The sequence below is a fragment of the Candidatus Nitrospira neuquenensis genome (genome assembly GCF_979578155.1).
On record NZ_CEFZDU010000001.1, the window covers coordinates 1 to 112881 of the forward strand.

General features: G+C 69.7%; 101 protein-coding genes, 1 tRNA gene and 1 pseudogene (1 of these 103 only partly in view). 29 read left to right on the forward strand and 74 right to left on the reverse strand.

The annotated features are described in order from the left end of the window. Positions 1-116: 116 nt before the first annotated feature. A tRNA-Phe gene (locus tag AC1U7O_RS00005) sits at positions 117-192 on the forward strand. A 52-nt stretch (positions 193-244) separates the two neighbouring features. Here the strand turns inward: AC1U7O_RS00005 and AC1U7O_RS00010 are convergent. Next, positions 245-1096: a TrmH family RNA methyltransferase gene (locus AC1U7O_RS00010; protein WP_479892452.1), complete on the reverse strand. Its 852-nt coding sequence runs from the start codon at positions 1094-1096 to the stop codon at positions 245-247. A gap of 86 nt (positions 1097-1182) precedes the next feature. Here AC1U7O_RS00010 and AC1U7O_RS00015 point away from each other — a divergent pair, with 86 nt between their 5' ends. After that, entirely contained in the window at positions 1183-1650 is a 468-nt protein-coding gene (locus AC1U7O_RS00015; RefSeq protein WP_479892453.1) for a helix-turn-helix domain-containing protein, read from the forward strand. Here AC1U7O_RS00015 and AC1U7O_RS00020 read toward each other — a convergent pair. Continuing rightward, positions 1647-3623 (reverse strand): OPT family oligopeptide transporter, encoded by a 1977-nt coding sequence (locus AC1U7O_RS00020; RefSeq protein WP_479892454.1) that lies wholly within the window; start codon positions 3621-3623, stop codon positions 1647-1649. The two genes, AC1U7O_RS00015 and AC1U7O_RS00020, sit on opposite strands and share 4 nt — an antisense overlap. Before the next feature lie 107 nt (positions 3624-3730). Between AC1U7O_RS00020 and AC1U7O_RS00025 the strand changes: the two genes are divergently transcribed. Then, positions 3731-5386, forward strand: coding sequence for an alpha-keto acid decarboxylase family protein (locus AC1U7O_RS00025; protein ID WP_479892455.1), 1656 nt, complete (start codon positions 3731-3733; stop codon positions 5384-5386). Positions 5387-5407: 21 nt separating this feature from the next. Here AC1U7O_RS00025 and AC1U7O_RS00030 read toward each other — a convergent pair whose 3' ends face one another. Together AC1U7O_RS00030 and AC1U7O_RS00035 are read right to left on the reverse strand one after the other, a co-directional pair. Next, positions 5408-5596, reverse strand: a complete 189-nt coding sequence (locus AC1U7O_RS00030; protein ID WP_479892457.1) for a hypothetical protein — start codon at positions 5594-5596, stop codon at positions 5408-5410. Between the two features lie 581 nt (positions 5597-6177). Next, positions 6178-6495, reverse strand: a complete 318-nt coding sequence (locus AC1U7O_RS00035) for a winged helix-turn-helix transcriptional regulator (protein ID WP_479892459.1) — start codon at positions 6493-6495, stop codon at positions 6178-6180. A gap of 175 nt (positions 6496-6670) precedes the next feature. Here AC1U7O_RS00035 and AC1U7O_RS00040 point away from each other — a divergent pair, with 175 nt between their 5' ends. Beyond that, positions 6671-7267, forward strand: coding sequence for a protoglobin domain-containing protein (locus tag AC1U7O_RS00040; RefSeq protein WP_479892460.1), 597 nt, complete (start codon positions 6671-6673; stop codon positions 7265-7267). A 203-nt stretch (positions 7268-7470) separates the two neighbouring features. On the opposite strand, the gene proC is transcribed toward AC1U7O_RS00040, so the two are convergent. Further along, positions 7471-8295, reverse strand: coding sequence for a pyrroline-5-carboxylate reductase (gene proC / locus AC1U7O_RS00045; protein ID WP_479892461.1), 825 nt, complete (start codon positions 8293-8295; stop codon positions 7471-7473). A 142-nt stretch (positions 8296-8437) separates the two neighbouring features. Between proC and AC1U7O_RS00050 the strand changes: the two genes are divergently transcribed. Both AC1U7O_RS00050 and AC1U7O_RS00055 read left to right on the forward strand, forming a co-directional pair. Next, on the forward strand, positions 8438-9511 hold the full coding sequence (locus AC1U7O_RS00050; protein WP_479892462.1) for a HEAT repeat domain-containing protein: 1074 nt from the start codon (positions 8438-8440) through the stop codon (positions 9509-9511). Positions 9512-9636: 125 nt separating this feature from the next. After that, positions 9637-10185: a hypothetical protein gene (locus tag AC1U7O_RS00055; protein ID WP_479892463.1), complete on the forward strand. Its 549-nt coding sequence runs from the start codon at positions 9637-9639 to the stop codon at positions 10183-10185. 22 nt (positions 10186-10207) lie between these two features. Here AC1U7O_RS00055 and AC1U7O_RS00060 read toward each other — a convergent pair whose 3' ends face one another. From AC1U7O_RS00060 to AC1U7O_RS00085, 6 genes are read right to left on the reverse strand one after another with little or no spacing between them, the layout of a single operon-like run. Beyond that, positions 10208-10651 (reverse strand): type II toxin-antitoxin system VapC family toxin, encoded by a 444-nt coding sequence (locus AC1U7O_RS00060; protein WP_479892464.1) that lies wholly within the window; start codon positions 10649-10651, stop codon positions 10208-10210. Between the two features lie 3 nt (positions 10652-10654). Beyond that, positions 10655-10912 (reverse strand): hypothetical protein, encoded by a 258-nt coding sequence (locus AC1U7O_RS00065; protein WP_479892465.1) that lies wholly within the window; start codon positions 10910-10912, stop codon positions 10655-10657. Between the two features lie 28 nt (positions 10913-10940). Then, entirely contained in the window at positions 10941-12065 is a 1125-nt protein-coding gene (locus AC1U7O_RS00070) for an LPP20 family lipoprotein (RefSeq protein ID WP_479892466.1), read from the reverse strand. A 12-nt stretch (positions 12066-12077) separates the two neighbouring features. Continuing rightward, entirely contained in the window at positions 12078-13580 is a 1503-nt protein-coding gene (locus AC1U7O_RS00075) for a COG3014 family protein (protein ID WP_479892467.1), read from the reverse strand. Between the two features lie 43 nt (positions 13581-13623). Then, a complete protein-coding gene (locus AC1U7O_RS00080) occupies positions 13624-14268 on the reverse strand; it encodes a penicillin-binding protein activator LpoB (RefSeq protein ID WP_479892468.1) in 645 nt (214 codons plus the stop codon). 28 nt (positions 14269-14296) lie between these two features. Next, a complete protein-coding gene (locus AC1U7O_RS00085; RefSeq protein ID WP_479892469.1) occupies positions 14297-14875 on the reverse strand; it encodes a hypothetical protein in 579 nt (192 codons plus the stop codon). Positions 14876-15101: 226 nt separating this feature from the next. Between AC1U7O_RS00085 and AC1U7O_RS00090 the strand changes: the two genes are divergently transcribed. After that, positions 15102-15272: a hypothetical protein gene (locus AC1U7O_RS00090; protein WP_479892470.1), complete on the forward strand. Its 171-nt coding sequence runs from the start codon at positions 15102-15104 to the stop codon at positions 15270-15272. Positions 15273-15327: 55 nt separating this feature from the next. Here AC1U7O_RS00090 and AC1U7O_RS00095 read toward each other — a convergent pair whose 3' ends face one another. After that, positions 15328-16683: a caspase family protein gene (locus AC1U7O_RS00095; protein WP_479892471.1), complete on the reverse strand. Its 1356-nt coding sequence runs from the start codon at positions 16681-16683 to the stop codon at positions 15328-15330. A gap of 201 nt (positions 16684-16884) precedes the next feature. Here AC1U7O_RS00095 and acs point away from each other — a divergent pair, with 201 nt between their 5' ends. Together acs and AC1U7O_RS00105 are read left to right on the forward strand one after the other, a co-directional pair. Then, positions 16885-18774: an acetate--CoA ligase gene (gene acs, locus AC1U7O_RS00100; protein ID WP_479892472.1), complete on the forward strand. Its 1890-nt coding sequence runs from the start codon at positions 16885-16887 to the stop codon at positions 18772-18774. A 41-nt stretch (positions 18775-18815) separates the two neighbouring features. Next, positions 18816-19277, forward strand: a complete 462-nt coding sequence (locus AC1U7O_RS00105) for an IPT/TIG domain-containing protein (protein WP_479892473.1) — start codon at positions 18816-18818, stop codon at positions 19275-19277. A 93-nt stretch (positions 19278-19370) separates the two neighbouring features. On the opposite strand, the gene AC1U7O_RS00110 is transcribed toward AC1U7O_RS00105, so the two are convergent. The 9 genes from AC1U7O_RS00110 to AC1U7O_RS00150 form a co-directional block, all read right to left on the reverse strand. Continuing rightward, positions 19371-20027: a riboflavin synthase gene (locus AC1U7O_RS00110; protein ID WP_479892474.1), complete on the reverse strand. Its 657-nt coding sequence runs from the start codon at positions 20025-20027 to the stop codon at positions 19371-19373. A 177-nt stretch (positions 20028-20204) separates the two neighbouring features. Continuing rightward, positions 20205-21371 (reverse strand): MFS transporter, encoded by a 1167-nt coding sequence (locus tag AC1U7O_RS00115; RefSeq protein ID WP_479892475.1) that lies wholly within the window; start codon positions 21369-21371, stop codon positions 20205-20207. Next, on the reverse strand, positions 21368-22147 hold the full coding sequence (locus AC1U7O_RS00120) for a hypothetical protein (RefSeq protein WP_479892476.1): 780 nt from the start codon (positions 22145-22147) through the stop codon (positions 21368-21370). Before AC1U7O_RS00120 ends, AC1U7O_RS00115 begins: the two co-directional genes overlap by 4 nt. A gap of 14 nt (positions 22148-22161) precedes the next feature. After that, positions 22162-23487, reverse strand: a complete 1326-nt coding sequence (locus AC1U7O_RS00125) for a carboxylesterase family protein (RefSeq protein WP_479892477.1) — start codon at positions 23485-23487, stop codon at positions 22162-22164. Then, a complete protein-coding gene (ribD, locus tag AC1U7O_RS00130; RefSeq protein ID WP_479892478.1) occupies positions 23484-24641 on the reverse strand; it encodes a bifunctional diaminohydroxyphosphoribosylaminopyrimidine deaminase/5-amino-6-(5-phosphoribosylamino)uracil reductase RibD in 1158 nt (385 codons plus the stop codon). The genes AC1U7O_RS00125 and ribD overlap by 4 nt, the downstream gene beginning before the upstream one ends. Beyond that, positions 24638-27526: a pyruvate, phosphate dikinase gene (ppdK, locus tag AC1U7O_RS00135; protein WP_479892479.1), complete on the reverse strand. Its 2889-nt coding sequence runs from the start codon at positions 27524-27526 to the stop codon at positions 24638-24640. The genes ribD and ppdK overlap by 4 nt, the downstream gene beginning before the upstream one ends. Positions 27527-27549: 23 nt before the next feature. After that, on the reverse strand, positions 27550-28041 hold the full coding sequence (locus AC1U7O_RS00140; protein WP_479892481.1) for a hypothetical protein: 492 nt from the start codon (positions 28039-28041) through the stop codon (positions 27550-27552). A 38-nt stretch (positions 28042-28079) separates the two neighbouring features. After that, positions 28080-30254: a glycine--tRNA ligase subunit beta gene (gene glyS, locus AC1U7O_RS00145; RefSeq protein ID WP_479892483.1), complete on the reverse strand. Its 2175-nt coding sequence runs from the start codon at positions 30252-30254 to the stop codon at positions 28080-28082. 7 nt (positions 30255-30261) lie between these two features. Then, on the reverse strand, positions 30262-31179 hold the full coding sequence (locus tag AC1U7O_RS00150; RefSeq protein ID WP_479892484.1) for a glycine--tRNA ligase subunit alpha: 918 nt from the start codon (positions 31177-31179) through the stop codon (positions 30262-30264). A gap of 309 nt (positions 31180-31488) precedes the next feature. On the opposite strand from AC1U7O_RS00150, the gene AC1U7O_RS00155 reads away from it, so the two are divergent. The 5 genes from AC1U7O_RS00155 to AC1U7O_RS00175 are packed head-to-tail and all read left to right on the forward strand — an operon-like array spanning position 31489 to position 35807. Then, positions 31489-31959 (forward strand): RrF2 family transcriptional regulator, encoded by a 471-nt coding sequence (locus tag AC1U7O_RS00155; RefSeq protein ID WP_479892485.1) that lies wholly within the window; start codon positions 31489-31491, stop codon positions 31957-31959. Beyond that, positions 31943-33016, forward strand: coding sequence for a sulfate ABC transporter substrate-binding protein (locus tag AC1U7O_RS00160; protein ID WP_479892487.1), 1074 nt, complete (start codon positions 31943-31945; stop codon positions 33014-33016). The genes AC1U7O_RS00155 and AC1U7O_RS00160 overlap by 17 nt, the downstream gene beginning before the upstream one ends. Before the next feature lie 39 nt (positions 33017-33055). Then, positions 33056-33910 (forward strand): sulfate ABC transporter permease subunit CysT, encoded by an 855-nt coding sequence (gene cysT, locus AC1U7O_RS00165; RefSeq protein WP_479892488.1) that lies wholly within the window; start codon positions 33056-33058, stop codon positions 33908-33910. After that, the gene (locus tag AC1U7O_RS00170) at positions 33907-34722 is read left to right on the forward strand and encodes a sulfate ABC transporter permease (RefSeq protein WP_479892489.1); all 816 of its coding nucleotides are present in this window, start codon (positions 33907-33909) and stop codon (positions 34720-34722) included. Before cysT ends, AC1U7O_RS00170 begins: the two co-directional genes overlap by 4 nt. Then, the gene (locus AC1U7O_RS00175; protein WP_479892491.1) at positions 34719-35807 is read left to right on the forward strand and encodes a sulfate/molybdate ABC transporter ATP-binding protein; all 1089 of its coding nucleotides are present in this window, start codon (positions 34719-34721) and stop codon (positions 35805-35807) included. The genes AC1U7O_RS00170 and AC1U7O_RS00175 overlap by 4 nt, the downstream gene beginning before the upstream one ends. Here AC1U7O_RS00175 and AC1U7O_RS00180 read toward each other — a convergent pair. The 4 genes from AC1U7O_RS00180 to AC1U7O_RS00195 all read right to left on the reverse strand — a co-directional run bounded on the left by AC1U7O_RS00180 (position 35725) and on the right by AC1U7O_RS00195 (position 41815). Next, positions 35725-38967 (reverse strand): efflux RND transporter permease subunit, encoded by a 3243-nt coding sequence (locus AC1U7O_RS00180; RefSeq protein WP_479892492.1) that lies wholly within the window; start codon positions 38965-38967, stop codon positions 35725-35727. The two genes, AC1U7O_RS00175 and AC1U7O_RS00180, sit on opposite strands and share 83 nt — an antisense overlap. Positions 38968-38969: 2 nt before the next feature. Next, positions 38970-40139 (reverse strand): efflux RND transporter periplasmic adaptor subunit, encoded by a 1170-nt coding sequence (locus AC1U7O_RS00185; RefSeq protein ID WP_479892493.1) that lies wholly within the window; start codon positions 40137-40139, stop codon positions 38970-38972. After that, positions 40136-41401: a TolC family protein gene (locus AC1U7O_RS00190; protein WP_479892494.1), complete on the reverse strand. Its 1266-nt coding sequence runs from the start codon at positions 41399-41401 to the stop codon at positions 40136-40138. The genes AC1U7O_RS00185 and AC1U7O_RS00190 overlap by 4 nt, the downstream gene beginning before the upstream one ends. An 87-nt stretch (positions 41402-41488) precedes the next feature. Continuing rightward, on the reverse strand, positions 41489-41815 hold the full coding sequence (locus tag AC1U7O_RS00195) for a hypothetical protein (protein ID WP_479892495.1): 327 nt from the start codon (positions 41813-41815) through the stop codon (positions 41489-41491). Positions 41816-41986: 171 nt separating this feature from the next. On the opposite strand from AC1U7O_RS00195, the gene AC1U7O_RS00200 reads away from it, so the two are divergent. The 3 genes from AC1U7O_RS00200 (at position 41987) to AC1U7O_RS00210 (ending at position 45684) form a co-directional block, all read left to right on the forward strand. Beyond that, positions 41987-43849 (forward strand): transketolase, encoded by a 1863-nt coding sequence (locus AC1U7O_RS00200; protein ID WP_479892496.1) that lies wholly within the window; start codon positions 41987-41989, stop codon positions 43847-43849. A gap of 11 nt (positions 43850-43860) precedes the next feature. Further along, a complete protein-coding gene (locus tag AC1U7O_RS00205; protein ID WP_479892498.1) occupies positions 43861-44598 on the forward strand; it encodes a Crp/Fnr family transcriptional regulator in 738 nt (245 codons plus the stop codon). An 87-nt stretch (positions 44599-44685) separates the two neighbouring features. Further along, positions 44686-45684: a multicopper oxidase domain-containing protein gene (locus AC1U7O_RS00210; RefSeq protein ID WP_479892499.1), complete on the forward strand. Its 999-nt coding sequence runs from the start codon at positions 44686-44688 to the stop codon at positions 45682-45684. Positions 45685-45727: 43 nt separating this feature from the next. Here the strand turns inward: AC1U7O_RS00210 and AC1U7O_RS00215 are convergent, their stop codons facing one another. The 9 genes from AC1U7O_RS00215 to AC1U7O_RS00255 all read right to left on the reverse strand — a co-directional run bounded on the left by AC1U7O_RS00215 (position 45728) and on the right by AC1U7O_RS00255 (position 57349). Continuing rightward, positions 45728-46048 carry a cupin domain-containing protein gene (locus AC1U7O_RS00215; RefSeq protein WP_479892501.1) on the reverse strand — a complete coding sequence of 107 codons (321 nt, stop codon included), beginning with the start codon at positions 46046-46048 and terminating at the stop codon, positions 45728-45730. A 25-nt stretch (positions 46049-46073) separates the two neighbouring features. After that, positions 46074-46976, reverse strand: coding sequence for a CoB--CoM heterodisulfide reductase iron-sulfur subunit B family protein (locus AC1U7O_RS00220; RefSeq protein ID WP_479892502.1), 903 nt, complete (start codon positions 46974-46976; stop codon positions 46074-46076). Positions 46977-47055: 79 nt separating this feature from the next. Then, positions 47056-49275 carry a putative bifunctional diguanylate cyclase/phosphodiesterase gene (locus AC1U7O_RS00225; protein WP_479892503.1) on the reverse strand — a complete coding sequence of 740 codons (2220 nt, stop codon included), beginning with the start codon at positions 49273-49275 and terminating at the stop codon, positions 47056-47058. 26 nt (positions 49276-49301) lie between these two features. Beyond that, positions 49302-49664: a helix-turn-helix domain-containing protein gene (locus AC1U7O_RS00230; RefSeq protein WP_479892504.1), complete on the reverse strand. Its 363-nt coding sequence runs from the start codon at positions 49662-49664 to the stop codon at positions 49302-49304. Positions 49665-49871: 207 nt separating this feature from the next. Then, the gene (locus tag AC1U7O_RS00235; protein ID WP_479892601.1) at positions 49872-51305 is read right to left on the reverse strand and encodes an RtcB family protein; all 1434 of its coding nucleotides are present in this window, start codon (positions 51303-51305) and stop codon (positions 49872-49874) included. Between the two features lie 32 nt (positions 51306-51337). Then, complete coding sequence (locus AC1U7O_RS00240; protein WP_479892506.1) at positions 51338-51778, reverse strand: archease; 441 nt, start codon at positions 51776-51778, stop codon at positions 51338-51340. A gap of 8 nt (positions 51779-51786) precedes the next feature. After that, positions 51787-52758 carry a succinate dehydrogenase/fumarate reductase iron-sulfur subunit gene (locus AC1U7O_RS00245; RefSeq protein ID WP_479892507.1) on the reverse strand — a complete coding sequence of 324 codons (972 nt, stop codon included), beginning with the start codon at positions 52756-52758 and terminating at the stop codon, positions 51787-51789. Between the two features lie 74 nt (positions 52759-52832). Beyond that, complete coding sequence (locus AC1U7O_RS00250; protein WP_479892509.1) at positions 52833-53963, reverse strand: M24 family metallopeptidase; 1131 nt, start codon at positions 53961-53963, stop codon at positions 52833-52835. Between the two features lie 32 nt (positions 53964-53995). Beyond that, positions 53996-57349, reverse strand: a complete 3354-nt coding sequence (locus AC1U7O_RS00255) for a YhdP family protein (protein ID WP_479892510.1) — start codon at positions 57347-57349, stop codon at positions 53996-53998. Between the two features lie 191 nt (positions 57350-57540). On the opposite strand from AC1U7O_RS00255, the gene AC1U7O_RS00260 reads away from it, so the two are divergent. Both AC1U7O_RS00260 and AC1U7O_RS00265 read left to right on the forward strand, forming a co-directional pair. Continuing rightward, a complete protein-coding gene (locus AC1U7O_RS00260; protein ID WP_479892512.1) occupies positions 57541-58881 on the forward strand; it encodes an MFS transporter in 1341 nt (446 codons plus the stop codon). A 29-nt stretch (positions 58882-58910) separates the two neighbouring features. Beyond that, a complete protein-coding gene (locus tag AC1U7O_RS00265) occupies positions 58911-59435 on the forward strand; it encodes a peptidylprolyl isomerase (RefSeq protein ID WP_479892513.1) in 525 nt (174 codons plus the stop codon). A gap of 76 nt (positions 59436-59511) precedes the next feature. Here the strand turns inward: AC1U7O_RS00265 and amrB are convergent, their stop codons facing one another. The 14 genes from amrB to AC1U7O_RS00335 form a co-directional block, all read right to left on the reverse strand. Beyond that, on the reverse strand, positions 59512-60762 hold the full coding sequence (gene amrB, locus AC1U7O_RS00270; RefSeq protein ID WP_479892515.1) for an AmmeMemoRadiSam system protein B: 1251 nt from the start codon (positions 60760-60762) through the stop codon (positions 59512-59514). 74 nt (positions 60763-60836) lie between these two features. Then, entirely contained in the window at positions 60837-61586 is a 750-nt protein-coding gene (locus AC1U7O_RS00275; protein ID WP_479892517.1) for a hypothetical protein, read from the reverse strand. Between the two features lie 23 nt (positions 61587-61609). Continuing rightward, on the reverse strand, positions 61610-62449 hold the full coding sequence (locus tag AC1U7O_RS00280) for a hypothetical protein (RefSeq protein WP_479892519.1): 840 nt from the start codon (positions 62447-62449) through the stop codon (positions 61610-61612). Positions 62450-62546: 97 nt separating this feature from the next. Further along, positions 62547-63197, reverse strand: coding sequence for a hypothetical protein (locus AC1U7O_RS00285; RefSeq protein ID WP_479892520.1), 651 nt, complete (start codon positions 63195-63197; stop codon positions 62547-62549). Next, positions 63194-64402 (reverse strand): DUF6754 domain-containing protein, encoded by a 1209-nt coding sequence (locus tag AC1U7O_RS00290; protein ID WP_479892521.1) that lies wholly within the window; start codon positions 64400-64402, stop codon positions 63194-63196. Before AC1U7O_RS00290 ends, AC1U7O_RS00285 begins: the two co-directional genes overlap by 4 nt. Positions 64403-64438: 36 nt before the next feature. Continuing rightward, positions 64439-65569, reverse strand: a complete 1131-nt coding sequence (locus tag AC1U7O_RS00295; protein WP_479892522.1) for a hypothetical protein — start codon at positions 65567-65569, stop codon at positions 64439-64441. A 102-nt stretch (positions 65570-65671) separates the two neighbouring features. Beyond that, positions 65672-67477 (reverse strand): glutamate mutase L, encoded by a 1806-nt coding sequence (locus tag AC1U7O_RS00300; RefSeq protein WP_479892524.1) that lies wholly within the window; start codon positions 67475-67477, stop codon positions 65672-65674. Positions 67478-67541: 64 nt separating this feature from the next. Beyond that, on the reverse strand, positions 67542-67910 hold the full coding sequence (locus tag AC1U7O_RS00305; RefSeq protein ID WP_479892525.1) for a hypothetical protein: 369 nt from the start codon (positions 67908-67910) through the stop codon (positions 67542-67544). Positions 67911-67935: 25 nt separating this feature from the next. Next, on the reverse strand, positions 67936-68877 hold the full coding sequence (gene lipA, locus AC1U7O_RS00310; protein WP_479892526.1) for a lipoyl synthase: 942 nt from the start codon (positions 68875-68877) through the stop codon (positions 67936-67938). Positions 68878-68909: 32 nt separating this feature from the next. After that, the gene (locus AC1U7O_RS00315; RefSeq protein WP_479892527.1) at positions 68910-69245 is read right to left on the reverse strand and encodes a hypothetical protein; all 336 of its coding nucleotides are present in this window, start codon (positions 69243-69245) and stop codon (positions 68910-68912) included. A 13-nt stretch (positions 69246-69258) separates the two neighbouring features. Next, a complete protein-coding gene (locus AC1U7O_RS00320; RefSeq protein WP_479892528.1) occupies positions 69259-69621 on the reverse strand; it encodes a hypothetical protein in 363 nt (120 codons plus the stop codon). Positions 69622-69696: 75 nt separating this feature from the next. After that, positions 69697-70002: a Rieske (2Fe-2S) protein gene (locus AC1U7O_RS00325; protein ID WP_479892530.1), complete on the reverse strand. Its 306-nt coding sequence runs from the start codon at positions 70000-70002 to the stop codon at positions 69697-69699. A gap of 27 nt (positions 70003-70029) precedes the next feature. After that, on the reverse strand, positions 70030-70905 hold the full coding sequence (locus tag AC1U7O_RS00330; RefSeq protein ID WP_479892531.1) for an Mrp/NBP35 family ATP-binding protein: 876 nt from the start codon (positions 70903-70905) through the stop codon (positions 70030-70032). 161 nt (positions 70906-71066) lie between these two features. Then, positions 71067-71894 carry an acyl-CoA desaturase gene (locus tag AC1U7O_RS00335; protein WP_479892532.1) on the reverse strand — a complete coding sequence of 276 codons (828 nt, stop codon included), beginning with the start codon at positions 71892-71894 and terminating at the stop codon, positions 71067-71069. A 162-nt stretch (positions 71895-72056) separates the two neighbouring features. Between AC1U7O_RS00335 and AC1U7O_RS00340 the strand changes: the two genes are divergently transcribed. Continuing rightward, a complete protein-coding gene (locus tag AC1U7O_RS00340) occupies positions 72057-75020 on the forward strand; it encodes a proline dehydrogenase family protein (protein WP_479892533.1) in 2964 nt (987 codons plus the stop codon). Here the strand turns inward: AC1U7O_RS00340 and AC1U7O_RS00345 are convergent. After that, complete coding sequence (locus tag AC1U7O_RS00345) at positions 74910-75785, reverse strand: hypothetical protein (protein WP_479892535.1); 876 nt, start codon at positions 75783-75785, stop codon at positions 74910-74912. The genes AC1U7O_RS00340 and AC1U7O_RS00345 overlap by 111 nt on opposite strands. Before the next feature lie 145 nt (positions 75786-75930). Here AC1U7O_RS00345 and AC1U7O_RS00350 point away from each other — a divergent pair, with 145 nt between their 5' ends. Together AC1U7O_RS00350 and bioD are read left to right on the forward strand one after the other, a co-directional pair. Continuing rightward, complete coding sequence (locus AC1U7O_RS00350; RefSeq protein ID WP_479892536.1) at positions 75931-76680, forward strand: SDR family NAD(P)-dependent oxidoreductase; 750 nt, start codon at positions 75931-75933, stop codon at positions 76678-76680. Between the two features lie 9 nt (positions 76681-76689). Continuing rightward, entirely contained in the window at positions 76690-77424 is a 735-nt protein-coding gene (gene bioD / locus AC1U7O_RS00355) for a dethiobiotin synthase (protein WP_479892537.1), read from the forward strand. On the opposite strand, the gene thiE is transcribed toward bioD, so the two are convergent. From thiE to AC1U7O_RS00425, 14 genes are all read right to left on the reverse strand, one after another. Next, positions 77393-78040: a thiamine phosphate synthase gene (thiE, locus tag AC1U7O_RS00360; protein WP_479892539.1), complete on the reverse strand. Its 648-nt coding sequence runs from the start codon at positions 78038-78040 to the stop codon at positions 77393-77395. The genes bioD and thiE overlap by 32 nt on opposite strands. Before the next feature lie 46 nt (positions 78041-78086). Beyond that, positions 78087-79436 carry an acetyl-CoA carboxylase biotin carboxylase subunit gene (accC, locus tag AC1U7O_RS00365; RefSeq protein WP_479892540.1) on the reverse strand — a complete coding sequence of 450 codons (1350 nt, stop codon included), beginning with the start codon at positions 79434-79436 and terminating at the stop codon, positions 78087-78089. Between the two features lie 26 nt (positions 79437-79462). Beyond that, on the reverse strand, positions 79463-80026 hold the full coding sequence (gene accB / locus AC1U7O_RS00370; protein ID WP_479892541.1) for an acetyl-CoA carboxylase biotin carboxyl carrier protein: 564 nt from the start codon (positions 80024-80026) through the stop codon (positions 79463-79465). Further along, positions 80023-80583: an elongation factor P gene (gene efp, locus AC1U7O_RS00375; RefSeq protein WP_479892542.1), complete on the reverse strand. Its 561-nt coding sequence runs from the start codon at positions 80581-80583 to the stop codon at positions 80023-80025. The genes accB and efp overlap by 4 nt, the downstream gene beginning before the upstream one ends. Positions 80584-80617: 34 nt before the next feature. Then, on the reverse strand, positions 80618-81088 hold the full coding sequence (aroQ, locus tag AC1U7O_RS00380; RefSeq protein WP_479892544.1) for a type II 3-dehydroquinate dehydratase: 471 nt from the start codon (positions 81086-81088) through the stop codon (positions 80618-80620). 104 nt (positions 81089-81192) lie between these two features. After that, on the reverse strand, positions 81193-81765 hold the full coding sequence (locus AC1U7O_RS00385) for a tetratricopeptide repeat protein (protein WP_479892545.1): 573 nt from the start codon (positions 81763-81765) through the stop codon (positions 81193-81195). A 13-nt stretch (positions 81766-81778) separates the two neighbouring features. Further along, on the reverse strand, positions 81779-83029 hold the full coding sequence (gene coaBC, locus AC1U7O_RS00390; RefSeq protein ID WP_479892546.1) for a bifunctional phosphopantothenoylcysteine decarboxylase/phosphopantothenate--cysteine ligase CoaBC: 1251 nt from the start codon (positions 83027-83029) through the stop codon (positions 81779-81781). Next, complete coding sequence (locus AC1U7O_RS00395; RefSeq protein ID WP_479892547.1) at positions 83019-83381, reverse strand: DNA-directed RNA polymerase subunit omega; 363 nt, start codon at positions 83379-83381, stop codon at positions 83019-83021. Before AC1U7O_RS00395 ends, coaBC begins: the two co-directional genes overlap by 11 nt. 15 nt (positions 83382-83396) lie before the next feature. Then, a complete protein-coding gene (gene gmk, locus AC1U7O_RS00400; RefSeq protein ID WP_479892548.1) occupies positions 83397-84053 on the reverse strand; it encodes a guanylate kinase in 657 nt (218 codons plus the stop codon). 48 nt (positions 84054-84101) lie between these two features. Then, complete coding sequence (locus tag AC1U7O_RS00405; RefSeq protein WP_479892549.1) at positions 84102-84968, reverse strand: YicC/YloC family endoribonuclease; 867 nt, start codon at positions 84966-84968, stop codon at positions 84102-84104. 8 nt (positions 84969-84976) lie between these two features. Then, the gene (gene nth, locus AC1U7O_RS00410) at positions 84977-85660 is read right to left on the reverse strand and encodes an endonuclease III (RefSeq protein WP_479892550.1); all 684 of its coding nucleotides are present in this window, start codon (positions 85658-85660) and stop codon (positions 84977-84979) included. Positions 85661-85664: 4 nt separating this feature from the next. Further along, positions 85665-87284 carry a GTPase HflX gene (gene hflX, locus AC1U7O_RS00415; RefSeq protein WP_479892551.1) on the reverse strand — a complete coding sequence of 540 codons (1620 nt, stop codon included), beginning with the start codon at positions 87282-87284 and terminating at the stop codon, positions 85665-85667. A 103-nt stretch (positions 87285-87387) separates the two neighbouring features. After that, the gene (tsaD, locus tag AC1U7O_RS00420) at positions 87388-88452 is read right to left on the reverse strand and encodes a tRNA (adenosine(37)-N6)-threonylcarbamoyltransferase complex transferase subunit TsaD (protein WP_479892552.1); all 1065 of its coding nucleotides are present in this window, start codon (positions 88450-88452) and stop codon (positions 87388-87390) included. A gap of 150 nt (positions 88453-88602) precedes the next feature. Then, the gene (locus AC1U7O_RS00425) at positions 88603-91032 is read right to left on the reverse strand and encodes an ATP-dependent Clp protease ATP-binding subunit (protein ID WP_479892553.1); all 2430 of its coding nucleotides are present in this window, start codon (positions 91030-91032) and stop codon (positions 88603-88605) included. A 267-nt stretch (positions 91033-91299) separates the two neighbouring features. Between AC1U7O_RS00425 and AC1U7O_RS00430 the strand changes: the two genes are divergently transcribed. After that, positions 91300-92154, forward strand: a complete 855-nt coding sequence (locus tag AC1U7O_RS00430) for an NAD(+)/NADH kinase (protein ID WP_479892554.1) — start codon at positions 91300-91302, stop codon at positions 92152-92154. A 6-nt stretch (positions 92155-92160) separates the two neighbouring features. On the opposite strand, the gene AC1U7O_RS00435 is transcribed toward AC1U7O_RS00430, so the two are convergent. The 5 genes from AC1U7O_RS00435 to AC1U7O_RS00455 all read right to left on the reverse strand — a co-directional run bounded on the left by AC1U7O_RS00435 (position 92161) and on the right by AC1U7O_RS00455 (position 97628). Further along, entirely contained in the window at positions 92161-93555 is a 1395-nt protein-coding gene (locus tag AC1U7O_RS00435; RefSeq protein WP_479892555.1) for an FAD-dependent oxidoreductase, read from the reverse strand. A 122-nt stretch (positions 93556-93677) separates the two neighbouring features. Continuing rightward, positions 93678-95096, reverse strand: coding sequence for a class II fumarate hydratase (locus AC1U7O_RS00440; protein ID WP_479892602.1), 1419 nt, complete (start codon positions 95094-95096; stop codon positions 93678-93680). A 76-nt stretch (positions 95097-95172) separates the two neighbouring features. Beyond that, the gene (locus AC1U7O_RS00445; protein ID WP_479892556.1) at positions 95173-95493 is read right to left on the reverse strand and encodes a GYD domain-containing protein; all 321 of its coding nucleotides are present in this window, start codon (positions 95491-95493) and stop codon (positions 95173-95175) included. Positions 95494-95705: 212 nt separating this feature from the next. After that, complete coding sequence (gene groL, locus AC1U7O_RS00450) at positions 95706-97328, reverse strand: chaperonin GroEL (RefSeq protein WP_479892557.1); 1623 nt, start codon at positions 97326-97328, stop codon at positions 95706-95708. Positions 97329-97403: 75 nt separating this feature from the next. Then, the gene (locus AC1U7O_RS00455) at positions 97404-97628 is read right to left on the reverse strand and encodes an SPW repeat protein (RefSeq protein ID WP_479892559.1); all 225 of its coding nucleotides are present in this window, start codon (positions 97626-97628) and stop codon (positions 97404-97406) included. 267 nt (positions 97629-97895) lie between these two features. Here AC1U7O_RS00455 and AC1U7O_RS00460 point away from each other — a divergent pair, with 267 nt between their 5' ends. Next, entirely contained in the window at positions 97896-99422 is a 1527-nt protein-coding gene (locus AC1U7O_RS00460; protein WP_479892560.1) for a DegQ family serine endoprotease, read from the forward strand. A gap of 180 nt (positions 99423-99602) precedes the next feature. Here the strand turns inward: AC1U7O_RS00460 and AC1U7O_RS00465 are convergent, their stop codons facing one another. Beyond that, positions 99603-100736, reverse strand: a complete 1134-nt coding sequence (locus tag AC1U7O_RS00465) for a citrate synthase (protein WP_479892562.1) — start codon at positions 100734-100736, stop codon at positions 99603-99605. A 413-nt stretch (positions 100737-101149) separates the two neighbouring features. On the opposite strand from AC1U7O_RS00465, the gene AC1U7O_RS00470 reads away from it, so the two are divergent. Continuing rightward, positions 101150-101530, forward strand: coding sequence for a hypothetical protein (locus tag AC1U7O_RS00470; protein ID WP_479892563.1), 381 nt, complete (start codon positions 101150-101152; stop codon positions 101528-101530). On the opposite strand, the gene AC1U7O_RS00475 is transcribed toward AC1U7O_RS00470, so the two are convergent. Then, entirely contained in the window at positions 101527-101895 is a 369-nt protein-coding gene (locus AC1U7O_RS00475; RefSeq protein ID WP_479892564.1) for an FmdB family zinc ribbon protein, read from the reverse strand. The two genes, AC1U7O_RS00470 and AC1U7O_RS00475, sit on opposite strands and share 4 nt — an antisense overlap. Before the next feature lie 167 nt (positions 101896-102062). Here AC1U7O_RS00475 and AC1U7O_RS00480 point away from each other — a divergent pair, with 167 nt between their 5' ends. Beyond that, complete coding sequence (locus tag AC1U7O_RS00480; RefSeq protein WP_479892565.1) at positions 102063-102410, forward strand: ArsC/Spx/MgsR family protein; 348 nt, start codon at positions 102063-102065, stop codon at positions 102408-102410. A gap of 10 nt (positions 102411-102420) precedes the next feature. On the opposite strand, the gene rnd is transcribed toward AC1U7O_RS00480, so the two are convergent. Further along, entirely contained in the window at positions 102421-103605 is a 1185-nt protein-coding gene (gene rnd / locus AC1U7O_RS00485; protein ID WP_479892566.1) for a ribonuclease D, read from the reverse strand. Positions 103606-103636: 31 nt separating this feature from the next. Then, the gene (locus AC1U7O_RS00490; RefSeq protein ID WP_479892567.1) at positions 103637-104245 is read right to left on the reverse strand and encodes a DnaJ domain-containing protein; all 609 of its coding nucleotides are present in this window, start codon (positions 104243-104245) and stop codon (positions 103637-103639) included. Positions 104246-104444: 199 nt separating this feature from the next. On the opposite strand from AC1U7O_RS00490, the gene AC1U7O_RS00495 reads away from it, so the two are divergent. Beyond that, positions 104445-104942 (forward strand): c-type cytochrome, encoded by a 498-nt coding sequence (locus AC1U7O_RS00495; protein ID WP_479892568.1) that lies wholly within the window; start codon positions 104445-104447, stop codon positions 104940-104942. Between the two features lie 19 nt (positions 104943-104961). On the opposite strand, the gene AC1U7O_RS00500 is transcribed toward AC1U7O_RS00495, so the two are convergent. Next, positions 104962-106377 carry an NAD-dependent malic enzyme gene (locus tag AC1U7O_RS00500; RefSeq protein WP_479892569.1) on the reverse strand — a complete coding sequence of 472 codons (1416 nt, stop codon included), beginning with the start codon at positions 106375-106377 and terminating at the stop codon, positions 104962-104964. 150 nt (positions 106378-106527) lie between these two features. Between AC1U7O_RS00500 and AC1U7O_RS00505 the strand changes: the two genes are divergently transcribed. Further along, on the forward strand, positions 106528-110190 hold the full coding sequence (locus tag AC1U7O_RS00505; RefSeq protein WP_479892570.1) for an aldo/keto reductase: 3663 nt from the start codon (positions 106528-106530) through the stop codon (positions 110188-110190). Between the two features lie 108 nt (positions 110191-110298). Here AC1U7O_RS00505 and modA read toward each other — a convergent pair whose 3' ends face one another. After that, complete coding sequence (modA, locus tag AC1U7O_RS00510) at positions 110299-111138, reverse strand: molybdate ABC transporter substrate-binding protein (RefSeq protein ID WP_479892571.1); 840 nt, start codon at positions 111136-111138, stop codon at positions 110299-110301. A 442-nt stretch (positions 111139-111580) separates the two neighbouring features. Between modA and AC1U7O_RS00515 the strand changes: the two are divergent. Next, a pseudogene (locus tag AC1U7O_RS00515) lies at positions 111581-112881 on the forward strand (efflux RND transporter permease subunit) (it continues 1898 nt past the right edge of the window).

Sequence of the window (112881 nt, forward strand, 5' to 3'; positions counted from 1 at the left end):
AAATGACGCAACGAATCACTCCAGGGTAAGATTTCCAAATGGCTTGACAGGGGCGACGAGCGGCGACTCCGCGCGCCTTGACACCCGCGGAACCGAGTTGTTAAGGTGGCGCCCGTGCCGAGGTAGCTCAGTTGGCAGAGCACAGCCCTGAAAAGGCTGGTGTCGACAGTTCAATTCTGTCCCTCGGCACCATCCTCTTCCGACCGCCCCTTCCTCTCCTCATCATCCGACCGACCGCCGACGCTCAGCCCCGCGGATCACCCATGCCGATCGCCGGAGGGCCTCCAGGCGCCCTCTCCCCCGGCGCCAGCCCCTTCAGATGATAGAGCGCGATCGCGGCCGAGGCGGCGACGTTGAGCGACTCCACCTTCCCGCCCACCGGGATGTGGAAGCGCAGCGTCGCACGGCCCAGTGTCGCCGGCGAGAGCCCGCGGCTCTCGTTGCCGAGGGCGACGATCGTCCGCGGCGGCGCCGGGCCGACCTCGCGGAGACTGCTCCCGCCCTTTCCCGCCGGCACGGCGGCGAGGATCGCGCAGCCCTGCTCGGTGAATCGCGAGGCATCGGCCGCCTGGAAGAGCGGCAGGCTCACGACCGCGCCGGCCGCGGCCCGCACCACCTTGGGACTGAGGGGATCGGCCGAGTCCGGCGACAGCCAGAGGGCGTCAGCCTCGAAGGCCAGCGCCGTGCGGATGATCGCCCCCACGTTGGCCGGGTCCTGCAGCCCCTCGCCGTAGAGGCCGAGCAGCCGGGTCCGCCTGAAAAGTTTCGCCTCGTCCCAGGCCGGCGACCGGACGACCGCCAGGAGGCCGGGCGCGCTCGTCAAGTCGGACAGCTTGCGGTAGGCCCGTTCCGGGCAGAGGCTCACGCGGGCGGCCGCCCGTTCCAGCCTGGCGAGGACCGCCGGCTCGGCGCGATCGACGAACTCGCGGGTGACGACGAGGGCGAGCAGGAGCGGGCTGTCGCGGTCGAGGAGCTCCAGGATCGGCTTGACGGCCTCCAGGACGAAGGCGCGCTCGGCCTCCCGCGCCTTGCGGTCCCGGAGCAGCTCGCGGATCGCGGCCGCGCGCGCGGCGGGCAGTGTCGCGAAGGTCGGCATGGGGCTCACCAGTACCGGTCCCCGGCGTCCCTGTCAAGGGCGCCTCGGCCGTTGCGCGGCGAATGGCGGTTCAGTATCATCCCGCCATGTCCATCGGGGTCCACATCCAGGCCTGGCGGGAGCACCGAGGCCGATCGGTCGCGGAGCTGGCCGCCAAGGCCGGGCTTGCGCCGGCCGCGTTGGAGGCGATCGAAGCCGGCGACTCCGACCCTTCCGTCTCGACACTCGACGCCCTCTCCTCGGCCCTGGGCATCCCCGCTTCCTGGCTCTTCGCCGAGCCGGCGCAGATCGTCCTGCTCACGGCGGAGACGGACGGCGAGGACGGCGATCCGCCTCCGAGCGACTGCCCCGATCCGGTCATCGAGCGGATTCTCCGCGGGCGGCGGCGCGACCGCGCCCTCTACGCGCTGCTGACGGCGCTGCTCCAATCGGAGGACGAGAAGCTCATCCGCGCCGCCGAGGTCAGCCTGCGCAGCCTGCTCAAGCAGTCCCGCACCGCGCCCCTCCCCTGGCAAAACCGGCGCCCCGGCAACTTCGACCCGCCGGCCGATTAGCTCCGTCGCCCCGCCCGGTACAATAGCGCGGCCACGCCGAGGAAGATCAGCAACCCCGGCCAGGCGCCGAGCGGCGGCGCTTTGAACAGGGCGAAGGGATCGGGATCGATCCCGGGCCAGAGCGCGGTCAGCGCCAGGGGCACGGCGAGGACGATGCCCATCAGGGCTTCGCCGGTCACCAGCCCCGCCGCGAAGAGGAGACCGGTGTTGGTGCCCTCCTTTGAGACACCGACACGCCGCGCCGCCTCGGCGACACAACCGCCGAGCAGGATCGCCGCCGAGAGCTTGAGCGGCAGGTAGATGCCGAGCGCGACGCCGAGCACCGGCAGGCGAAAGCCGGACCCAACCGCGGCCAGCCGCCGGTCAATCAGGATCACCGCAGCGCCGATCAGCCCGCCGAGCCCGATCAAGTCCCAGGGCAGGCCCCGGCCGAAGACCCCCTGGGCCAGGCTCGCCATCAGGGTCGCCTGGGGCGCGCTCAACGGATGGGGATGGGCCGCCGTGGCGGCCCCGATCCCGTACTTGGCCTGAAGCAGCGCGAGCACCGGCGGCAGGACGAGCGCGCCGGTCGCGACGCCGACGACCTGCATGACCTGCTGCTTCCACGGCGTCGCGCCGACCATCTGCCCGGTCTTGAGGTCCTGAAGGTTGTCCCCGCCCATCGCCGCGGCGCAGCACACGACCGCCCCGATCAGCAGCGCGGCGGCCGGGCCGTCCGGATGGCCGACGCCCATGGCCAGCACGAGCAGCAGCGAGGCGAGCATGAGCGTCGCGATCGTCACGCCCGAGACGGGGTTGCTGGAGCTGCCGACCAGCCCCGCCATGTAGGCGGCGACGGAGGAGAAGAGGAACGCGGCGACCGCCATCACGAGCGTCATCCCGGCGGCCACGACGGCCTCTCCCACCGCCTCCCGATAGATGAGCCACATGGGGAGCAGTGAGCCGAGGAACGGCAGGACGATCCACGGAAGCGGGGCGTCGCGCTCGGTCCGCGGCACCGATCCGCCCGCGCCGGCGGCCGCGCGATCGCGCGAGGCCTCCACCAGGCTCTTGAGACTCGCGAGCACGGGACCGCGCAGCTCGACCAGAGTCCAGAGCCCGCCGGCCAACATCGCGCCGATGCCGACGAAGCGGATCTTCCCGCTCCACACCGCCCGGGCCGCCGCCATGCCCGTCGAATCCGGCGGACTTCCGTTCAGGGCGGAGTAGAGCGGCAGCAGGAGGCCCCATCCGATCGCGCCGCCCAAGAACACCACGAGCGCCGTGTTCAGCCCGATGATGAACCCGACGGCGAGCAGCGCCGGCGAGAGGTTCAGTCCGGCATAGAAGACCGCACCGCCCGCGGTCGTCGCGCCCTCCATCGCCTCGCTCCAGAGCCGCGCGCCGCTCTCGCCCAATTTGACGAGCCCGCCGGTCAGGCCCGCGCCGAGGAGGGTCCGCAGGCCGGCGCGCGCCGGGTCTTCGGACACCGCCCCCGCGTCCGTCCTGGTTCCCCAGCCGGCCTTGAGGACTTCCGCCGTCGCGACCCCCTCGGGAAAGCGCAGCCGCGCGCCGAGGATCAGCGCGCGGCGCAGGGGGATCGTGAAGAGCACGCCCAGAAGCCCGCCGACGAGGCCGATCGCCGCGGTCCGCCAGTAGTCCACGACGGGCCAGGCGCCGATGAGGACCATGGCCGGAATCGTGAAGATGATCCCCGCGGCCAGGGCCTCGCCCGAGGAGGCGGCGGTCTGGACGATGTTATTCTCCAGGATGTTCGCGCGGCGGAACAGGCGCAGGATCGCCAGGGCCGCGACAGCGGCCGGGATCGAGGCGGAGACGGTCATGCCCGCGAAGAGGCCCAGGTAGGCGTTCGCCGCGGCAAGCACCGCGGCGAGGACCACGGACAGGATGACCGCCGTGACCGTGATCTCCGGCGGCGATTCCGCCGGAGGGACGACCGGCGCGTCGGCGGGCTGGTCCTGGTCGCGGGGCATGGCGAGCGGGTTCTTAGCACGATCGCCCCCGGCCGTCAAAGCGGCGGAAGCCGACTGGACAGCGGACCGGTCGAGGCGCTACAAGGGGGCGAGCGAAAGGAGCACCCATGACGCAACAGACGACGATCGGGCAATTGGTCCTCGACCGGCTGCACGAGATCGGGGTCCGTCATATTTTCGGCGTCCCCGGCGACTATGTGCTGGGCCTCTTCAAGTTGATCGAGCAGTCGCCCATCAAGACGGTCGGCACGACGCGGGAGGACTGCGCGGGGTTCGCCGCCGACGCCTACGCGCGGGTCAACGGCGTCGGCGCCGCCTGCGTGACCTATTGCGTCGGGGGGCTGAACATCGTGAACGCCGTCGCCTGCGCCTACGCGGAGCGCTCGCCGGTCGTGCTCCTTTCCGGCTCGCCGGGGCTGGCCGAGCGGGTCCGCAATCCCCTGCTGCACCACATGGTCCGCGACTTCTCGACGCAGCGGGCCGTGTTCGAGAACGTCACCGTCGCGACCGCGGTGCTGGACGACCCCCTGACCGCCCAGCGAGAGGTCGAGCGGGCGCTCGCGGCCCTCATGCGGTACAAACGGCCGGTCTATATCGAGGTCCCGCGGGATCGTGTGCACACGCCGGTCCGGCTCACGACCGTTCCGTCCCCGCCGGACAGCGAGGCGAGCGACGAGGCGGCGCTCCAGGAGGCGGTCGCCGAGGTCCGCGAGATGCTCGCGATGGCGGACCGGCCGGTGGTCCTGGCCGGCGCGGAGGTGCACCGGTTCGGCGTCCAGGGTGACCTCGCGCGGCTGGTCGAGCGGATGAACGTCCCGGTCGCGACCACGCTGCTCGGCAAGTCCGTGATCCGCGAGGACCATCCCCTGTACATCGGCGTCTACGGCGGGCTCATCGGCCGCGACGAGGTGCTGGAGTTCGTGGACCAGGCCGACTGTCTGCTGATGCTCGGGTCGATCCTCACGGACATCGACGACGTCGGCGTCCACGCGACCCTGCTCGCGCAGGGGCGGACGATTCACGCGACCGCCGACGCGATCATGATCAAGCACCACCGGTACGACTCGGTCCGGTTCGAGGACTTCGTGCGGGCGCTGGCGACGGCGCCGATGCCGTCGTTCCCCTCACGCCCCCTGCCCGACTGGCCGGCCGAGCCGGAGGCGGCCCCGGCCCCCGGCTCGCCCGTGACGCTGGAAGGCCTCTTCGCCCACCTGAACGGGCAGCTCGACGAGGACACGACCGTCGTCGCCGACGTGGGCGAGGCGCTCTTCGCCTCGGCGGACCTGCGTGTCCACCGCAGCGCCGAGTTCCTGGCGCCGGCCTACTACACCTCGATGGGCTTCGCCGTACCCGGCGCGCTCGGGGCGGCCTGCGCCGACCCGTCGCGGCGCCCGATCGTGCTCGTGGGCGACGGCGCCTTTCAGATGACGGGGACGGAATTGTCCACCTGCCTGCGGCAGAGGCTGGCCCCCGTCGTGATCGTGCTGAACAACCGGGGCTACTCGACCGAGCGGGAGATGGTGGACGGCCCCTTCAACGACGTGCAGGACTGGCGGTACGAGCGGGTCTGCGACCTCATCGGCGGCGGCGTCGGTGTCCGCGTGGCGACCCACGAGGAGTTCGCGGCGGCGCTCGGGGCAGCCCTGGCCGATCCCAAGCGCCCCTACCTCCTCAATGTGCTGCTCAACCCGGCGGACCGCTCCCGCGCCATGGTCCGCCTCGCCAGGCGCCTCGCCCGGCGGATCTCGCTGGATCGGGAGTGAGGAGGAACGACGGGGCGTCGGCTATTTCTTCGCCGCGAACACCTTGGCGTCGCAGGCGAAGTACTTGATCTGCTTCAGCGGGATGATGATGACTTCCTTCTCGGAGTCCACTTCGAGGACTTCCATGTCGTCGCTGATCGTGTGGCGGATCGCATCCCGGACGAACAGTTCCTGGTTGTCGGTGAAGACCACCTTGACCCAATAGACCACGAGCGACTCCCGGTTAGAGATGAGGGACGCCGAAGCGGAGCCAGTGTAGTGCAACGCCCTGGCGGAGGCAAGGCGGAAGGGCCTCATCCGTCCCAGCTAGCCCAGCGCGGTGGTCCGGTCCATGATGTGTGCGGCCTTCATCAGGAGCAGAAGGTCGGCCGGCAACACGAAGCGCAGGGCGGGCTTCTCAGGGCACCTGACGACGGCCGCGCCGGCCGGCCTGCGCCGGGCACCTCTCCGCGTGCGGACGCGCCAGGCCGGCGGCAAGCAGGGCCGGCGTCTCTCGCCCTCGTGCTGGACGGGGACACGAAGAAGGGAATGCGCAGGTCTTCACCGGCGACGACAACCCCGCGGGCAGGCAGGCGATCCACCACGGGATCACGGTGGTGGACAACCGGCGCGCCGTGCGTTCCGCTCTGGGCTATCAGAGCCCGCCGGCATTCGAGGCGAGGCGTCGCCTGGAGGAGGCGGCCCAAGCCGCTGCGTCCGATGACTCACGCTCAGCACCGGCACCCGTGCCTCGACGCACGGGGCGCCTTACGCCCGCCATCCCTCCCTCCGCCGCCGCTCGTCAATGACGATCAGAAACCACGGGTCGGAGCATCCCCTTGACCGACGCCCCTCTCCAACGCCGCTTGCAGCTTCTTCACCTCGACCAGAACGCGCATAAACCGCCTTCCTAACGGCGTCAGCCGGTATTCGACGACGACCGGCGGCTTCTCCCCGTGCACCCGGCGGTCGAGCAGCCCAAAGCGCGTGAGTTTGCGCAGGCGCTCGTTCATCACCTTGGTCGAAAGGCCGGGACAGGCCTTGAGCAACCGGCTCGGTCGAGCCAGGCCGTCGGACAAGAGCCACAAGAGCCGAACGGTCCACTTGCAGCCGATCACCTCTTCGACCATGGCGGCCGCGCCGGGACGTCCCGCCGTAGAGGACGGAAGCCCCGCCAGGTCGGATGGGGCCCCGGGTACTTTGTGGTGCCCTCGGTACCGATTGGTGCGATCTTGCGGCAAAGAGGGGATGTTGGGCACGCTAGCCGGCATCAGCGCCCCATCCGTTCATGAAAGGAGTGTAGCCATGACACACGCACCAGCAATTGCCGGATACACCTACGGCACCGCCGCCGTGTCGCGCTCGCCGGTGAGCCTGGCCGACTTCGAGCTGATGAAACAGAGCGTGCTGTTCACCGACGACGATGTGAAGGCGCTGCGGCAATCCTACGACATCGTCAAAGACCAAGTCGAGGCCATCCTCGATGTTTGGTACGGGTTCGTGGGGCAGCATCCGCACCTCTTGGCGACCTTCACGGGACGGACCGATGGCAAACCGATCACCGAGTACCTGGCGGCCGTGCGCAAGCGGTTCGGCCAATGGATCGTGGATACGGCGCGGGCCGAGTACGATCAAAAATGGCTCGACTACCAGCACGAAATCGGGCTCCGGCACCATCGCGCGAAGAAAAACCAGACGGATCGCGTCACGGCGGTGGACCATGTGCCGTTCCGGTACCTGTTCGCCTTGATCTTTCCGGTCACCGTCACGCTGAAGCCGTTCCTCGCCAAGAAGGGCCATTCCCCGGAGGAAGTCGACACGATGTACCAGGCATGGGTGAAGTCGTGCCTGCTTCAGGTGACGTTGTGGAGCCACCCCTATGTGAAAGCCGGCGACTTCTGAGGTGGCGCTGTTGGGCGGTGGGCGGCCCACTCTCGCCGCCGGTCGGGGATTGGGGAGCCCGGTCCGTCCTCCGTCCGCGAGACCGTCGTCGCATGGGCGGCTGCAGAGGTTCCGCCCGCGTGATGGAGAGGGGTGTCGGTATACCCCACGGCACGGCAGCGGGCTGTTGACGCAATCAGAGCCGGCGCCTCGGTAGCGAGCGGTCAGGAGACCCCTGACTCGTCGCCCAGCTCCCGAGACCGCCGGGCGGCGGTCTCGACCGCGGCGATGAAGGCGGCCCGCACCCGCCCCTCTTCCAGCTTCTGGAGCCCCGCGATGGTCGTGCCGGCCGGTGAGGCGACCTGATCCTTGAGCATCGCGGGGTGGACCCCGCCCTCGATGAGGAGGCGGGCGGTGCCCAGGACGGTCTGGGTCGCCAGCAACTGGGCCGTCGGTCGGGGCAGCCCGGCGCGCACGCCGCCGTCGGCCAGGGCCTCGACCAGCAGGCAGATGTAGGCCGGCCCGCTCCCGCTGAGCCCCGTGACCGCGTCCATCAGCCGCTCCTCGACCTCCACCACCAGCCCGATCGATTCGAAGAGCGCGCGCGCCGCCTCCCGGTCAGCCGGCTGGACGCCCGGGCCCATCGCGAGCGCCGTCACGCCCTCACCGACCGACGAGGGCGTGTTCGGCATGGCGCGCACGATGGGCACGGGCCTCGGCAGATTGGCCCGGACCCTGGCGATGGGATACCCGGCGGCCACGGAGACGATCAAGGCGTCATGCCCTATTGATTCGCCGATTCGAGAGAGCACTTCATCCAGCACTTGAGGTTCGACGCTGAGCACCAAGAGGCCGGCCTGCCGGGCCGCCGACCGATTGTCGTCCCCGACCGCGACGCCGTAGCGCTGGGCGAGATGGGTCCGCCGGTCTGGACGGATGTCCGTGGCATGGATCAGGTCGGGGGGCAGCAGGCTGGCCTTGAGCAGCCCGGCGACGAGCGCCTCGGTCATGCTCCCGCCGCCGATGAAGGACACCCGCCGATTCAGCATGCCGCGAGTATACGTGGGTGGGGCGGCCCCTTCAACCGCGCGGGCCCCCGGCGATCTTGCGCCCGTCCCGGCGATTTCAGTAGAGTGGGGCCGTCGTTATCCCGCCCGTTCGGTGGACGTCTTCCAGCCAGGAGGGGTCATCATGCGTGCGGCCTTCTTCGCTCTTCTCCTTGTGTTCGGACTGTCCGCGACCGAGGGCGCGGCTCGGATGGAAATCCTCACCGAGCAGCAGAAGGAAGCCCTGGCCAAGGCCGAGCGCCTCCTGGTCGAGGTCATCGCCATCACCGACAGGGGCTCGGTGGACCCCGGCCCGATCCAGGAAACCGTCGTGCGGCGGCTCAAGGAGGTGGGCTACCAACCCGTGACGGACCAAAACCAGCCCCACGACGTGGTCTTCCGCGTGAAGTGCGAGCAACGGAAGGTCTGGGAGGGCACGAGCCGGTCGGGCGGCGACGCCGACCTGCCCGATTCGCCCTCGCGGGTCTGGAAGGGCCCGGCCTGTCAGCTCGTCTACCTGCTCGACGGTCAGAAGCGCGGCTGGCACAAGGAAGTCCGCACCGATTTTCAGGACGCGGCGCAGGCCGCCCAGCAGGCCAAGGCCGAGGACCCCGGCGCCTACGCCATGGCCAAGTTGAAGGAGCGGTTGGAGCAGTACGACTTCCCGGTGATCGTGACCGCGGAATGGGGGCAGGAGGCGCGCCTCCTGAAGCTCCTCGACGACCCCGCAACGCCCTCGGCCCGGCGGGTCGTGGTCGTCAACCAGCTCGGGGCCATCTTCTCGAAGAAGGCGGTGCCCTCCCTCCTGACCGCGCTCAGGGACAAGGACCTGGCGGTCGCCAAGGCCGCCGCGATCGCGCTCGGCAACATCGGCGACAAGCAGAGCCTGCCGGCCCTGATCGAGGCGATGCGCACGGGCGCGCCCGAGCTCCGGCCGGAGGCGGCCAAGGCCCTGGGCATCCTCGGCGCCCTCCACGGCGAGACCTCGGTGATTCCCCCGCTGCTCGAAGCCCTCAAGACCGACGACCTGGCCGTGAAGACGGAGGTCGTCTGGGCGTTGGGGAAAGTACCGGACAAGGTCTCCTACGAGCCGCTCTACAAAATCTACAAGACGCTCCAGAACGTCCGCGACAACGAGGCCGATCCCCAGGTGAAGAAGCTCAAGGAGGCCTTGAACTGGAGCCTGAAGCAGATTGACACGTGGGAATACATCCAATAGCGCTCTGTCCCACCGGTTTGTTGCCTCATCCTGCCGGCGGACGCCGGCAGCCAGGATCGTGCCGCGACGCTGGATTCCGGCTCACGGCCGCTCGGCGACCGTGACCGGACTGACGAACTGTACTGATGGGACGCAACAATCTCGGGATGTTGAACAGGCCCGCCGGCGGCGGTCGCGGGATCGGGACGGTGTGCTGCCTGATGATCGCGGTGGTCGCCATCCCCTCGCTCACCGGGGGCCAGGTGGTCGGCGAGGCGGCGGAGATGGAGCGGTTGCAGGCGCGCGCGGAGGAGGCGATCGCGAACGGCGATGCCGAGGGCGCCTCGATGCACATGGGCAAGGCGGCCCTCATGGCCGCGCGGCTGGCGAAGCAAGCGGCCGCGCTCGACCGGCAGCGCGACTACCTGGCGGCGGAAGCGCTCTTTCGGGCCGAGGAGCACGGCTACCGGGCGCTGGCCCTCTTCCAGCGCGCCGGTGGCCAACCCCCGGCCAGCTCGGGGGTTTGCGGGAGCCTCGGGCTGGCGGGGCAGAGCCTGGGCCACGCGCGGGAGTTGCTCGATCGAGAGCCCGATGGGGCCGCGCCGGTCCCGCCGTTTCGTCAGGGGCTGAGGACGGCGGCGGCCCGGTGGGCCGGGACGCTCGATGGCTTGCGGGAGGACTTTCAGTGCCCCTGAGGCGGGGCGCCAGGGGCGCGGGTCAGGAGGCTTCCGGGTTGATCGCCGAGAGGCCGAGGGGCGGGCACGCCTCCAGGAGCCGCCGGTCGGAGCTGACCACCGAAAACCGGAGCGGCCGGAGTTCCAGCGCGAGGGCCAGGTGCAGCGCCTGGACGCCGCGGAGGAAGGGATAGTCCAGGATCAGCCGTTTGGTCGTCGCGAAGGTTTCCGGCCTGGGCGCGATGTAGTGGAAGAGGCCCCGCCCGCATTCAGCCTCGAATTTGAAGACCACCGAATACCAGTCGTCCCTCGTCAGCTCGCCCTGGTGCGCCTTGGCGGCGAGCAGGCCGTAGAACTCCGGGATGGCCGGCGTGCCGAGCACGGCGACCTTGCCCCGCTTGGTCAGCAGCCGGTTGACGAGGCTCGTGCCCGCCTCGCGGCCGTACCGCTTCACCAACGCCGTCGTGTCCAGGTAGTAGACCGGCACGCGTCACTGTCTCCTGCTGACGAGGCCTTCGCCGAGGCTGCTGCGGAGCCTCGTCAGCCGGTCCTGGATCTCCTCCAGGTCCAGCTCCTCGTAGCCCTGTTTCCTGAGGGAGGTCAGAAGGTCCAGACCGTTGACCGTCGCGGTATCCTCGCGGAGGCGGGCGAGCACGCCGGTCTTGGCGGCCCGCCGTTGTTTCAAGCCGGCCGGGATCGGCGGAGTCGCCTTGCCCGTCTTCGCCCTCCTTTTTCCGGCCGTCCCCATACCCGATTCCCCTCCTCGGCCTGGCCGCTCAGCGCGGAGGCTCCCCGCCGTCCGGGCAGGCGCTCTGGGGCGCGGGCCCCGTCGCCGCCGCGTCACCGTATACATAGCCGGCGAGCGTTTTGGCAAGATCGGAGGTCAGCTCCCGCTGCATGACGCGGACCGCCTTGGCGAGGGCCTCCTTCTCGGTGAGGTGCCCCTCGCGCCCGCCGCGGGCGATGGCCGCGACGACGCGGCGGCTCCCCACCTCCTCGATGACGAGGTCCCCGCACCAGCGCACATACTTGAACTGGGGGTCCGGCACGGGGGCTGGCCAGAACCTGACGCTTCCCCGCACCAGCAGCTCCGGGGCGCGGCCGTCCTGCGCGCCCGACGCCGCCCCGCCGTCGCCAGGCCGGCGGGCGGTGACGGGCAGTCCCTCGCGCAGCAGGCCCTCCATGACCGCGTGCCGGATCACCTCGGCCTGGTCGCCGACGATCTCGACGCCGACGGCGAGATTCGCCGCCAGGAACTGTTCGAGCTCCGCGGTGAGCTCGCCGACGCGGTAGGGGGCCGGCTCGCCGCGGCCGTTCGTCCTGATGATGCGCAGGTCGGTGTTCAAGGCCTCCCGCATCACGAGGTGCGAGATCGCTCGCTTCAGGCTCCGCAGCTTGACCAGCTTGTCCGTCGCCTCCCGCGACTCCCGCAGCTCATCCTCGATCTGGCGGTCCGCCTCGGTGAGCTTCTCCAGCAGCGCGGTCGCGGCCTGGGCGCGGTTCATGCCGGCGAGCACGTACTGTCGGCCCGTCCGCTGGTCCGCCCAGACGTCGAGGACGCGCACGTTCTCCAAGACCTTCCCGGTCGTGACGTGGGTGACCCGGTCGAGCGTGACGCGGCGCTCGGTGCTGGTCTGGCCCTTCTGTTCGAGCTGAAAGTAGGACTCCCAGTCCTTGGCCTGGGCCGACACTTCGGCCGTGAAGACCTTCGCGACGGCCGCGTAGGCCTCCTGCTCGGCCGCCGGCCGCGAATCGGCCTGTCCGATGCCGACCAGGTACTGGGCCGCCGGATAGTCGGGGCTCTCCCCCATCACCCACGCCGGCGCCCGGCCTCCTCCGGCGCAGCCGGCGAGGAGGATGAAGCAACCGAGGAAGAGCCGCGACGCGCTGGTGTGGTTCATAATCTCCGTCCGTTACGAGACATGGCGGGTGATGACGAAGGTCGTGCGTCCCTCCGTGAGCGTGACGGTCCGGACGGCGGCGGCCTCATGCAGGGTCCAGCGCCGGCCGACCGGCTGGACCGAGAGCCGGTAAGTGCCCGGGGGAACTCGGAGGCGCGACACCTGGACCTCGGCGGGCAGCGTCCGCCAGCTTCGCTTGTCGGCTTCCTCCGAGGCCACGGCCATCGCGTGCGCGATCATGTGGACCAACAGGCCGACGATCGGCCCCGCGTTGCCGCCGGTGGCGCTGCGCGCCCCGTAGCCGGCCCCCTCCGCCAGCGCGTACTTGACGGCGGCGCGGGCCACGGCCTTGAGCGCGATGGTCGAGAACCGGTCGGCCAGCGTCCGCTGGGCGACCGCCGTCACGTCGTGGACCACCTCGGACCGCCCCCAGTGCTCGCCCCGCTCGCCCCGCAGGGAGACCTCCTCGTACGCGATCCCGCTGGGCTGGGGCACGATCTCCGGCAGGGCGACGCGTACGATCTGGCCGTTCACTCCGTAGAGCGCGCTCTCGATCGCGCGCCGATCCTGGCCGCTCGCGCCGCCGGCGCTCAACGCCCCCTTGGTCATCAGCACGAGCCGGAGCGCCTCGAAGCTGACGGGCAGGTCGAGGAACTGGTCTTCCTTGCGCGGCGCGCGGCCATTATAGCTGATCACCACCAGCTCGGCGAGCGACGCCGTGTCGGCGACGGGAAGCCAGGCCGTGTTCGGGAATTCCTCGCGGTAGGCCCGGTGCTCGGTCTCCAGGTGCAGCGCCTCCGTCAGGCGCAGGAGATCGGCCTGCAGCGACGACGGCACCGGGACCTTGAGCCAGGACCGCGCGGCGCGGTAGCCTTCATAGGCTTTCCGGTAGGCGATGAACGCGTTGTTGAGGTCCCGCGCGGACTCGTAGAGGATGCCGGTGAGGTACCGGGCGAAGGGGTCTTCCCGGTAGGCCTGCTTGGGGGCCGCCCCGTCGGCGAGCCCGTTCAGACGGCGATCGACCAGCCTGGCCTCGACCAGCGCCTCGTCGAGCCGGTCGAGCAGGGCGTAGTTCAAGGCCTTGAGCACGTTCACCATCACCTGCTCGTAGGGGTCGCCCTCGTAGGGCAGCTCGGTGTCGTTGAGGAGGAAGGCCTTGGCCTCCGTGCGGACGCGGCGGGTGTAGAGGGCGTCGATCATCTCGTCCGCCTCCTGCAGCAGCCGGTTGCTGTCTTCGTAGCGGCCGGCGAGGTGGAGCGTCATGCCCCGGTCCATGAGGTACAGCAGGCGGTCCTGGGCGCGGTACTCCTCCTTGGCCTGCTCCAGGACCAGATCGGCCCGCACGGGGTCGCGGGCCCGCAGGCTGTCCTCGACGAGGCTGTAGCGGACGGTGGGCTGGGCGCAGCCGGCCAGCGCCAGGAGGGCGAGGGCCGGGACCAGTCGTCGGAGGGCATGAGCAGCCGCGCGGTCGGTCGGGGGGCGGCCCGGGGGCGATGGTTCGGCTGCGTGGTTCAACGGAGGGGGCGGCCGTTAGCGGACATGATGGATGGCGGTCTCGCTAGAACAGCACTTTCTTGCGTTCGATCACCTTCTTGATTTTTTTCTGCCCGAACCAGGACTTCACGCTGTTCTCCAGGTCCACCATTTCCAAGTCTACCTGGTAGAAGACGGCCTTGACGCCGTCGGTCTCGTCCAGGATCGTGGAGATGGTCCCCTTGAGCATGTAATCGGCGCCGAGTTCCCGGCCCGGCGCTTTCTGCGTGTCCTCGCGCGCGTGGATCGCCTGCTCGCGGCGTTCCTCGCGGATCTCCTCCCGCTCGCCCCGGCCGGCGACGAAAGTCACCTTCTGGGAGTTGGTCAGCTCACGCTCCAGGTCGTTGACGAAGGTCTGGACGTTGATGTGCTCGTGGCTTTTGTTGAGGATCGTGCCGACCACGACGACGGGCCGGCGCTGCTTGTCACGGGTGAAGTTTTCGAGCCAGGGGCTGCCGACCGCCTCTTTCATCATCGCCTCGGCGACCATGCGGGAGTCGGTGTCGTTCCAGCGGCCGCTCAGGTCGGTGACCAGCCCCGGGTCCGCGCGAGTGACCCGCGTGGCGTCGCCGCAGGCGCCGGCCGTCCCCGCCGCCGCCGCGAGCGCCAGGATCGCCGCCGCGCGACCGAACCGTCCTCCAAGCCGCCCGCCGAGCCGCCCGCCGCCCATTCGCCGTCCCTCCCCCCTCGACCGCCCGTCAGTTGGCCGCCCGCTTCTCTTCTTCCTTCTCCAGCCGCTCGAAGGCCTTGTCCGCGTTCTTGCGGACGAAGTCGCGCATCTGGGCGTTCAGTTCCTTCGCCTGCAAGAGGGCGTCCTTCATGTCTTGCAGGGACATCTTGGCGAGGACGTAGTAGGTGCCGGTCTTCTCATCCTTGTACCGGTCTACCGGCCGGACGCCGGTCAACGTGCCCGCCGTGAAGGTCTTGATCGCCCGCTCGACGTTCTGCTCCTCGCTGCTCTTCTTGAAGTCGCCGGCCGTCGTCGAGGCGGCGTAGTCGCGCATCAGGTAGGCGGTGTAGGTCTCGAAGTTCTTCTGGATCTCGGCGCGGGCGCGGTTCTCGGCCGCCTCCCAGGCGAGCGGCTCGTCCTTGACGCCGACGATCGAGCCGACTCCGTAGAAAGCCTTGGTGTCCTTGTCGTTATAGATGCCGGACCCCTTCTTGACCCAGTCGGGCGCGCCGCCGCATCCGGGCAATCCGGCGAGCAGGGCGGCGACCCCGCCCAACAGGATCAGGTGGCGCAGCGGACGGCGGCGCAGAACACTTCCCTCCCTCATAGGGGCCTCCTTGTTCGGTGATTCCTCCAGCGGTCGCCTGCTCCACGATCGGTGGTGCATCGCCTGGGAACGGGGTGAGCTCGAAAGCCGCGACTCCGATGAACGCGGCGGCCGCGCGGCCGGGTGGGCCGGGAACCGTCATGCGGATTCATGCTAACATGCACCCCCGGCAGTGTCAACGAAACCGGAGCCCGATCGGGGCGGGGACGCAGCGGAGGATGCGGCGATGGCCGAGGTGAAGATCGAAGACGGCGTGATCAAGGTGATCGAGCTCGACGTGCAGGACGCCAAGGCGGCGGCGGTGTTGGCGGACTACCCGGAGGCCCGCTGGTCGGAGATCACCCGGCGGGCGATCAAGATCGGGCTGGGGTACCTGAAGGGCGGCGCGCGGGACTGAGAAGCGTCGGTCGCGAGCCCGCGGACGACGGGCAGCGCGGTGCGAGCGACGCCCGTTACGGCTTCGGCGCCGTCTCGCCGGCCCGGTCCACGTAGGCCCTGGCCCGGCTGTCGGTCCCGCCGGTTTCCAGGTAGCGCCGGTAGGCCTCGACCGCCTTGGCCTTGTCGTTCAAGCCTTCGGCGTAGAGCTCGCCCAGCGAGAAGTAGACCTCGGAATAGTCGGGGCTGACGGCCAGGGCCTTGCGGAAGGCCTGCTCGGCCTCCGTGAACTCCCCGCGCCGCTGCAGGACGAGGCCGAGCGTGTAGTGGGAGTCGGCGTTATCGGCGCCGTACTGGACGGCCAGCTTGGCCGCCGCGAGCGCCTCGTCCAGGTTGGGCAGCATCTCCAGCCGAATGTAGCTCTTGAGGACGTAAGCGTCCGCGTAGGCGGGGTTGTAGCCGGTCGCCCGGTCGAGCCGTTCCAGCGCCTCCTCCACCGACCGGCGCTCCTTGAGCAGCGAGAAGGCGATCTCGTACTGCTCCTTGGCTGCGGCTATCCGCTCCGCGTCGGTCTTGGGCTCGGGGCCGATCCGGAAGGCGGCCTTCTTGCCCTCCAGGATGATCGTGTCCCCGTCGCCGTCCAGCCGCGCGAACTGGGGATGCTGGGCCCCCTGGCTAGCCCGCTCCACCTGCCCCTTCACGTACTCGCCCAGCTCGCTCGCCAGCACCCAGCCGTTCTTGTCCGCGTCCGCCGCGCCCTTCATGCCGGTCACCAGGGCCTGGACGAAGGCCCCCTGCCCGTCCAACCGCACGAGACTTTCCCCCTTGTTCGCCGCGGTGAGGACCTGGACGGCGCGCTTCTCCGTGTCGTCCTCCGGCGAGAGCCGCCCCTCCAGCGAGAGCGGCTGCGGGGGCGTGACGTCCCAGCCGGCGAGGCCGCCGTCGATGAGGAAGAGGACGTGCTTGGACATGACGCGGCGGGAGAATTCCTTCAGATGGTCCATGGTGACCGCTTTGGAGGCGGCGTTCGGCTGGGCGTCCCAGGGCACGAGGTAGCCCAGATCCTTCGAGTTCATGTCGAGCGTGGCGCCGGTGTGGCCGGCGAAGAAGATGAGGACGCGATCCTGGCGTCCGACCTTCCGGGGCAGCACGTCGGTCAGGATGAAATGCAGGCGGCGATAACTCGCGTCCCGGTTGTAGACCTCGATGATCTCCTCGAAGTGCAGGTCGCGCAACGCCTGGGCGACGGCCTTGGCGTCGGAGACGGCCCAGGTGAGCTTGGGGGCGACGAGGTAGTCGTCGATACCGATGACGACGGCCCAGGACTTGTAGTACAGGCCTTCGGGCTTGCCGGCCTGACCGAAGGCCGGCGGGGCCGCCGCCAGCACCGCCGCCGCGAGCAATCCGAAGAGCGAGCCTGTCGCGCCGCGCATGAGGTCCGGCCTTTCTCCAGCGTGAGACGCGGTGGGGATTGTCTCTACGTGGATGACCGATGCTACTCTCGGCTCCGCCGGACTGTCAAGGCGCCGCACCGGCCTGGACGGGACCGCTCTTGCAGATCATGGGCCGCTTGCCCATAATGAGGCCGCCGCGTCGGCGTGCGCCGACGGCCGGGGGGACGAAGGAGCACGAGGATGGAAGAAAGGGTCGACAGCCTGCTGCGGGCGGACCGGGTCATCGAGCCGCCCGAGGACACCAAAGCCCGCGCCCATATCAAGGATTACGACGCCGCCTACCGGCGCTCCATCGCCGACCCCGAGGCCTTCTGGGACGGCGTCGCCCGGGAGCTGGACTGGTTCACGCCCTGGACGCGCGTCCTCGACTGGAACTATCCCTGGGCCACGTGGTTCGTCGGCGCGCGCTGCAACATCGCCTATAACTGCCTCGACCGCCACGTGAAGACCTGGCGCAAGAACAAGGTCGCGATCATCTGGGTCGGCGAGCAGGGCCAGGAGCGGATCTTCACGTACGGCGAGCTGCTCCGCCGGGTCAACCGGTGCGCGAACGGCCTGAAGGCGCTCGGCCTGCGCCAGGGCGACCGCGTCAGCATCTACCTGCCCAAGATCCCCGAGCAGATCGTCGCCATGCTCGCCTGCGCCCGGCTGGGCGTGGTCCACAGCGTCGTCTACTCGGGGTTCAGCGCCCCCGCGTTGGAGAGCCGGATCAAGGACGCGGAATCGCGGGTCGTCATCACGGCGGACGTCGGCTACGACCGCGGCAAGAGCGTGAACCTGAAAGGCGTCGTGGACCAGGCGGTCGCCAACTGTCCGTCGGTCGAGACGGTCGTCGTGGTGCGGCGCGAGAAGCCCGGCGCACCCCTCGCGGCGCCGAAGGAGCTGGACTGGGACGACTGGCTCGCCGGCCAGAACGCCCTCTGCGAGGCCGTGCCGCTCGACGCCGAGGCGCCGCTCTACATCCTCTACACCTCCGGCACGACCGGCAAGCCCAAGGGCGTCGTCCACGTCCACGGCGGCTACATGGTCGGGACCTACATCACGACGAAGTACGTCTTCGACCTGCACGAGGACGACGTCTATTTTTGCGTCGCCGACCCCGGCTGGGTCACCGGCCACAGCTACATCGTCTACGGCCCCCTGCTCAACGGCGCCACGATCCTGACCGCCGAGGGCAAACCGGATTATCCCGACCCCGGCCGCTGGTGGGGCCTGATCGAGCAGTACGGCGTGTCGGTCTTCTACACGACGCCGACGGCGATCCGGCTCCTGATGAAGTACGGCGAGGAGTGGCCCCGCGCGCACGACCTCTCGTCCCTGCGGATCCTGGGGAGCGTCGGCGAGCCGATCAACCCCGAAGCCTGGGAATGGTTCCACCGCGTGACCGGGAGCCGGCATCCCATCATGGACACCTGGTGGCAGACCGAAACCGGCATGATCCTCGTCACGCCCCTCCCCTGCGTGCCGCTCAAGCCCGGCTCCGCCTCGCGGCCCTTCCTCGGCGTCGAGGCCGACGTGGTGGACCGCGAGGGACGGAGCCTCCCCGCCAACGCGGGCGGCTTCGCCGTCATCAAGAAGCCCTGGCCGGCCATGATGCGCACCATCTACAAGGACCCGGACCGCTACAAGGTCTACTGGCAGACCATCCCCAACGCCTACACCGCCGGTGACGTCTGCCGCAAGGACGAGGACGGCTACTTCTGGTTCATGGGGCGGGCGGACGACGTCATCAAGGTCGCGGGCAACCGGATCGGCACGGCGGAGGTGGAAAGCGCGCTCGTCGGGCACCCGGCCGTCGCCGAGGCGGCCGTCATCGGCAAGCCCCACAAGACGGCGGGCGAGGCGATCAAGGCCTTCGTCATCCTGAAGCAGGGCCAGCGGGACAGCCCGGAGCTCATCCAGTCCCTCAAGGACCAGGTGCTCAAGGAGCTGGGCAAGATCGCCGTCCCGCAGGAGGTCGAGATCGTGCCCTCGCTTCCCAAGACGAGGTCGGGCAAAATCATGCGCCGGGTGCTCAAGGCCAAGGAGCTCGGCCAAGACCCCGGCGACCTCTCGACGATCGAGGAGTAGGCCTTACCACCCCGCATCTCACTCAACCTAAGGAGGCCGTGATGCTGTTGGTGACTCCCCTCAGGTCGAAGGTCCCCGCCGTGATCGGCGTCGTGGCGCTCCTGGCGCTCGCGGGTCCCGCGGCCCCCGCCTGGTCGGCCGACCAGCCCAAGCCCGCCAAGAAAGAGAAGGCGGCCAGGGCCGCCAAGCCCACGGCCGGGAAGCCGGCCGGGGGCGACCTCGCGGCCAAGGGCCAGGCCTGCTTCGGCGACACGCCGCGGATCGAGAAGGTCAAGCCGGACACCGTCAAGGCCGGCGACAAGGTCCGGATCACGGGAGCCAACTTCGGGGCCCGGGGCTGCCTGCGGTCCGTCTCCTTCGGTCCCGGCAATCCCGCCAAGTTCACCCACGAGAGCGAGACGGCCGTCACCGCCGTCGTCCCTCCGGTCAAGAAGAAGGGCATGGCGCTCCTCTCCGTGACGACCGCCTCCGGCGAGGCCTCCACGCCGGTGCTGGTGAAGTAAGAAGGCCTGACTGCTCAGTGTGCCGTCGTCGGTCGGGGGACCGGCCCTGCTCGTCGGAGACCGACGACTGATGACCGACGACCGGAAGCGTCTTCAGATCAACCCGCGCTTCCGGAGGTAGTCCCGGTCGATGACGGGGGCGGGCGTGGGGGGCTGGAGGCCGCGCTCCTGGAGCAGGCGCTCGACGTACTTGCCGATGAGGTCGGATTCGAGGTTCACGCGGTCGCCGACGTTCTTGTGGCCCAGGGTCGTGACGCCGGCCGTGTGGGGAACGACGCCGACGCCGATCGTCCGGTCGGTCACCTCGTTGATGGTCATGCTGATCCCGTCGACGGTGATCGAGCCCTTGTGGACGCAGTAGCGCAGGACCTCGGGCGGCGCCTCGATCGAAAGGAAGATCGTGCTCCCCTCCTGCCGGCGCGCGCGGACGCAGCCGACGCCGTCCACGTGGCCGGCGACCAAGTGCCCGCCGATCCGCTGACTGAGCTTCATGGCGCGCTCGAGGTTGACCGGCGCCCCGACGGCCAGATCCCCCAGCGTCGTCACCGCGAGGGTCTCCGCCCCCACGTCCACGGTGAAGCTCCGCTCGCCGACCGTCGTCGCCGTCAGGCAGACGCCGTTGACGCTCACGCTCTCGCCGACGCGGAGGTCCCCGAGCACGGTCGCGGCGAGGATGGTCATCCTCGCCGCGCTCGCGCCGCGCTCCAGCGCCGCGATCGCGCCGACCTCCTCCACGATGCCCGTGAACATCGCGAGTCTCGCTCCTACCCCTTCCACACCTTCCGCGCGACGATCACGAAGACGACGATCAGCACCACCACCCCGATCGAGGCCAGGACACCCACGACGATATCGGCGGTCTGCATGCGCGCCGTCTCCCCGAACCGCGGCGGATTATAGCAGAGCGGCGGCCACGACGGGAGCGGCTCACCGCCGGACCAGGGCCCAGAACAGGAGAGCCGCGACAGCCTGCCCCGCCGCGATGACCGCGAAGGCCCCGGCGTAGCCCACCCCGGCGATCAGGAAGCCGCCGAGGAGCGGGCCCGCCGCGTGGCCGACGTCCACGACGGCGCCCCGGACGCCCATCCCGGCCCCCAGCGATCGGGCGTCCGACAGGTCGGCGACGAGCGCGGCGGTCGAGGTGGTGACGACGGCCTCCCCCAACCCGAAGCAGGCCGCCAGGGCGAGCAGGGACGCCAGTCCCGCCGCATGCGGCATGAGCGCAATGCTGCCGGCGCAGACCAGCAGGCCGATCAGGATGAGCGGCCGGCGGCCCAGGCGATCCGAGGCCCGCCCCGTCGCCGGCTTGGAGAGGAACGAGACGAGACCCTGCGCGCCGAAGAGGAGCCCGACCTCACCGGGGTTCATGCCGACGGTGAGGCCGTAGATCGGCAGGAAGGCCATCAGCGCGCCGCTGGCCACCATCCTGGTTCCCTCCGTCGCGCTGGCGACGAGCAGGCAGCGATGCCCGGCCAGCGCACGGAGCCCGGCCCGCATCTCCCCGAGCAGGTCGCGAAGACCGGCCGGGCGGGCGCCGGAGGGCGGCGCCTCGAGCGGGAGACCGGTGAGCAGGACCAGCGCCACGCAGCCGGCCGCCCCGGCCGCGACGAAGGCGGCGTTCATCCCCGCGCCGTAGGCGAGCCACCCGCCGAGCAGCGGGCCGAGCAGGGCCCCCGCCTGGGTGCTGGCCGTGTACCAGCCGAGCGCGGCCCCGCGCCGCCCGGGAAACAGCTCGGCCACGGCGGCCAGCGCGGTCGGCGCGAAGAGCGCCGTGGCCAGGCCATGGACGACGCGCAGGGCGGTCAGGACCGTCAGATCCGTCACGAAGGGATAGAGGAAGGGCGGAAGCGCGAAGGCCAGCAGCCCCACCCGCAGGAGCCGGCGCCGGCCGTAGCGGTCCGAGAGGGCGCCGCCCGGCAGCTTGAGCAGGACGCCGGTCATCGTCGAGGCCGAGACGACCAGGCCGATCTGCTCCGGCGCCGCCCCCAGCGATCGGGCGAAGAGCGGAAGGACCGGCATCCGCACGAGGTTGTAGCTGGCGAAGCAGAGGACCCCGACGGCGCAGAGCAGGACGAAGGGGCGCGACGCGCTCACGGGACCGGCCCGGGGGGGACGGGTTGGCGCGGCAGCCTGCGGATCAGCTCCTTCAGATGCTCCACCTCGCCGCTGTCCTTGAGCGCGGCCGGCGGCGCGAGGTCCAGGGCGCGGTCGGGCTCCTGGGCGATGCGGCCGCAGACCTGGTTCAGCACCGCGAAGCTGCGGGTCAGCTTCTGCGTCACGGTGTCGCCGATGAGGGGGCGGAGCAGCCAGACCAGCTTGTCCAGCACCGGGTCGTCCAACCGCGTGTAGGCGCGGAGGTCTGTGTCCACGCGGGGCGCGCCCCCCTCCCCTTTCGGAACGGCGAGCCGCACCACGACGACGGCCTTCGCCCGCACGAGCGGGAACACCTGGCCGTGGTGGGCCCCCTCGATGTAGTAGAGGCGGTGCGTCCCGTCCCGGTAGGCCAGGCGGACCAGTCCCTCCGTGCCGTCGCCGTCGTTGGCCCAGAACTGGTCGCGCCCCTTGGGCACCGCCTCGTAGCTGCCCAGGCCGAGGTGATTGACGAACGCCGCGAGCACCCAGGGATGGTCCAGCAGGTATTCGTAGACTTCCCGCGTGACGGGGCTCCGGAGCGGACCCACGACCCCGACGGTCGTGTAATTGCCGACGGTGGCGGCGACGTGGCGCCGGATGGTGTCGTCGATCCGGCTCAGGGGCACACCGAGCCCCTCAGGTTCCTTGATCGGTTCCGGCGAGTCCTCGGCGAGGGCCGGGGCGGTGCCCAGGAGCAGGACCGCCAGCGCGAGCGGCCGAAGGGACGCGCACGCCACCCGCCCCGGCCGCCTCACGGCTCCGGTTCCACGGCGATGGTCAGGAGTGCGGGGAACAGGCGGCTCCGTTCCCGCTGGCGGCGCGCCTCCCGCAGCATCGTCTCCACGCTGGGCACGATCCGGCCCTCGAAGCTCGTGCGGCCGTTCGTGACCACCGTGAGCGGCTTGGACCAGTCCACGAAGGCCCCGCTGAGCAGCAGGGTGTAGCGACGCACGCGCTGCGTGCGGACCTCGATCCGGTTCGGCGCGACCACCTCCGCGTCCAGCCTGGCGTAGTGACGCCGGATGACCAGCTCGTCCTTCGTGTCGGTCAGGATGTCGGTGAAGGCGGCGATCCGGTCCGTCGCGTCGATCCGCGCCCAGGCGAAGGGGGCCAGGTGCGTGGCGTCGCGGACCATCGTCACGCGCGGGGGGTACCGCACCCGCCGCTGCGCGCCGAACCATTCGACGAGGCCCGGCAGCTCCTCGCGGGGGAAGAAGTGGCCGCCGGCCATCGGGTGCTCGCGCTCGTGCTCCCGATAGACGAAGGTGTAGCCGAGGCGCGTCAGCTCCTTGGCGAGCGCCCGGCTCAGCTCGACCGGCATGACCTGATCCTTCGCGCCGTGGATGAGGTAGGCGGGCGTGTCCCGCAGGTTTTCCAGGAAGGGATACAAGACCTCGTCCAGCCCGCTCGCCATCGGCGCGAGGCCCGCGAAGCGCGGCGCCTGGTGCACGCCGATGAGCCAGGCGCCGATGCCGCCGTTCGACATGCCGGTCAGGAGCACGCGGTCCGGGTCGACCCGATAGCGGGCCTCCACCTCGCGGATCACGGCGAGCACCAACTCCTCCGCCTGCCTCGTCCACCAGGTGCCCTGGATGAGGGTCGGGCAGGCCAGGATGTACGCGTCGCCGAGCCGCGCCTTCCAGCGATCGAGGTAGGCGTCCCCCGTGAAGCCCGCGCCGTGCAGGCAGACGACGAGGCCGTAGGCGCGGGCGGGGTCGTAGCTCTCCGGGACGTAGAGGCCGAAGGAGTAGGTCCCGGCGTCGACGCGGAGCTGCCGGCTCGGCAGGAGGCCGACCGGCTGCGGACCGTACCGTCGGCCGGCCAGGATCGCGGCCTCGACCGCCTCGAGGCTTGCGCCGGGCTCGGCCAGGACGCGCGCGAGGGCCGCGTCGGCCGGCGCCCCGTCCTCCGCATCGAGATAGTCCCGCACCAATTCCGTCAGCGCGGGAGACGGGTCGGCGGCCAAGGCCGCCGACGCCGCCCCCGGCGTACAGCAGAGAATCAGGACCAGGCCCCAGCCGGCCCCGCGACGCCGTGGAAGGCGGCCGTCGCGCGCTGCCGCGTGTTCCCGACTCATTGCCGGGGCGACCTCGACGATCCGGTGCCGGCCAGCGGCCGTCCTTCAATGAGGAGGTCGTGACCGACCTTCCCGACCCGCAAGGTTGCCAGGGGCACGGCGTCGGCCAGACGTCGCGGCGACCGGCCGCCGAGCAGGCCGACCGCATCCGTGCCGCCGAGCAGGCGGGGCGCCACATAGAGCCGGACCTCGTCGGCCAGCCCCTCGCGGAGGAAGGAGGCGTGGACCTCCCCGCCCCCCTCGACGAGAAGGCTCGTGACGCCGCGGCGGCCCAGCGCTTCCAGGCAGGCGCGGAGCGGGACCCGTCTGGCCTTGGCCGGCAGGACCAGCACCTCGCCGCCCCGCCGCTCAAGCGCCGCGCGCCGACGGGCCGGCGCATGCCTCGTCGTCACCACGAGGACCCCGGCGCGACCCGGTCCGTGAGCCAGAACGCGCGCGGCGGGCGGTATCCGGAGCCGGCTGTCGAGCACGACCCGCAGCGGGTGCCGGTCCGTCGCCGCCACCCGATCCCCGGCGGGGCGGACCGTGAGCCGGGGATCGTCGCGCAAGACCGTGTTCACCCCCACCAGGATCGCGTCCACGCGCGCGCGGAGCCGATGGACATCCCGCCGCGCCGCCTCACCGGTGATCCAGCGCGACTCGCCGGACGCGGTCGCGATCTTCCCGTCGAGCGTCATCGCGGCCTTCAGGATCACGTAGGGCCGGCCGGTGCGCATCCGATGCCCGTACCAGAGGTTCAGCCGCTCGGCCTCCTCGCGCCGGCAGCCCAGCGAGACGGCCAGGCCGGCCCGCCGGAGTCGCGCGAGGCCGCGGCCGGAGACGAGGGGGTTGGGATCGCGCATGGCGACGACGACCCGGCGGACGCCGGAAGCGAGGATGGTCGGGACGCAGGGCGGGGTGCGCTTGCCTTCATGGCAGCAGGGTTCGAGGGTGACGTAGAGGGTGGCGCCCCGGGCGCGGGGCCCGGCGGCGCGGAGGGCAAGGACTTCGGCGTGGGGTTCGCCGGGCCGGCGGTGCCAGCCCTGCCCGACGATCCGGCCGCCGGCGACGACCAGCGCCCCGACCATCGGGTTGGGGGATACCCTGCCGCGGCCCCGCGCGGCCAGGCGCAGGGCCCGCGCCATGAAGGCCGCGTCCCGGTCCGCCGGCTTCACCGTCCTGCGCGGGCGCCGCGCCCCGTCCGGGCGCGTCCGGCGGTCCGCCGCGGCGCCTTGCGGGTGGTGCGCGCCGCCACGGACTTCGTGTCGGCCTCGGTGATGGCAGCCTGGGCCGCCGCCAGCCGGGCGATGGCGACCCGGTAGGGCGAGCAGCTCACGTAATCCAGGCCGAGTTGGTGGCAGAACTCGATCGAGCTGGGATCGCCGCCGTGCTCGCCGCAGATGCCGAGCTTGATATCCGGGCGCGTCTGCCGCCCCTGGGTCATCGCGATCCGCATCATCTCGCCCACCCCCTCCCGGTCCAGCACGGCGAAGGGGTCGGCATCGAGGATGTTCGCCGCCTTCTCGGTCAGGGTCGCGCCGCAGCCCAGGCACTTCATGGCCTTCCAGTCGATCTTGGTGCCGAGGCACTTGGGGCAGGCGTCCTGGCGGTTCATGTAGAAGCCGACGAACTTCGCCGCGTCGTCGCGGGAGAAGCCGAACGTCGTCTGGGTCAGGTCGTTTGTGCCGAAGGAGAAGAACTCCGCCTCCTCGGCGATGCGGCGGGCGGTGACGGCGGCCCGCGGCAGCTCGATCATCGTGCCGACCAGGTAGTTCAACTTCACGCGGTAGCGCTGCATCGTCGCCTCGGCGACTTCCTTGATGAGGTCCTTCTGGGCCTTCATTTCGGACACCATGCCGACGAGCGGGATCATGATCTCGGGGACGATCTTCTTGCCCTCGCGCGCCAGCTCGCAGGCCGCCTCGATGATCGCCGTGGCCTGCATCCGCGTGATCTCGGGCATCGTGATCCCCAGCCGGCAACCGCGCAGTCCCAGCATGGGGTTGAACTCGTGCAGCTCCTCCACCCGTTCCAGCAGCCGGCGCTTCTCCTCGATCAGGTCCGCCGCGCCGCCGGTCAGCTCCAGCTTGGCGATCTCGACCATCAGCTCCTCGCGCTTGGGCAGGAACTCGTGGAGCGGCGGGTCGAGGAGCCGGATCGTCACCGGGAAGCCCTTCATTTCCGCGTAGAGGCCCAGGAAATCCTGTTTCTGCAGCGGCAGGAGCCGAGCGAGGTACCGTTCCCGATCCTCCCGCGTGCGCGCCAGGATCATCTTCTGCATGATCGGGATGCGGTCCTCGGCGAAGAACATGTGCTCGGTCCGGCAGAGGCCGATGCCCTCCGCGCCGAACCCCCGCGCGATCTTCGCCTGGTCGGGGATGTCGGCGTTGGCCCGGACCTTCAGCCGGCGGAACTCGTCCGCCCAGCCGAGCAGCAGGGCGAAGTAGCGGTACCGCTCGGAGCGCTTGGCGTCGAGCTTGCCCTGGATGACCTGGATGACCTCCGACTCGACGACGGGGATGTCGCCGTCGTAGACCGCGCCGGTGAAGCCGTTGATCGAGATCGCATCGCCTTCCTTGTAGGCCCGCCCGCCGATCTTCACGGTGCCGCCCGGCACGACCTCGACCGCGTCGCAGCCGGCCACGCAGACCTTGCCCATCTGCCGGGCCACGACGGCGGCGTGGGAGGTCATGCCGCCCTTGGCGGTGAGGAACCCGAGCGCCGCGTGCATGCCGTGGATGTCGTCGGGGCTGGTCTCCTGGCGGACCAGGATGACGCGCGCGCCCTTCTCCTTCATCTCGACGGCCCGGTCCGGGGTGAGCGCGATCTTGCCCGCCGCCGCGCCGGGTCCGGCCGGGAGTCCCTTGCCGATGACCTGATGCCTCCCCTCCTCCGCCGCATCGAAGATGGGATAGAGGTACTGGGCGAGCTGCTCCGGCGCGACGCGCATCACCGCCTCGCGCTTGGTGATGAGCCCCTCCTTGACCATGTCCACGGCGATCTTGACGGCGGCGATGCCCGTGCGCTTGCCGACCCGCGTCTGGAGCATGAAGAGCCGGCCCTCCTGGATCGTGAACTCCAAGTCGAGCATGTCGCGGTAGTGCCGCTCCAGCGTGCGGTAGGTCGCCAGCAGGTCTTTGTAAGCGCGGGGCATGGTCTTGGCCAGGGCGTGGACGGGTAGCGGCGTGCGGATGCCCGCCACGACGTCCTCGCCCTGCGCGTTGAGCAGGCACTCACCGAACAGCGCACGCTCGCCGGTGGCGGGGTTGCGCGTGAACGCGACGCCCGTGCCGCTGGTCTCGCCCATGTTGCCGAACACCATCGCCACGACGTTGACCGCCGTCCCCCAGCTGTCCGGGATGTTGTACAGGCGCCGGTAGGTCACGGCGCGCGGCCCGTACCAGGAGGAGAAGACCGCCTCGATGCCCATGCGGAGCTGCGCCAGCGGGTCCTCGGGGAAGTCGGTGCCGGTCTCCTCGCGCACGGCTGCCTTGAGCCGCTGGACCAGCTCCTTGAGCGCCTTCGTGTCCAGGTCCGTGTCCGATACCGCGCCGCGCTCCGTCTTCACCCGCTTGAGGATCTCGTCGAGGCGCTCGCGGTGGACGCCCATGACGACGTGGCCGAACATCGTGATGAACCGGCGGTAGGCGTCCTGCGCGAACCGCTCGTTGCTCGTGCGGGCCGCCAGGCCCTCCACGGTCCGGTCGTTGAGCCCGACGTTCAGCACGGTGTCCATCATGCCCGGCATCGAGGCCCGCGCGCCCGACCGCACCGACACCAGCAGGGGGTTGCTCGGGTCGCCGAATCGGGCCTTCATGGACTTCTCGACCCGCTTGAGACAACCCATCGCCTGATCCCAGAGGCCCGGCGGATAGGCCTTGCCCCTCCGGTAATACTCGACGCAGGCCTCGGTCGAGATCGTGAAGCCCGGAGGCACCGAGATGCCCAGGTTCGTCATCTCCGCCAGCCCGGCGCCCTTGCCGCCGAGGAGCTCCTTCATGGTGCCGCCGCCCTCGGCCTTCCCGTCGCCGAAATAGTAGACGTATTTCTTCGTGGCCACGCCCGCCCTCTCTCTAGTAAGAATCAGCCCGAGAATGGTGTTCCGTCCGGATGGAGGCCCAGCCGCACCCGGTACCGGGCGATGAGGCGCCGCTCCAGCGCGACGCCCGCCGCGACCACCAGCACGAAGAGGCCGGCGAGGAGGAAGAGCCGGTCGTCCACGAGCGTCCCGTGGTCGAAGTACAGCTTTCCGTCCGCCCCCTGCACCACCTTCGTGTTCCGGTTGAACGTGTGCGTCTCGCCCGAGGCATCCGCCAGGTTGATCCATTCCTGGCAGAGCTGGATCGGCTCCTCGCGTCCGGTCACGCGGTGCCAGCTCTGTCGCAGGCAGATGTCCTTCGTCGGATCGAACTCATCGGGCGTCCGGATCAACCGGTCCAGGTTCACCCCGCTTGTCCACACCGCCAGCATGAGGACGCCGTTGCAGACGAGGATCAGGGCCACGGTCACCGCCGCCGTGTACCGGCGCAACTGCCTCGCCCGCCGCTCCTCGTCGGCCGTGCCCCCCGGGGTCATGGGGTGTCCGCCGGTCCCGGTCATGGTCCCGCGCGGTGTCAGCCTCCCTGCACGACGATCTCGGAAAAGTCCGCGTAGGCCAGGAAGAGCCGGTCCGTCGCGCGCAGGAGCGACAGCCGGTTGCTCCGGAGCGCCTCGTCCTCCGCGTTCACGAGCACGCCCGTGAAGAAGCCGTCGATGGCCGGCTTCATGCGGACGAGCTGCTCCAGCGCCTCGCGGTAACGTCCCTCGCGCAACAGGGTCGGCAGGGATTCTTGGGCGTCCCGGAGGGCCCTGTGCAATGTCTCCTCCGCGGGATGCTGAAAGCGGGCCGGGTCGACGGCCTCGCCGGTCCAGGTTTCCTTCTCGACAAGCCGGTGCGCCCGCTTGAACCCGATGATGAGGGGGTCGAACTCCGGGCGCGTCGTGATCGCCTGGAGCGCGCGCATGCGCGCGAGCAGGTCGGTCGGGTCCACCTCGACGGGGTGCCCGGGCTGGCGCAGCACGGCCTCCATAACGTCGTCGCGCAGCCCATGGACCGTACGGCCGTAGTAGCGCAGCCGGTCGAGGATGAAGGCCAGGGGATCGCCGGCCGGCCCGGGCGTGCCCGACGCCCGGATGCCCTGGCCGTCCAGCAGCTCGGTCGCCCGCCCGATCGCCTCGCCCAGCCCGAGGCGGCAGCCGCGCTCGACGAGGATCCGCACCACCGCCGAAGCGTGACGCCGGAGCGCGAAGGGGTCCTCGGACCCGGAGGGCACGAGCCCGACCCGGAAGAAGGCGACGATGGTATCGAGCCGGTCGGCCAGCGAGAGGACGAGGCCGGGCGCGGTCGTCGGCAGCTCTCCCTCCATCGCACGGGGCAGGTACTGCTCCCCGATCGCCAGACAGACGGCCTCGGGCTCGCCGTCGTGGCGCGCATACTCGCGGCCCATGATGCCCTGCAGGCTGGGAAACTCCCCGACCACGCCGCTGGCGAGGTCCGCCTTGGCCAGGAAGGCGGCGCGGGTGCACGCCTCCTGCTCCGCCGGGTTCAACCCGAGCCGCGCGGCCAGGCCGGCCGCCAGGGCGACCACCCGCTCCGTCTTCTGGTGCAGCGTCCCGAGCCGCTGATGGAAAATGACGTGCTTGAGCCGCTCGACGCGATCGGCGAGCGCGACCTTGCGATCCTCGTCGAAGTAAAAGCGGGCATCCGCGAGCCGGGCGGCCAGGACCCGCTCGTGTCCCTTGCGGATCAAGCCCATGTCCGCGAGCTTCATGTTCGTGACGGCGATGAACTTGGGCAGCAGCCGGCCGTCCTTCCCCGTGAGGGAGAAGAAGCCCTGGTGTTCCTTCATGGCCGTCATCAGGATGTCCTTGGGCAGCGACAGGTAGGCGGGGTCGAAGGCGCCGAGAATCGCGTGGGGATACTCGACGGTGAAAACCGCCTGCTCTAGGAGGTCCTCGTCGCGGTGCAGGGTTCCCTTCGCCGCGGCGGCCAGGCGTTCGACCTGCGCGACGATCATCTCGCGCCGGCGGTCCTGTTCCGCGATCACCCCCTGCCGCCGGAGCAAGTCCAGGTATTGCTCCGGTCGCCGGACGACCAGACCTTCGCCGGCGCGGCGGCCGGTCCCGAGGAAGCGGTGCCCCCTGGTGCGGTTGCCCGAGACGAGCCCGCCGACCTCGACGCGCAGGATCGCGGCGCCGTGCAGCGCGAGCATCCAGCGGATCGGTCGCGCGAACCGGATGCCCGCCTCGTTCCAGCGCATGGCCTTCGGAAAGGCAAGGCCGAGGATCAGGCCGGGCAGGCAGGCGGCGAGGACGGCGGCGGTCTGCCGGCCGGGGTCGCGCTTGACGGCGAAGAGGTACTCACCCTTCGGCGTCTGGCGCACCTCCAGTTGCTCGACGGTCAGTCCTTGCCCGGCGGCGAAGCCGCGCGCGGCCTTGGTCGGCTCGCCGGCCGCGTCGAAGGCCACGGCGCGCGAGGGCCCCATGACCTCGCGCAGCGAGGGCGCCTGCCTGGTCGCCAGGTCGTCCACCGAGAGGACGAGACGCCGCGGCGTCCCGAAGGTGCGGAGGGCGCCGAAGGTCAAGCGCTGCTCCTTGAACAGCCGCTCGGCCGCCTCGGCCAGCGCCCGGAGCGCCGTCGGGACGACCTGGGAGGGCATCTCCTCCGTGCCGATCTCAAGGAGCAACGGCGCGCCGGTTTCGGCCTTGGCGGCGCGCGCCCCGGCGGTCTTGGCTGGCGTCCTGCCCATGGCGGTGTCAGCGGGCCGCGGCGGGGCCGCGGCGCTTCCCGGCGCGCGAGGGGGCCGCCGACAGGGGATGGCCCATGGCCTCGCGGCCCTTCAAGTATTGCTCCGCGCAGCGTCGCGCGAGGCCCCGGACCCGTGCGATGTAGCCGGTCCGCTCCGCCACGCTGATCGCCCCGCGCGCGTCGAGCAGGTTGAACAGGTGCGAGGTCTTGATGCAGCAGTCGTAGGCCGGGAGCGTGAGCGGCGGCTCGCGCCTGAGCAGCCGGTCGGCCTCCGCCTCGTAGGCCTGGAAACCGGCCATCAGCATCGGCACGTCCGCCGCCTCGAAGTTGTAGGCGGAGAACTGGACCTCGCCCTGGTGGTGGACCTGCCCGTAGGTGACGTCGTCGCTCCAGGCCAGGTCGTAGACGTTGTCCACGTCCTGAAGGTACATGGCGATCCGCTCGGTGCCGTAGGTCAGCTCGACCGTCACCGGGTTCAGCTCGATGCCGCCGACCTCCTGGAAGTAAGTGAACTGGGTGATCTCCATCCCGTCGAGCCGCACCTCCCATCCCAGGCCCCAGGCCCCCAGCGTCGGCGACTCCCAGTCGTCCTGGACGAAGCGGATGTCGTGCCGGCGGGGGTTGATGCCGAGGTGGGCGAGGCTCTCCAGGTAGAGGTCCTGGATATCGTCCGGCGAGGGCTTCAGCACGACCTGGTATTGGTAGTAGTGCTGGAGCCGGTTGGGGTTTTCCCCATAGCGTCCGTCCGTGGGGCGGCGGCAGGGCTGGGCATAAGCGGCGCGCCAGGGCTCGGGCCCGAGGGCCCGGAGGAAAGTGGCCGGGTGGAAGGTCCCCGCCCCCATCTCCAAGTCGTAGGGTTGCTGGATGACACACCCCTGATCGGCCCAGAACCGGTGGAGGGAAAGGATCAACTCCTGGTGGGTCACAACTCGTCCTTACCGTTGGACGTGGTTCGTCGTCGGGGCCAGGGCGACGGCTTCAGGAGGTCCCTCCTGAAGGGGAGCATCAGCCGGCGAAGTCCCGCCAACCTAGCAAGAACCCATTGCACTGTCAAGACGTTCGAGGGCTCCGGGGAGCCTGCACAGCACGAGCATTCGGCCGCGCGCTCCTGCGCCGGCGCGGCAGGCTTCGCGAGCGCCGCGCGCGAACCGGAGCCCGCCGCAACCCTTGACGTAGGAGAGACGTTCCGCTATTGTCTGGAAACTTAGCTAAGTCAGTTCACTATCGAGCCGACCATGAAATTTTCAAAAAGGAGCGAATATGCTCTCCGGGCCCTCCTTGAGCTGACCGGCGAGTACGGCCGATCGCTCCTGCAGCGTCACCAGATCGCCGAACGTCAGAACATTCCCGTCGAGTTCCTCGAACAGATTCTCCTTGCGCTCAAGAACGCGGGGCTGCTGGCGAGCCGCCGCGGCGTGAGCGGCGGGTACGCGCTCATCAAGGCGCCGGAGGAGATCACGCTCGGCCAGGTGATTCGGATCCTCGACGGGCCGCTCGCACCCATCGCTTGTGTGAGCAAGACCGCCTACCAGAAGTGCAGCGACTGCCCCTACGCGGCGAAGTCGAGCTGCCCGATTCAGGGCGTGATGCTCGGCGTGAGGAACGCGATCGCGGACATCTTGGACAACTACACCCTCCGCGATTTCGCCAACCAGAGCGCCCCGTGCCCGTCGTCCCAGGAGGATCGGAATGTCCCGACCGCCTGAGCGGGGCTCGCGCGCGGTCGGTCCGCGGCGGCCCCCGCCGCTCGCCGCCCTCGGCGCGGTTTTCCTCTGCGCCCTCGTAGCCGCCGGCCCCCTCCCCGCACAGGCCGCGCCCCAGGAGCTGGTCCTGGCAATCTACAGCGTCCCGAAGGAAGCGTTCGAGAAGCGGATCATCCCCGCCTTCCACGCCCACTGGAAGCAGCGCACCGGCCGGGAGGTCCGCATCCGCAGCTCCTACGGAGCGTCGGGCGCCCAGGCGCGGGCCGTCCTCGGCGGGTTCGAGGCGGACGTCGCCGTGCTCTCCGTGGAAGGCGACCTCGACCAGCTCGTCAAAAGCGGCCTGATCGCCCACGACTGGCGCAAGCAGCCGCACGGCGGCATGGTCACGACGTCCCTCGTGGTCTTCGGCGTCCGCAAGGGCAACCCCAAGGGCATCAAGACCTGGGCAGACCTGGCCAAGCCGGGCGTCGAGGTGCTCTATCCCAACCCCAAGACCTCGGGCGGGGCCATGTGGGACATCCTGGCCATCTACGGCGCCGGGTTGGCGCGCGCGCGGGACGGGAAGGTGTCGCAGCCGGAGGCGGCCGCCGCCGACCTGCTCAAGGCGATCCAGAAGAACGTGCGGGTCATGGACAAGAGCGGCCGCGAGTCGGTCACGACTTTCGAGCGCGGCGTGGGGGACGTGATCGTCACTTACGAGAACGAGCTGCTGCCACGGATCCGGGCGGGCCGCCCCTACGAGCTGATCGTCCCGGCCGAGACGGTGCTGATCGAGAACCCCGCCGCCGTCGTGGACCGCCACGCGGACCGGCACGGCGTCCGCGCCGTGGCCGAGGCCTTCGTCGCCTTCCTGCACGGGCCGGACGCGCAGCGGGCGTTCCTGGACCTGGGCTTCCGGCCCGTCGCCCAGCCGGAGGGGGCCGCGGTCAAGCCCCTCCCCGTCCCGCCCGGACTCTTTCGAGTCGCCGACCTCGGCGGCTGGGACAAGGCCTCCGCCCTGCTCTTCGGGCCCCAGGGGGTGTGGACGAAGGCCGTGGCGGACCTGGCCATGGGCAAGTGAGCCGCGGCGCGCGGCGTCTCAGGCAACGGCTACCCGGCGATGCCCCATCACCGCTTGATCGCCCTGGCGCTCCGGCTCACGGCCGTCGGCTACGTGGGCTTCCTGATCCTGCTGCCGCTGCTCGTCATCGGCGCGCAATCCCTGGCGGGCGGCCCGGGGCGGTTCCTCCAGGACATCTTGCAGCCCGAGGCCCGCTCCGCCCTCGTCCTGACGGTCGAGATGGCCGCCTACACCACGATCATCAACGGGCTGTTCGGCACGCTGGCGGCCTTCGCCCTGGTGCGCGAGACGTTCCCGGGTCGCTGGTTCCTGAACGCGCTGGTGGACCTGCCCTTCGCCGTCCCCACGCTGGTCGCTGGTCTGATGATCGCCACGATTTACGGGCCGGGCAGCACGCTCGGCGCCTGGCTCAAGGCGGGCGGCGTCGAGGTCGTCTACAGCCGTCCCGGCATTCTCCTCGCCATGCTGTTCGTCACCATGCCCTTCACGATCCGGGCGCTGCAGCCCGTGCTCCTGGAGCTGGAGCGCGAGCAGGAGGAGGCGGCCTACACGCTCGGCGCGGGCCCCTGGACGACCTTCCGGCGAGTCACCCTGCCCTCCATCCTGCCGGGCCTGCTGACCGGGGTGTTCCTGACCTTCGTGCGGGCGCTGGGCGAGTTCGGGGCCGTCGTGATCGTGGCCGGGAACATCCCGATGGCGACGGAGGTCGCGGCGGTCTACGTCTACGGCGAGATCGAGAGCTATAACCCGCAGGGCGCGACCTCCGTGTCCGTCGCGATCCTGCTGCTCTCCTTCCTGGCGCTCCTGCTGCTGGAGCGCCTCACCAGGCCGCCCGGGGAGCGGCTGCCGGCCGTCTTTCGATCACCGATCACTCGGCCGTCGATCATTCAATGAGACTTCTCTTCATCGCCGCCGTCTGGCTCTACTTCGCCGTCCTCTTGATCGGCCCCCTCGCCTACCTGCTGCGCGAGTCGGTCGCGGCCGGGCTCGACGCGTTCTGGACCGAGGTCACGAGGCCGGAGGCGCTGCACGGGTTCCTCCTGACGGCGGAGATCACGGCCATCGCGCTGGTCGTGAACCTGGTGCTCGGGACGGTCACGGCCCTCGTCCTCGCGCGCCAGCGGTTCCGCGGCCAGGCGATCCTGAGCGGCCTCATCGACCTGCCCTTCGCCGTGTCCCCCGTCATCGCCGGGTTCATGCTCATCCTGCTGTTCGGCCCCGAGTCGCTGCTCGGCGCCTTCCTCGGCCGGTTCGAGGTCAAGGTCCTCTTCGCCTTCCCCGCGATGGTCCTGGCCACCCTCTTCGTCACCTTCCCCTTCGTCGTGCGCGAGCTGGTGCCCCTGCTCCAGGCGGTCGGCACGGAAAGCGAGGAGGCGGCCCGGACGCTGGGGGCGAGCGAGTGGCAGGTGTTGATCCGCGTCACGCTCCCCGCCGTGCGCTGGGGCCTCGTCTACGGCGCGACCCTGACCGTGGCCCGCGCGATCGGCGAGTTCGGCGCCGTCCTCGTCGTCTCCGGCAACATCCTGATGCTGACCCAGACGGCCACCCTGCACATCTACCAGAGCTACGTGGACTTCAACTACACGGCGGCCTACGCGGTCGCGGTGACCCTGCTCGCCGTCTCGTTCCTGATCCTCGTCGTGCTCGAGGCGGCCAAGGCGCGGGCCGCCCAGGCAGCCGAGCGGCCGGTCGCGGTGTCCCGATGAAGATCGAGGTGCGGGGGCTCTGCAAGCGGTTCGGCGGGGTCGAGGCCGTCTCCGACGTGTCCTTCGCCGTGCGGGAGGGCGAGCTGCTCGGTCTGCTCGGCCCCAGCGGGAGCGGCAAGACGACCGTGCTGCGGATCATCGCCGGCCTCGAAACACCCACGGCCGGCGACATCCTGATCGACGGGCGGCGCGTCAACGACGTTTCCGTGCAGGAGCGCAACATCGGGTTCGTCTTCCAGCACTACGCCCTGTTCAAGCACCTGACGGTTTTCCACAACATCGCCTTCGGGCTCCGGATCAAGCGATGGGAGCGGCCGCGGATCGCCGAGCGGGTCGCGGAGCTCCTGCGGCTCATGGGGCTGGAGGGCCTGGGCGACCGCTACCCTCACCAGCTCTCGGGCGGCCAGCGGCAGCGGGTGGCCATCGCCCGCGCGCTCGCGCCCCGGCCCGGCGTGCTGCTGCTGGACGAGCCCTTCGGCGCGGTGGACGCCAAGGTGCGCCAGGAGCTCCGCGAGTGGCTCATCCGGCTCCACGACGACCTGAACGTGACGAGCCTCTTCGTGACCCACGATCAGGAGGAGGCGATGGAAGTATCGGACCGGATCATCGTCTTTTCCAAGGGACGGTTGGAGCAGGCGGGCACGCCGGCCGAGGTCTATGAGGAGCCGGCGACCGAGTTCGTGGCCCGCTTCATCGGCTCGATGAACATCCTAGAGGCGGTCGTCACGAAGGGGGCGGCGCGGGTCGGGGCGCTGGAGTTCCCCGTCCCCGGCTACCCGGAGGGCCACGACGTGCGCGTCGGGTTCCGTCCCTACTACGTGAGGGTGTCGGATGACCCGACCCGTTACCGGCTGCGGGCACGGCTGCGACACGTCTATTTTCTCGGCGTCGCCTACCGGCTGGAGATCGAGACCGAGGACGGCCTGATCCTGCGCTCGCGCATGAACAAGGAAGAGTTCCGGCAGTACCGCTTCGAGACGGGTCGGCCCGTCTCCTTCGCCGTCACCCACTTCCGTATCCTGCCCCAGGAGGGCCGGCCGGCCGCGGGCCCTCCGCCCCCGCCCCCCGGCCCGCTGACGCCGTGACGGGGGCCGGGCCCGGCTCGGGCGCGCGCGGGGGCGCGTCGGCCGGGGCACTGGCGCGCCGCTCCTGGAACCAGGGATAGAGCGCCGGGAGCACGATCAGCGTCAAGAGCGTCGAGCTCGCCAGCCCGCCGATCACGACCACCGCCAGCGGCCGCTGTACCTCGGAGCCGATGCCGCGGGAGAAGGCCAGCGGCAGGAGCCCCAGCAGGGCGACCAGGGCCGTCATCAGGACCGGCCGCAGCCGCAGCAGGCAGCCCCTCCGCACGGCCTCGTCCATCGGCAGTCCTTCCTCGCGAAGCTGGTTGACGCAGGTCACGAGCACGATGCCGTTGAGCACGGCGACGCCGAACAGGTTGATGAAGCCGATGGAGGCCGGGACGCTCAAGTACTCTCCCGTGAGCCAGAGCGCGATGATCCCGCCGATGAGCGCGAGCGGCAGGTTCAGGATGATGAGCGCGGCGTCGCGGACCGAGTTGAACGAGGCGTAGAGCAGCAGGAAGATCACGCCGACCGTCAGCGGCACGATGATGCGCAGCCGCGCCATGGCCCGCTGCATGTTCTCGAAAGAGCCGCCCCAGCTCAGGTGGTAGCCCGGCGGAAGCCGGACCTGCGCGGCGATGCGGGCCTGCGCCTCCGCGACGATGCTCTCGATGTCCCGCCCCATCGTGTTGAAGCCCACGTAGATCCGGCGGGAGATGCCGTCCCGGCTGATCAGCGCCGGCCCCTCCCGCAGCTCGACGGTCGCCAGGTCGCTGAGCGGGATGAGGGCGCCGCCCGGGCCCCTGAGCAACAGGTTGCGGATCGCCTCGACGCTGTCTCGGTCGCGTTCCGGGAATCGGAGGACGAGGTCGAAGCGCCGCTGCTCCTCGTAGACCTGGGTGGCCGGCTCTCCGCCGATGGCCGTGGCGATGATCTCCTGGACGTCGGCCACGTTGATTCCGTGCCGGGCGATCCTCGTCCGGTCGATCTCCACGACCAGGTACTGCTGGCCGAAGAGCTGCTCCATCCGGACGTCCTCGACCCCGCGCACGTCGGCCAGGATCGTCGCGACCTGCTCGGCCTTCCGGCGCAACACCTCCAGGTCCTCGCCGAAGATCTTGACGGTGGCCTCCGACCGCACGCCGGAGATCAGCTCGTCCACCCGCTGCTGGATCGGCTGGCTCAGCAGGAACACGGCGCCCGGCACCCGCTCCAGGCGACGCCGGATGGCCTCGTCCAGCTCGGGCTTCGTCTTTGCGGTGGTCCACTCCTCCATCGGCCGCAGGACGACCACCGGGTCGCTGGCGTTGGGCTCCTGGGGATCGTTGCCCAGCTCCGTCCGGCCGATCTTCGAGACGACCAGGCGGACCTCCGGAAATTCCAGGAGCGCCCGCTGCATCTGCTTCTCGACCTCGATGGATTCGGCCAGCGAAATGCTCGGCAGTCGGATCGTCTGGGGCGCCAGCACGCCCTCGTTGAGGATGGGGATGAACTCCCCGCCGAGGAAGGGGAAGAGGGCGAGGCTGGCGAGCAGCAGGCCGACGGCGGCGATCAGGACCTGCCGGCGGTGTGCGAGCGCCCAGCCCAGGGCCGGCTCGTAGGCCCGCCTCGCCGCCCGCAGCACCCTCGTCTCCCCCTCGGGTCCCCGGCCCAATCCCATGGCGCACAGCACGGGCGAGAGCGTCAGCGAGAGGACGAGCGAGACCAGCAGAGCGATCATGATCGTGTAGGCGAGGGGCTTGAACATCTTGCCCTCCATCCCCTCCAGCGACAGGATCGGCAGGAACACGAGGATGATGATCAGGATGCCGAAGACCACCGGCCGGCCGACCTCCGCGGCGGCGCGGAGCACGAGGTCCGTCCGGCTTCCCCGGTCCGCGCCGGCCGCCGCCAGGTGGCGGTGGACGTTCTCCACGAGGACGACGGAGCCGTCCACCATCATGCCGATGGCGATCACCAGGCCTCCCAGCGACATGAGGTTGACGGTCAGCCCCTGGTGCCCCATCACGAGGAAGGTCACCAGCGGCGTGACGACCAGGGTCGCCGTGACGATCAACGCGCTCCGCACGTCGCCCAGGAAGAGGAACAGCACGACCACGACGAGCAAGATGCCCTCCAGGAGGGCCTTGTAGACGGTCTTCAGCGCCGCGGTGATCAGCTCGATCCGGTCGTAAAAGGGCACGAGGCGGAGGTCGCCGGGCAAGAGCCCCTTGCGGTGGATCTCCTGCACCCGGTCCTTGACGCCCTGGACCACGTCCCGCGCGTTGGCCCCCCGTAGCATCAGGACGATCCCGCCGACCACCTCCCGCTCGCCGTTCAGAACCACCGCCCCGTGCCGTACCGCCTGGCCGAGGCGGACCTCCGCGACGTCCCGGACGAAGACCGGCGTCCCGCCGACCTCCTTGACGACGACGTGCTCGATGTCGGCCAGGCTCTTGATCAGCCCGACCCCCCGCACGATGTACTTCTCCGCGTGCTTCTCCAGGACGTTCCCGCCGGCGTTGGCGTTGTTCCGCGCGACGGCCTGGAAGACCTCGTGCAGCGCCAGGTTGTACTTGCGAAGCAGGCCGGGGTCCACGATGACCTGGTACTGCTTGACGAACCCGCCCATCGAGTTCACGTCGATGACGCCGGGCACGCCCTTGAGCAGGGGGCGCACGACCCAATCCTGGACCGTCCGCTGCTCCGTCAGCTCTTCCTCCCGGAAGCCGGCCGCGTCATCCGGCCGAAGCGCGCCCTCCGGCCGGTCCAGGTAATACTGATAGACCTCCCCCAGCCCGGTCGAGTTCGGGGCCAGGCTGACCTGGGCGCCCTCCGGCAGCGAGTCCTGGACCTCGATGATCCGCTCCAGCACGAGCTGCCGGGCCAGGTACACGTCGATGGCGTCGTCGAAGATCACGGTGATCATGGACAGGCCGACCTTCGAGAGGGAGCGGAGGTCGGTCAGGCCCGGCAGGCCCGTCATCTCTAGCTCGATCGGGTAGGTCACCAACTGCTCGATCTCGGTCGGCGAGAGCCCCGGCACTTTGATGATGACCTGGACCAGGACGCTGGTGACGTCCGGAAAGGCGTCGATGGGGATGGAACGGAACGCGTAGGCCCCCGCGCAGGCGAGCGCGACCGTCAGCGCGAGCACGAGCACCCGCTGGCAGAGGGCGAGACGGATGAGGGCGGCGATCATCGCTACATCTCGTGCCGGAGCATCTGCGCCTTCAGGAGGAAGGCGCCCCTGGCCACGATCGCCTCCCCCTCCTGCAGGCCCCGGAGCACCCGGACCATCCCGCCGTTGGATTCTCCGACCAAGACCTCGCGGACCTGGAAGGTCCCCGCCTCCTGCGGGACGAAGACGAACAGCCGGTCCCGGTCTCGCTGCACGGCCTCCTCGGGGATCATCAGCGCGTCGGGCTCCGGGTCCGAGTACAGCCGGACGGTGCCGAACATCTCGGGCTTGAGCCGGCGATCCGCGTTGGAGACGTCCACCCGGAGCTGCATCGTGCGCGTCTCTGGGTTCAGCACGTCGCCAACGTAGGTGATCCGCCCCCGGAACACCTCGTTGGGATAGGCCGAGAGCAGGACCTCCACGGCCCGCTCGCCGTTCGCGTGGCGGAGCACGAACGGAATGTCCTTCTCGGGCACGCCGGCGAGCACCCATACCCGCGAGAGGTCGGCGACGGCGAACAGCTTGTCGGTCGGGCCGACGACCTCGCCGCGCGTCACGCTGCGGGCGATGACCCGCCCGGCGAAGGGCGCGTGGATGGGCACGTAGGAGCGGATCTTCTGGTCTCGCTCCAGCCGCCGGATCTCGTCCTCCGTCATCCCCAGCAAGAGCAGCCGGTCGGCGCCCTCTCGCGCCTCGGCGCGGGCGCCGATCAGCTCGCCCTCCCGCCGCTGGTACTCGCTCTGCCCGATGACCTTCTCGTCGATCAGCGTGCGGGCGCGTCGGAAGGCCTGCTCCGCCACGTGCAGCTTGGCCTTGGCCTTGAGGTAGGTGGACTGGGCCAGGCCCAGCTCGCTGCTGTAGAGAATCGCCAACAACGCCCCCGCCTCGACCTCCTGGCCCAGGTCCACGTACACGTCCACGACGCGTCCGCGGACCAGCGCGGTGATCTCGGCCATCTCGTTCTCGTTCGGCTGCACGGTCCCCGGAAATTCCCGGAAGAGGCGGAACTCGCCGCGGTGGACGGGCCGCACGTCCAGGTCCGCCGAGGCGAGGGACTCGGGCGGAAGGCTGACCACCTCGGGCCTGGCCGCCGAGGACGTGGGTTTCGCGCCCGTCGCCTCCTGGGGCGCCGAGTCGCAGCCGCCCAGGCACCCCAGTGCGACCAAGCCCAGGAGCCAGGACCGAGCGGTCATAGCCGTCCTCCGACCGACCGCTCCAGGCGCGTCAGCGCGACCGAGAGCTCGTACCGGGCCTGCGTGTGGTCGAGCTGTGTCTGCCGGAAGACGCGCTGGGCGTCGAGCACGTCGAGCAGGCTGGAGACGCCCTGCTGGAAGCTGAACTGCGCGATCCGCAGGGCCTCCTGCGCCTGCCGGAGCAGGCCCTTCTCGAACACGTCGAGCTGCTCGGCCGCGGTCTTGGCGTCCTGGAAATGTTGGCTGACCTGGCGGACCAGCTCGTTCCGGACCCGCAGGAGCTCGGCCTCCTCCTTGCGCTTGGCCCCGAGCGCGCCGACGATCTCGCCCTGCCGCTGGTACCAGAGGGGAGTCGGCAGCGACACGGCCGCGCCGACGGCCGCGCGGCCGACCTCGCGGAAATACATCCCGCTCACCGTGACGGTCGGCACGCGCGCCTGCCGTTGGAGGTCCACGGTTTCGGTCGCGCTCTCCACCAGCTTCGCCAGGCGGCGGACGGCCGGATGCCGCTCGAGCGCCGTCGCCGTCAGAACGTCCTGCTTTAGGTCCCGTCGGGGCGGCGGGAAATCGCCCCGGACGGCGAAGACCCGGCCCAGCGCGCCCGCGGTCAGCGTGTCCAGCGCCACCCGGGCAACGCGCACCGCGTTCTGGGCGCGCGTGACGGCCTGGTTCGCCTTCATCACCTCCACCTCGGCCTTGATCGTTTCGAACTGCGCCCCTTCGCCGGAGCGGACCCTCGCGGTCACGATCCGCGCCACCCGCTCGACCGTCGCCAGGTTCTCCCTGGCCAGCTCCTCGCCGCGCTGGGCGACCAGGAGGTCGTAGAACGCCAGCTTGACGTCCGCGATGAGGTCGAGACGGACCTCCTCGATCCCGGCGCTGGCCCCCGCCAGCGCCGCCTCGGCCACCCGGGCCCGGGCCGCGCGGAGCCCCGGCCATTCCAGCGGCTGGCTGAGCACCACCGCCCGCTCGCCGATCGGGCCTCCGGTCGTAGGGTCCTGGATGACGCCCAGCCCGCCCTGGCCGTAGAGCGAGGGGTTCGGATAGGCCCCGGCGATGATCCGCTCGCCCTGGCGCTGCTCGAACAGGCCGGTTGCCCCGGCCACGCGGGGGTTGTGCTCGAGTGCGGACGCCAGCACGTCGTCGAGGCTGTAGGCGGGCACGGCCGGCTCTGCGGCCCGGGCGGAGGACGGAGCCGCCAGGACCGTCAACAGGACCAGGGATGAAACGACGAGAATCGATGCGTGGATCGGATGTGCCATCCTCCTCCTCCCAACAGACGGCAACGGACACCGGGAACCGGCGCCGCCGCGGCAGCTTAAGGTCAGTGATTCGGGGGCCGATGAAGCCTAGAAGGCAGTCGGAGGACGGAAGAGGGAGCGCACGAGGAGGAGGTCCGGGGTCTTGGAGCCCAACGGGTGGAGGAAAGCCACCGGCATGGCGAAGGGGGCGCCGGCCGACTGGACGGAGACGTCATCGGCTCCCTGGTCTTCGCCGGGGCCGTCCGGCGCTTCGACGGCGCCGAGGGGCATCCCATCCAGCGCCCTTGCGCCGCTGCAGGCCGGTCCCCCCACGGTCAGGAGCGCCATGGCGGGCGAAAGGCCGGCCGCGAACAGCAGGAGCAGGAACACGGCCACACTCGGGAGGAACGGCGCATGTCGGCTCGATCGCGTCATGGGAATGGCCGGACTGTAGCACGCCGTCGCGCCTTGCGCAACGGCCGACCTGAGGCGGCCGCCGCTCGAATTGACTCGGCGCGCGGCGGTTTGTTAGGCTCAGCCTCCGCGCAGTCCAAGAGCGCTCCGGGGCGTCCGTCGCGTCCCGCGCGGCTCGTGAAAGGAGATACCATGGCGTCCGCCAGCACCACCACTCCCGCTCACGTGGCCATGCTGCAGAGCAGGGCCGCGACTCTTCGGATCGACAGCATCCGTTCCACCACCGAGGCCGGGAGCGGCCATCCGTCGAGCTGTTGCTCGGCCGCCGACATCGTCTCCGTTCTCTTTTTCTCGGTCATGCGCTTCGACCCCGCACACCCGCGGGACGTGCGGAACGACCGGTTCGTCCTGTCCAAGGGCCATGCCGCCCCCCTCCTCTACGCCGCCTGGGCCCAGACCGGCCTGTTCGACCGGAGCGAGCTGCTCAAGCTCCGGACGCTCGACTCGGACCTGGAGGGGCATCCGACGCCGCGCCTGCCCTTCGTGGACATGGCGACGGGGTCGCTCGGTCAGGGCCTGTCGGCCGGCGTCGGGATGGCATTCAACGCCAAGCGGCTAGACCGGACGGACGCGCGCATCTACGTCCTGATGGGCGACGGCGAATCGGTCGAAGGCTCGGTGTGGGAGGCGGCGGAGGTGGCGCGCCACCAGGGACTCGACAACCTCTGCGCGATCGTGGACGTGAACCGGCTGGGGCAGAGCGACCCCACGATGTTGCAGCACGACATGGAGGCCTACAAGGCGCGCTGGTCCGCCTTCGGCTGGCAGGCCCTCGTCGTGGACGGTCACGACATCCCGGCCCTCCTCGCGGCCTTCGACCAGGCGGCGCGGACGACCGGCAAGCCGACCGTGCTCCTGGCCAGGACCTTCAAGGGCCAGGGCATTTCGTTCATCGCCGACCGGCCGGACTGGCACGGAAAGCCCCTGAAGCAGGAGGAGGCGCAGAAGGCGATCGCGGAGCTGAGCCGCCAGACGACGTCCCCCCTCGGGCCGGCGGAGATCCGCCGGCCCCAGGCCGCGCCGGTTCACCCGCCCGCGGCGAAGCCGCTGCCCCCGCCGGCCTTCGCGCCCACCGACTCGGTGGCGACACGCGAGGCCTTCGGCGCCGCGCTCGCCGCGCTGGGCGCGGCCAACCCCTCGGTGGTGGCCCTCGACGCGGATGTCAAGAACTCCACGTACACGGACAAGTTCGGCAAGCTGTTCCCCGACCGGTTCCTGGAGAGTTACATCGCCGAGCAGAATATGGTGGGCGCGGCCGCGGGGCTGGCCGCCTGCGGGAAGATCCCCTTCGCCTCGACCTTCGCCTGCTTCTTCACCCGCGCCTACGATTTCATCCGGATGGCGGCGATCAGCCGGATGAACATCAAGCTGGTCGGCACCCACGCGGGCGTGAGCATCGGCGAGGACGGCCCCTCCCAGATGGGGCTCGAGGACCTCGCGATGATGGCGGTCCAGCCGGGAGTCGTCGTCCTCTACCCCTCCGACGCCGTCTGCACCTACCGGCTCGTCGAGGCCGCCGCGGCGCACCGGGGGATGGTCTACATCCGCACCGGCCGGCCGAAGACGCCGATCCTCTACGGGAACGACGAGACCTTCCGCATCGGCGGCTCGAAGGTGCACGGGGCCGGGTCGGCGGACCGGCTGACCCTCGTCGCGGCGGGGGTCACGCTGTTCGAGGCGCTGAAGGCGCGGGAGCAACTTAAGGCCCTGGGCGTGGCCGCGCGGGTGCTCGACCTCTACAGCCTCGCGCCCATCGACCGCGCCGCCCTGCTGGAGCATGCCCGGGCGACCGGCGGGCGCCTGCTCACCGTCGAGGACCACTACGAGCACGGCGGCCTCGGCGACGCGGTGCTGGCCGCCGTCGGGAGCGAAGGCATCCGGGTGCACAAGATGGCCGTCCGCGAGATCCCTCACAGCGGCAAGCCGGACGAGCTGCTCGACCGGTACGGCATCAGCGCGCGGGCGATCGTGGAGACGGCCAAGCGCATCCTCTGACCTCGCCCGGCATGAAGAAAGCCGACCGGCTCGACCGCATCCCCCTGTTCCGGCTCCTCTCCCCCCGCGACCGCCGGCGGGTGGCCGGTGAGCTGGTGGAAACCCGCTACGGCCGCGACGAGTTCATCTTCCGCGAAGGCGACCCCGCCGACTATTTCCACGTCCTGCAGTCCGGCGCCGTCAAGTGCGTGAAGACCTCGCCCGACGGCAAGGAAGTCACGCTCAAGATCCTGATGCCGGGGGACCTCTTCTGTTGCGAGGCCGCCGTCTTCGACGGTGCGTCCCATCCCGGCTGCGCCCAACCACTCGGGGAGGTGTCGGTCCTTCGCCTGAAGAAGCGGACCTACTTCGACATCATCCGACGGAACCCGGAGGCGGCGCTGGAGGTGATCCGCTACCTCGGCAGCCGCCTGAACGAGGCACAGGAGCAGGCCAAGGTGCTCGCACTCGACCGGGCCGAGCCTCGCTTGGCCGCGCTGCTCGTCGGCCTGGCCGAGCGCGCCGGCGTCGCGATGGACGAAGGGCTCCGGCTGACCATCCGCCTGACCCGCAAGGACCTGGCCGACATGGCCGGCGTGACCGTGGAGACGGCCATCCGGATCATGGGCCGCTTCAAGCGCGCCGGCCTGGTCTCCGGCACCGCCAACCGCCTGGTCGTGCGACACCTCGAGGGCCTCCGGCGGCTCACTTCGCAATCCCCCTCCTCCACCCCGTCCTTGCCGAGCCGCCCGACAAAATGCAAAACATGACATTCGTCATATTCTTATCCCTCTGACATCGGATAGTGTGGGACAGGGCTGCGGAAGCAGCGGGAGAACCAGAGGGGGAGGTCAAGCATGTTGGAGCTCTGTTCGAAATCCGTCCGTCGGTCGTTCGGGGGAGCGGTGGGGGGCATGGCCCTGTGGGCCGCCGCCCTCCTGGCTTGTCCCACGCCCGCCGTCGCCAAGACCCACGAGGTCACGTTAACGGCCGTGGAATTGGAGCTCGTCGTCAGCGGCGACGGCAGCCGGTACAAGGCGTGGACCTTCAACGGCCAGATGCCCGGGCCGGTCATCCGCGTGACGGAGGGGGATACGGTGAAGTTCACCCTCGTCAACCCCAAGAGCAACGTCTACCCGCACTCGATGGACTTCCACGCCGCGGAGGTCGATTTCCTGAAGAACTACCGGGCCGTCAACGCGGGCGAATCCATCAGCTACGAGTTCGTCGCCAAGAAGCCGGGGGTGTTTTTCTACCACTGCGGGGCGCCGCCGATGATCCAGCACGTCGCACGCGGCATGTTCGGGGCAATCATCGTGGACCCGAAGGACGCCAAGGCCTGGCCGAAGGCGGACCGCGAGTACGTCCTCGTCCAGTCCGAGCTCTATCTCAAGAACCCCGATGACGTGCCGGCGATGTTCGAGCGAAAGGCCGACCACGTGATCTTCAACGGCGGGGTCTTCAAGTACCATCCCTTCGTCACGGGCGGGAAGCCGCTGGAGGCCAAGCCGGGCGAGCGCGTGCGGATCTACATGGTCAACGCCGGTCCCAACGAATTCTCCGCCTTCCACCCGATCGGGGAAATCTGGGACACGGTGTACGAGAGCGGCAATCCGGCGAACCGGCTGGTGGGGGTGCAGACCTACGTGGTGGGACCGGGCAGCGCGGCCACCTTCGACCTCGTCGCCGAGTCGACGGGGGCCTACCCGCTGGTGACCCATTCGCTGACGAGCGCCCTGCGCGGGGCGATCGCGGTGCTGCTCGTGTCACCGGAGGCGAAGCCGCTGCCCCTCCTGCCCTACACACCGTGGAAGCCGGATCAGCCGGCCGGCGAGATCACGCCCGCGAACCCCTGAAGCGCCTCATCGCGAGGGGCGCGGCCCTGACGGCCGCGCCCCGTCACGACGGGTTGGGCGCGACGAAGACCAGCACCCGCAGGCGCGCCCCGCTGTGGTTCCTGACCCCGTGTTCCTCCCCGGCCGGAGCCAACGTGCCTTCCCCGGGACCGAGCACCCGCTCCTCCGAGCCGACCCGGAAGGTCCCCTCCCCGTCGAGGACGAGGTACACCTTGTCCTGGTCGCCGTGCACATGGCCCTTCTGTTCCTGGCCCGGCTCGAAGCAATAGACGTCGCAGAACAGGCGCGGCGTCTGGAAAAGGTTGTTCTTCTTCATCTTCTCGGCTTGAAACTGCTGGACGTCCGACAGGCGCACCACCTTCATGCTCCACTCCTTCGCTGTCCGTCGATCAGCCCGCCTGCGCGCGACCCCGGTTCTCGACCCTGCGGACGATCGCGTCCACCGGCACGAGGTGGCGCGAGAGGCCCAGGTCCCCGGCGGGCAGCCCCATGGCCAGTCCGAGCAACTGGGGAAGGTGCAGGATCGGGAGGTTGAGCGCCGTGTTGACCGCGCGGCCGGCCCGCTCCTGGTAGATGTCCAGCCCCATGTGACAGAGGGGGCAGGGCGTCACCATGCAATCGGCCCGCGCCTCCTGCGCCTCTTTCATGTGGGTGCCGGCCATGGCGACCGCGATGGCCTCCTTCTCCAGGATGACCGGGAAGCCGCAGCACTTGGTCCGCCCCGGATAGGCCACCGCCTCCCCACCCAGCGTTCGAATGACCTTCTCCAGCGAGGTCGGGTTCTCCGGATCATCGAAGCCCAGGTACCAGGACGGCCGCAGGATGTAACAGCCGTAGAAGGGGGCGACCCGCAGCTCCTCCAGCGGCACGCGCACCCGCTCCGCCAGCCGCGACAGGCCCACCTCGCGGACGATGATCCAGAGCAGGTGTTTGACCTGAACCTTGCCGTGGTAGGCCAGGCCGTCCCGGCCGAGCACGCGGTTCACCCGCTCCAGCACCCCCGGCTCCTCTTTCAAGCGCTTGTTGGCCGCGCCCATCACGCCCTGGCACGTCCCGCAGATCGTCATGACGTCGAGGCCCAGGCCCTCGGCCTGGGCGAAGGTCCTGGCGCTGAGGGCGAGCGCCGCGTCCGGTTCCGCCTCTCCCACCACCCCGGCCCCGCAGCAGGAGGCGGAGGCCAGCTCCACGACCTCGAGCCCCAGGCGGCCGATGATCGCCATCGTGGATTGGTACAGCTCCGGCGTGGCGCCCTTGGCCGCGCAGCCGGGGAACAGCGCATAGCGCAGCGGCATGTCCGCCTCTCAGGATCGGATGAACCGACCGCCCGACGGCGTCGGGCTCCGTGCAGTATAGCGGGGGACCGCCAGGAAGTCACCGGGCCGGAGGGCTGAGCGGCGCGGAGAAGGGTGACGGTGGGGAGCCGGTCACCCGCCCCGCCGGCTGGCACAGAAGGGCGGTGATCGCCTCGGGGGGGACAGGGGCGCTGAAGTAGAAGCCCTGGAGTTCGTGACACTGTTGGGCGCTGAGGAAGCCGGCCTGCGCCTCCGCCTCCACGCCCTCCGCCACGACGGTCAGGTTGCGGCACCGTCCCAGCGTGATCACGACCTGGGCGATCGCCGTGTCCGCCTCGCTCCCGATGATGTCCCGGACGAAGGACTGGTCGATCTTCAGGGTCGTGATCGGCAGGTGCTTGAGGTAGCCCAGGGACGAGTACTCGATGCCGAAATCGTCGATCGAGATGCGCACCCCGAGCGCGTGCAGGTCCTTGAGCATGGCCACGGTACGGTCACGGTCCTGGATCAGCAGGCTCTCCGTCAGCTCGAGCTCCAGGGCCGCAGGACTCAGCCCCGTTTCATCCAGGATCTGACGGACGAGGGTCACGAGGCCGACCTCGCGGAACAGCCGGCGGGACAGGTTCACCGCGACGCGGAGGCCGGCGTGCCCGTTGGTCCGCCACAGCCGGGCCTGGCCGCAGGCCGTGCGCAGTACCCATTCCGTGATCGGCACGATCACGTCCGTCTCCTCGGCCAGCGGGATGAAGGTCGCCGGGGGGAGCAGGCCGCGTTCTGGATGCTGCCAGCGGATGAGGGCTTCCACGCCGCTGATGTCCCGCGTGTGCGCGTCGATGATCGGTTGGTAATGGAGCACGAACTCGCGGCGCTGCAGCGCGCGGCGGAGCTCGGACCCGAGCCGGAGCCGCTCCAGGGCCCGGGCATGCATGTCCGCCGAGTAGAAGCGGAACTCGTTGCCCCGCGCCTTGGCGGCATACATGGCCGTGTCCGCGTACTGGATCAGCGTGTCGGCATCCGCAGCGTCGCTCGGGCAGAGGGCGATACCGATGCTGCCGGTCAGGGCGATCTCGTGTCCTTCCACCGAGCAGGGCGCGGCGGCGGCGGCGAGGATCTTCCGGGCGACGAGGGCGGCGTCGTCCGCGCTGGCGATGTTCTCGAGCACGAGGGTGAACTCGTCGCCGCCCTGCCGGGAGAGGACGTCGCTGGCTCGGATGCAGGTCGCCAGCCGCTCGGCGATCGTCTTGAGCACGAGGTCGCCCTGCCGGTGGCCCAGCGTGTCGTTGACCAGCTTGAAGCCGTCCAGGTCGAGGAAGAGCACGGCCAGGCGGGTTTTCATGCGACCGACGCGGCTCATCGCTTGCTTGAGCAGTTCCATGAACAGGCGTCGGTTCGGGAGGCCGGTGAGGCAGTCGTAGTACGCCAGCTCCCGCAGCCTGGCCTCCGCCTCCCTCCGTTCCGTGATGTCCTTGATGATGGAGGCGAGGCCCGTCGCGCCGCCGTCCGCCCCCCGCACGACGAAGACCGTTTCGTCGGCGGGGACGAGGGAGCCGTCTCGCCGAAGGATCACCGTCTCGAACTCCGCCGGCGCGCCCGTTTCGAGCATCGTCCGGATCAGCCGGCGCCGCGGTTCCCGCTGATCCGGCGCGACGAGATCGTCAAAACCCCTGCCGAGCAGCTCCTCACGGGAACAGCCCGTGAGCCCGGCGCAGGCCGTGTTGACGTCCAGAATCCTTCCCTCCAGCGTGCAGTACGCGATGGCGTCCTTCGAGGCCTCGTAGATGCCCCGACAGCGTTCCTGGGCCTGCCGTAACTGCGTTTCGACTTCGCGCCGGTCGGCCACTTCCTGCTGCAGAGCCCGGTTGGCCTCCGCCAGCTCGCGGGTTCGCGAGGCGAATCGCGTCTGCGCCTCCCGCAGCGCACCCTCCACGCCTCGCTGGCGGACGATCAGGAGCGTCGTGCCCCAGAGCGCGCACAGGGAGAGCAGACGGTCGGCGACCGCGGTCCACGCGAGCGCCTCACCCGCCTTGAGGATCGGGGCCAGGAGGGCCAGCCCCGTGCTGGAGGCCGCCAGCACCAGCAGGTCCATCCTCGCCAGGTGCGACAGGGTCAGCAACAAGGCAAACAGGTACAGGAGGCCGCAGGCGGTGCCGGCGGGCGCGGCGAGGTCTGCGGCGAAGGCGACGGCGAGGGCCGCGGCTCCGGCGACGGCCGGCAGGCGGGTTTCACGCGGGTGATCGGCCGACGTACCCGTATCGAGCGTCGGCGGTGCAGCCCGGCGGATTTCCCTCGCCCTTGCCATGCCCGGCATCGGCGTCCTCAGGGTTGTCAACGAAACAGCCGCACGCGGGCGAGCGACGGCTTCGAGCCGGCGACGCCGGTGGCCCCCGCATACCCCGCCGCCTCCGTCCACTGACCCGCCGAGGCGACCGCCCGGTAATAGCCGCTCGCCAGACTGTCGAATCGGAGCAGGACATCCGCCTCTTGATCGGGCGACAGGGTCAGGCACCGCGAATAGGCCTTGAGGTAGGCCTTGGCGAACACCGGCGCCGGCGGCAATTTGGTGAAGTCGTTCTCTTCGAGGGCCTCGAGGTAGGACAGGTGGATGCGGGTCCGCTGCGCGATCCCCTCCAGGGACAGTCCCCGCTCGGCCCGCAAACGCTTGAGGCATTCCCCCAACGAGATGTCCATGGTACCGACCTCCTGCGTAGGGGGCGCTTGCACGGACCATGCCCCGTGTCGGACTCGGGGAAAACGCCGAAGGTGGTGAAGAATCAGCCGGTTTCCACCGGCCTCCTGGTCGAGCGGGGGAAGGATTGCCAAAGCTGGACAACGGAAGGACGTAATTTGCTCCGAATCTCCTGTAAAAAGTGCTGCGCGAGCGGGCTGCTCGCCGCCCTAGCCCTTGACGTTCCCGATCGGCCGGAGCTCCGCCACTTTCCTCGTGATCCCCGCCCGGTCCACGGTCTCGACGACCTCGGAGATGTTCTTGTAGGCGAAACCGGCCTCCTCGGCCAGGCCGGACATGGAGGCGGCCTTCACGATGATGCCGCGCTCCGCCATCTGCCGCTGGAGCTGCTCGCCCCGCACCGACCGCTTGGCCTGGGCGCGGGACATGGTCCGCCCGGACCCGTGCATCGTCGAGCCGAAGGTGTCCCGCATGGCCCGGTCGGTCCCGACCAGCAGGTAGGAGCCGGTCTCCATCGAACCGCCGCAGATCACCGGCTGGCCGACCTCGCGGAACCGCTCGGGCAGCTCGGGACGCCCCGGGCCGAAGGCCCGCGTGGCCCCCTTCCGATGGACGAGGCGCTCCCCTTCCGCGTAGCGTTCCACCTTCGCGATGTTGTGGGCGACGTCGTAGACGATTTCCATACCCAGTGCCTCGGCCGATCGTCCGAACACCGCCTCGAACGCCTCGCGGATCCGGTGGGTGATCACCTGGCGGTTGGCGAAGGCGCTGTTGGCCGCGCAGTTCATCCCCGCGAAGTAGTCCTGACCCTCCGGCGAATGGAACGGCGCGCAGGCCAGCTGCGGGTCCTTGACCGAGATGCCGTAGCGGCGCATGGCCTGCTCGAACACCCGCAGGTAGTCGCTCGCCACCTGATGGCCGAACCCGCGGGAGCCGCAATGGACCATGACGACGATCTGATCGCCGCCCGTGATCCCGAGGGCTGCCGCCGCCCGGCGGTCGAAGATCCGATCGTCCGCCACGGTCTGGACCTCCAGGTAGTGGTTGCCGGACCCCAGCGTGCCGAGCTGGTTGATGCCCCGCTCGACGGCGTGGGCGCTCACCTTCTCGGGGTCGGCCCCCGCAATGCAGCCGCGCTCCTCGATCCGCTCCAGGTCCTGCGTCCATCCGTAGCCGCGCTCGACGCACCAACGGGCGCCCTTCCGCATCACCTCCTCGAACTCGCGCCGATCGAGCCGCACGATCCCCTGCGAGCCGACGCCGGCCGGAACGCGACGGAACAGCTCCGTCATGAGCATCTCCAGGCGCGGTTTCACGTCCGCGAGCGCGAGGTCGGTCCGGATCAGCCGCATCCCGCAGTTCACGTCGTAGCCCACCCCGCCCGGCGAAATCACGCCATCGCGCGGGTCGAACGCGGCGACGCCGCCGATCGGAAAGCCGTAGCCCCAATGGCCGTCCGGCATGCAGAGGGCGTAGCGCCGGATGCCGGGCAGGCAGGCGACGTTCGTCACCTGCTCGAAGACTCCGCGGTCCATGCCGCCCAGGATACCTTCGGTGGCGTAGATACGGGCGGGGACGAGCATGCCCGGCTTCTCGCTCGCCGGGATCTCCCAGACCTCATCGGCGATGCGGTTGACGGCCATGGCGGTGTTGAGTCGCACGAGGCGCCCCTCCTTCAGATGTCGAGCACGACCCTGGCGCGCCATTCCGCTCCGGCCCGGGTCACCTCGTACAGGTGCTTCGTCACGGCCTTGACGTCGGCGCGCAGCACCTGGCGCGACGGGTCGACGGGTGCGCCGGCCAGGGCTGCGCGGAGCCGCCAGCGGCTCCCCTGGCGGTCTTCCTCCACGTCGGCCTCGGCGCTGTGGAAGACGACGCCGGCCGCGTCCTTGTAGTACACGATGTCCGAGAGCCAGTCAAACAGCAGGTCCGCGAGGGACGCAGCGTCTCGCTCCACGGTTCGGCGCCACGACGAGCCGACGGTGTCGGGGTCCGCCATGGTTTCGATGAGGGCGCGGGCGGCGGCCGAGCAAAGTTGGGAGGGGGTCGCCCCGGAGGCCTCGAAGGCGGCGTCGGCCAGGGCCACGTCCTCGAGGAACCGGAAGCGTCCGCCCATCGGGTCGTTCATCCCCCGCCGCCGCGACGCCGGGTGGATGCGAAGATGGAGCGGACCTGGGCGATGCCGGGGATGGCGTGACCGAGCGGAGCGGGCACCTTGCCCCGGAGCCACATCCTGATCGCGAGCGGGAAGACGCGAAGGAGAGTCTGAAGGTCGAAGCGGAGGATCTTCAGCGGCATCAATGCCTCGTTGAGCCGGCCGTCGCGCCGGACGAGCTCGCAGAAGCCGGTGATGTGCCGCGCCCCGCCGGTATCCGTGAGGCCGGCGTCGAGGGCCGCGCGACGGAGGCGGATGATGGCCTCCATCGGCTTCACGTCTTTCGGACACACTTGGACGCAGAGATTGCACCGGACGCAATCCCAGATTCCGTCCTCCTTCTCCAGGGCGCTCAGCCGGGCCGTGCGGGCTTCCGAAGACTCGCGCGGGTCGGCCAGGAATCGGTCGGCCTTGGCCAGGGCGGCCGGTCCGAGAAAGCCGCGCGACACCTCGTGCGTCGCACAGGCGCCGACACAGGCTCCGCACATGATACAGGCGTCCACGTTGTGGAAGTCATACTGACCCGGAAGCAGCCTCAGCTCGCCCCCCGGCGTCGCGTCGTGAAGCTCCCGCGCCGGGAGGAGCCAGGGGGTGACGGCGCGGATCTTGTCCCAGAACGAGGACATGTCCACGACGAGGTCCTTGATCACCGGGAGGTTGCGGAGCGGGGCGAGGTCCAGCCGACCGTGGCGCTCCAGTTCCTTCCGCACGGAAGTCCGGCAGGCGAGCTTCTCCGTCCCGTTGATCACCATCGCACAGGAGCCGCAGATGGCGGAGCGGCAGGAGTAGCGGAAGGCGAGCGATCCGTCTTCCTGGTTCTTGATACGGATCAGGGCGTCCAGCACGGTCATGCCGCGCCCGACCTCGACCCGGTAGTCCTCGACGTGGGGATGTCGGTCGATCTCGGGGTTGAAACGCGAGATGGTGAAGGTGAGGCGCAAGCGGGAAGCCCTCAGCGGTCAGCCTCGCGCCCGGCGGTCAGCCCCTCCCGCAGGCCGGTCGCGGCGGCTCACGGTCATTCGAGCACGAAGGCCTTCGGGTAGTCCGTCAGGTTCCGGCAGCCGTCACGGGTGACGAGCACCATGTCCTCGATCCGGACGGCGCCGAGGCCGGGATAGTACAGACCCGGCTCGACCGTCACGACCTGTCCCTCCTGGAGCGCGGAGCCGGTCCGGCTGATCCGCGGCGCCTCGTGGATGTCGAGGCCCACGCCGTGGCCAGTCCCGTGGAAGTAGCCCTGCATCCGCCCGTTCACGAGGCCCGTCCGGTAGCCGGCCGCCTCGAACCGCTCGCAGATCTCCCGATGGATCTTGGCGCCGTCGGCCCCGTCCCGCACCTTGGCGATGGCCTCCTCCTGTGCGTCGAGGACCGTCCGGTAGAGACGCTGCAGCTCGGCGGAGGGCCGGCCGCGGACGACGGTCCGGGACATGTCGGCGAAGTACCGCGTCCGGCTGGATCGGGGGAACACGTCGAAGATGATGCTCCGGTCGGCCGGAAGGGGCCCGCTCCCCTCTTCGTGGGGATCGCAGGCCTGGTCGCCGCCCGCCACGATCGTGTGCTGGGCGACGCATTCGCGCTCCATGAGCGCGACGTTGATCAGGCGCTTGATGCGCTCCGAGGTCAGCGGCGCCCCGTCCAACCAGAGCACCCCCTCCCGGACGGCCGCGGCGCGGAGCGCCTCGTGGGCGGCCCGCACGGCCGCCTCGGTGGCCCGCTGGGCCTCCTCGATGTGCCGGACCTCCTCCTCGGTCTTCACGGCCCGCTGCTCGAAGAAGGGTTCGCGTTTGGCCTCCAGCTCGTAGCCCAGCCGCTGCAGCTTCGCGGCATGGCCGAAGGGAAAGGTGGCGGGGACCAGGAGCTTCGTGATGCCGTGCCGGGCGAGCACCGCGTGTACCACGTCGGTCGTGCCGGGGTCGGCCAGGCCCTGGGCCTTCAGCTCGCGCTCGATCTCGGAGTAGGAGAGGACGCGGTCCACCGTGGCCTGGCTCCTGGCGCGGTCCATCTCCAAGTCGCTCATGACGAGGACCCGCTCGCCCTTGAGCTCCAGGTAGATGAAGGGGTCGGGGGCGATGAAGCGGGTGGCGTAGTAGAGATTGGAGTCGGTTTCGCTGGCGGCGATGATGAGGGTGGCGCGGTCGGCGGTCATCGCGTGGATTCTACCCGCCGCCCTCCGGGGGGTCAAGGCACGAGGGGGGCGGGGGCGTCGGTGGCATGGTCCTCGCCGGGCGCGGGCTCTTCCTCGCCCTTGAGCAGTTCGTGCGGCAGGAAGAAGGTGTTCTTGAGCACGTCGAAGGCCAGGTGAGCCAGACCCTGCACGCCGGCGGCCAGCGAGTGCAGCGGTTTGTAGGAAACGTCCGGCTGCGCGATAGGGCCCTTCACCTCGAAGATGGCCGTGTCGAACCCTTTCCGGTCACCCTTCAGCAGCCGGCCGAAGAGCGGGATGCTCTGCAGGAACTTGGAGTAGGAACCGAGGGGGCTCACCACCACGACCATGTCGAGCCGGTCGGCGGGGATGTCGTAATCGCCGGCCGCGGTCATCTTGAGGATCGGGCTGTCGATGACGATGTCCTCGGTGTGCACGCGCCCCTGCGTGAAGACCAGGCGGCCGCTCGCCTTGTCGTATGGGAACCCCTGCTTCTGCAGGTCCACCTTACCCTGCAGCAGGGCCGGCAGGTTGAGGATGGTGATGATCCTGGGCACGATCGTGCCCCTGTAGATGTGGCCGTTCTTGATCAGGAACTGAACGGAGCCGTCCAGGGTCCTCAGGGTGCCCTCCGGGTGCCTCCCGTTCATGCGCAGCGTTCCCGTGAGGGTGGTCGAGCCCTCCACCGACCGCGTGTGGTCGCCGAGCAGCTTGATCAGACGGTCGTAGGGGAAGTCCGTCACCCGGAAGGTGACCTCCCCGTCCGCCGGCTGGCGCTTCGGCATGGCCACGACGAGCCGCGCCGCCAGCTTGCCCCCGTGCGCCTGGGCGGACACCCGGTCGATGTCCAGGACGCCGTTGCCGATCGTGACGCGCGCGGACACGTCGCGCAGCTCCAGGTGCTTGTACCGCCCCTCGTCGATGGTCAGGGTGCCGACCAGCCCGCCGCCGGCCGCCAGGTCTTCGACGAGGTCCCGGACGGGGGAGCGCTCGCCCTTGGGAATCAAAAGGTCGATGTCGAGCGTGTCGGACTCGGCCTTGAGCGTGACGGCCGGCCGCCTCGCCCAGTTCTGGACCACGCCGGAGGCGCGCAGGTCGCTGTCCCCGATGCGGAAGGAGAGCTGCTTGACCTCCGCGCTCTGGCGCACGAGCTTGACGCGCAGGTAGAGGTTGCGGACCGGGGCGTCCAGCTCCTTGGTGACGAACTGGCCGTCGGTCAGCGCGATCCAGCCGCCCAGGTTCCAGCGGCGCCAGTCGGCGCCCTTCCCCTTGATGTCGAGGGATATCTCCAGCGTGCCGGCCTCAAGGCCGGCGATCCTCATGCCGGCCGGCAACTGGGCCAGCGCGATGGGTCCGGTTACGAAAGAGGCGTCCACGACCGGGACCGGCCCCGGTTTGAGCGTGCCGCTGCCGGCGAGGCGCAGGGGCGGCATGGCGAGCTCCACCCGCTTCGCCGTGAACACGCCGGACGGGGCCCGGTGGCCCTCGAACTCGAGCACGGCCGCGGTCCCGGCCGGCTTCCTGACGGCGGGGATCGTGATCGCCGCGTCTTTGAGGTCCAGCACCGCCCTGACCTCCGGCGCGGCCGGCCGCCCCGCGAGGGCCAACCTGGCGCCGATCATCCCCTCCAGCCCGAGCGTCGAATCCTTCTTCCGGGGAACCAGTTTCGCCAGGTCCCTCGTGTCCACCGCGGCCAGGACGAAAAAATCCTTCAAGGTCGGGTCGCCGTCCAGGAGGATGGTCCCCTGCACTTCCACCCGTGAATGGCCGAGCGTCGCAAACAGGCGGTCGAGCTCCACGCCCTCGCGCGACACCCGCACCCGTCCGCTCAGCCCCTCCACGCGCTCCTGCAGGGCCGGCGTCCGACAGGTGATGTCCTTGAGGATGAAGTCCCCGCCCTGGAAGGAGAGCCCGCCCGGCTGGGTCAGGCCGCCGGTCAGCCTGAACGTCAACACGCTGGAGCCCGACACCTCGTGCAGCTCCTTGAGCGCCTTCGTGAAGGCGCTCGGGGCCATTTGATGGACCAGCAGGGCCGTCAGGTCCGGGGCAGCCATGTCGCCCGTCACGTCCAGCTCGATCCAGGGCCCGTTCTGCTGGAGGAGGATCAGGGCGCTGCCCCCGCGCACGCGAAACGCCCCGTAGAGCGCCGTCAGGTCCGCGATCCTGATCCGGTCCGGTTCGACGAAGACCGTCGCCTCGATGTCCTGGGTTCTCACCCGGTCCTCCCCCAGGAGGGCCTGGCCTTGCTTGACCCGGAACTGGCCGGTGAAGGAGAAGGTCGGCTCGGGGGCCGTGGTCCCGGACACCGTGGCCGTGACCGCTTCGACCACGCCCTGGACCTGGCGGTCCGTGAGGACCTCCTGGATACGCGGGTTCAGCCACTGAACGGGAAAACGGGCGGTGAGATCGGCCAGGGCGATCGGCGAGGAGGCGAAGGTCGCCGAGAAGGTCGGCTGCGGCGTCAACAAACCGGAGAGGCTGGCCTGACCCGCCAGCGAGAGCTGCTCGACCTCCCCCCGTATCTCGGACAGCACCATGTCGTAGCCGGCGACGCCCGGCCCCAGGCGGACCTGCCCGCGGAGGGTCGCGGCGCCGGCGATCCCCTCCGGCACGGGTCTCGGGCCGAGGAAGTCCGCCAGTTGCGCCAGGTCCAGGTCCACGACCTCGACCGCGCCGGCGAACGTCACGCCGGCCGGCGGCTGGCCGCCCCCGATCGCCTGCTCGACGCTTCCCGGGGCGGCGCGGCTCACGGTCCCCTCCAGGGCGAGGGATGAGGCGCCGCGGGAAGAAGGCATCCCGGCCGACATCAGAATCTTGATGCTTTGCTCGGCAGGATGGGACGTGAGCGTGAGGTCCACGGGCGCGACCGTCGCGGTGCGCACCCCGTCCGGCCGGAACTCGTCCACGACGACCAGCTCGCCACCCTTGATGCTGGTCTCTTTGATGGCGAGCAGGAGGGCGAGGGGGTTGGCCATGCCCGACGCGAACGCCTGGTCCTGGGGACCCGGCTCGATCAGGTGCCAGCGCCCGGTTCGATCCCGGCGGAGCTCCAGGTGCGGGTGGTCGAGCAGGAGGCGCTTACCCACCACCTGGAGCTTGAGCAGCGGCCAGGCGCGGAGGACCAGGGCGATGTGCTTCGCGCGGAAGTGGATCTCCGCCGGATCCTCGTCACGGATCACGACGTCGGACAGGGTCAGCTTGATGCTCGGCAGCAGCTCGAAGCGAACCGAGCCGACCTCGATCTTCCGTCCGACCTGCGCTTCGACCTGTTGGAGGAAGAACCGCTTGACCCCTTCGGGGGTGAAGAGAAGCGGGGCGAGGACGATCAGGAGGACGAGGATGAGGACGGCCAGGATGCCGCGCAGGACGAGACGACGGCGGACAGTCACTCCTCCTCCCAGAGAGTCGCCAGAGAGTCGAACGTGGCGGGGACGTGCGAATCTTACCGGAACGACTGGCAGAAATCCAGGAACGGTCCGCCGGCGGGGAAAAGGCTTGCGGCCCGGAGGACGGCTGCGCATAATCGGACCGGCCGCAGGCCGGGAGCCGGCCGGCCGCCATCAGCCGTGAGGAGCGCCGCGTGCCGGACCGCGACCACCCCACCCGCGCCAGATGGACGATCCTCGCCCTTCTGTTTCTGATCACTATCGTCACCTACATCGACCGCGTCAACATCTCGGTCACGGCCCGGCAGATGATGCCGGCGCTGGGACTGACCGACCTCGAAATGGGTGAGGTGTTCTCGGCCTTCGTGCTCGGCTACGCCCTGTTCCAGGTCCCCGGGGGATGGCTGGGCGACCGCTGGGGCCCGCGGCTGGTGCTGGCCCTTGCGGTCCTCTGGTGGTCGGTCTTCACGGCGCTCACCGCCGTGGCCGCGACCCTGCCGCTGGCGGGCTGGCTGGGCGTGGGCGGGTCGCTGGCCGCGATCCGCTTCCTCGTCGGGGCGGGCGAGGCGGCGGCGCTGCCCAACATGAACCGGACCGTCGCCGACTGGTTCGCGCCGGACGAGCGCGGGCTGGGCATGGGGGTCACGATCGCCGGCCTGGGCGTCGGCTCCGCCCTGACCCCACCGGTCACGGCCTGGATCATGGTGAACTTCGGCTGGCAGACGGCCTTCTACGCCGGCGCCGCCCTGGGCCTGGCGGCGGCCGGCGCCTGGTTCTGGTACGCCAGGGACCGGCCCTCGGACCATCCGCGCGTCAACGCCGCGGAGCTGGCCGTGATCCGGGCGGCCGCGTCCGAGGTCCGGACGGCGCCGGGCCCCGTGCCGTGGCGGCGCATCGCCCGCACGCCGGCCGTCTGGCTGCTTGTCCTCAGTTACACCTGCCTGGGCTACGTCGCGTATCTCTACCTGTCCTGGTTCTACCTCTACCTGGTCAACGTGCGCGGCTTCGGGATGCTGCGGGGCGCTTTCCTCGCGGCCGCGCCGTTCCTCGCCATCACGCTCTTCTGCCCGGTGGGCGGCTGGGCCACCGATCGTCTGAGCGTCCGCCTCGGCATCAACCGGGGCCGGGCCTGGGTCGGCGCGGCGGGGATGGCGTGCTCGGGCCTTTCCATCGTCGTCGGCGCATGGCTCGACGCCCCCTACTGGGCCATCGCCTGGCTGGCGCTCGGTGCCGGCTGGCTCTACTTCACGGTCGGCGCCTATTGGAGCTCGACCGTGGACTTGAGCAAACCCCACGCCGGCACCCTCTCCGGCCTCATGAACACGGGAGCCAACATCGGCGGCACGCTTTCGCCGACCCTCACGCCCTGGCTCGCGGAGCAGTTCGGGTGGCCGGCCGCGCTCGGCGCGGCCGCCGCCCTGGCGCTCCTCGGCGCGCTGCTGTGGCTTCCGGTCCGACCGGGGGATGGACTGGCCGAGGATCCCGCCCGCCCCGCCCGGGCGGAGGACGGCGAGCCGGCTCCCCGCTTGCGCTGAGCCGGCCGGCTTGGTATTGTCACCGCGCGATGGTGATGAAGTTCCAGAAGAAAGACCCCAGGGCCGTCATCTCCACGGAGTTCGGGGAGATGGTCATCCGGCTCTATCCCGACGAGGCCCCGCGCCACGTGGAAAATTTCATCAACCTCGCCAAGATGGGCTTCTACGACGGCACGACCTTCCACCGCGTCGTCCCCGGCTTCATGATCCAGGGCGGCGATCCTCTCAGCAAGAACCCCGACCGGAGCCTGCACGGGACCGGCGGGCCGGGCTACTGGCTGAACCCGGAGCCCAACGACCGGCCGCACAAGCGCGGCGCCGTGTCCACCGCCAAGATGCCGCGCGAGAGCAACAGCACGCGGGACTTCAACGACAATGGGTCCCAGTTTTTCATCTGCGTGGCGGACTCGAACGGGCTCGATCGGCGCTACACGGTCTTCGGCGAGGTGATCCGAGGCATGGAGGTGGCGGACAGGATCGCCGCCGCGCCCCGCGACCAGGCGGACAACCCCCTCCGGCCGATCGTGATGAAGGTGACGGTGAAGGAGTCGTGAGCGGTCGTCGGTGATGAGGCGTCAGCGGGCCGAGCGGGCGTCCCGCCGCTGAACACCGCTCGGCGCAAGCCGTCTTCTAGAAGAACGCCATGCTGGCGAAGGTGACGGTCGAGTTGAACTGGTCGGTGATCCCCCGGTCGTAGCGCAGGACCTCTCCCTTCTCCGCGCGGATCAGCTTCAACATCGAATAGATCGGCGCAAAGCCGCAGATCCGCCGACGGTCCCCCTCCTCGTGGATGAAGCGGGCGAAGGCGTCCGCGTCCAGTCGCTCGACGTGCGTGAGCATCTCGAGGTCGGTCTGCAGGCAGCGGTGGAAGGAGAAGTCCGTGGGCGGCTGGGGATCGCCGTAGCGCAGCCCGATGTGGGCGAGGTCGGCGCTCGCGATCACGCAGGCTTCACGCCCCGATTCCGCCAGCGCGGCCTTGAGGCCGTCCAGGAAGGCGCGGACGGCCTCGGCCGTCGCGGCCAGCTCGGGGTCGAAGAAACAGGACGCCGGAAAGGCGCAGAGGATCGGCAGGATCGTCACGTTCCGTTGCTCGCGGGCGACGTGCTGGAGGAACGGGAGCTGGAACTCGATCGTGTGCTCGGCCCGGTGGCGGACGTCCTCCGCAAAGAAGCGTCCGCCCCCGTTCCGCGTCAGACGATCCACAAGATCCCGATCCACCGGGAGCCGTCCCAGCGGGGTCTCGAAATCCTTGTCCGTCACCGCGAACCCCTGCTCCAGTCCGCCGTGGCAGGTCCCGAGGATCACGAACAGGTCGGGGCGGTGTGCCTCGGCCAGCTCCTTGTACGCCCAGGCGTAGATCGGGCCGCCGAGCCGGAGCTCGTAGTGGGGGGCGACGATCGCCTTGATGGGCTTGCCCCGATGCTCCGAGGGCGTGCCCGGGGGCCCTTCCTTGGACGAGAAGAACGACTCGATCTGCCGCGAGAGCTTTTCCGCCTCCGCCTCGTAGCTCCGTCCGGCGAAGGCGGCCGGGCGCGTCGGCGCCGCGCGGTAGGCCACGGCCGCTTCGCGCTTGGCGGCCTCGACCCGTTCCCCTTCCAGGAAGAGCTTCTCGTCCAGGTCCGCCACCAGCTTGGCCAGACGATCCGGCATGAGGAATTCCCCGAAGCGCTGCAGGTACTTGGCGCCGATCTGCTCGATCGAATGCTCCCCGTCGAAATACTGGAGCAGGTAGAAGTAGTTCAGCGGCACGATCAGCTTTTCCGCGCTCAACCCGGTGGGGTCCCACAGGAGCACGTACTTCTCGTCCTGCTCCCGGAGCGGCGAGAACTGAAGGTTGCGGAGGACGGGACGCTGCGTGGAATCGGCGGTCGTTTCGGTCATGGGCCGTCCTGGTGATGGGCCGACGAGCGGGATTCTACCGGAGCGGAACCGGCGGCGGCAAGGTGCGCGGGGCGCTAGTCTCCGGCCGGACCGGGACCGGCCTTCCGCCTGAACGACCAGACGACGAGGGACGCCACCGTCAGGCCCAGGAGCCAGAGCGAGGCATGGCCGTACCGCGGCTCGGCATATTCGATCAGGTCGGTCAGCCGCCCGATGAGCAGCGACATGCGGGCCATGACCGTGTAGCCGAACGCGGCGCCGAAGGCGATCATCAGGAACAGGATGCCCGTGCGCGCCGCCACGTGGACGGGCCCGCTGTGCTCGATCGAGAAGAAAAAGTAGAAGAGGACGGAGACGACGCCCAGCAGCAGGACGATCGTGTTCAGGTTGCTGGCCGGGTTCAGCAGGTCGAACGTGAACGTCAGCCCGCCCTCCCCGATCGCGGCCAGGGGCCGGACGGTGTCCTCCACCTGCTTGAGGATGTAAGAGGAAATGATCCGCGGGATGGCCATCCCGGACCCCACGCCGACGACGAAGGCGAAGGCGATGCGCGACAGCCAGGTCGCCCGCGGCAGGTAGCGGGCCAGCATCAACGCGCCGATGCCCAGGGGCACGACGAGCGACCACTGACCCTGGTGGACCAGGGGCTCATAGACGAGACGGTGGAACAGGTCGGCGCCCTTGACGATGGTGTAGCCCACCGAGATCCCGACGTAGAGATGCTCGGCGAGCTTGAAGAGCGGGTTGTCCTCGTACAGGAACGTGAAGATGAAGAGGGTCAGCCCCGTCGCCACCCACGCCCCCAGCAGGCCCTCGAACGGCATGCTCGCCGGCTCCTTCCCTTACCTCAAGCCTGCGGACCCCGGCGGCCGGTCCGCCCGGTGGCCAGGTACAGCACGTTACAAAGGATAACCAGCCCGATGATCGCGAAGTGCGTGGCGGACTGGGCGTCCATGCCGGCGACCGCCCGGCCTTTCCGGCCGATCAGGACCTCGTACTCGGCCGCGCCCCGGAGGCCTCCGATCAGGCCGTTGATCTGGCCGCTGCGCAGGAGCGGGTACAGGCCCGGGGCAATGACCCCCGTGCAGCCGCCGCCCAGCTCGAACTTGTACTTGTCCCGCCCGAAGACGTACCAGGACTCGATCCCGGCCGTGCCCGCCGCCAGGCTCACGACGTAGTTCACGTCCCGCAGCGTCCGCACGTCCTTGAGGACCGGCAGGTCCTTCGTCGGCTGGTTGTAGTAGTCGTTGGGGAAGGCCTTGGAGAGATCCTGCCCCATCGTGATGATCAGGGAGCCGACGCCGGGACTCCAGCCGAGGAACACATAGTCCCGGCCGTTCTGCTTCCCGTTCTCCTCCGCCACCTGCCTGATGACTTGATCGGCCATGCCCGTGCCGGTCACCCAGAGCGTCATGCCGATCACCCGCAGGTTCTTCTTAAAGGCGTGTCGCAGCAGGGCTACGGCCTGAGGATAGAGCTCGGGCTTGGAGGCCGGGTCGAAGTCCATCGAGAGCAGGAACACCGCCCCTTCGGGCAGGCTGTCCAGGTAGTCGTAGACGCCGCGCACCTCCGGCGACACCTTGATCGCCAGCCCCACCGGGTAGAGGAGCGGGAGCAGCGTGCAGAGCCCGATCACGAGGAAGATGATCCGGCGGTCCAGATGGAGCAGGCGCTCAACGACAGACATAAAAGACCGTGTCGAGGGTTACGCGGTGCGGTGTGAGCGCGGGACCGGGGCACGGCTCATGTCCGGCCCCTCTTCCCGCCTCAACACTCACCTCTCCTCACTCCTTGCCCCCGCCCAGGTAGGCCCGCTCGATTCCGAAGATGATCTTGAGCGAGAGCGCCACCGCGCCGAGGCTCACGCCGATCAGGATGGCCCGGCGCACCGAGGCGTTCAGGACGTTGAGGATCCATTGGGTGACCTCGCCGCTGGCCGGGATCAGGTGCTCCCCGAGCGGGACGCGGCCCATCATCACGATCACCGCGGCGACCAGGAGCACGGCGGCCTCGCGGCTCCTGGCGCGGAAGGACCGGTAGGCGGCCGAGGCGATGAAGAAGGCCAGGATCGCGAACATGGTGCCCTGGAGCGGAACCAGCGCGTAGGTGTAGACCCAGCCGAAGGCGGTCAGGGCGCCGTTCGACGCCTCCTTGGCGTTCGACCACAGCCCCAACAGGATCGTCCCGACCATGCCCGTGTAGAGCGCGAAGCTGTAGCCCCACCCCGGCTCCCTCCGCCGGATGCGGACGGCGTGGAGGTGAAAGAGGCTCGTGACGCCGAGCACCAGGGCGAACAGCCCGATGATCTGCAGCCACTTGTTCACCTCCGTCAGCATCGTCTCGGAGGCCGGATGGGGGACGTAGTACTGGGCGGCGAAGAGCAGGCCGGTGACCAGGGTGATGAGCAGCGGGAGCTGGCGGCGGAAGAAGATCATTTGAGGTCCCTGAACAGGTCCAGGAACAGGACGGGGAGATCGCTCCCGGCCAGAACCCCGACGGTCGCCAGCAGGGTCCCCGCGGCCAGCACGCCGAGGACGAAGGCCTTGCCCAGGTCTTGGCCGCGGAGCGTACCCACCTGGACCGGCTCGCGGGAGAGATAGGCGCTCGCGGCGTAGAGCTCCTCGCCGATCAGGGTGTAGTCGCAGGTCGTGACGAAGAAGGGGAGCTGATGGTCGGAATCGGTGCCCGCGATCTGGATCGCCCCCGTGCTCGCGCCCGTCTCAGTCAGCAGCAGGGCCTCGGCATAGTAGGAGCCCATGAAAAAGTTGGCGGCCGGCTTCTTGCGGAGCATGATGCCGTCAACCGACGCCGTGTAGCTGAATTGATCGCTTGTGATAAAAAAGTTCGAGTCTTCCTTGAAGGCGTCCGGCTTGCCCGCCTCCAGGTAGGACTGTTTGGTGATCTCCTGGCAGACTGCCATGACGATGGGGTCCCGGTGCGGGACGAGCAGGTCGGTCTCGTAGGCCGCCACCCGCTTGGCCACCCGCCCGAGGATGACCGCCGAGGCGATCGTGGCCGGCTCGCTCATGTCGCCCGCCCCGGTGAGGAACAGGATGGGTTTGCCAAGCTCCGTCGCCCGGCCGATGGCCTCGTCCACCGCGTCGAGTCCCGGAATCCGGCGGAGGAAGATCTCCCGTTTCCTGGCCTGCTGGATGGAGGCGAAGACCACCCCGCCGAACAGGAGGGCCAGGATCAGATTGTTGGCCGCGTTCCAATTGATCCAGTTCGGCTCCGGCGAGGCTCCGTCGGTTCGGACCTCGACCTGCTCCTCTCCCCGTACCGCCCTGAGCCGCACCCGGTAGGTCATCCCGTCCTTCAGCTCGACACCCTTGCCGGGCTTGATGGTGTAGAGGTGGTAGTCCGGCGGGGCGGGCCTGGTCCACCAACCGAACTTCGCGTCGCGTACATAGCCGGCCGTGGACGGCAGGTCGGCGAGCTGGACCTGGCTCTCGGCCCCGTCCTGCGAGAGAAGAATCCGGTAGGTCACGTCCGGCCCGTCGTGGGGCGCCGGCGCCCAGACCAGCGTGAGGCTCTCGCCCCCGTCGTTCGGCGTGTCGAAGAGCCGGACGTCCCTCGGCGGGGTCAGGTCCGCGGCGGCCGCGCGCGCAGCCCAGGACAGGGCCACTGCCAGAGCGAGCAACGCCCTCCGGCCTCCTGTCGTCCTCTTCCCCATGCCCTACCCTTCGATGAGCTCCACGTTCGCCCGGGGAATGACCGCGGTCGCGCCGTCCTGGAACCGCACCTCCAGCACGCGGACGTGGCTTTCGGTCTCGATCTGCCGCAGCTCGGGCGGAAGCGCGGCGACCCGGCCGATCCGTCCGAACAGCGGGTCCCGGATCACCCTGACCAGATCGCCGATCGTGAGGCCGCCGGGGTGGCCGGCCTCGGCCCCGCCGCCCTCCGGCCGCGCCGACGCGGCCCTGGGGATGATCACCTCGGGACGGATCACGCCGGCCCTGATCTGCGTGGCGCCGGAGATAGAAGCCTGCTGGCCCGCGTGGCGCGACAGGAGCGTAAAGGTCTTGGCCGCCATGGGGATCGAGCCGAAGCCTTCGGTGATGACGAGCGTGAATCCCACCCGCTCCGTGCCGGTGATCGCCACGCCGAGGTCGTAGCCGAGCAAGTCTCGGAGGTCCCGGTCATGGATGCCGCCGACGACCAGGGCCGCGACCCCGACCTCCCTGGCCCTGGCCATCGTCCGGCTGCCGAGGAAGCAGCCGCCGACGACGATCGCGCCCTTCATCTGCGGCGAGAGGTGCCCCGGCTCCAGGGTCTCCTCCGGCGACTTCACCGCGATCACGATGGGCCCCCAGGTCTCCCCCCCGACGCCGAAGATGCCCTGGACGAGCGAGCAGTCCGTCTCGACCGTCACGCCGTGCGGCGGGTGGACCTCGACGACGGCTCCGGTCACGTAGGCCAGCAGGTCCAGGACACGGGGCGGCTCCCGAAACAGTGCCTGTCCCGTGACGGTGGACACTGCCTCCAGGGTGCCGTCGATGGGCGCGCGCACCTCGGTCTTGAGGAACTTGAGGAAGGGCCTGGTCTCGGCGAAGACCTCGTCCCGGGCGAGCCGTTCCCCCTCCCGTTTGAGCAGGTACTCGCGCACCTCGTCCGGGGCGACGCCCAGCAGGTTCGCGACGTTCACCGCATGGACCTTGCCCGGCAGTTCGGCACGGGCCACCACCGTGTCCGCCCGGACCGGGTCGCCGGCCTTGGCCAGGACCGTCCCCGCGATCGGTAAAAGCCGCCGCTTGCGGAGGACGATCCGCTCGGTGACCGCGAGGCCCGGGGTGTAGGAATGCGCCATCTGCGCCGCCGTGGTGTGGGGTGATGAGACGTCTTGCCCGTTCAGTTCCCGTGTTGAGTCGTAGAACCTCTCCGGAACCCCGCGCTCACAACCCAATCTGCCTCACGTCGGATAGAGGTCCACCGCCCTCTGCCACTTCGTCAGGGCCTGGAGCCTGGCCCGCTGGTCGGCCGGGAGCTCAAGCGGCCGGCCGCGTCCGTCGAGCAGGAGACCGGCGACGCCGCCGCGCACCTCGCGACTCAACGACTCGCCCCGCCCCGCCCCCACGTCCACCTGTCGGGCCGGCCGCACGTCCACCCGCGCCCGCTGCTCCGGCCCCAGCGGGATCAGGCGCAGCTCCCCGAAGCGGAGCGTGTCGCGTTCGACCGGCCTCCCGTCCTGGAAGTGGACGGCGAACTCCGCGCAGGCCTCCCCCTCCTTGCCCTGCCCCACCGGCGCGAGGCAGGTGCCGAGGTAGACCATGCAGTCGCGCACGAAGACGTCGGTCGCGGCCTTCTCGTTCACCGTCGAGAGCACGCCGAGGTGGGGCATCATGAAAATGCTGTCCACGGACAGGACGGTGAAGCCCAGCGGCTGGTAGGCGTCCACCATCATCACCATGGACTGGATGCGGCGCGGCGCGTGCGAGAGGATGCCGCCGCTGCCCACGATGAGGTCCAGCGCCATCATGTCCACGAGCGACTCGCCGGAGGCGCGCTGCTCGAAGATGTCCGAGATCGTCCGCTCCTGCTGGACGCCCTTGAGCCCGGTGGCCAGCGACTTGTGGTGCTCCAGCGCCAGCCGCAGGGCCTCGCGCGCGATGGCCTGCTCGATCTGCAGCTCGTCCAGCGTCTGGGGGATCGTCGTCGGCCGGATCATCTTGTTCTTGATCCGGTTGCGGAGGGTCTGCTCCTCGATCGTGAAGGGCACCCACCGCAGGATGTTGTCCAGGCCCGCCTCCGCGAACACGTTCGAGATGCTGTAGGACATGCCCAGGTTGGCGCTGACCGTGCGATTGAAGGTCCCGCCGAAGACCGAGAAAACGTCCGTGGTCGCGCCGCCGATGTCCACGCCGATCAGGTTCAGGTTGTCCCGCTTGGCGATGGCCTGCATGATCAGGCCGACCGCCGCCGGAGTGGGCATGATGGGGGCGCCGGCCCAGTCGATGAGCTTGCGGTACCCCGGCGCCTGGGCCATGACGTGCTCCAGGAAGAGGTCGTGGATCTTGGCGCGGGCCGGCCCCAGGTTCTCCCGCTCGAGGACGGGACGCAGGTTGTCGGTGACGACCAGCTCGGTCTTCTCGCCCAAAATCTGCCTCACGCGGTCGCGCGCGTCCTTGTTGCCGGCGTAGATCAGGGGGAGCTTGTAGTGCAGCCCGAGGCGGGGCCGAGGCTCGGCCGCGGCGATGAACTCGGCCATCTCGACGACGTGGGTCACGGTGCCGCCGTCGGTGCCGCCGGAGAGCAGGATCATGTCGGGGCGGAGAGAGCGGATGCGTTCGATCTTCTCGTGGGGCAGGCGGCCGTCGTTGGAGGCGAGGACGTCCATCACGATGGCCCCCGCGCCGAGGGCCGCGCGCTGGGCGCTCTCCCCCGTCATGCTCTGGACCGCGCCCGCGACCATCATCTGAAGCCCGCCGCCGGCGCTGCTCGTGGAAATGTAGATGTCCACGCCGACCGGCCGGTCCCCGGCCGCCGGCGTGATGATCCGCTCCCCGTCCAGAATCTTCCGGCCCGACAGCTCCTCGACCTCCGCGATGGCGTTCAGCACCCCGCGGGTGACGTCCTCGAAGGGGGCCTCGACGGTGGTCGGCGCCTCCCCGCGATGGGTCTGGCGGTACTCGTCGCCGACCCGCTCGATCAAGATGGCCTTGGTCGTCGTGCTGCCGCAGTCGGTCGCGATGATCGTGGACAGGGGATGGTCCGGCATGGACGGGCTCCTTACCGGGCCGGAAACCGTCGCTGTGGCGTGCCGGGGGATAGGACGAGGATGGTCATCGAGGGGATGCCTCGGCGCGGGCCGATCGGCGCGCCGCCTCCGCGGCCTCGATCATCGCGACGAGCCGGGCGATCGCATCGCGCCGCTCGAGGAGGCGGGCGGCGATCTCCACTTCCCGGGCGTCGCAGGCCAGGCTCAGGATGGGCGTGAGCGCGTGCAACGCCTGGCTGCCGAGGAAATTCATCGGGCCGGCCGATTCCAGGAACAGCACCGCCGCCCCCGCCATCCGCCGGCCGACCGTGACGGTCGCGATCTTCTCCAGCAACCGGGTCTCCTCGGGCGAGAGGGGCATCCCCTCCCTCCGCATGGCGAAGGCGTGTCGCGCCGCCGCCTTGAGCTTCTGTACCCGTTCGGCAAGGGCCATGGTCCTGTGTTCCGCGCGGCCTATACTAGCCAAGGCCGGGCGCCGCGTCAACCGACGCGGATGCGGACGCGCTCTGCTCCGCCGCATGGTAGGAGCTGCGGACCAGGGGACCGGATTCCACGTGGGTGAAGCCGAGCGTCAGGCCTTCGGCCTTGAAGGCGGCGAACTCGTCGGGGTGGTAGAAGCGGGCGACCGGATGGTGCTCCCGGGTCGGTTGCAGGTACTGGCCGATCGTGAGGATCTCGCAGCCGACCGCCCGGAGGTCGGCCATCACCCCGCGGACCTCCTCCGTCGTTTCTCCCATGCCGACGATGAGGCCGGACTTCGTGCGGCAGCCGAGCCGCTTCGCGCGGTCCAGTAATTCGACGGACCGCCGGTATTTGCCCTGGGGCCTGAGGATCGGGAAGAGGCGCGGCACCGTCTCGATGTTGTGGTTCAGGATCTCGGGCCGTTCGGCCGCGACCGTCGCCAGCGCCGCCTCGCTCCCCTCGAAGTCCGGCACCAGCACCTCCACGGCGCAGGAGGGAGTCAGCCGACGGATCGCGCGGATCGTCTCCGCGAACAGGGCCGCGCCGCCGTCCTCCAACTCGTCCCGGTTGACCGACGTGATGACCGCGTGCCGGAGCCCCATCGCCCGGACGGCGCGGGCCACCCGTTCGGGCTCGCCATGGTCCGGGGCGTGCGGCCGTCCCGTGGCGACCGCGCAGTACCGGCAGCGCCTGGTGCAGATGTCGCCGAGGATCAGGAAGGTCGCGGTCCGGTGGTTCCAACACTCCCAGATGTTCGGACAGCGGGCCTCCTCGCAGATCGTGTGCAGGCCGAGGCCGTCGAGGATGGTGCGGAGGTCGCGGAAATCCTGACCATGGGCCAGCCGGACCTTGAACCAGGACGGGAGCCGTCCGGCGCCGGGGCGCGCGGCCGAGGCCCCACGCCTGGACCGCACCTCATCGAGCGGGATGAAGCTCATGCGCCCTTCCCAAGCACGGCGGCCGGCGGCGCTCAGCGGCCCAGCCGGGCCAGAAGTCGTCGCCAGAATCCCCCTCTGGCGGGGTCCGCATAGTCCACCCAGAGTTCTTGACTGCCCAGATAGACGTCGCCGCGGAAACTCGGCCGGCTCCGGAGCTGCCGGAAGCCCCGCTCGTGGAGGAGCCGGATCAGCTCCTCGATCGCCGCCGCGACGCCGGCGGCCGGGCCGGTCTCGACCCTGAGGGCCTCGTAGCGGAGGATCGCGCGGCAGCCCCCGTCGGTCTGCTCCACCTCCACCAGCCGGCTGAACCCGCGCTCGCGCTCGTCCAGGCCGGCGAGCTGATGCTTCTCGACGATCCGCGCCGCCATGAGGAACGCGGGCTCAAGGTTTCTGCGCCCGGAAGACGGCGAGCAGATCGCTCAGGGCCAGGGTCTTGCTCCGCAGGACGGCGCGCTCGCGGGGCACCTCCGCCCGCACCGCCGCGCCGTCCTGTTTCAGGCAGGCGGCGCCGAGCGAGAGGATGCGCTCGCATTCCTGCTCGACCTTGTTCCGTACGACGGGATTGACCGCGAGCATTCCGTCCAGCTTGGTCCTGGTGTCGGTCAGGTGTCGCCGCAGCTCCTGTTCGGGGAACGACTGCCGCGCCGCCTCATCCAGGCACCGGTCGAGGTACTGGGTCAGGAAGACGTAGAGCCGGACCAGCGTGTCCGTGGTCTCGATCGGGTCGGGGGCAGGGACGGTCATGGGACCTCCAGAGAGCGGGTCGGGCCGCGAGCTGTCCGGGGCGCCTGGGGGAGGCGATGCCGCCTGAAGGCCCGGCTAGAGCCGGACCTTCACGTCGGCCCCCTCGACCGTGACGGGATAGGACTTCACGCAGGCCGAAGGGTTGGTCGTGCACGCGCCCGTCTTCACGTTGTACCGCCAGGCATGCCAGGGGCAGGTCACTTCCTCCCCCTCCAGCTCGCCCTCGCCGAGCGGTCCCCCGCGATGGACGCAGGTGTTGTCGATGGCGTAGAAGGCCCCGCCGACGTTGAAGAGGGCGATGGACCGGCCGTTCACCTCCGCCACCGTCCCGGAGCCCGGCGCCAGGTCCGCGGTACCCGCGACTCTCACGAAGTCCGCCATGAGTCCTCCTGCGTTGATCGAGAATGATCAGGTCGGTCGCGTGATCTTGCCGAGCAGGCTCTCCAGGGGGCTGCCGCCGCCACGGGCCGACGTCACCGCCTCCACCTGCGTGACCAGGCCGGCGGCGATCTGCTTGAAGGCCGCCGTCTGAGGAGAAGCGGGGTCGGCTACGACGATCGGGACGCCGGCGTCCCCGCCCGCCCGGATCGCCGGATCGATGGGAATCCGGCCCAGGAAGGGAATGCCGAGTTTTTGCGCGGCCCGTTCGCCCCCGCCGTGCGCGAAGATTTCCGTCCGCTCGCCGCAATGGCCGCAGACGAAGTAGCTCATGTTCTCGACGAGGCCCAGCAGCGGCACGTTCACCTTCCGGAACATCATGAGGCCCTTGCGCACGTCGTGGAGGGAGACTTCCTGGGGGGTGGTGACGGTGACGGCCCCCGTCATCGGCACGACCTGCGAGAGCGTCAACTGCGCGTCGCCGGTCCCCGGCGGCAGGTCCACGAGCAGGTAGTCGAGCTCGCCCCAGAGGACGTCGCGGAAGAACTGTTGGATGGCCGTATGGACCATCGGCCCCCGCCAGACGACGGCGGTCTCTTCCGGCACGAAGAACCCCATCGAAATGAGCTTGACGCCGTGGCTCTCGGCGGGAAGGATCTTGCCGTCCTGCTGCATGGGCTCCCTGGAGACGCCCATCATGATCGGGATGTTCGGGCCGTAGACGTCGGCGTCCATCAGGCCGACGCGGAAGCCGGCGTGGTGCAGTGCGACGGCGACGTTCGCCGATACCGTGGATTTGCCCACGCCGCCCTTGCCGCTGCTGATCGCGATGATGTGCCGGACGCCGGGAACGGGGTTCTCCTTGGCCTGTCCCGGACCGCCCTGAGCTCCTGCCGATTCCGCCATGCGTCTCCCTCCGTGCACCGAGCCGCGACCGGCTTCGGTTTGACCGCGGCAGGCAAAGCCTAACACAGCACCCGCGGCGGACACAATTCGCCCCCCCCGGGCGTCAGACGATGCGCGCCCTCGCCGCGGTCCTCTCGCACGGGGCGCCCCGCGGGCGGCGGTCAGGTGGAGCGCTGCAGGTTGGAGGCAAGACCGAGCTTCGACATGCCGAAGATGAGCCACTTCGACGGGTCGAAGTTGTACCACTTGGGGCCGTTGCGGTAGTCCCGGAGGTGGGTATGGTGGTAGTTGTGGTAGCCCTCGCCGAAGGTGATCAAGGACACCCACCAACTGTCGCGGCTGCTGTCGGCTTGGCCGTGGGGCTGCGCGCCCCAGAGGTGACAGATGGAGTTGATGCAGAACGTCGAGTTCAGGACCAGGAAGGTCCGGCAGACGCCGGCGAGCAGGAAACAGCCCAGGCCGACCCGCACGCCACCGTAGAGCGACCCGACGACGAAGGGCAGGGCGAGCCCCGAGAGGACGATCGGCACGTAGTTCCGGTGCTGCCACATGATGACGGGATCCTTGCGGAGCCGGCTCTCGTACTTCTCCTCGCGGTAGGGCGACTTCATGAAAATCCACCCGCAGTGGCTGTACCAGAACCCCTTGGTCGCGTTGTAGGGGTCCTCTTCCTTGTCGCAGCGCGCGTGGTGCCGGATGTGGTCGGCGCACCAGCGGAGCGCGGAGTTCTCCAACGCCCATCCGCCCGCGACCAGCAGGCAGGCCTTGACCCAGTCGGGGCACTCGAAACTGTGGTGGGAGATCAGTCGGTGGTAGCCGACGGTGATGCCCAGCCCGCTCACCATGTACAACACCCCGAACATCGTCCAGTCCAGCCACGTGAAGCCGTAGTGGTACCAGTACAGCGGCACGGCCACGGCCGTGGTCAAGCTGATGACGATGAACAGCACGATGACGGGGTAATCCCACTGGGGTCGCTTCTGCTCCACCGCTCTTCCTCCTGCAGATATCACTTAGGGTCTTTTTGAGAAAACGCCCGATCCGGACAAAAAGCGGACCCATCATAGCCGAGCCGGCCGGGCATTTCAAGGGGGTGCGTGGTGTATACTGACACGGATGGGCGCGCCGCCCGGAACGCGTGAGGTGCCGACATGATGGACTCGTCGCTCGAACCGGCCATTCAACGGATCGGCAGGGAGATCGCCGCCCTCTCCGGCGGCGAGACGCCGACGCGGCTCGACCACGGCTGGTGGTCCGGCACGATGCTCGAGTGGGGCCTTAAGGACGAGGCGCTCAAGGTCCAACTCTTTCGCTTCATCGATGTGCTGCCGGCCCTCCGACGGGACGAGCAGGTTGCGCGCCTGTTCGAGGAATACTTCGGGGGCACGGAGGCCGCCGGGGGCCTTCTGGGATGGGGGCTGCGCGCCGCGACGGCGACGGGGCTGGGCATGACGCTCGGCGCCAAGGCGCTCCGCGGCCAGGTGGACCGCATGGCCAGGGCCTTCATCGCCGGCGCGTCGGTGTCGGAGGCGTCGGCCAGGTTGCTGGACCTCTGGAAGTCGGGCCGGGCCTTCACCGTGGACCTCCTCGGCGAAGCGACCGTGAGCGAGCCGGAGGCCGACCGGTACCGGGACCGCTGCCTGGAGGCCTTGAAGGCGCTGGCCGCCGCCGCGACCGCCTGGCCGGCTTCCCCGATCCTGGAGCGGGACCAGTTCGGCCCGGTCCCGCGCGCTCACCTCTCGGTCAAACTCTCCGCCCTCTACTCCCAGCTCGACCCTATCGACCCGGAGGGCAGTTACCGGGCCGTGGCCGCCAGACTCCGTCCCCTGTTCGACCTCGCAGTCTCCCTCCCGGCCGCGATCACCTTCGACATGGAACAGGTGGAGCTCAAGGACCTGACCCTCGACATCTTCACCAGGCTCCTCTCCGAGCCGGCCTATCGGCGGTATCCCCACGGCGGCCTCGCGCTGCAGGCCTATTTGAAGGAGGGCGCCCGCGACCTCGACCGGCTGCTCGCCTGGGCCAAGCGGCGCGGCGCTCCCATCGCGATTCGGCTCGTCAAGGGCGCTTATTGGGACGCGGAAACCGTCCTGCACCGGCAGCGGGGCTGGCCCGTCCCGGTCTTCGAGCGCAAGGAGGACACTGACGCCGCCTACGAGGCGATGACCCGGACCCTCCTCGCCCACGCCGACCTCGTCAAGCCGGCCTTCGGCACCCACAACCTGCGCACCCTCGCCCACGCGGAGGCGGCGGCCCGCGCAGCGGGGCTGGACTCCGCCGCCTATGAGTACGAGATGATCTACGGCATGGCCGAGCCGCTCCAGGAGGCGGTGACGAGGCTGCCGCGGCGACTCCGCATCTACGCCCCGGTGGGCGAGCTGATTCCCGGCATGGCCTACCTGGTCCGGCGCTTGCTGGAGAACACGGCCAACGAGTCCTTCCTGCGACAGCGCTACATCGAGGCGGTCCCCCTCGAGCGGCTCCTGGAGCCGCCCCGCCCCTCGCCCCCCGAGGCGGGGCCGACGGCGGCGGCCGAACCTGAGGCCCCCCCCGATGCCTTCCGCAACGAGCCCCACGCCGATTTCTCCAAGGCCGAGGCCCGGGAACGGATGGCACATGCGCTGGCCGAGGTCAGACGACGGCTCGGACGGTCCCACGCCTATCGCACCGCCACCGGTCGTCCGCCGGACGGGCCGGAGATGGTCTCCGTCAACCCCGCCGCCCCCTCCGAGGTGATCGGCCGACTGCGGGCCTGCTCCCCCTCCGCGGTGGCGGGGGCGGTGGAGGCCGCCCGCGCTCAGGCCGCCCCGTGGCGCGAGCGGGGCCCGGAGGAACGGGCGGCCGTGCTGGTCCGGGCGGCCGAGATCCTCCGCGCCCGCCGGTTCGAGCTCGCGGCCTGGGAGGTGTTCGAGGTCGGCAAGCCCTGGCGGGAGGCCGACGCGGACGTCGCGGAAGCGATCGACTTCCTGGAGTACTACGCCGCACAGATGCGCCGGCTCGCCCGCCCCGCCCGCCTCGGCTCGGAGCCCGGCGAGCTGAACCTGCTCGGCTATGCCCCGCGCGGGATCGCCGTGGTGATCGCCCCCTGGAATTTCCCCCTCGCCATCCCCTGCGGCATGGTGTCGGCGGCGCTCGTGACCGGCAACCCCGTCCTCTTCAAGCCCTCCGAGCGCGCTCCCGTGACGGGCCTCCTGCTGGGGCAAATCCTGGCCGAGGCCGGCGTGCCCGACGCGGCGCTGCAACTCCTCCCCGGCGGACCGGAGGTGGGCCGGGCGTTGGTCGAGGCCGGCCCGGACGTGATCGCCTTCACCGGCTCGGCCGCCGCGGGCCTCGATATCCTGTCGCGCGCGGCCAGGATCGCGCCGGGCCGGCGGACCATTCCCCGGGTGATCGCGGAGATGGGGGGGAAGAACGCGGTGATCGTGGACGAGTCCGCCGACCTGGACGAGGCGGTGGCCGGCGTCGTCGCCTCCTTCACCGGCTACCAGGGACAGAAGTGCTCGGCCTGCTCGCGCGCGATCGTGCACGAAGCGGTCCACGACCTCTTCCTGAGACGCCTGACCGAGGCGGTCCTGAGCCTGCGCGTCGGTCCGCCGGAGGACCCCGGCCACCGCCTGGGACCGATGATCGACGGCCGCGCCCTCGCGAAGGTGCGCGAGTACCTTGCCATCGGCAAACAGGAAGGTCGGCTGGTCGTCGAGGCACCGGCGCCCGAGCGGGAGGGGTACTTCGTGGGGCCGGCGGTCTTCGCGGAGATCGGGCCGGACCACCGGCTCGCGCGGGAGGAGATCTTCGGGCCGGTGCTGGCGGTGATGCGCGCGGGGAGCTTCGCGGAGGCGCTGGACCTGGCGAACGCCACGTCCTACGCCCTGACCGGCGGGCTCTACTCCCGCAGCCCTCGGCACATCGCCCTGGCGCGGGAGCGTTTCGACGTGGGCAACCTCTACATCAACCGGCCGATCACGGGAGCGCTGGTCGGGCGCCAGCCCTTCGGCGGGCACCACCTATCGGGGCTGGGCACCAAGGCGGGCGGCGCGGACTACCTGCGCGAATTCCTGGTCGCGCGCGTGGTGACGGAGAACACGCTTCGGCGCGGCTTCGCCCCCGCCGAGTGAGGCGGAAGGCGCGGCTGCGACCTTCGCCTCCTCCAACTCCTCGGTGATCTCGGAGACGAACCCGCGCTCGTTGCGGAAGGGCGGCAGCTCCTGCCGCTCCACGTACTTCACCAGTCCGACGCCCTTCGCGAACCAGGCGGTCATCACGTCGGTGCCCACGGCGGTCTGGCCCGCCTCCGTGAAGTGGATCCGCAGGACCATCCGAGCCTCGATCCGCACCGCGTCCGCGTACTGGCCGGCCGGCACGGTCACCGGCTCCTGGCCGACCACGCTGACCGTGGCCTCCACGTCCACCTTCTCGTTCGTCCCGTCCCCGTCCAGGTCGTTGCCGAAGTCCAGCCCTTTCCGGTCGAACTGCTGGAAGGAGGAGGGCGTGGTCAGCGGGAACCGCACGATCTGGTAGGGCACGAGCTGCTTCTCCAGCGGCGTCCCCGGGTCCGAGCCGTAGTAGACGATGCCGGCGGCGTCGCGCCGGTAGAAGCTCTTCTGCGGGCCGTGGTTCCCGGGGTTCGTGTCATGGAACACCGTGACGGACATGCCCTGCATCGTCTCGCTCCCCTTGACGGTGGAGACGTTGACGAAGCCCTTGGCCGCGACCGCCTGCATGGGCCCCTCGACCACCTGTCCGCGGTACTGCCACCGGCTGCCGGGCGAATCGGGGAAATACTGCTCTCCGTCGGAGATGGTCTTCGGCTCGGACGCCGCGGCCGAGTCGACGGCCCAGATGCCCAGCCACCCGGCGAGCACGAGAACGATGATCCACATAGGGCGACTCCTCTTCACGGGGTCGGTCGATGACGGGCCCGGAGCTATGTACCACAAGTGCGGGGAACCCGGCAAGCCGCGCGGCCCGGTCCACTTGCCTTTCTTCGGCCCGGACGGGAATAATGACGCGCCGTTCCCGATCACCATGGACACGCCACCTTCTCGCCCCGACGACGCCCGCCGCGTCGTGCTCGTCACCGGCGGCTCCCGCGGCATCGGCCGCGCGGTCTGCCTGGAGTTCGGTCGGGCGGGCTGGCATGTCGGCGTGCACTACAGGGACCGCCGGCGCGAGGCGGAGGACACGGCCGCTCTCGTGGCCGATCTCGGGGGCGCGTCCCTCCCGCTCCAGGCGGACGTCCGGGACCACGCGCAGGTCGAGCGCATGGTCGGCGTCCTGGCCGAGCGCTGGGGGCGCCTCGACGCCCTCGTCTGCGGGGCGGCCCAGACCGGGGCCTCCCTCGTCCTCCGCACGGACCAGGCACAGTGGTGCACGGTCGTCGAGACGAACCTGACCGGCACCTTCCACTGTCTGAGGGCGGCGGCGCCGCTCATGCTGGCCCGGCGCGACGGCGCGGTCATCATCCTCGGCTCCATGGCCGGGATGCAGGGCGCGGTCGGCCTGGCAGCCTATGCCGCGTCGAAGGCCGGACTCCTCGGCCTGGCCCGGACCGCCGCCCGCGAATGGGGACCCGGCGGCGTGCGCGTCAACCTGCTCCTGCCCGGCTGGCAACAAACCGAGCTGGCCGGCGAGGCCTTTCCCGGACCGGAGGGGCTAAAGGACCATCTGCTCGGGCGGACCGTCGAGTTGGAGGAGGTGGGGCGCGCCGTCTTCCACCTGGCGCTCCTGCGCGGCGCCTCGGGTCAGGTCTGGAACCTCGACAGTCGCCCGCTCTGACGGCGCCCCATGGACCGCGGCTGTTTCATCACCGGGACGGATACGGGGGTCGGCAAGACGGCGGTGACCGCGGCGCTCGCCGTCGCGCTCGTCCGCCGAGGCGTCGATGTCGGAGTGATGAAACCGATCGAGGCCGGTAGCGGCGACGGTCCCGCATCCGACGCCGCCCGCCTGCTCGCCGCGGCGGGTTCCCGCGATCCTCTCGACCAGGTCAGTCCCTGCCGCTTCCCCGCCCCCCTCGCTCCCCTCGCCGCAGCGAGACGGACCGGGTCCGCGGTGGACCTCGAGGCGGTCGTCCGGGCTTACGAAGCCCTGGCCCGGCGACATGCCTTCCTGCTCGTTGAAGGAGTGGGCGGGCTGCTCGTTCCTCTCACGCCGGAGGCCGATGTTCGGGACCTGATCCGGCGGCTCGGCCTCCCCGTCCTGGTCGTCGGTCGGGCCGGGCTCGGCGGCGTCAACCACGCCCTCCTCACCCTGGAGGCGCTGCGGGCAGCCGGCCCTCCCGTCGTCGCGCTCCTGCTCAATCGCCCGACGCGTGAACCCGCCGGCGAGTGGGCTGGGGAACAGGAACGGTCGACGCGGGAGCTTCTGGGCGAGCGGAGCGGGGTGCCGGTGCTGGGTCCCCTTCCCGACGTTAAGGACTTCGCGCTGGGATGGGAGAAGGGCGTCGCGACGCTCGCGGCGGATCCGGCGATCCAGCAGGCGGCCACCCTCATCGCCGCAGGATGGCCAGGAAGGCCCTGACCGACGCTTCGATGTCGGGCGCGCCGAGCACCGCCGCGATCACCGCGATGCCGTCGGCGCCGCAGGCCATCACCTCGCCCGCGCGGTCGAGTCCGATGCCCCCGATGGCCAGCAGCGGCAGGGGGGTCAGCGGCCGAACCTTCCGCAGGCCCTCCAGGCCGACGAGCGGCTCATGGTCGGGCTTGGTCCCCGTGTCGAAGATCGGGCCGAACCCCACGTAGTCCGCGCCCTCCCGCGTCGCCGCAAGGACCTGCTCGGCGGAATGGGTGGAGGCGCCGATGAGCCGGTCCGGGCCGAGGAGCGCGCGGGCGGCGCGGATCGGCAGGTCGGCCTGGCCGAGATGGGCGCCGTCGGCCTCGACCGCCAGGGCCAGGTCGCACCGGTCGTTGACGATGAAGAGGGCGCCGCAGTCGGCCGCGGCGCGCCGCAGGCGCGCCGCTTCGCGCCAGGCCTCTCCCGTGGCGAGCCCCTTGGCCCGGTACTGGAAGAACCGCGCGCCGCCCGCCGCGGCCCGCTGCAACACGTCGAGCAGATCGCGCCGGCCAGCCGCGCGCCGATCGAGGATGACGCAGAGACCGCCGAGCCCGACGCGGGTTCCGTCGTGTCCGCGCGTCATCGGCGACCCGGAGGGCCAGCGCCGGGAGGGTACAGGAGAGCGGGGGTCATGCGGGGTTGTTGGCGAGGAACCGTTCGAGGAATCCCGTCGAGACCCGGCCCTTCTGGAACTCGGCGTCGTTGAAGATGCGGCGGTGGAGCGGGATGGTCGTCTTGATGCCCTCGACGACGAACTCGTCCAGCGCGCGCCGCATCCGTCCCATGGCCTCCTCACGGTCACGGCCGTGGGTGATCAGCTTGGCGATCATCGAGTCATAGTAGGGCACGACGGTCGTCCCGGACTCCATGGCCGAGTCCACCCGGACCCCGAAGCCGCCGGGCGGGTGGTAGCGCGTGATCCGGCCGGGGCAGGGCGTGAATTTCTCTGGACACTCGGCGTTGATGCGGCACTCGAAGCTGTGGCCGGTCAGGCGGATGTCCTGCTGCTTGAACGCCAGGGGTTGGCCGGCGGCGATGCGGACCTGCTCCTTGATCAGGTCGATGCCGGTGACCATCTCCGTGATCGGGTGCTCCACCTGGATGCGGGCGTTGACCTCCATGAAGTAGAACTTCTGGTCCTTGTCCAACAGGAACTCGACGGTGCCCGCGTTGCGGTAGTGCACCGCGCGGACCGCTTCCACCGCCACGCGCCCCATCTCGCGGCGCAGCCGCTCGTCCACCGCGGGCGAGGGCGTCTCCTCGACCAGCTTCTGGTACCGGCGCTGGATGGAGCAATCCCGCTCGCCCAGGAAGACGACCCGGCCCCGCTCGTCGGCGAGGACCTGGACCTCGATGTGGCGCGGTTCGAGGAAATACCGCTCCAGGTAGACGCCCTCGTGGCCGAAGGTGGCCTTGGCTTCGGCCTGCGCGGCCTGGAACGCGCGGACCAGGTCCTCCTCCTTGTTGACCACCCGCATCCCGCGGCCGCCGCCCCCGGCCGATGCTTTGATGATGACCGGGAAGCCGATCTTGCGCGCGGCGTCCATCGCGTCCTGCTCGCTCCGCAGCTCGCCCGGACTGCCCGGCAAGACCGGCAGCCCGTGGCGGGCCATGATCTCCCGGGCCTTGGCCTTGTCCCCCATGAGCGCGATGTTTTCCGAGGTCGGCCCGATGAACTTGACGCCGACGGACTCGCAGACCTCCGCGAAGTGGGCATTCTCGGACAGGAAGCCGTAGCCGGGATGGATGGCCTCCGCTCCCGTGATCTCGGCGGCGCTGAGGACGTTGGGGATGTTCCGGTAGCTGAGGGCGTCCTCGGCGGGCCCGACGCAGACGTGCTCGTCGGCGAGGCGGACGTGGAGGGCGCCGGCGTCGGCCTCGGAGTGGATCGCCACCGTGCGGATGCCGAGTTCCTTGCAGGCGCGGATCACCCGCAGCGCGATCTCCCCACGGTTGGCGACGAGGATTTTTTTGAACAAGGCGGACCCCGGTCGTGGTTGGCGCGTCAGGAGGCGGGGGCCGGGTCGATCAGGAACAGCGGCTGCCCGTACTCGACGGGTTTGGTGCTCTCCGCGAGGATCTTGACGACCCGTCCGTCCACCTCGGCCTCGATCTCGTTCATGAGCTTCATTGCCTCGACGATGCAGAGGACCTGTCCCTTCTTGACGAAATCGCCCTCCTCGACGTAGGGGTCGGCATCCGGCGAGGGAGCGCGATAGAACGTCCCGACGATGGGCGAGGTGACCGTCACCATCCCCCCGCCGTCCTTGACGGGCAGGAGCGGCTGGCTTTCGGAGGGCGCGTCCATCGCGCTCGTCGCTCCCTCCCAGGCCACGGACGGCGCGGGCGCCGCTTCCCGCACGAGGCGGACCCGGAAGCCGTCGGCCTCCACCTCGAGCTCGGCTAGGTTGTGCTGCTTGAGAAGATCGATCAGCTCCTGCAGCTCGCGGCGGCGAACGGCGCCGGAGGCCGCCGCGCCCGGACGCTCGGCCGGCCGGACCGGGACCGCGGAGACATCGGGCGGGCGCGGACCTCCCCGCCTCGGCTGGACGCGGCGGCGAGCGCTCACCGTACGCGCTCCACGTATTCGCGGGTTCTCGTGTCGATCTTGATGACCTCCCCAACCTCGAGATAGAGGGGGACCTTGATCACGGCGCCGGTCTCCACCACGGCGGGCTTGGTGCCGCCGGACGCGGTGTCACCGCGGACGCCGGGCTCCGCATCCACGACCTTCAGCTCGATGAAGATCGGCAGCTCCACGGCGATGGGCCGGTGCTCGTGGATGAGAATCTTCGCCACCATGTTCTCCTTGAGCAGGTCCGCGTTCTCCCCGAGCTGCTTCTTCTCGTAGGTGAACTGCTCGAAGGTTTCGGTGTCCATGAAGGTGTAGGCGTCGCCGGCGGCGTAGAGGAACTGCATGTCGCGCTCCTCGAGGTCCGGCTCGTCGAACCGCTCGCCGGAGCGGAAGGTACGGTCGAGCACGTTGCCCGTCTTGAGGCTCTTGAGCTTGGTGCGGACGAACGCGCCGCCCTTGCCCGGTTTCACGTGCTGGAACTCCACGATGTAGTAGGGCTCGCCGTCCAGCGCGATGCGCGCCCCGTTGCGGAACTCAGCCGTCGAAATCACGAACGGTCGCCTCCCTTGGTCAGAATGTCTGTCGTCACGCCGGCCCGGCCGCCCCGGCGGTTCTCAGGTGCTCGACGGCGGCCCGTAGGGCGAGCAGGTAGCCGGCCGGTCCGAAGCCGGACACCTGCCCGAGAGCCACGCCGGCGATCAGCGAGCGGTGTCGGAATCGCTCGCGCTTGTAGATGTTGCTCAGGTGCACTTCCACGGCCGGCAGGTCCACCGCGGCGAGGGCGTCGCGGATGGCCACGCTCGTGTGGGTGTAGGCGGCGGGGTTGATCACGATCGCGTCGAAGCGCCCGCGCGCCTCCTGGATCCAGGTCACCAGCTCCCCTTCGCTGTTGGATTGCCGGATGTCCAGCTCGGCGCCCTCCCGCTTCGCCAGGTCTATGAGCGCGCGGTTCACCTCACCCAGCGTCATCCTCCCATAGACGGACTGCTCCCGCTGGCCCAGCAGGTTCAGGTTGGGACCATGGAGCACGAGCACCCGAAACGGCTTGTTCGTCATGGCCTTCCGTCGCAACGCCCGTCGTCGAGCCCGATCCGGCTCCGAGCAAGTCGGCTATTGTAGCAAGCGACCCTTCCCGGGTCAAACGGCGAAGGAGCCCGACCTCAGGCTCTCCGTTCGCGGATGCGCGCCAGCCAGGCAGTCAGTGCCTCCACCTTCCGCTCCCGCTCCGGTCGGCCTCGGCCCTCGAGGGAAACGCCCGCCGCGGGATGGCCGGACGCCTCGCTCGACGCCGATGTCGCCGGTCCAGCGGAAGCGGCCGACTCGATCAGCTCCCGGAGCGCTCGCGCGTCGGGGTCACTCGGGTTGGCCGCCAGGAGCACGGCGCAGGAACGCCCGGCGGATTCAACGGCCCGCTCGTCGAGGTAGATGCGGGCCAGAGTCCGATGCGCCAGCAGGTTTTCCGGGCTCAGCCGCACCGCCTCTTCCAACACCGCCTTCGCCTTGGCCCGGTCGCCCGCCTGGTGGTAGATCCGCCCCAACGCCGCCCGTGCCAGGATGAAGGTCGGATAGCGCGTGAGGCCCTGCTCGATCAGGGCGGCGGCCTCCGCGAATCGCCCGATCTTGGCCAGCTCCTCCGCGAGGGGGAGGAAGGCCTTCGAACCGGGGTCCTTGGCGAGTTGACGCTGGAGACTCCGGATTTGGGGGCTGGAGGGACGCGGGGCATCGGCCGGCATCGGCGGCCTCCGGTCAAGACCCCGGTCGTGGGGTCCGCCGCAGTTCGAGTGCGACGTCGAGAATCCGGTCCGCCAGCGCCCGCTTTGGCATGAGGGGCACCGCGGTCTCGCGGCCCAAGCGGTCGAGGAGCACCGCCGCGTTGGAATCGGAGCCGAACCCTGCGCCCTCGATCGTCACGTCGTTGGCGACGATCAGGTCCAGCCCCTTGCGCTCCAGCTTCATTCTGGCATGGGGCAGCAGCTCGTCGGTCTCGGCGGCGAAGCCGACCAGAACCTGGGAGGTGCGTTTCTGCGAGAGGGTCGCGAGAATGTCCGTCGTCGGCTCCAGGTCGAGGGACCGCCAGGGGTCGGCGGCTTTCTTGACCTTGCGGGCGGCGGGCCGGCGGGGACGAAAATCCGCCACGGCCGCCGCCATGACGAGCACCGTGGCCCAGTCGAAGCGAAGGGTGAGGGCCTTGGCCATCTCCTCGGCCGTCACCACCGGCACCAGCTCCACGCCGGCCGGCGGAGCCAGGGCGGTGGGACCGCTGACCAGCACCACCTCGGCGCCCCGCTCAACGGCCGCCCGCGCGACCGCATAGCCCATCTTCCCCGATGAGCGGTTGGAGATGAAGCGCACGGGGTCGATGGCCTCCTGCGTCGGGCCGGCGGACACCAACACCCGCTCGCCCGCCCAGTCCTGCCGGGCGGCCAGCTTGCCGCTGATCGCCCCGAGGATCACCGATTCCTCGACCAGTCGGCCCCGCCCGATCCGTCCGGAGGCCAGCGGACCTTCCTCCGGCTCGATGACGACGGCGCCGCGCTCCCGCAGGGCGCGCACGTGGGCCTGCACGGCGGGGTGGCTCCACATGTCCCCGTCCATGGCGGGAGCGATCACCAGCGGCCTGGGCGTGGCCAGGAGCATCGCGCTCAGGAGATCGTCCGCCAGGCCGAGCGCGGCTTTGGCGAGGAGGTTGGCCGTGGCCGGCGCGATCACCAGGAGGTCGGCCTGGTCCGCCAGGGTCAGGTGCGGCAGGGGCGTGGGCGCGTCGAAGAGGTCGGTCGCCACCGGATGGCGGGACAGGACCTCGAAGGTCAGGGGGGCGACGAAGCGGCGGGCTGACTCCGTCATCACGACGGACACCTCCGCCCCCTCCTCGACGAGCGCGCGCAGGAGGCCCACGGCCTTGTACGCAGCGATGCTGCCGCAGACGCCCAGCACGATCCGCTTCCCGCGGAGCCGGCCGGCGTCGCCCCTCGTTCCCTCCGACGGGTTATTCTTCACCCTCCGCCTCTCCCGCCGCGACGGAGTCGTCCACGTAGACGCTCAGGTCTTTCTTGATCTCCCGCCCGTCCTCGTCGGCCGGCGCCAGCCCGACGCGCTCCATTTCGTGCTCGACGCCGCGCTTGGCTTCCTTCATGGCCTGCCGCGCCTCCTTACCGATCAGGAAGGGCACCTGGCCGCGCAGGACCTCGTCGAGGCCGATCGTCGTTTCCTTCGTGAACCGGGATTGCCCCGACGGGCGGGCGCCCTGCATCAGGTGCTTGGCCCGTTGAGAGGCGGCGATCACCAGTCGGTGACGCGAATCGAACCGCTCCGGTGCGTACTCCGGCAGCAAAGACAGCGCATCGATCATCGTCGGTTCCTTTCTTCAGGTGGTGCCGGTGACGCTCCGGTCCACCGGCTTCTCGTCCTTGTCTCGGATGAACTGCTCCTCCAGCCAGGCGATGTCCAGCCGTTTGGTCCTCGTCCGCTCGGCCAGGATGATCGCCTCCAGCTCCTTCAACGCCTGCTTCATGTCGTCGTTGCGCACGATGTAGGAATACTCGCGGTAGCTCCAGACCTCCTCCCGGGCCTTCTGGAGACGACGCGCGATCTCCTCCGGCGAGTCCGAGCCCCGTTGCAGGAGCCTCGCTCGAAGGGCTTCCATCGAGGGCGGCAGGATGTAAATATAGACGCCGTCCTCGTACTTTCTTTTGATTTGCATCGCTCCCTGCGAGTCGATCTCCAGGAGCACGTCCAAGCCCTGATCCATCAGGTCGGTCAACCCGCGGCGCGGCGTGCCGTACAGGTTCCCGTAGACCGGCGCCCACTCGGCGAACTCGTTCCGCGCGACCATGGCCTGGAAAGTCGTCTCGTCCACGAAGTAATACTCCCGGCCGTGCACCTCATTCGGTCGCGGTTTCCGGGTCGTGTACGAGATCGAGTGGCGCAGGCCGGGGACCAGGGTCACGACCTCCTTGCACAACGTGGTCTTGCCGGCCCCGGACGGCGCGGACACGACGAACAGCAGCCCCTTGCGCTCCATGACCTTCCCGTCCCGCGGTCGAGGCCCTCCGGTGCCGGCGGCCTCTGCCTACTCGATGTTCTGGACCTGCTCGCGGATCTTCTCCAGCTCGCCCTTGAGGCGGACCACGCGGCCCGCGATCTCGGCATCGTTGGCCTTCGAGCCGATCGTGTTGACCTCCCGCCCCATCTCCTGCAGCAGGAAGTCCAGGGTCCGGCCGACCGGCTCCCGGCCCTTCAACGCCGCCGCGAACTGGCTCACGTGCGATTCCAGCCTCGTCAATTCCTCGCTCACGTCTCCGCGCTCGGCGTAGAGGGCCAGCTCCTGGGTCAGGCGGGCATGGTCCGGGACGTCCGGGGCCAACAACGCCTGCACCCTGGCTTTCATGCGCTCGAAGGCCTCCCTCGCCGCGAGGGGCGTGCGCTCGCCGATCAACCGGGCCTCCCCGCCGACGGTCTCGAGCCGCCGCCGCACGTCGCGCTCCAGGGCGGCCCCCTCCCGCCGCCGCATGGCGTCGAGGTCGGCGATCGCGCCCTTGGCCAATCGGCCGACCAGACCCTTGAGCGGCCGTGGGTCCGCCGGTTCCTCGACGACGGACACCAGGTCCCGCAGACCGGCGAGGAGGGCCACGTCCACCGCCCCGGGCAGGCGCAGCGTCTTCTGAAGTTCCCGAAGCAGGTGATGGTACTGCTTGGCCAGCGACCGGTCAAGGCTCAGGCGGCGCCGGCCTTCGATCTCTCGGGACAGGGAGACCACCAACTCGATGCGCCCCCTCGCACAACGGCCCTGCACCAGACGCTTGAGATCTTCCTCCAGAAAGCCCAGCGGTCTCGGCAGACGGATGACGATCTCGCAGAAGCGATGGTTGACCGACCGCGCCTCCACGACGACGGACCCGTAGGGGCTCGCCGCTTCCCTCCGTCCGTATCCGGTCATGCTGCGGATCATGTCGGTCTCTTTCCCGGCCAGGCGCAGTCGGCGTAGACGGCGCACTCGCCGCACTTGGGGTTGCGCGCGAGACAGACGTACCGGCCGTGCAAGAGCAACCGCTGGGAGCCGGACGTCCACCGATGCTCGGGAAGGGCCCGCTGCAGCTCAGCTTCGATCTTGTCAGGATCCTCGCTCCGGGCCAGACCGAGCCGGCGCGCCACGCGCTTGACGTGGGTGTCCACGACGACCGCGGGCTTCCCGAAACAGGCGCCGAGCAGCACGTTGGCCGTCTTGCGACCGACGCCGGGGAGCGTGACGAGCTCCGCCATCGTGTCGGGCACCCGTCCCCCGCACCGCTCGACGATCGCGCGTCCGCAGCCGATGAGGCTTCGCGCTTTGCTGCGGAAAAAGCCGGTCGGCCGGATCAGCGCCTCCAGGTCCCCCGGCTCGGCCGCGGCCATCTCGCGCGGTCCCGGATAGCGCTCGAAGAGCGCCGGCGTCACCTCGTTCACCCGTTGGTCGGTGCACTGGGCGGAGAGGATCGTCGCGACGAGCAACTGCCAGGGCGTCCGGTGCGCGAGCTCCACGCGGGGTTCGGCGATTGCGCGGTCGAGCGCCGACAGGATCCGGCGGAGCCGGGCGCGATCAGCCCCGGACCGGGAGGCGGCGTTCGTGCGGGACGGGGCGCGGGACGTCACCAGGTCACCCCGAGGTCCGGGCCGCCGGCTCGAGCAGCCGCGCACGCTCCCGCACCCCCCGAAGGCCGTCCCTGTCGTCGCGCAGCACCCGCGTCAGCAGCTCCTGGAGGGCTTCCAACATGGGCACGAGCGTGGACGGCCTGAGCGCGGAGACCCCGATCGCCTCGAACCGCCGGCAGACGGCCTCGGCCTCCTCCGGGGGCAGCCGGTCGCACTTGTTGAGCACCAGCAGCCGCGGTGTCTTCGCGAGGCCCAGCTCGTCCAGGATCGTCTCGACCGCCCGGACCTGGCTCTCCGGATCGCGGGCGCTCCCGTCCACCAGGTGGAGCAGGATGTCGGCGTCCTGCAACTCCTCGAGCGTCGTGCGGAAGGCGCCCATGAGATCCTTGGGCAAGTCGCGCAGAAACCCCACCGTGTCGGTGATGATGACCTCGCGGCTCCGGGGAAACCGGAGCCGGCGGCTCGCCGTGTCGAGCGTCTCGAAGGGGCGGTCGTCCGCCGGCACCCGGCTGTCCGTCAGGGCGTTCAGCAGCGTGGACTTGCCCGCGTTCGTGTAGCCGACGATCGAGATGATCGGCACGCGGTTGCGAATGCGCCTGGCCCGCCGCTGGTCGCGCTGGCGGGCGATGACCACCAGCTCCCGCTCGAGGTGCGCGATGCGGTCCCGCACCCGGCGGCGGTCGGTCTCCAGTTTGGTTTCGCCAGGCCCCCTCCCGCCGATCCCGCCGCCCAGCCGCGACAGGGCCGTGCCGGTGCCGGAGAGCCGCGGCAGCAGGTAGCGAAGTTGGGCCAGCTCGACCTGGATCTTGCCCTCGCGGCTGTGGGCCCTCCGCGCGAAGATGTCGAGGATGACCTGCGTGCGGTCCACCACCTTCAAATCCGTCAGCTCGGCGATCGCCCGCACCTGCGCGGGCGAGAGGTCCTGGTCGAAGATCAGCAGGTCCACGCCGGCCTGGAGCGCACGGATCACCACCTCCTTGAGCTTGCCGCTGCCCAGAAGATACCTGGGGTGGATCTCCGAGGCCCGTTGGCAGATGGAATCCTGGACGACGATGCCGTTGGAGCGGACCAGGTCGGCCAACTCTTCCAGCCGCTCTTCCTGTTCCCACCGGCTGCGCTTGGACGCGCTGATGAGGATCGCCGATTCCTGGTCGCCCTGCACCGTGCGGGTCGGGGTCGCCCGCGCCAGCTCGGCCTCCAGCGCGGCTACCAGCTTCTCGCAGTCCGGCTGCGGCGCGTGGAAGGGGGCGGGCGGCAACACCTCGAACGCCAGGCCCCGTGGGTTAGGGGGCAGCAGATGCGCCAGATAGAAGTCGGCCGGCAGGCCGTCCGGCCTCACGCCGACCGCCGCGATGAGGTCGAGCCGGAGCATCGCGAGGGCCGTCAGGTCGTCCTGCGAGAGCGGCTCGTTGTGGAGATGGGTATGCACGAGCCGGACGCCCCGCAGCAGCCTCGGCCCCGCCCGCGCCCCCGCCAGGCCGCTCAGGTCGAGCTCGCGTCCCGTGCCGACGATCACCCGTTCGACGGTCCCTCGCCTGGTGAGTACGAGCCCGATCTGGCAGCGGATTTCCTGCGACAGCTCGGTGCAGGCGCGGGCCAACTCCGGCGTGATGACCTTGTCCACGGGAACGCGGCGGCGGTAGAGATGCTCCAGTCGCAGGAGCTGGCCGGCCTTCAGCCCGTGGACGTTGCCGTGAACCGTGGGAATCGTCCGCCTCCTTCGGCCGTCAGGCCCGCCCGCCGGAGAGAACCCGGCGACGTTTCGCCCCGGCCTCCTCCGCCGTGAGGGACCAGGACGGGTCGGCCTCCATGCCCCAAGCGTCGCGGCGCCCTCTCTCGTAGGCCCGTTGGCCGGCGAAGGCGATCATCGCCGCATTGTCCGTGCAATAGGACGAGGGCGGGATCGCGAGACGGACGCCCTTTTCCGAGGCCCTGGCGGCCAGGCGCTCGCGCAGACGGCTGTTCGCCGAGACGCCACCGACCACGGCCAGAGCGGCGACGCCCTCGCGCTCCACCGCGCGGAAGGCCTTCTCCACGAGGACGTCCACGATGGCCTCCTGGAATCCGGCGGCGAGGTCCGCGACGGGAACCGTCATGCCGCGCCGGCGGATCTCGCGGAGGCGGTAGAGCAGCGAGGTCTTCAGGCCGCTGAAGCTGAAATCCAGGCTGTCGCGGCTCAGGGCCGGCCGCGGAAACCGGACCGCCCCGGGGTCCCTGCCTCGTGCCGCGCGGTCGACCGCAGGCCCCCCGGGGAACCCCAGGTCGAGGAGCGTGGCGGCCTTGTCGAAGGCTTCACCGGCCGCGTCGTCTAGCGTCCGGCCGAGGAGGACCAGCTCGCCGGACGGCTGGACCCGATAGAGATGGGTGTGCCCGCCCGACACGACGAGCACCACGCAGGGCAGGGGGAAATCCGGCTGGTCCAGCCAGGCGGAGGCCAGATGCCCCTCGAGATGGTTGACGCCGATCAGCGGAATCCCGAGCGCATAGGCCAAGGCCTTCCCATAGCTGACACCGACGAGCAGCGCCCCGGCCAGGCCCGGGCCTCGCGTGACGGCGACGGCGCCCACCTCGGACCACGCCAATCCCGCCTTGTCCATCGCGGCAGCGGTGACGCCCTCCACCGTCTCGATGTGCCGCCGGGCCGCCAGCTCGGGGACGACTCCGCCGAACCGGCCGTGCACGTCGTGCTGGGAGGCGAGCACGGAGGACAGGACCATCCCGTCCCGCACGAGCGCCGCGGCGGTTTCATCGCAAGAGGTTTCGATTCCCAGAATCGTGGGCGCCGCGGTCATCCCGCTCTCCGGTTCAGGGACGGGCATGGACGGAAGGGGCCGGAAACGCGACGACCCTCGCGGACCTGGTCGCGCGAGGGTCGCCGGACGTGCGGAACGGACGGAACCAATTCGCGTTGCGGCAGGATGCCAGGGGGCCGAGCGGGGCCGTCACACTCCCGCCATCGCCTCTTCTTCGACGAACGCCGGGACCTCGTCCTTCAGGACAACGCGGATCTTCCTCGCGTCCTTGAAGCGGCCGCGGATCAACTCCTCCGAGAGCGGGTCCCCGATCGCCTTCTGGATGGTCCGGCGCATGGGCCGCGCGCCGTACAGGGGTTCGTACCCCTCCTTGATGAGCCACTGCTTGACGTCCTCGCCGATCTCGAGCTGGACGCCGCGCTCCAAGAGCCGCACGTTGAGCTCCTTGAGCAGGATGTCCAGGATGCCCAGCAGGTGTTCCTTCTCCAGCGGGTGGAACACGACCACCTCGTCGATTCGGTTCAGGAACTCCGGGCTGAAGGAGCGACGCAGCTCGGCCAGGACCTCGCCTTTCATGCGCCGATCGTGGTCTCCCTGGTCCGGCCGATGGAAGCCGAGGGACACGCCCTTCTGGATCAGCTTGGTGCCGAGGTTGGAGGTCATGATCACGACCGTGTTCTTGAAGTCCACCTTGCGGCCCAGGCTGTCGGTGAGCACGCCGTCGTCCAGGACCTGCAACAGCACGTTGAAGATGTCCGGATGGGCCTTCTCGATCTCGTCGAACAGCACGACGGAGTACGGCCGGCGCCGGACCTTCTCCGTGAGCTGCCCGCCCTCCTCGTAGCCGACGTAGCCGGGGGGGGCGCCGAACAGCCGCGAGCTGGTGAACTTCTCCTGGTACTCGGACATATCAATCCGGATCAGCGCGTCCTCGGTGTTGAAGAGGAACTCGGCCAGCGCCCGCGCCAATTCGGTCTTGCCCACGCCCGTGGGGCCGAGGAAGATGAAGGAGCCGATCGGCTTCTTGGCCTCCTTGAGGCCGGCGCGCGAGCGACGGATGGCGCGGCAGACGGCCGAGATGGCCTCCTCCTGGCCGACGATCCGCCGGTGGAGGAATTCCTCCATCTTGAGCAGCTTGTTCGATTCTTCCTCCTCGAGCTTGAAGAGGGGGATGCCCGTCATCTTCGAGACGACGTAGGCCACGTCCTCCTTCGTGATCACGGGCTTTTGCTTCTCCTGGTTCTTCTTCCATTCCCGCTTCGATTCCTCGAGCAGCTTGCGCAGGCGCTCCTCCTCCTCCCGGAAGCGGACGGCTTCCTCGAAGTTCTGCAGCGAGATGGCCAACTCCTTCTCGCGCGACACCTTCTTCAGCTCCTGCTCCAGCGCCTTGAGCTCGCTCGGCAGGGCATAGGTCTGGAGCTTGGCGCGCGAGCCGGTCTCGTCGATGAGGTCGATGGCCTTGTCGGGCAGGAAGCGGTCGGTGATGTACCGGTCCGAGAGCTTCACGGCCTCGATGATGGCCTCTTCCGTGATGTCGACGCCGTGGTGCTCTTCGTAGCGGTCCCGCAGCCCCTGGATGATCCGCACCGTCTCGTCGATGCTGGGCGGCTGCACGTGGATGGGCTGGAAGCGGCGCTTGAGCGCCCCGTCCTTTTCGATGTGCTTGCGGTACTCGTCCAGCGTGGTCGCCCCGATGCACTGGATCTCGCCCCGCGACAGGGCGGGCTTCAGCATGTTCGACGCGTCGATCGAGCCCTCGGCCGCCCCGGCGCCGACGAGCGTATGCAGCTCGTCGATGAAGATGATGATGTTCCCCGCCTGGACGATCTCCTTCATCACGACCTTGAGGCGTTCCTCGAACTGACCGCGGTACTTCGTGCCGGCCACGAGGGAGCCCAGGTCCAGGGCGATCACGCGACGGGAAAGCAGGTTGTCCGGGACCTCGGACATCACGATGCGCTGGGCGAGCCCCTCGACGATGGCGGTCTTGCCCACGCCGGACTCCCCGATCAGGACGGGATTGTTCTTGGTGCGGCGGCTCAGGATCTGGAGCACCCGCTCGATCTCGTCGGCGCGGCCGATCACGGGGTCGAGCTGCCCTTCCTGTGCGAGCTGCGTCAGGTCGCGTCCGAACTCGTCGAGCGCCGGCGTGTTGCTCTTGCGGTCCCGCTCGCGCGGGGCGGACTTGCGCAGGAAGGTGACGGTGAGCTGCCGCGCGGTCAGGAGGTTGGCGCCGAGGCTGCGGAGGATCTTCCCGCCGATCCCCTCCTCCTCGCGCAGCAGACCGAGCAGCAGGTGCTCGCTGCCGATGTGGTTGTGCCCCAGCAGGCGGGCTTCCTCCACCCCGTACTCGATGACCTTCTTCACGCGGGGACTGAAGGGAATCTCCCCGAAGGTCATCGTGGTGCCGCCGCTCGGCAGGTTCCGCTCGATCTCCAGCCGAATCTGCTCGGTGGAGAGCCCCATCTTCTTGAGGATCATGAGGGCGATGCCGTCCGATTCGCGGAGGATGGCGAGGACCAGATGCTCCGTCCCCAGGTAGTCGTTCTGGTGGCGCTCGGCTTCCTCTCTCGCCAGGATGATGATCTTCCGACCCTTATCCGTGAATCGTTCGAACATCCTGCCTCCTTAGGGGTGGGCCGCGAGTAGACCGCGAAGCCCGCGAAAGTGGCGAGAACCCTTCAAAAACTTGGCTCAATTCTATCGGCGTGCCCGGGCTCTGTCAAGTGCTCGGCGCGCGCCTCCGGGCGGTGTCGCGCGTCCGGCACGCCGAGGCGGCGCGGCGGCGCAAGCGCGTTGACAGGCGGAAGACGCCCTCGCTACAATGACGCCTCACTCGCCCGTCCAGGCTCTCCACCAGCCGCCTCGCGAGAGGATCGTCACCCCGTGAAGACCGTCGGCATCCTGACCAAGCCCAAATTCCCCGACATCAAGCCGATCCTCGCGGACCTCGTGCAGTGGCTGCGCGGACGCGACCGGGACGTCGTGATGGACGGGAAGACCGCGGCGTTGATCGGGGAGCCCGCCGTCTACCAGAAGGCGCAGATCGCGACACTCTCCGACCTCGTGCTCGTCCTCGGCGGCGACGGCACGATGCTCAACGCGGCGCGGCTCGTCGAACAGCGGGGCGTGCCGATCCTGGGCATCAACATGGGCGGGCTCGGATTTCTGACGGAAGTGAGCCTCGAGCAGATGTACCCGGCCCTGGAGCGCACGTTCGCCGGCGACTGCTACCTCGAGGAGCGCCTCATGCTCCGGGCCCGGATCGACCGGCACGGCGACCACGTCGCCCACGCGACCGTGCTCAACGACGTCGTGCTGAGCAAGGGCACACTCGCCCGTATGATCACCCTGCAGATCGCGATCGACGGGCAGTTCGTCACGAGCCTGCGCGGCGACGGGCTGATCGTCTCCACGCCGACCGGCTCGACCGCCTACTCGCTCTCGGCGGGCGGCCCCATCATCACGCCCTCGATCCAGGCGTTGATCCTGACTCCGATCTGCCCCCACACGCTGACGCACCGGCCGCTGTTGATCCCCGGCACCGTCTCGCTGGAGGTGACGCTGACCAGCCCGGACGAGGGTGCCATGACGACCTTCGACGGGCAGGTCGGCATCGCGATGACACAGGGGGACACGGTGGGCATCACGGCCTCGGAGCACCGGACCAATCTGATCCGCTTCCCTGAGCGGACGTACTACGACCTGCTCAGGCGCAAATTGAAGTGGGGAGACAGCTGACGCGCGTCAGCGGCCGGCCGGGCGGGCGGCCGCCCCTTTCCGTCGCTGAATCTCCGTCAACATTTCCTTGTTGGTGGGAAACTTGAACTCCCCGATGCAGTCGGGGGAGGCGCCGTGCGCCTTCTCGGCCTGCTCGAGCAGACGCAGGTCGGCGACGTCCACGGCGTCCATGCGACGCTCGCGGATCAGCGCCCTGAGCCGCTCGACGAGCGACTTGGCCGCGGGCGCCCCGGCGCCGGGGCGCCCGCTCAGGTACCGCTGGACCACTTCGGCACACCACTCCCCATCCCGCTTGGCCACGCCGACCAGCCCTTCGCTGGCTTTCCTGGCCCATCCGACCAGGAACACGCCCTCCATGACCCGGCCGGTGGCTTCGTCGTAGGCCTGGAAGAGCGAGTCGTCCGGGTCGTTGCCGGTTTTGACGGGGTTGACCACGAAGACGCCGTTCTTATAAGGAAGGCCGACCGCCTCATCCACCCGGTCCCCGACCGCGAAGACGACGCTGTCGCAGGGGAACTCGTAGTACTGCTTGAGCCCGACGGCGGAGAAGTCCTCGCCCTTCGGCTCCAAGCGGGTTTCCTCGATCTCGAGGGCCCGGACGCGGTTCTGCCCGTCCGTAAGGACCCGCCTGGGCGAGGCGAGGAAGCGGAACCCCATCCGGGTTTCGCTGACCGCGGGCTCGCATTTGGTGAAGTCTCCGACCATGCCCGCGAAGATCTCGTCGGGCTTCTGCCCCGCCGCTTCCAGCCTGGCGCGGATGCGCTCGAACTCGGCCTTCAGCGCGGCCTGGTCGATGTTGGCGCAGACGGCCCGGATTTCCTTGGGGTTGTACTTCCGCTCGGCCGGCCCGCGCCGCGCGACGGCCGTGACCTCGTCCACCTTCTTGTAGCGGATCAGCCAGTGGGCGATGTCCACCATCACGTCGCCGACACCGATGATGGCGATGCGGCGGCCCATTTCGAAGGGGCGGTCGCCGTAGCCCGGCAGCCGGTTGAAGTGGTAGACGACGTCCTTCGCGTGGAAGACGCCGGCCGCCGAGTCCCCCTCGACGCCGATGGTCTTGGTGCCCTGCGCGCCCGTCGCGAACACGAGCGCACCGGCGCCCAGCGCGAGCAGGTCCTCGACGGTCAGTCCGGCGGTCCGCCCGATGCTGACATTGCCGAAGTAGTGGACGTTGGGGCGTTCGATGATTTCCCAATAGCTCTTCTTCAGGCCCCCGCGGAGCTTGAGCTTGCTCGGGAAAATGCCGTACTCGGCCAGGCCGCCGAACTTGATGTCTCGGTTCAGGATGACCACCTCGTGCCCGGCCTTCGACAGGATATTGGCGACGGACATGCCGGCCGGGCCGGCGCCGACGACGACGATCAGATGCGTTCCCTGGGCCCCTGTCTTCGCGCTCATATGTGCGTGCTCTCTCTTGAAATTGCGAATGCGTATCCGTTCGTATCCCCGCCGAATGACGGAGAATTTCGGCGGACGTTAGCACAGCGGCCTTTCGATTGTCAAAACGACGAGACGCCCGTTCAACGCCGGCCGGTCCGCGAGGGCCCCGTCATGCGCCAGGGGTCCAGCAGGGTCTTCAGCCGGCTCTCGGGGAGCACCCGCTCGGCCAGGGCGACCTCGCGGACCGTCTTCCCCGTGCGGTAAGCCTCCTTGGCGATCTTGGCCGCCGCCTCGTAGCCGATCTCCGGGGCGAGGGCCGTGCACATGGCGAGGCTACCCTCGATGGAATCCCGGCACCGCCGCTCGTTCGCCTCGATCCCCTCGACGCAGCGCGCGGCAAAGTTCTCCGAGGCGCGGGCCAGCAGCGCGATCGACTCGAGCAGGTTGCGGGCCATCACCGGCAGCATCACGAGCAGCTCGAAATTGCCCGCCTGCCCGCCCACTGCGACGGTCACGTCGTTGCCGATCACCTGGGCGGCCACCATGGTGACCGACTCGGCGATCACCGGGTTGACCTTGCCCGGCATGATGGAGGAACCGGGTTGGGTCTCCGGCAGCAGGATCTCCCCCAGGCCGCAGCGGGGCCCGGAGCCCAGCCAGCGGATGTCGTTGGCGATCTTCATCAGACTCACCGCGACCGTCCGCAGCTCACCGCTGGCCTCCACGACCGAATCCTGGGCCGACTGCGCCTCGAAATGGTTCGCCGCCTCGATCAGCCGGCAGCCGATCTCCTTGGAAACCCGCGCGATCACGCGGCGCGCGAACCGCGGGTGGGCGTTGAGGCCCGTGCCGACCGCCGTGCCGCCCAACGCCACCTCGGCCAGGGCCGCCTGCGCGTGCCGCACCCGCCCGAGGCCCAGCTCGATCTGGCGCGCATAGCCGGCGAACTCCTGCCCGAGCCGGATCGGCGTCGCGTCCTGCAGATGCGTTCGGCCGATCTTGACGACCCGGTCGAACGACCGCGCCTTGCGCGCGAGCGCCCTCTGAAGCCGAGAGAGCGCCGGGATCAGCTCCCGCTCCATCAGCTCGACGGCGGCGACGTGGATCGCGGTCGGGATGACGTCGTTGCTCGACTGGCCGAGGTTGACGTGGTCGTTCGGGTGGACGAGCTTGCCGCCGCGCGGGCCGCCCAGCAATTCGGCGGCGCGGTTGGCGATCACCTCGTTCGCGTTCATGTTGGTGGAGGTACCGGAGCCGGTCTGGAAGATGTCGAGCGGGAATTCCGCGTCCCAGCGCCCTTCGACCACCTCACGGGCGGCGGCGCGGATGGCCCGGGCGCGCCGGCGGTCCAGGAGGCCGAGCGAGTGGTTGACGTCGGCCGCGGCCGCCTTGATCAGCCCGAGGGCCCGGATGAAGGATCGGGGAAACCGCAGCCCGCTGATCGGAAAGTTCTCGATCGCCCGGGCGGTCTGCACGCCATAATAGGCCGAGGCAGGCACCGCCAGCTCGCCCATCGTGTCCCGCTCGATCCTCGTCCCCGCCTTCGCCGTCGGCCGCAAACCCCTCGCCGCCCTCGCGGCCCTCGTCCCCACGGCCGACTGTCCCCGTCGTCCACGCGTCACCGGGCCCTCCTTGCTATTTCCGTTTCGCGCCCTTCCCGCCCCAGAGCTCCTGGAGCAGCGTCCGCCACTCCCCCCGCGACACCGCGGGCAGGGTGGTCACCTTGATGTGGCCGAGCGAGGAGTTCAGCACCGCCGCCTTCATGGCCGCGCGGTTGTTGGGAAACTCCAGGATCGCCACGACGTCGTACTCTCCGAGGCAGTAGTAGGCGTCCAGCAGGCGCCCACCCTGCATCTCGATGTTGCGGCGCACCCGCTCCGAACGGGCGATTCCCTGCTGCTTCATCGTCGCGATCCCCTGCTCCGTGAATTTCACGAGGCTGACGTAGACAGGCATGGCGGCCTCCCTTCTGGGGGTGTGGGGAGCGGCGTCCGTCGCGCCGGGGGGCCATCATAATCTGATCCGGTCCGAGGGCTCAAGGAATTTCTGGCCGCGGGAGCGGGGCATGCGAGCGGGCGACAACCGAGCGGGGGCGGCGGAACGATGCGGCGGGCGACGGGCGCGGAAACGGGCGGCCGGGGCCGTGCCCCGGCCGCCCCGGTGCGGGCTCAGTACAGGTCTTCGTCGGGCACGGCGGGTCCGGCCGACTTCTTCTTCTCGGGAATTTCGCTGACCATCACCTCGGTCGTGAGCATGAGGCCCGCCACGCTCGCCGCGTTCTGGAGCGCAGTACGCGTGACCTTCGTGGGGTCGATGATCCCGGCCTTGAGCAGGTCCATGTACTGCTCCGAGGCGGCGTCGAAGCCGAAGGCGCCGGATTCCTTGCGAACCTTCTCGACGACCACGGAGCCGTCGTGGCCGGCGTTGCCCGCGATCTGACGGATCGGCTCTTCGAGGGCGCGCCGGACGATGTTGGCGCCGATCCGCTGATCGCCCTCCAGCTTCAGGCGGTCCAACGCCGGGATGCACCGCAGCAGCGCCACGCCGCCGCCCGGCACGATCCCCTCCTCGACCGCGGCCTTCGTCGCGTGCAAGGCGTCCTCCACGCGGGCCTTCTTCTCCTTCATCTCGGTCTCCGTGGCCGCGCCCACGTGGATCACCGCGACGCCTCCGACGAGCTTGGCCAGGCGCTCCTGCAGCTTCTCGCGATCGTAATCGGAGGTCGTCTCCTGGATCTGCGCCTTGATCTGCTTCACCCGGCCCTCGATCTTCTTCGGGTCGCCCCGACCCTCGACGATCGTCGTGTTGTCCTTGTCCACGGTGACCCGCTTGGCGCGCCCGAGGTCCGACAGCTTCACACTCTCCAGCTTGAGGCCCAGGTCCTCGGTGACGGCCGTTCCGCCGGTGAGGATCGCGATGTCCTCCAGCATGGCCTTGCGCCGGTCGCCGAAGCCGGGCGCCTTGACGGCCGCCGCGGTGAGCGTGCCGCGGAGCTTGTTGACCACGAGCGTGGCCAGCGCCTCCCCCTCCACGTCCTCCGCGATGATGAGCAACGGCTTGCCCAGCTTGACGACCTGTTCCAGGAGCGGCAGCAGGTCCTTCATCGCGCTGATCTTCTTCTCATGGATCAGGATGAAGGGGTCCTCCAGCACCGCCTCCATCCGCTCCGCGTTGGTCACGAAGTAGGGGGAGATGTATCCGCGGTCGAACTGCATGCCGTCGACGACGTCGAGGGAGGTGCTCATGCTCTTGCCTTCCTCGACCGTGATGACCCCGTCCTTGCCGACCTTCTCCATCGCTTCGGCGATCAACTCGCCGATGGTCTGGTCGTTGTTCGCCGAGATCGTCCCGATCTGGGCGATCTCCGTCTTCCCCTGGCAGGGCTTGCTGATCGTCTTGAGCTCCTCGACGACGATCTCCACCGCCTTGTCGATGCCCCGTTTGAGCTCCATGGCGGAGGCGCCCGCCGTCAGGTTCTTCACCCCCTCGCGGAAGATCGCCTCGGCCAGCACGGTGGCCGTGGTCGTCCCGTCCCCGGCCGCGTCGCTGGTCTTGCTCGCCACTTCGCGCACGAGCTGGGCACCCATGTTCTCGAAATGGTCGGGCAGGTCCACTTCCTTGGCGACGGTGACGCCGTCCTTGGTGATCGTGGGCGATCCCCATTTCTTGTCCAGGATCGCGTTGCGGCCCTTCGGTCCCAGGGTCGCCTTGACGGCGGTCGCCAGTTGAGTCACGCCGCGCAGGATTGCGGCACGCGCGGCATTGCCGTACACGAGTCGCTTGGCTGGCATGTCTGTCCCTCCCGCGTTGTCCCGTTCATCCGACGAGTCGGGCCCGCGTGAGCGGCCTGCCTCCGCCACGCCTCCTCAGGTCGCCCTGCTCCGCCGATGGTCCTTCAGCATCTGGAACGACCAGCCATGCTCCTTGAGCTCCCGGAACCCCCAGAACGCGGCTGCGATCAGCATGGCCGCGCCTACCACCACGTCGTTGCGGACCGCGGACTCGTTGTCCGCGTAGCCGAGGAGGAAGGGCGCGGCCAGGAGCCAGGCGGCCATCACCGCGAAGATCGACGGCATGTAGCGCATGTTCATGGCATTCACCCCCCTTCTAACCCGTGGATTCTGATGCGAAGTGTGGGAACCCGACCGACGGAAGGGGGCGGAGGCGGCGGTCCGCGCACGCCGGCCCTCAAAGGTGGTGCTTCGATAATCATCGCCGCCGAGACCGTCAAGGCCGTCGGCACCGATCCGCGCCCGGCTCTTGACTGACCGCGCATCGGGCTTAGCTCAAGAACACGCGCGCGGTGCCGGCGCGCTGTCCGGTTTCATCTAAGTGGTCAGAAAGAGGAGTCTGGCTTGATGTTCCGATCTGGCAACCGTACCCCCCCTCGCCCGACGGGCCCCACCGCGAGGGGACTTCTGCTGTCGCTCCTGGTGTGGCTGCCGCTCGTCCAATGCGCCCAGGACGAGGGGCCGCTCGACCGCCCGGCCGTCGCCGCGTCGCCGGCCGCCCCGACGGTCCAGCCGGCCGTATCCGCCGTCCCCTCCAACGACACCCTGATCGCCGTCGCCAAGGTCGCCCGCGAATCGGTCGTCAACATCTCCGCCGTCCGCAAGGTGAGCCCACGAGAGGCGCCGCTCCCGAGCCCCTTCTTCGACGATCCCTTCTTCCGGCGGTTCTTCGGGGAGGAATTCGAGCGGCGCTTCCAGGTCCCGCGGGAGCACCGGGAGCACGGGCTGGGCTCGGGGGTCATCGTCAGCGCGGACGGCTACATCCTGACGAACAACCACGTGATCGAGCGGGCGGACGAGCTGGAGGTGCTGCTGGGGGACAAGCGCCGGCTCAAGGCCACCGTCATCGGGACGGACCCCAAGACCGACGTGGCCGTGATCAAGATCGACGCGACCGGGCTCCCCGTCCTGCCCTGGGGGGATTCGAGCCGGCTCCAGGTCGGCGAGCTGGTCCTGGCGGTCGGCAATCCCTTCGGGCTCAACCAGACGGTCACGATGGGGATCATCAGCGCCGTCGGCCGCGCCAACATGGGCATCGTGGACTACGAGGACTTCATCCAGACGGACGCGGCGATCAACCCGGGCAACTCGGGCGGCGCCCTGGTCAACCTCAAGGGCGAGCTGGTCGGGATCAACTCGGCTATCTTTACCCGCAACGGCGGGTTCATGGGGATCGGCTTCGCGATCCCCAGCAACATGGCCCGGGGCGTGATGGACAGCCTCATCAAGCACGGCAAGGTCATCCGGGGCTGGCTGGGGGTGTCCATCCAGGAGGTGAACCAGGACCTTGCCAAGGAGTTCGGCGCCCCGGACACCAGCGGTGCGCTCGTGGCCGACGTGATGGAGGACAGCCCGGCCGCCAAGGCGGGGCTGGAGCGCGGGGACATCATCACGAACTTCAACGGGACGGGCGTCAAGGACCCCGCGCACCTGCGCTCGCTCGTCGCGGAAACCACCCCCGGCACCACGGTGACGCTTACGATTTTCCGCGACAAGAAGAGCCGCGAGATCACGGTGACGGTCGCCGAGCTGCCCAAGGAGCTCGCCGCGGCCGCCCGGAGCGGGAAGGAAGGGCGGGGCGACCATGCCTTGGCCGGCGTCACGGTGGAAACCTACGTCCCGGACCGGTCCAGCCGCCAGGGCCGCGCCCGCGCGGGCGGCGGCGTCGTCGTCAAGGACGTCGAACCGAACAGCCCCGCGGAGCGGGCCGGGCTGCGGGTCGGCGACATCATCCGGGAGATCAACCGCAAGCCGGTCCGCAGCGCGCAGGACTTCGAGCGGCTGACGGCGGGGCTCCCGCCGAAGTCGCCGGTGCTGCTCTTGCTCGGTCGCGACAACGCGACGATCTTTCTGTCGATCAATCCGGGAAGCTGATCGGCGAGACGCCGCGGGAGGCGCACGACGTGCTCCCGTGCGTCGGCCGGCGCGGAGGGAGGAGCCCGATGCTCGGCGAGCTGTTGGCGCTCATGGTCATGGGCGGGTTGATCGCCGTGACGGCCCTGGCGATCGCGGGCTTCTTGCGGCTTGTGGACTAGCCGGGGGCCGCGCGGGCTGCTACCGCCGGTCGATGGGCACGTAGGGCCGGTTGTGCTCCCCGGCGTAAATCTGATCGGGACGGTAGAGCTTGTTCTCCTTCAACTGCTCGAACCAATGGGCCAGCCAGCCCGCCACGCGCGCCATGGCGAAGATCGGCGTGAAGCAGTCCGCCTCGATGCCCATCCGATCGTAGACGAGCCCCGAGTAGAAGTCCACGTTCGGGTAGACGCGCTTCGCGCCCAGCAGCGCCGCCGCTTCCCGCTCCACCGCCAACGCCACCTCGTAGAGCGGCGAGGCGCCGACCTCCGTGAACAGCCGCTCGCACAGGCCCTGGAGGATCGTCGCCCGCGGGTCCTTGACCTTGTACACCCGATGGCCGAACCCCATGACCTTGCCCTTGTTCCGGAGCTTCTCCTCCAAATAGGGGCGGGCGCGGTCGGGTGTGCCGATCTCCCGCAGCATCTGGACGACCTCCTCGTTGGCCCCGCCGTGGAGCGGCCCCTTCAACGCGCCGATGGACGAGGCGACGACCGTGTAGGGGTCGGCCAGCGTGGAGGCCGTCACGAGACCCGTGAAGGTGGAGGCGTTCATCGTGTGCTCGGCATGGAGGATGAGGCAGACGTCCAGCGTCCGACTGAGCAGCGGAGCGGGCACACGCTCCGTGAGCATATAGAGGAAGTTGTCGGCGAAGCCCAGGTCGTCCCGCGGCGGGATGTGGTCGTCGCCGCGGCGCAGCCGCGCCGTCGCCGCCACGATCGTCGGGAGCTTGGCCAGCAGCCGGACGGCGGACCAGTAGTTGTTCTCCGTATCCCTGACGTTCCGCCCGGGGTAGAACATCCCGAGCGCCGCCACGGCCGCCTGCAGCGCATCCATCGGATGGCCGTGCTCGGGCAGGCACTTGATGAGGTCCACGATCCGGAACTTGAGCCGGCGGTGGCGGGTCACGTCCTGCTCGAAACGCGCCAGCTCGGCCCTCGACGGCAGGCGGGAGAACAGGAGCAGGTAGGCCGTCTCCAGGAAGGTGGACTGGGCGCAGAGGTCCTCGACCCGGATGCCCCGGTACTCCAGGATGCCTCGCTCTCCATCCACGTCGCTGACGGCGGACTTGGCGGCGGGCACCCCGGCCAGCCCCGGCATGAAATCATGCGGCATCGTCCTCCCCCTCGCTCAAGGCCCCAGCCCCGCGCAGCGGTCATCGGCCCGAGGGGATTCTAGGGGCCAGTCCCCGCCCCGTCAAGGCGCGGGCGGCGCGGCTTGCACTCCCGGGCGGGCGCGGGCATACTACGCGGCGTCACCGCGGAGCCGGCCATGACCTCCACCTGGCGCATCCTCCTCCTTGTCCTCGGCGCGGCCGCCGTGGCCAGCGCCGCCCTGCTCTGGGTCGGCCGGGCGCCGGACGGGACGTCGAGCCGGCCGAGCGGGCCTGAGGCGGGGTTCTCTTCGAAGAGGGTCGGCACCAGCGCCCTGAGCCATGGGGGCCCGACGCCCGGGCGCCGGGGCGGGGAGCCGCCCCGGGCGGGTGCGGAACAGGACGGCGGCCAACCGGGACAGTGATGAGGGCGGGCATGCGAAGGATGGCGGCGGTAGCGGCGGTGTTGCTGGCAGTCGTGGGCGCGGCGGCAGCGCAGGAGGACCCTCCGGTGTTGTTCGCCGTCGTCACCAAGATCCCCAAGGACCGCAAGCAGGTCACCGCACAGGTGGCGGCGATGGGCGGGGCGGTGGTGGAAGCCACCCTCATCGCCACCGATCCGGTCATCGACAACCCGATCTGGAAGAAGCTGGAGGTCTGCCACTCCCTGCGGGTGGAGGCCTGGAAGAACCCCGAGGGCTACCGCGTGGTCGGGGTCAGGGTGCTGGACGCCGGCATGCTTCCGATGGCGCTCCAGGGCATCGCGGGCGACTGTCTGTTGAAAAAGGCGTTGGAGTTCGGGCCGATGGTGGACTAGCCGCGACAGTCCGGGCAGACGGTCGGTTCGGGGTCGGACCGCGCCTCCTCCTGGGTGAGGGGAAAGAGCTGGTCGCACGCGGTGCAGGTGCGGATCTCGAAGTAGGCGATCCCCTGCTCGTCGATCTCCGTCGGCAGGAGCAGTTCCAGCGGGTCGTAGCCCACCAGGGCCCCGTCGGGGAATCGGACGAGCGCCAGCCGGACGTTGAACAGCTCGAACACGCCCTCCTGGCCCTTGCGCTCGGGGATATGCCCGAGCACGAAGACCGGCTGCCCCTTCCGCTTGGTCCGCAGATCCTTCAAGGTCCGCTGCGTCGCGGTGGCGCAGGCAAAGCTGCCGCTGGAGCTGGTTCCTGCCGTCGGCATCGCTGGTAGTCGGACTCGCGGCTGTGGGCAAGGGCGAGGAAGTCGGAGGCCCGAGCGGGGCCTCTTGCCGTGGCCCCCCGCCTCGCGCCTCATGCCGGGTACCGCGGCCTTGTACCATGGGACGGAAAAGCCCGTCAAGGCGGGCTGTCACGCGCAAGGGAGGCGGAATGTCGAAGATCACGATCTACCAGAAGCCGACCTGCAGCACCTGCCGGGAGGTGGTCAAGTTGGTCCAGGCCAGCGGCAGACCCTTCCAGGCCGTCAATTACTACGAGCAGCCCCTGACGAAGGGCCGCCTGAAGGAGTTGCTGAAGAAGGCCGGGCTCCGTGCGGCGGACATCCTCAGGACCAAGGAGGAGGCTTACAAGACCCACGTGGCGAAGAAGTCCCTCTCGGAAGAGGAGTTGCTCGACCTGATGATCGCCCACCCGGACCTGATCCAACGGCCTCTGGTCGAGAAGGGGGAGCGGGTGATTCTGGCGAGGCCGCCGGAGACGGTGAAGGCCCTCCTGTAACAAGGGCGGGTTACGAGGGCGGCACCAGCCTGACCGCGCCGGTCTTCGGGTCCACCCGCACCAAGAGCTGTCCGGCCAGCACCTCCAGCAACAGCTCACCCGCCAACTGGCGGCGCCACCCCTGCAGGAGGGGCAGGTCCATCTCACCGCGGCCTTGCTGGGCCTCGGCCAGGGCATGGAGGTCGGCCGACGTGGCGAGGAGCGTCGGGGCGATGTGAGCCTCCTTGGCCCTCGTCTTGAGCACGGCCTGGAGCAGGTCCACGAGGCCGGTCGCTTCCGCCTGCGGCTTCGGCGGCGGCGGCGCGGCGGGCCACTCGGACTTGGGGAGGGCCAGGGCGGCCTGGATCAGCTTCAGGATCGTCTCCCCGTTCCGCTCGATCTCCGAGGGGTGGAGCCCCCGCTGGTGCCGGAGGGCCTCCAGCGACCGGGGGGCGTGGCGGGCGATCTCCAGCAGGACCTCGTCGCGGACCACCCGGCCCCGCGGCACGTTCCGCCGCCTGGCCTCCTCGTCCCGCCACATGGTCAGCTCCCGCAGCACCGCCAACGCGGAGGGCCGCAAATGCTCCCAGCCGCGCAGGCGCTGGTAGCCCAGTCGCGGGTCCCGTGCCCCGTCTCCCAGCTTGGCCTCCAGCCGCGCAAACTCTTCCTTGATCCAGTCGAGCCGTCCCAACGCCCGGAGCCGCTCGACGAGATGCTCGTGGATGGGCAGGAGATGCTGCACGTCCTCCGCCGCGTAGGCGAGCTGCTCGGCCGTGAGGGGACGCCGGTTCCAGTTGGTCAGCGTGTGGCCCTTGGCGAGTTTGGCGCCGAGGATGCGCTGCACCAGCGGGCCGTAGCCGACCTGGGTGCCGTACCCCACCATTGCGGCGGCCAGTTGCGTGTCGAAGATCCCGACCGGAACGCGGCCCGCGTGCAGGGCCAGCAGTTCCAAGTCCTGCCGCCCGGCATGGACGACCTTGACGACGCGGGGATCGGCGAGGATGTCCCCGAGAGCCTCCAGCGAACCCACCGCCGGCACGTCCACGACGGCCAGCGCCCCCTCGGCGGCCACCTGCAGCAGCTCCAAGCGCGGGATGAAGGTATCTTCCCCGACAAACTCGGTGTCGAGGGCAAGCCGATCGCGATCGCGCAGCTTCGCGCAGAGGTCGCGGAAGGCGGCGGCGCCGACCAGGTACTGGGCTGGAGGATGGTTCACGGTGCTCGTGCGCGGTCCTCGGGTGCCGCACTCAGGCGCGGCGGGGCGGCTCGGTCTGGGAAAGACTCATGGCTTCCTTCAAGTACTGATAGGCTTCGATGATGCGGCGCATCTCCGGCTCGGAGCTGCGATCCCCCCGCCGCGCGTCGGGATGCAGTCGCTTGGCCCGCTGCCGGAAGGCCGCGGTCACCTGCGCCATGGAGCTGCCCTCCTCCAAGCCGAGGGCCCGGAGGGCCTCGTCCATGCTCCCGATCTCCCCCCGCGGGCCGGAGGGGTCCCCGCCACCGCCCGCGGCGGTCCGGAAAAAGTCGGCGAAGTTGACCCGCCGACGCCGCCGCCGCGGCCGCTGCCGCACCTCGCTGTCCAGCTCCTCGAACCGGTCCTCGACGAATTCCAGGCGGGCTTCCAGGCGCCCGGCGCCGGCCATGTCGAAGACGGAGACCAGCTCCTCCTCGATCAGGGGCAGCGCCCGGTCGATCTCCGCCAGCCCCTCCTCGACCCGGAAGTACGTATCAACCCGATCCTGCATCATCGTGTCCATGGCGAAGTCCAGGCTGTCCTCCGTCTTCCGCTTCAGCTCCTCGATGCGACGCCGCATCCCCGCCCGATATTTCGCGAGCTTGACCGCATCGAAGGGCATAGCTTCCTCCGCGGATGGGCCGACCGGCCCCCTCGGCGACCGGTGCGCGCCATTCTAGCACAACGGCCCGCCCGCCTCACCTGGAGAGGGACCGCGGTCGGCGCGCCGCGCGTTGCTCCGCCGCGGACGCCTGTGCTAGACTCCGCCCCGTTTTGCGGCCGGCCGCCGCCGGACCGCGATCATCCGACAGGGGGGTGCGATGAACTCGTTCAGGATCCTCGTCTGCTGCGGCCTCATGGCCTTGACCTATGCGATTCCCGCCCTCGCGGAGAACCCCTCCGGCTACGGACAGGCCGGCGGAGAGTTCGACATCACCATCCCCCGCGTCCCCGCGGCGGAGCTGTCGGCGGCCAAGGCGCTCAAGCCGCCCTTCCAGCCGACACCGGAGATCCTCGCCGAAGGCAAGGCCATCTTCCTGGGGCGCGGCACCTGCTTCCAGTGCCACGGGCCGGAGGGCCGCGGCGACGGCGGCGCCGCGAAAGTGCTGCCCATCCAGCCGCGCAACTTCACCAACCCCAAGTTCAAGAAGCTACGGACGCCGGGCGAGCTCATGTGGGTGCTGAAGAACGGCAGCCTCGGCCAGTCCGGCAAGGTGCCCGGCACCGGCATGCTGCCCATCGTCGGCCAGTTTCTGAGCGAGGAGGACGGCTGGAAGGTCCTGCTCTACGAACTGAGCCTGGGCGCCCAGCCTCAGTGAGGCGCCCGGCGCGGCGGCCTCAACGCCGACGCGCGACGCCGCTGTCACGGGCGGCCTGGGCCACGGCCTGGGCCACCCGCGCCGCCACCTGCCGGTCGAACACGCTCGGGATGATGTAATCCTCGCTCAGCGTATCCTCCGGGACGATCGAGGCGATGGCCCGCGCGGCGGCGAGCTTCATCGCCTCGTTGATGTCGCGGGCCTGCACGTCCAGGGCCCCGCGGAAGATGCCGGGGAAGGCGAGCACGTTGTTGATCTGGTTCGCGTAGTCCGACCGGCCGGTCGCGAAGACGCGCGCGTGCTTCATCCCCAGGGCCGGTGCGATCTCCGGGTCCGGGTTCGCCATCGCGAAGACGATCCGATCGGGATGCATGAGGTCGAGGTCCTCCGGCCGCAGGACGTTGCCCACCGAGAGGCCGATGAAGACATCGGCGTCCTTGAGCGCGTCCTGCAACGAGCCGGTCGGCTGATCCTCCCGGATACAGGCGGCGACGTTCCCCAGACAGTCCGGTACCGACTCCGGTTCCACCCGGAGGATCACCCCCTGCCGGCCGCAGCCGGTCAGCCGCGTCACGCCCGCCGCCAGCAGGATCTGCGCGCAGGTCCGGCCGGCGGCGCCCAGCCCGTTCACCACCACCCGCACGTCCTCGATCCGCTTCCCCACCACCTTCAGCGCGTTGGTCAGCGCCGCCAGGATCACCACCGCCGTGCCGTGCTGGTCGTCGTGCATCACCGGGATGTCCAGCGTTTCCTTGAGCCGGCGCTCGATCTCGAAGCAGCGCGGCGCGCTGATGTCCTCCAGGTTGATCCCCCCGAACCCCGGCGCCACGGCCTGGACGACCCGCACGATCTCGTCCGGGTCCTTCGTGGCCAGGCAGAGGGGCCAGGCGTTGATGCCGGCGAACTCCTTGAACAGCATCGCCTTCCCCTCCATGACCGGCAGGGCGGCCTCCGGTCCGAGGTCGCCCAATCCCAAGACCGCCGACCCGTCCGTCACCACCGCGACGCTGTTGCACTTGGTCGTGAAGGCGTAGGCCTTGCTCTTGTCCTTGGCGATGGCCTGGGAGACCCGCCCGACGCCGGGCGTGTAGACCATGGACAGGGTGTTGCGCGTCGTGACCGGCAGCTTGCTGGTCACCTCGATCTTTCCCCCCAGGTGAAGCAGGAAGATGCGGTCCGAGGCGGCGACCACGCGCACGTCCGGCAGGCGGCCGAGGCGCGCGAGGACCCGTTCGCCGTGCTCCTCGTTGAGGACGTCGAAGGTCACGTCCCGGACCATCCGCTCCGGTGAGGCCGACACCAGGTCCACCGCGCCGAGGTTCGCGCCCTCCTCGGCCAGCGCCGTCGCGACACGCGCGAACATCCCCGGTCGGTTCGCCAGTTCGAGCCTGATCGTCAAGCGGTAGTTGGAATAGGGGCCCTCGTCCAGCTTCATGGTCGCCCTCCCGGCTCCGCCTCAAGAGTATCACAGCCGGCCGCGCTGGTCCTCCCCCGCGGGCCGGCCCCCACGATTGCGAAGGGGCGGGACCGCAGGGTATGCTGAGCCGCATTCCCGCTCAACCAGCTTCCCGACCAAGGAGACTCCATGACCGACGCCGGCGACCAGGGCCGTACGCCCAACCGTCTCATCCACGAGACCAGCCCCTACCTCCTCCAGCATGCCTACAACCCCGTGGACTGGTATCCCTGGGGCGAAGAGGCCCTGCGCCGGGCCAAGGAGGAGAACAAGCCGATTCTCCTCTCCATCGGCTATTCTGCCTGCCACTGGTGCCATGTGATGGAGCGGGAGTCCTTCGAAGACCCACAGATCGCCGCGCTCATGAACGAGTCCTTCGTCTGCGTCAAGGTGGACCGGGAGGAACGACCGGACCTGGACGAGATCTACATGCAGGCCACCCTCGCCCTGAACCAAGGGCAGGGCGGCTGGCCGATGACGGTTTTCCTCACCCCCGACCAGCGGCCGATCTACGCGGGGACCTACTTCCCGCCGACCGATCGCTGGGGGCGGCCCGGCTTCGCGACCCTGCTCACCACCATCGCCGAATTCTGGCGGAAGGACGAAGGCGCGCTGCGCCAGCAGGCCGAACAGCTCACGGAAACCTTGAAAAAAGAATCACAAGTCATTGATCCTTTGGCCATTGGAGAGCATGATATCGAAGCCGTCGTTGCGCAGCTCGGCGAGGATTTCGACGAGCGCCACGGCGGCTTCGGCCACGCCCCCAAATTCCCCCCCGCGACGGCCCTGACCCTGCTCCTCCGCTGGTCCCTGCGCACCGGCGAGGCCCGGTCGCTCGCCATGGTCCGCAAGACGCTCGACGCCATGGCCGCCGGCGGCCTGTATGACCAGATCGGAGGGGGCTTCGCCCGCTACTCCACCGACGAGCGCTGGCTGGTTCCCCACTTCGAGAAGATGCTCTACGACAACGCGCTGCTCGCCCGCTGCTACGTGGAGGCCTGGCAGGCGACCGGCGAACTCGCCTACCGCCGTATCGCGACCGAGACGCTCGACTACATCCTGCGCGAGATGACCGCGCCGGACGGGGGCTTCTACTCCGCCACCGACGCGGACTCCGAGGGCGTCGAAGGCAAGTTCTTCGTCTGGACACCGGAGGAGATCGCCCGCATCCTGCCGGACGAGCGGGACGCCCGCCTCTTCTGCGCCTACTACGACATCACCCCCGGCGGAAACTGGGAGCGCCGGAGCATCCCGAACCGGCTGCGTCCGGCGGAGGAGGTCGCCCGCGATCTGGGGATGTCGGTCGAGGAGGTCGAGGCGGCCGTCGCGCGCCTGCGTCCCCGCGTGTACGAGGCCAGGGCCACGCGCGTCCCGCCCGCGCTCGACGACAAGATCCTGACCGCCTGGAACGGCATGATGCTCTCCGCGATGGCCGAGGCGGCCCGCCTGCTCGGCGAGCCCCGCTACCTCGCCGCCGCCGAGAAGACGGCCGACTTCCTGCTCACGACGCATTCGCGCCCGGACGGAGGCCTGTATCGGACCTCCCGGCTCGGCCGGGCGCACCTGCCCGCCTACCTGGAGGACTATGCCTGGCTTGCCGAGGGCCTCATCGACCTCTACGAAGCCGGCGCGGAGGAGCGCTACCTCCGCGAGGCCCTGCGACTCGCCGAGCGGATCCTCGCCGACTTCGCCGACCGGGAGCACGGGGGCTTCTTCACCACGGCGGAGCAGCACGAGACGCTGATCGTCCGGGTTCGCGAGGGGGCCGACGGCGCGACGCCGAGCGGCAACGCCGTGGCCGCCGAGGCGCTGGCGCGTCTGGCCTTCCATTTCGACCGCCCCGACCTCCGCGAGCAGGCCGCCCTGGCCGTCCGCGCTTACGGCCGGATGATCGCGCGCCATCCGCGCGCCTTTGCGAAAGGCCTCCTCGTCGCGGACCTGCTTCTCCACGGGCCGGTCGAGCTGGCCTTCGTGGGGACGCCGGGTGAGCCGGGCTACGAGGCGCTGCTGGCGGAGGTCCGCCGACATCCCCTCCCCCGCCGGATCATCGCGCACCACGATCCCTCGCGCGGATCGTCGGCCCATCCCCTCCTGAAGGGCAAGGGCCTGGTCGGCGGCAGGGCCGCCTTGTACGTCTGCCGCAACTTCGCCTGCGGGGCGCCCGTGACCGAGCCGGGCCGGGTCGCGGCCGCGCTCGCGGGCGGCGGGTCGAGCCAGGCCGGCGGCGGCGCGCTCCGGGGCGCGCGACTGGCCGGTCGGGCCACGCCGGCCGGCACGGCCGGCTGCGCGGCGCGCAAGGCCCTCTCCCTCGCCGACGGCCGCCCCGAGCGCGCCTACGGCCCCTTCGGCGCCACGGGGCTCACGACGAGCCGCCTGGGCTTCGGCGGCTACCGGATCGGTCTCGACGACCCGGCGCACCGGCAGGCGCTCCTCGAAGCCCTGCGCGAGGGCTGCACCCTGATCGACACCTCGGCCAACTACGGCGACGGCGAGAGCGAACGGCTCGTCGGGAAGGCGCTGGCCGATCTCGTTCGGGCGGGGGAGCTGACCCGGGAGGCAGTCATCGTGGTCTCCAAGATCGGCTACGTCCAGGGCCAAAACCTGGCCAAGGCGCAGGCGCGCGAGAAGGCCGGCCGCCCCTACCCGGAGATGGTGAAGTACGGCGAGGGCATCTGGCACTGCCTCCATCCGGAGTTCCTGGCCGACCAGCTCGAGGCCTCGCTCGACCGGCTCGGGCTGGAGACGCTCGACGTCTGCCTCCTGCACAACCCGGAATATTTCCTGTCCGAGGCCGCGCACCGGGGCGTGTCCGACCTCGCCCGCCTGCGCGACGAGTTCTACGGCCGACTCCGCGCGGCCTTCGCCTACCTGGAGACCCGCGTGGCCGCCGGGCAGGTCCAGTGGTACGGGGTTTCGTCCAACACCCTGGTCACGGCGGCGGACGAGCCCGACGCCGTCTCCCTCTCGCGCCTGCTCGACGCGGCCCGCGAGGCCGGCGGCGCGGGGCACCATTGCCGCGTCGTCCAATGCCCCATGAACCTCTTCGAGAGCGGCGCCCTGCTTCGGCCGAACACCGGACCGGACGGCACGCGGTCCGTGCTCCAGCTCGCGCAGGCCGAAGGCCTGGCCCTGCTCGTGAATCGTCCGCTCAACGCGATTCCCCCGGACGGTCGAGCCATGGTCCGGCTGGCCGACCGCGCGGTCGAGCCGCAGGCGGCGCCCTTCGAGACCCTGCGAGGTCGGGTGTGGGCGCTGGAGGAGGAGTTCCGGCGGGAGATCGCCGCGCACATCCACCACGGCGGCCAGGGGCTGCCGCCCTCCGACTACTTCCGCTGGGCGGAGGAGTTGGCGAGGGTGCGCCCGCAGGTGCAGAACCTGGAGCACTGGGAGCAGGTGGAGGGGCAGATGGTCGCGCCGCACATCAACCAGGTGCTCCAGGCTCTGAGCCGGCACCTGCGCGACGACCTGGGCGACCGGTGGCAGGACTGGCGCGAGCGCTACCTCCCCGAGCTGCTGGCCCTGCTGCGGGAGATGCGGCGGGAGGCGGCGGTCCAGAGCCGGGACCGGGCGGCGGCCATCGCGGCCGCGCTCGACCCGCTCCTGCCGGAGGACAGACGGAAGGAGCCGCTCTCGCGCAAGGCGCTCTGGACCCTGGTGAGCACGCCCGGCGTCGCCTGCGTCCTCGTCGGCATGAGGACGCCGGCCTACGTCGAGGACGCGCTCGCCGTGCTCCGGTGGGCGCCGCTCGCGGACCCACGGCCGCTCTACGAGGCTGTCGCCCGCGTGCGGTAGCCCCGCGCGCGGTGCAGCGCGCCCCTTAAGCGCCGTCGCACCCGCCGCGCGTCGAGGCGCCGCCGGTTCCTGGGACATTGTGGAACGAAGGAGCCCGCGGGCCGGCAGCTACTCCAGCTTCGTCCTGCCGTTGTCTTCGCGGAGAGACGTCAGCCCGGCCCGCGCCCCGGTCGGCGGCACCGCATCGAATCCATAGTGGAGCAGGAGCTTTTGTATGCGGGGGCTCAGGATGAAGTCAAACAATGCTTCCGCGACACCGAGAGAGGCCTCCCTGCAGGTCCACACCACCGCCTGCCCGAACTGGATCGGCGCATGGGTCCCGGCCGGCGCCTCATCGATGATCCATACTTGCCCGCCGTTGATCGCGTCCACGCGATAGACGATGCCCACGTCCGCCGCCCCCGTGCGAACCAGCTTCAAGACCTCCTCGGCATGCGGCGCGTGAACCAGATGGAGACGGTCCCTGTAGGCGGGATCGAGCTTCGTGAGCGTCCGGGCCGTAATCGTTCCCAATGCCGACGTGGCAGGATCGGCGATGGCCACGCGGATCGCTCGACTGGACAGGACATCGTGAAACGAGGTCGCAGTCGCCGCGGACGCCGTGGACATCACGAGCACGAGGGAGGTCTGCGCGTAGACCCGTGGCCCCCTGAGCGTCAGGCCTTTCTTGTGCAGGTGTTCGACTTCGGCCGCTTCAGCGAGAAACACATCGATCGGCTCCCCCCGTTCAATATGCCGGCGAAGCGTTTGCGACGGGCCGTACACGACGTGAACCGTCGCGCCGTATTCTTTCTCGAACATCGGCAGGATCTCTTGGAACGCCGTCTTCAGGCTCGGAGTCGCCCCGATCGTCAAGGGTTCAGCCTGAACACGCTCCCCACTCCCGATGATACCGACGAGTCCACCGACGACAACCACCGCCACGCTGAATTTCCCCATGCCGGCCATCGCCCTCCTCGAGGTTGTTCCGGTCCTTGCCCCCGGGCATCACGCGCCCGGCCGGAACGGGTGCAAGATCAATACCGATCGCAACGACCGCGGGACGGCCGGTAAAACTCCAACGTCATCACTCCCTTGCCGCGCAAATTCGCTTGGCTGCTTGTCCGCCTGCGTCGCCCGCCCCCCTGCCTTGTGAAATTCCGGACGAGCGCCCAGTGCGAAAGCGCACGCCTTGCGTGTTTTCCGGCTCGAGGCGCTGAACCGGATCAACGAGCCTGCCGGCGGTATCGTGCCGATATACCGGGCCAGGCCTCCCGTCGCCTTGGCGGGAGGATGGGCCTGCTGGTTGGCAAACCCCTTGCAGAGGCACGACCGACGAAGATGCCAGGGAGGTGAGATTGAGCCGTCTCCAGATGAGAACCACTCACACCGCCGTGGACGGACCCCGCGCATGAACCAGATCGTCCTCATTGCCCTGCGCAGACCGCATACCTTCGTCGTGATGTCCATCCTGATCGTGCTGTTCGGGGTCCTGACGGTCCTGCACATGCCGACCGACGTCTTCCCGAACATCACGATTCCGGTCACCTCCGTGGTCTGGACCTATGCCGGCCTGCTGCCACAGCAGGTGGAAGGGCGCATCACGTATCTGTTCGAGCGCTTCCTGACCTCGACGGTGGAGGGCATCAAGTACATCCACAGCCACTCCTATTTCGGCAGCAGTATCATCAATATCTTTCTCCAAGACGGAGTGGATGTGGGCCGGGCCGAAGCGGATATCGTGGCCATCGCGCAGACGGTCGTCAAAGCGCTGCCGCCCGATATTTCTCCGCCCATGATCATGCGGCTGGCCCCCTCCTCGATCCCGGTGGCCATGCTCGAAGTCAGTGCGGACAACATGACCCCGGCGGAACTCTACAACCTCGCCTACATGCGCATCCGCCCCCTGCTCGTGACGGTGCCGGGGGCGATCCTGCCGCACCCGTACGGCGGCCAGGACATGCAGGTCATGGTCAACCTCGATCAACAGAAACTGCTCGCCCGTAACCTCACCCCGGCGGACATCCACGAGATCCTCATGCGGCAATACCTGGTACTGCCGGCCGGCGACATCAAGATCAAGCAGACCGACTGGATCGTCCAGACGAACGCGTCACCGATGCGGATCGAAGATTTCGAAAACATCCCGATCAAGCGCGAAGGCAACGCGTTCATCTACCTGCGCGACGTCGCCACGGTGCGCCTCATGGGCCGGGTGCAGCAGAACGCGGTGCTGGTGAAAGGCAAGCAGACCGTCATCATCGTCGTCATGAAGAGCACCGAGGCCTCGACCCTGGCCGTGGTCGACGGGATCAAGAAGGTGATCCCGCGTGCCGAGCAAGTCGTCCCCGAGGGCGTGACAATCAGACTGCTCGACGACGCCTCGACCTTCGTCAAAGATTCGATCAGGGATGTTGTCCATGAAATGCTGACCGCCGGCGCGCTGGTCGGCCTCATCGTGCTGTTGCTCCTCGGCTCCTGGAGGGCCACGCTTATCGTGTGGACGTCGATCCCGCTGTCCATCCTGACTGCGCTCATCGGCCTGCATTGGCTCGGAGAGTCGATCAATGTCATGACCTTGGGCGGGTTGGCGCTGGCCGTGGGCATTCTGGTCGACGACGCGACCGTGATGATCGAGAACATCGACCGCCACATCGAAATGGGCAAACCGCTGGAGACCGCCATTGTCGACGCCGCCAATCAGATCGTCGT

What these genes read in the sequence shown, in the direction of transcription:
- AC1U7O_RS00010 (WP_479892452.1), bottom strand. Translation starts at nt 1,096, where the DNA reads ATGCCGACCTTCGCGACACTGCCCGCCGCGCGCGCGGCCGCGATCCGC.
- AC1U7O_RS00015 (WP_479892453.1), top strand. Translation starts at nt 1,183, where the DNA reads ATGTCCATCGGGGTCCACATCCAGGCCTGGCGGGAGCACCGAGGCCGA.
- AC1U7O_RS00020 (WP_479892454.1), bottom strand. Translation starts at nt 3,623, where the DNA reads ATGCCCCGCGACCAGGACCAGCCCGCCGACGCGCCGGTCGTCCCTCCG.
- AC1U7O_RS00025 (WP_479892455.1), top strand. Translation starts at nt 3,731, where the DNA reads ATGACGCAACAGACGACGATCGGGCAATTGGTCCTCGACCGGCTGCAC.
- AC1U7O_RS00035 (WP_479892459.1), bottom strand. Translation starts at nt 6,495, where the DNA reads ATGGTCGAAGAGGTGATCGGCTGCAAGTGGACCGTTCGGCTCTTGTGG.
- AC1U7O_RS00040 (WP_479892460.1), top strand. Translation starts at nt 6,671, where the DNA reads ATGACACACGCACCAGCAATTGCCGGATACACCTACGGCACCGCCGCC.
- proC (WP_479892461.1), bottom strand. Translation starts at nt 8,295, where the DNA reads ATGCTGAATCGGCGGGTGTCCTTCATCGGCGGCGGGAGCATGACCGAG.
- AC1U7O_RS00050 (WP_479892462.1), top strand. Translation starts at nt 8,438, where the DNA reads ATGCGTGCGGCCTTCTTCGCTCTTCTCCTTGTGTTCGGACTGTCCGCG.
- AC1U7O_RS00055 (WP_479892463.1), top strand. Translation starts at nt 9,637, where the DNA reads ATGGGACGCAACAATCTCGGGATGTTGAACAGGCCCGCCGGCGGCGGT.
- AC1U7O_RS00065 (WP_479892465.1), bottom strand. Translation starts at nt 10,912, where the DNA reads ATGGGGACGGCCGGAAAAAGGAGGGCGAAGACGGGCAAGGCGACTCCG.
- AC1U7O_RS00070 (WP_479892466.1), bottom strand. Translation starts at nt 12,065, where the DNA reads ATGAACCACACCAGCGCGTCGCGGCTCTTCCTCGGTTGCTTCATCCTC.
- AC1U7O_RS00080 (WP_479892468.1), bottom strand. Translation starts at nt 14,268, where the DNA reads ATGGGCGGCGGGCGGCTCGGCGGGCGGCTTGGAGGACGGTTCGGTCGC.
- AC1U7O_RS00085 (WP_479892469.1), bottom strand. Translation starts at nt 14,875, where the DNA reads ATGAGGGAGGGAAGTGTTCTGCGCCGCCGTCCGCTGCGCCACCTGATC.
- AC1U7O_RS00090 (WP_479892470.1), top strand. Translation starts at nt 15,102, where the DNA reads ATGGCCGAGGTGAAGATCGAAGACGGCGTGATCAAGGTGATCGAGCTC.
- AC1U7O_RS00095 (WP_479892471.1), bottom strand. Translation starts at nt 16,683, where the DNA reads ATGCGCGGCGCGACAGGCTCGCTCTTCGGATTGCTCGCGGCGGCGGTG.
- acs (WP_479892472.1), top strand. Translation starts at nt 16,885, where the DNA reads ATGGAAGAAAGGGTCGACAGCCTGCTGCGGGCGGACCGGGTCATCGAG.
- AC1U7O_RS00105 (WP_479892473.1), top strand. Translation starts at nt 18,816, where the DNA reads ATGCTGTTGGTGACTCCCCTCAGGTCGAAGGTCCCCGCCGTGATCGGC.
- AC1U7O_RS00110 (WP_479892474.1), bottom strand. Translation starts at nt 20,027, where the DNA reads ATGTTCACGGGCATCGTGGAGGAGGTCGGCGCGATCGCGGCGCTGGAG.
- AC1U7O_RS00125 (WP_479892477.1), bottom strand. Translation starts at nt 23,487, where the DNA reads ATGAGTCGGGAACACGCGGCAGCGCGCGACGGCCGCCTTCCACGGCGT.
- AC1U7O_RS00140 (WP_479892481.1), bottom strand. Translation starts at nt 28,041, where the DNA reads ATGACCCCGGGGGGCACGGCCGACGAGGAGCGGCGGGCGAGGCAGTTG.
- glyS (WP_479892483.1), bottom strand. Translation starts at nt 30,254, where the DNA reads ATGGGCAGGACGCCAGCCAAGACCGCCGGGGCGCGCGCCGCCAAGGCC.
- AC1U7O_RS00155 (WP_479892485.1), top strand. Translation starts at nt 31,489, where the DNA reads ATGAAATTTTCAAAAAGGAGCGAATATGCTCTCCGGGCCCTCCTTGAG.
- AC1U7O_RS00160 (WP_479892487.1), top strand. Translation starts at nt 31,943, where the DNA reads ATGTCCCGACCGCCTGAGCGGGGCTCGCGCGCGGTCGGTCCGCGGCGG.
- cysT (WP_479892488.1), top strand. Translation starts at nt 33,056, where the DNA reads ATGCCCCATCACCGCTTGATCGCCCTGGCGCTCCGGCTCACGGCCGTC.
- AC1U7O_RS00170 (WP_479892489.1), top strand. Translation starts at nt 33,907, where the DNA reads ATGAGACTTCTCTTCATCGCCGCCGTCTGGCTCTACTTCGCCGTCCTC.
- AC1U7O_RS00175 (WP_479892491.1), top strand. Translation starts at nt 34,719, where the DNA reads ATGAAGATCGAGGTGCGGGGGCTCTGCAAGCGGTTCGGCGGGGTCGAG.
- AC1U7O_RS00180 (WP_479892492.1), bottom strand. Translation starts at nt 38,967, where the DNA reads ATGATCGCCGCCCTCATCCGTCTCGCCCTCTGCCAGCGGGTGCTCGTG.
- AC1U7O_RS00185 (WP_479892493.1), bottom strand. Translation starts at nt 40,139, where the DNA reads ATGACCGCTCGGTCCTGGCTCCTGGGCTTGGTCGCACTGGGGTGCCTG.
- AC1U7O_RS00190 (WP_479892494.1), bottom strand. Translation starts at nt 41,401, where the DNA reads ATGGCACATCCGATCCACGCATCGATTCTCGTCGTTTCATCCCTGGTC.
- AC1U7O_RS00195 (WP_479892495.1), bottom strand. Translation starts at nt 41,815, where the DNA reads ATGACGCGATCGAGCCGACATGCGCCGTTCCTCCCGAGTGTGGCCGTG.
- AC1U7O_RS00200 (WP_479892496.1), top strand. Translation starts at nt 41,987, where the DNA reads ATGGCGTCCGCCAGCACCACCACTCCCGCTCACGTGGCCATGCTGCAG.
- AC1U7O_RS00205 (WP_479892498.1), top strand. Translation starts at nt 43,861, where the DNA reads ATGAAGAAAGCCGACCGGCTCGACCGCATCCCCCTGTTCCGGCTCCTC.
- AC1U7O_RS00210 (WP_479892499.1), top strand. Translation starts at nt 44,686, where the DNA reads ATGTTGGAGCTCTGTTCGAAATCCGTCCGTCGGTCGTTCGGGGGAGCG.
- AC1U7O_RS00215 (WP_479892501.1), bottom strand. Translation starts at nt 46,048, where the DNA reads ATGAAGGTGGTGCGCCTGTCGGACGTCCAGCAGTTTCAAGCCGAGAAG.
- AC1U7O_RS00220 (WP_479892502.1), bottom strand. Translation starts at nt 46,976, where the DNA reads ATGCCGCTGCGCTATGCGCTGTTCCCCGGCTGCGCGGCCAAGGGCGCC.
- AC1U7O_RS00225 (WP_479892503.1), bottom strand. Translation starts at nt 49,275, where the DNA reads ATGGCAAGGGCGAGGGAAATCCGCCGGGCTGCACCGCCGACGCTCGAT.
- AC1U7O_RS00230 (WP_479892504.1), bottom strand. Translation starts at nt 49,664, where the DNA reads ATGGACATCTCGTTGGGGGAATGCCTCAAGCGTTTGCGGGCCGAGCGG.
- AC1U7O_RS00235 (WP_479892601.1), bottom strand. Translation starts at nt 51,305, where the DNA reads ATGGCCGTCAACCGCATCGCCGATGAGGTCTGGGAGATCCCGGCGAGC.
- AC1U7O_RS00240 (WP_479892506.1), bottom strand. Translation starts at nt 51,778, where the DNA reads ATGGGCGGACGCTTCCGGTTCCTCGAGGACGTGGCCCTGGCCGACGCC.
- AC1U7O_RS00250 (WP_479892509.1), bottom strand. Translation starts at nt 53,963, where the DNA reads ATGACCGCCGACCGCGCCACCCTCATCATCGCCGCCAGCGAAACCGAC.
- AC1U7O_RS00265 (WP_479892513.1), top strand. Translation starts at nt 58,911, where the DNA reads ATGGTGATGAAGTTCCAGAAGAAAGACCCCAGGGCCGTCATCTCCACG.
- amrB (WP_479892515.1), bottom strand. Translation starts at nt 60,762, where the DNA reads ATGACCGAAACGACCGCCGATTCCACGCAGCGTCCCGTCCTCCGCAAC.
- AC1U7O_RS00275 (WP_479892517.1), bottom strand. Translation starts at nt 61,586, where the DNA reads ATGCCGTTCGAGGGCCTGCTGGGGGCGTGGGTGGCGACGGGGCTGACC.
- AC1U7O_RS00280 (WP_479892519.1), bottom strand. Translation starts at nt 62,449, where the DNA reads ATGTCTGTCGTTGAGCGCCTGCTCCATCTGGACCGCCGGATCATCTTC.
- AC1U7O_RS00285 (WP_479892520.1), bottom strand. Translation starts at nt 63,197, where the DNA reads ATGATCTTCTTCCGCCGCCAGCTCCCGCTGCTCATCACCCTGGTCACC.
- AC1U7O_RS00295 (WP_479892522.1), bottom strand. Translation starts at nt 65,569, where the DNA reads ATGGCGCATTCCTACACCCCGGGCCTCGCGGTCACCGAGCGGATCGTC.
- AC1U7O_RS00300 (WP_479892524.1), bottom strand. Translation starts at nt 67,477, where the DNA reads ATGCCGGACCATCCCCTGTCCACGATCATCGCGACCGACTGCGGCAGC.
- AC1U7O_RS00305 (WP_479892525.1), bottom strand. Translation starts at nt 67,910, where the DNA reads ATGGCCCTTGCCGAACGGGTACAGAAGCTCAAGGCGGCGGCGCGACAC.
- lipA (WP_479892526.1), bottom strand. Translation starts at nt 68,877, where the DNA reads ATGAGCTTCATCCCGCTCGATGAGGTGCGGTCCAGGCGTGGGGCCTCG.
- AC1U7O_RS00315 (WP_479892527.1), bottom strand. Translation starts at nt 69,245, where the DNA reads ATGGCGGCGCGGATCGTCGAGAAGCATCAGCTCGCCGGCCTGGACGAG.
- AC1U7O_RS00320 (WP_479892528.1), bottom strand. Translation starts at nt 69,621, where the DNA reads ATGACCGTCCCTGCCCCCGACCCGATCGAGACCACGGACACGCTGGTC.
- AC1U7O_RS00325 (WP_479892530.1), bottom strand. Translation starts at nt 70,002, where the DNA reads ATGGCGGACTTCGTGAGAGTCGCGGGTACCGCGGACCTGGCGCCGGGC.
- AC1U7O_RS00330 (WP_479892531.1), bottom strand. Translation starts at nt 70,905, where the DNA reads ATGGCGGAATCGGCAGGAGCTCAGGGCGGTCCGGGACAGGCCAAGGAG.
- AC1U7O_RS00340 (WP_479892533.1), top strand. Translation starts at nt 72,057, where the DNA reads ATGATGGACTCGTCGCTCGAACCGGCCATTCAACGGATCGGCAGGGAG.
- AC1U7O_RS00345 (WP_479892535.1), bottom strand. Translation starts at nt 75,785, where the DNA reads ATGTGGATCATCGTTCTCGTGCTCGCCGGGTGGCTGGGCATCTGGGCC.
- AC1U7O_RS00350 (WP_479892536.1), top strand. Translation starts at nt 75,931, where the DNA reads ATGGACACGCCACCTTCTCGCCCCGACGACGCCCGCCGCGTCGTGCTC.
- bioD (WP_479892537.1), top strand. Translation starts at nt 76,690, where the DNA reads ATGGACCGCGGCTGTTTCATCACCGGGACGGATACGGGGGTCGGCAAG.
- thiE (WP_479892539.1), bottom strand. Translation starts at nt 78,040, where the DNA reads ATGACGCGCGGACACGACGGAACCCGCGTCGGGCTCGGCGGTCTCTGC.
- aroQ (WP_479892544.1), bottom strand. Translation starts at nt 81,088, where the DNA reads ATGACGAACAAGCCGTTTCGGGTGCTCGTGCTCCATGGTCCCAACCTG.
- AC1U7O_RS00385 (WP_479892545.1), bottom strand. Translation starts at nt 81,765, where the DNA reads ATGCCGGCCGATGCCCCGCGTCCCTCCAGCCCCCAAATCCGGAGTCTC.
- AC1U7O_RS00395 (WP_479892547.1), bottom strand. Translation starts at nt 83,381, where the DNA reads ATGATCGATGCGCTGTCTTTGCTGCCGGAGTACGCACCGGAGCGGTTC.
- gmk (WP_479892548.1), bottom strand. Translation starts at nt 84,053, where the DNA reads ATGGAGCGCAAGGGGCTGCTGTTCGTCGTGTCCGCGCCGTCCGGGGCC.
- AC1U7O_RS00405 (WP_479892549.1), bottom strand. Translation starts at nt 84,968, where the DNA reads ATGACCGGATACGGACGGAGGGAAGCGGCGAGCCCCTACGGGTCCGTC.
- tsaD (WP_479892552.1), bottom strand. Translation starts at nt 88,452, where the DNA reads ATGACCGCGGCGCCCACGATTCTGGGAATCGAAACCTCTTGCGATGAA.
- AC1U7O_RS00425 (WP_479892553.1), bottom strand. Translation starts at nt 91,032, where the DNA reads ATGTTCGAACGATTCACGGATAAGGGTCGGAAGATCATCATCCTGGCG.
- AC1U7O_RS00435 (WP_479892555.1), bottom strand. Translation starts at nt 93,555, where the DNA reads ATGAGCGCGAAGACAGGGGCCCAGGGAACGCATCTGATCGTCGTCGTC.
- AC1U7O_RS00445 (WP_479892556.1), bottom strand. Translation starts at nt 95,493, where the DNA reads ATGCCTGTCTACGTCAGCCTCGTGAAATTCACGGAGCAGGGGATCGCG.
- groL (WP_479892557.1), bottom strand. Translation starts at nt 97,328, where the DNA reads ATGCCAGCCAAGCGACTCGTGTACGGCAATGCCGCGCGTGCCGCAATC.
- AC1U7O_RS00455 (WP_479892559.1), bottom strand. Translation starts at nt 97,628, where the DNA reads ATGAACATGCGCTACATGCCGTCGATCTTCGCGGTGATGGCCGCCTGG.
- AC1U7O_RS00460 (WP_479892560.1), top strand. Translation starts at nt 97,896, where the DNA reads ATGTTCCGATCTGGCAACCGTACCCCCCCTCGCCCGACGGGCCCCACC.
- AC1U7O_RS00465 (WP_479892562.1), bottom strand. Translation starts at nt 100,736, where the DNA reads ATGCCGCATGATTTCATGCCGGGGCTGGCCGGGGTGCCCGCCGCCAAG.
- AC1U7O_RS00470 (WP_479892563.1), top strand. Translation starts at nt 101,150, where the DNA reads ATGCGAAGGATGGCGGCGGTAGCGGCGGTGTTGCTGGCAGTCGTGGGC.
- AC1U7O_RS00475 (WP_479892564.1), bottom strand. Translation starts at nt 101,895, where the DNA reads ATGCCGACGGCAGGAACCAGCTCCAGCGGCAGCTTTGCCTGCGCCACC.
- AC1U7O_RS00480 (WP_479892565.1), top strand. Translation starts at nt 102,063, where the DNA reads ATGTCGAAGATCACGATCTACCAGAAGCCGACCTGCAGCACCTGCCGG.
- AC1U7O_RS00490 (WP_479892567.1), bottom strand. Translation starts at nt 104,245, where the DNA reads ATGCCCTTCGATGCGGTCAAGCTCGCGAAATATCGGGCGGGGATGCGG.
- AC1U7O_RS00495 (WP_479892568.1), top strand. Translation starts at nt 104,445, where the DNA reads ATGAACTCGTTCAGGATCCTCGTCTGCTGCGGCCTCATGGCCTTGACC.
- AC1U7O_RS00500 (WP_479892569.1), bottom strand. Translation starts at nt 106,377, where the DNA reads ATGAAGCTGGACGAGGGCCCCTATTCCAACTACCGCTTGACGATCAGG.
- AC1U7O_RS00505 (WP_479892570.1), top strand. Translation starts at nt 106,528, where the DNA reads ATGACCGACGCCGGCGACCAGGGCCGTACGCCCAACCGTCTCATCCAC.
- modA (WP_479892571.1), bottom strand. Translation starts at nt 111,138, where the DNA reads ATGGCCGGCATGGGGAAATTCAGCGTGGCGGTGGTTGTCGTCGGTGGA.